The organism is Streptomyces sp. NPDC008313 (assembly GCF_042956125.1).
In the GTDB taxonomy this organism is placed as follows: Bacteria; Actinomycetota; Actinomycetes; order Streptomycetales; family Streptomycetaceae; genus Streptomyces.
This window is the reverse complement of record NZ_JBIBFR010000013.1, coordinates 172,307-259,559: the sequence shown is the minus strand read 5'-3', so window position 1 is coordinate 259,559 and position 87,253 is coordinate 172,307. Positions and strand designations below refer to the sequence as shown.

Annotated in this window: 78 protein-coding genes, 1 pseudogene and 2 riboswitches (1 of these 81 only partly in view); of the genes and pseudogenes, 56 read left to right on the top strand and 23 right to left on the bottom strand. The window is 72.4% G+C overall.

Features of this window, described 5'->3' with window-relative positions:
• The 3 genes from ACFY93_RS19785 to ACFY93_RS19775 all read left to right on the top strand — a co-directional run.
• Positions 1-503 (top strand): cbb3-type cytochrome c oxidase subunit I (locus ACFY93_RS19785; RefSeq protein ID WP_391360486.1); only part of this gene is annotated, 503 nt, incomplete at its 5' end.
• The gene (locus ACFY93_RS19780) at positions 500-898 is read left to right on the top strand and encodes a cytochrome c oxidase subunit 4 (RefSeq protein ID WP_391360483.1); all 399 of its coding nucleotides are present in this window, start codon (positions 500-502) and stop codon (positions 896-898) included. The genes ACFY93_RS19785 and ACFY93_RS19780, both read left to right, overlap by 4 nt.
• A gap of 130 nt (positions 899-1,028) precedes the next feature.
• Complete coding sequence (locus ACFY93_RS19775; protein ID WP_391360481.1) at positions 1,029-2,288, top strand: Ig-like domain-containing protein; 1,260 nt, start codon at positions 1,029-1,031, stop codon at positions 2,286-2,288.
• A 9-nt stretch (positions 2,289-2,297) separates the two neighbouring features.
• On the opposite strand, the gene ACFY93_RS19770 is transcribed toward ACFY93_RS19775, so the two are convergent.
• On the bottom strand, positions 2,298-2,699 hold the full coding sequence (locus ACFY93_RS19770; protein WP_391360479.1) for a hypothetical protein: 402 nt from the start codon (positions 2,697-2,699) through the stop codon (positions 2,298-2,300).
• A 185-nt stretch (positions 2,700-2,884) separates the two neighbouring features.
• Here ACFY93_RS19770 and ACFY93_RS19765 point away from each other — a divergent pair, with 185 nt between their 5' ends.
• The 6 genes from ACFY93_RS19765 (at position 2,885) to ACFY93_RS19740 (ending at position 10,272) form a co-directional block, all read left to right on the top strand.
• Positions 2,885-3,505 (top strand): cytochrome c oxidase subunit 3, encoded by a 621-nt coding sequence (locus ACFY93_RS19765; RefSeq protein ID WP_391360476.1) that lies wholly within the window; start codon positions 2,885-2,887, stop codon positions 3,503-3,505.
• A gap of 113 nt (positions 3,506-3,618) precedes the next feature.
• Complete coding sequence (locus tag ACFY93_RS19760; RefSeq protein WP_391360473.1) at positions 3,619-4,428, top strand: c-type cytochrome; 810 nt, start codon at positions 3,619-3,621, stop codon at positions 4,426-4,428.
• Positions 4,425-5,483, top strand: coding sequence for a Rieske 2Fe-2S domain-containing protein (locus ACFY93_RS19755; protein WP_391360470.1), 1,059 nt, complete (start codon positions 4,425-4,427; stop codon positions 5,481-5,483). The genes ACFY93_RS19760 and ACFY93_RS19755 overlap by 4 nt, the downstream gene beginning before the upstream one ends.
• Positions 5,480-7,111, top strand: coding sequence for a cytochrome b N-terminal domain-containing protein (locus ACFY93_RS19750; RefSeq protein WP_391360467.1), 1,632 nt, complete (start codon positions 5,480-5,482; stop codon positions 7,109-7,111). Before ACFY93_RS19755 ends, ACFY93_RS19750 begins: the two co-directional genes overlap by 4 nt.
• Positions 7,112-7,274: 163 nt before the next feature.
• Positions 7,275-8,339, top strand: coding sequence for an anthranilate phosphoribosyltransferase (gene trpD / locus ACFY93_RS19745; protein WP_391360464.1), 1,065 nt, complete (start codon positions 7,275-7,277; stop codon positions 8,337-8,339).
• Between the two features lie 89 nt (positions 8,340-8,428).
• Positions 8,429-8,545: riboswitch (SAM riboswitch) on the top strand.
• Positions 8,546-8,841: 296 nt separating this feature from the next.
• Positions 8,842-10,272, top strand: coding sequence for an aminotransferase class V-fold PLP-dependent enzyme (locus ACFY93_RS19740; protein ID WP_391360462.1), 1,431 nt, complete (start codon positions 8,842-8,844; stop codon positions 10,270-10,272).
• 198 nt (positions 10,273-10,470) lie between these two features.
• Here the strand turns inward: ACFY93_RS19740 and ACFY93_RS19735 are convergent, their stop codons facing one another.
• A complete protein-coding gene (locus ACFY93_RS19735) occupies positions 10,471-10,752 on the bottom strand; it encodes an Lrp/AsnC ligand binding domain-containing protein (protein ID WP_391360460.1) in 282 nt (93 codons plus the stop codon).
• Positions 10,749-11,501 carry a rhomboid family intramembrane serine protease gene (locus tag ACFY93_RS19730; RefSeq protein ID WP_391360458.1) on the bottom strand — a complete coding sequence of 251 codons (753 nt, stop codon included), beginning with the start codon at positions 11,499-11,501 and terminating at the stop codon, positions 10,749-10,751. Before ACFY93_RS19730 ends, ACFY93_RS19735 begins: the two co-directional genes overlap by 4 nt.
• A 150-nt stretch (positions 11,502-11,651) precedes the next feature.
• Here ACFY93_RS19730 and ACFY93_RS19725 point away from each other — a divergent pair, with 150 nt between their 5' ends.
• The 6 genes from ACFY93_RS19725 (at position 11,652) to ACFY93_RS19700 (ending at position 18,460) form a co-directional block, all read left to right on the top strand.
• The gene (locus tag ACFY93_RS19725; protein ID WP_391360455.1) at positions 11,652-11,891 is read left to right on the top strand and encodes a hypothetical protein; all 240 of its coding nucleotides are present in this window, start codon (positions 11,652-11,654) and stop codon (positions 11,889-11,891) included.
• 36 nt (positions 11,892-11,927) lie between these two features.
• A complete protein-coding gene (locus ACFY93_RS19720; RefSeq protein ID WP_391360452.1) occupies positions 11,928-13,277 on the top strand; it encodes an NYN domain-containing protein in 1,350 nt (449 codons plus the stop codon).
• A gap of 341 nt (positions 13,278-13,618) precedes the next feature.
• Positions 13,619-14,653: an NlpC/P60 family protein gene (locus tag ACFY93_RS19715; protein ID WP_391360449.1), complete on the top strand. Its 1,035-nt coding sequence runs from the start codon at positions 13,619-13,621 to the stop codon at positions 14,651-14,653.
• A 235-nt stretch (positions 14,654-14,888) separates the two neighbouring features.
• A complete protein-coding gene (locus ACFY93_RS19710) occupies positions 14,889-15,911 on the top strand; it encodes an NlpC/P60 family protein (RefSeq protein ID WP_391360446.1) in 1,023 nt (340 codons plus the stop codon).
• Between the two features lie 48 nt (positions 15,912-15,959).
• A complete protein-coding gene (locus ACFY93_RS19705) occupies positions 15,960-17,192 on the top strand; it encodes a hypothetical protein (protein WP_391360443.1) in 1,233 nt (410 codons plus the stop codon).
• 119 nt (positions 17,193-17,311) lie between these two features.
• Positions 17,312-18,460: a glycosyltransferase gene (locus ACFY93_RS19700; RefSeq protein WP_391360441.1), complete on the top strand. Its 1,149-nt coding sequence runs from the start codon at positions 17,312-17,314 to the stop codon at positions 18,458-18,460.
• 163 nt (positions 18,461-18,623) lie between these two features.
• On the opposite strand, the gene ACFY93_RS19695 is transcribed toward ACFY93_RS19700, so the two are convergent.
• Entirely contained in the window at positions 18,624-20,420 is a 1,797-nt protein-coding gene (locus ACFY93_RS19695) for an AMP-binding protein (protein ID WP_391360439.1), read from the bottom strand.
• A gap of 338 nt (positions 20,421-20,758) precedes the next feature.
• Between ACFY93_RS19695 and ACFY93_RS19690 the strand changes: the two genes are divergently transcribed.
• The 6 genes from ACFY93_RS19690 to ACFY93_RS19665 all read left to right on the top strand — a co-directional run bounded on the left by ACFY93_RS19690 (position 20,759) and on the right by ACFY93_RS19665 (position 25,876).
• Positions 20,759-21,514 (top strand): metallophosphoesterase, encoded by a 756-nt coding sequence (locus ACFY93_RS19690; protein WP_391360519.1) that lies wholly within the window; start codon positions 20,759-20,761, stop codon positions 21,512-21,514.
• Between the two features lie 130 nt (positions 21,515-21,644).
• On the top strand, positions 21,645-22,097 hold the full coding sequence (locus tag ACFY93_RS19685; RefSeq protein WP_391360437.1) for an SRPBCC family protein: 453 nt from the start codon (positions 21,645-21,647) through the stop codon (positions 22,095-22,097).
• A gap of 153 nt (positions 22,098-22,250) precedes the next feature.
• Positions 22,251-23,447 carry an ArsA-related P-loop ATPase gene (locus ACFY93_RS19680; RefSeq protein ID WP_391360435.1) on the top strand — a complete coding sequence of 399 codons (1,197 nt, stop codon included), beginning with the start codon at positions 22,251-22,253 and terminating at the stop codon, positions 23,445-23,447.
• An 83-nt stretch (positions 23,448-23,530) separates the two neighbouring features.
• A complete protein-coding gene (locus ACFY93_RS19675; RefSeq protein ID WP_391360432.1) occupies positions 23,531-24,013 on the top strand; it encodes a DUF5304 family protein in 483 nt (160 codons plus the stop codon).
• Positions 24,014-24,068: 55 nt separating this feature from the next.
• Positions 24,069-25,022 carry an ROK family glucokinase gene (locus ACFY93_RS19670; protein WP_391360429.1) on the top strand — a complete coding sequence of 318 codons (954 nt, stop codon included), beginning with the start codon at positions 24,069-24,071 and terminating at the stop codon, positions 25,020-25,022.
• 104 nt (positions 25,023-25,126) lie between these two features.
• Entirely contained in the window at positions 25,127-25,876 is a 750-nt protein-coding gene (locus ACFY93_RS19665) for an endonuclease/exonuclease/phosphatase family protein (RefSeq protein WP_391360518.1), read from the top strand.
• A 32-nt stretch (positions 25,877-25,908) separates the two neighbouring features.
• Here the strand turns inward: ACFY93_RS19665 and ACFY93_RS19660 are convergent, their stop codons facing one another.
• Positions 25,909-26,583 carry a hypothetical protein gene (locus ACFY93_RS19660; RefSeq protein WP_391360425.1) on the bottom strand — a complete coding sequence of 225 codons (675 nt, stop codon included), beginning with the start codon at positions 26,581-26,583 and terminating at the stop codon, positions 25,909-25,911.
• The gene (locus ACFY93_RS19655; RefSeq protein WP_391360422.1) at positions 26,576-27,355 is read right to left on the bottom strand and encodes an alpha/beta fold hydrolase; all 780 of its coding nucleotides are present in this window, start codon (positions 27,353-27,355) and stop codon (positions 26,576-26,578) included. The genes ACFY93_RS19660 and ACFY93_RS19655 overlap by 8 nt, the downstream gene beginning before the upstream one ends.
• 217 nt (positions 27,356-27,572) lie before the next feature.
• On the opposite strand from ACFY93_RS19655, the gene ACFY93_RS19650 reads away from it, so the two are divergent.
• The 5 genes from ACFY93_RS19650 (at position 27,573) to ACFY93_RS19630 (ending at position 33,039) form a co-directional block, all read left to right on the top strand.
• Positions 27,573-28,478: a 1-acyl-sn-glycerol-3-phosphate acyltransferase gene (locus tag ACFY93_RS19650; RefSeq protein WP_391360515.1), complete on the top strand. Its 906-nt coding sequence runs from the start codon at positions 27,573-27,575 to the stop codon at positions 28,476-28,478.
• A 101-nt stretch (positions 28,479-28,579) separates the two neighbouring features.
• On the top strand, positions 28,580-29,797 hold the full coding sequence (macS, locus tag ACFY93_RS19645; protein ID WP_391360419.1) for a MacS family sensor histidine kinase: 1,218 nt from the start codon (positions 28,580-28,582) through the stop codon (positions 29,795-29,797).
• Between the two features lie 106 nt (positions 29,798-29,903).
• Positions 29,904-30,614 (top strand): response regulator, encoded by a 711-nt coding sequence (locus ACFY93_RS19640; RefSeq protein ID WP_391360416.1) that lies wholly within the window; start codon positions 29,904-29,906, stop codon positions 30,612-30,614.
• A gap of 193 nt (positions 30,615-30,807) precedes the next feature.
• Entirely contained in the window at positions 30,808-31,836 is a 1,029-nt protein-coding gene (locus tag ACFY93_RS19635) for an ATP-dependent 6-phosphofructokinase (protein ID WP_391360414.1), read from the top strand.
• Positions 31,837-32,043: 207 nt separating this feature from the next.
• Entirely contained in the window at positions 32,044-33,039 is a 996-nt protein-coding gene (locus ACFY93_RS19630) for an NAD(P)-dependent oxidoreductase (RefSeq protein WP_391360413.1), read from the top strand.
• Here ACFY93_RS19630 and ACFY93_RS19625 read toward each other — a convergent pair.
• Entirely contained in the window at positions 32,991-34,895 is a 1,905-nt protein-coding gene (locus tag ACFY93_RS19625) for a chorismate-binding protein (protein WP_391360411.1), read from the bottom strand. The genes ACFY93_RS19630 and ACFY93_RS19625 overlap by 49 nt on opposite strands.
• Positions 34,896-34,985: 90 nt before the next feature.
• Positions 34,986-35,042: a trp operon leader peptide gene (locus ACFY93_RS19620; protein WP_124277238.1), complete on the bottom strand. Its 57-nt coding sequence runs from the start codon at positions 35,040-35,042 to the stop codon at positions 34,986-34,988.
• 370 nt (positions 35,043-35,412) lie between these two features.
• Between ACFY93_RS19620 and ACFY93_RS19615 the strand changes: the two genes are divergently transcribed.
• The 3 genes from ACFY93_RS19615 (at position 35,413) to ACFY93_RS19605 (ending at position 38,446) form a co-directional block, all read left to right on the top strand.
• Positions 35,413-36,450: a glycoside hydrolase domain-containing protein gene (locus tag ACFY93_RS19615; protein WP_391360408.1), complete on the top strand. Its 1,038-nt coding sequence runs from the start codon at positions 35,413-35,415 to the stop codon at positions 36,448-36,450.
• Between the two features lie 206 nt (positions 36,451-36,656).
• Entirely contained in the window at positions 36,657-38,012 is a 1,356-nt protein-coding gene (locus ACFY93_RS19610; protein ID WP_391360405.1) for a class II 3-deoxy-7-phosphoheptulonate synthase, read from the top strand.
• 170 nt (positions 38,013-38,182) lie between these two features.
• Positions 38,183-38,446 (top strand): (2Fe-2S)-binding protein, encoded by a 264-nt coding sequence (locus ACFY93_RS19605; protein ID WP_391360402.1) that lies wholly within the window; start codon positions 38,183-38,185, stop codon positions 38,444-38,446.
• Between the two features lie 63 nt (positions 38,447-38,509).
• Here the strand turns inward: ACFY93_RS19605 and bfr are convergent, their stop codons facing one another.
• Complete coding sequence (bfr, locus tag ACFY93_RS19600) at positions 38,510-38,989, bottom strand: bacterioferritin (protein ID WP_391360399.1); 480 nt, start codon at positions 38,987-38,989, stop codon at positions 38,510-38,512.
• Between the two features lie 154 nt (positions 38,990-39,143).
• Between bfr and ACFY93_RS19595 the strand changes: the two genes are divergently transcribed.
• A complete protein-coding gene (locus tag ACFY93_RS19595) occupies positions 39,144-39,776 on the top strand; it encodes a molybdopterin-dependent oxidoreductase (RefSeq protein ID WP_391360397.1) in 633 nt (210 codons plus the stop codon).
• A 41-nt stretch (positions 39,777-39,817) separates the two neighbouring features.
• On the opposite strand, the gene ACFY93_RS19590 is transcribed toward ACFY93_RS19595, so the two are convergent.
• From ACFY93_RS19590 to thiO, 5 genes are all read right to left on the bottom strand, one after another.
• Positions 39,818-40,696: a deoxyribonuclease IV gene (locus ACFY93_RS19590; RefSeq protein WP_391360512.1), complete on the bottom strand. Its 879-nt coding sequence runs from the start codon at positions 40,694-40,696 to the stop codon at positions 39,818-39,820.
• 72 nt (positions 40,697-40,768) lie between these two features.
• Positions 40,769-42,712 carry a Stk1 family PASTA domain-containing Ser/Thr kinase gene (gene pknB / locus ACFY93_RS19585; RefSeq protein ID WP_391360394.1) on the bottom strand — a complete coding sequence of 648 codons (1,944 nt, stop codon included), beginning with the start codon at positions 42,710-42,712 and terminating at the stop codon, positions 40,769-40,771.
• 149 nt (positions 42,713-42,861) lie between these two features.
• Positions 42,862-43,656, bottom strand: a complete 795-nt coding sequence (locus ACFY93_RS19580) for a thiazole synthase (RefSeq protein WP_391360392.1) — start codon at positions 43,654-43,656, stop codon at positions 42,862-42,864.
• 3 nt (positions 43,657-43,659) lie between these two features.
• Positions 43,660-43,860 carry a sulfur carrier protein ThiS gene (gene thiS / locus ACFY93_RS19575; protein ID WP_391360508.1) on the bottom strand — a complete coding sequence of 67 codons (201 nt, stop codon included), beginning with the start codon at positions 43,858-43,860 and terminating at the stop codon, positions 43,660-43,662.
• 116 nt (positions 43,861-43,976) lie between these two features.
• Positions 43,977-45,179 (bottom strand): glycine oxidase ThiO, encoded by a 1,203-nt coding sequence (gene thiO / locus ACFY93_RS19570; protein ID WP_391360389.1) that lies wholly within the window; start codon positions 45,177-45,179, stop codon positions 43,977-43,979.
• Positions 45,177-45,289: riboswitch (TPP riboswitch) on the bottom strand. It overlaps the preceding gene by 3 nt.
• A gap of 51 nt (positions 45,290-45,340) precedes the next feature.
• Between thiO and ACFY93_RS19565 the strand changes: the two are divergent.
• The 6 genes and pseudogenes from ACFY93_RS19565 to ACFY93_RS19540 form a co-directional block, all read left to right on the top strand.
• A pseudogene (locus ACFY93_RS19565) lies at positions 45,341-45,673 on the top strand (hypothetical protein); the annotation flags it as partial.
• A gap of 88 nt (positions 45,674-45,761) precedes the next feature.
• On the top strand, positions 45,762-47,000 hold the full coding sequence (locus tag ACFY93_RS19560; protein WP_391360386.1) for an FAD-dependent oxidoreductase: 1,239 nt from the start codon (positions 45,762-45,764) through the stop codon (positions 46,998-47,000).
• Between the two features lie 121 nt (positions 47,001-47,121).
• Entirely contained in the window at positions 47,122-47,487 is a 366-nt protein-coding gene (locus ACFY93_RS19555; protein ID WP_391360383.1) for an Rv2175c family DNA-binding protein, read from the top strand.
• 185 nt (positions 47,488-47,672) lie between these two features.
• A complete protein-coding gene (gene thiE / locus ACFY93_RS19550; RefSeq protein ID WP_391360380.1) occupies positions 47,673-48,329 on the top strand; it encodes a thiamine phosphate synthase in 657 nt (218 codons plus the stop codon).
• Positions 48,330-48,481: 152 nt separating this feature from the next.
• Positions 48,482-49,405, top strand: coding sequence for a methylenetetrahydrofolate reductase [NAD(P)H] (gene metF / locus ACFY93_RS19545; protein ID WP_391360378.1), 924 nt, complete (start codon positions 48,482-48,484; stop codon positions 49,403-49,405).
• Between the two features lie 56 nt (positions 49,406-49,461).
• Positions 49,462-50,388 carry a hypothetical protein gene (locus ACFY93_RS19540; RefSeq protein WP_391360375.1) on the top strand — a complete coding sequence of 309 codons (927 nt, stop codon included), beginning with the start codon at positions 49,462-49,464 and terminating at the stop codon, positions 50,386-50,388.
• Positions 50,389-50,451: 63 nt separating this feature from the next.
• On the opposite strand, the gene ACFY93_RS19535 is transcribed toward ACFY93_RS19540, so the two are convergent.
• The 4 genes from ACFY93_RS19535 to ACFY93_RS19520 all read right to left on the bottom strand — a co-directional run bounded on the left by ACFY93_RS19535 (position 50,452) and on the right by ACFY93_RS19520 (position 56,007).
• The gene (locus tag ACFY93_RS19535) at positions 50,452-51,969 is read right to left on the bottom strand and encodes an FAD-dependent oxidoreductase (RefSeq protein ID WP_391360372.1); all 1,518 of its coding nucleotides are present in this window, start codon (positions 51,967-51,969) and stop codon (positions 50,452-50,454) included.
• Between the two features lie 408 nt (positions 51,970-52,377).
• On the bottom strand, positions 52,378-53,007 hold the full coding sequence (locus ACFY93_RS19530) for a TetR family transcriptional regulator (protein WP_391360370.1): 630 nt from the start codon (positions 53,005-53,007) through the stop codon (positions 52,378-52,380).
• Positions 53,008-53,042: 35 nt separating this feature from the next.
• Positions 53,043-55,127: a YhgE/Pip family protein gene (locus tag ACFY93_RS19525; protein ID WP_391360368.1), complete on the bottom strand. Its 2,085-nt coding sequence runs from the start codon at positions 55,125-55,127 to the stop codon at positions 53,043-53,045.
• Positions 55,099-56,007 carry an ATP-binding cassette domain-containing protein gene (locus ACFY93_RS19520; protein ID WP_391360365.1) on the bottom strand — a complete coding sequence of 303 codons (909 nt, stop codon included), beginning with the start codon at positions 56,005-56,007 and terminating at the stop codon, positions 55,099-55,101. Before ACFY93_RS19520 ends, ACFY93_RS19525 begins: the two co-directional genes overlap by 29 nt.
• Positions 56,008-56,226: 219 nt before the next feature.
• Between ACFY93_RS19520 and ACFY93_RS19515 the strand changes: the two genes are divergently transcribed.
• The 3 genes from ACFY93_RS19515 (at position 56,227) to ACFY93_RS19505 (ending at position 58,526) form a co-directional block, all read left to right on the top strand.
• The gene (locus tag ACFY93_RS19515; protein WP_391360363.1) at positions 56,227-56,793 is read left to right on the top strand and encodes an SAV_6107 family HEPN domain-containing protein; all 567 of its coding nucleotides are present in this window, start codon (positions 56,227-56,229) and stop codon (positions 56,791-56,793) included.
• Positions 56,794-57,013: 220 nt separating this feature from the next.
• Positions 57,014-57,841, top strand: coding sequence for a methyltransferase (locus ACFY93_RS19510; RefSeq protein ID WP_391360361.1), 828 nt, complete (start codon positions 57,014-57,016; stop codon positions 57,839-57,841).
• 274 nt (positions 57,842-58,115) lie between these two features.
• Positions 58,116-58,526, top strand: coding sequence for a DUF3040 domain-containing protein (locus ACFY93_RS19505; RefSeq protein WP_391360358.1), 411 nt, complete (start codon positions 58,116-58,118; stop codon positions 58,524-58,526).
• A gap of 343 nt (positions 58,527-58,869) precedes the next feature.
• On the opposite strand, the gene ACFY93_RS19500 is transcribed toward ACFY93_RS19505, so the two are convergent.
• From ACFY93_RS19500 to ACFY93_RS19485, 4 genes are all read right to left on the bottom strand, one after another.
• The gene (locus tag ACFY93_RS19500) at positions 58,870-61,269 is read right to left on the bottom strand and encodes a transglutaminaseTgpA domain-containing protein (RefSeq protein ID WP_391360356.1); all 2,400 of its coding nucleotides are present in this window, start codon (positions 61,267-61,269) and stop codon (positions 58,870-58,872) included.
• Positions 61,266-62,639 (bottom strand): DUF58 domain-containing protein, encoded by a 1,374-nt coding sequence (locus tag ACFY93_RS19495; RefSeq protein ID WP_391360353.1) that lies wholly within the window; start codon positions 62,637-62,639, stop codon positions 61,266-61,268. The genes ACFY93_RS19500 and ACFY93_RS19495 overlap by 4 nt, the downstream gene beginning before the upstream one ends.
• Positions 62,639-63,679 carry an AAA family ATPase gene (locus ACFY93_RS19490; protein ID WP_391360350.1) on the bottom strand — a complete coding sequence of 347 codons (1,041 nt, stop codon included), beginning with the start codon at positions 63,677-63,679 and terminating at the stop codon, positions 62,639-62,641. The genes ACFY93_RS19495 and ACFY93_RS19490 overlap by 1 nt, the downstream gene beginning before the upstream one ends.
• Positions 63,680-63,949: 270 nt before the next feature.
• Complete coding sequence (locus ACFY93_RS19485) at positions 63,950-64,495, bottom strand: carbonic anhydrase (RefSeq protein WP_391360347.1); 546 nt, start codon at positions 64,493-64,495, stop codon at positions 63,950-63,952.
• A gap of 472 nt (positions 64,496-64,967) precedes the next feature.
• Here ACFY93_RS19485 and rsmH point away from each other — a divergent pair, with 472 nt between their 5' ends.
• The 16 genes from rsmH (at position 64,968) to ACFY93_RS19405 (ending at position 82,759) form a co-directional block, all read left to right on the top strand.
• Positions 64,968-65,924, top strand: coding sequence for a 16S rRNA (cytosine(1402)-N(4))-methyltransferase RsmH (rsmH, locus tag ACFY93_RS19480; RefSeq protein ID WP_391360346.1), 957 nt, complete (start codon positions 64,968-64,970; stop codon positions 65,922-65,924).
• Between the two features lie 75 nt (positions 65,925-65,999).
• Positions 66,000-66,533 carry a hypothetical protein gene (locus ACFY93_RS19475; RefSeq protein WP_391360343.1) on the top strand — a complete coding sequence of 178 codons (534 nt, stop codon included), beginning with the start codon at positions 66,000-66,002 and terminating at the stop codon, positions 66,531-66,533.
• A 5-nt stretch (positions 66,534-66,538) separates the two neighbouring features.
• Positions 66,539-68,485, top strand: coding sequence for a penicillin-binding transpeptidase domain-containing protein (locus ACFY93_RS19470; protein ID WP_391360340.1), 1,947 nt, complete (start codon positions 66,539-66,541; stop codon positions 68,483-68,485).
• A 175-nt stretch (positions 68,486-68,660) separates the two neighbouring features.
• Positions 68,661-70,181, top strand: coding sequence for a UDP-N-acetylmuramoyl-L-alanyl-D-glutamate--2,6-diaminopimelate ligase (locus ACFY93_RS19465; RefSeq protein WP_391360337.1), 1,521 nt, complete (start codon positions 68,661-68,663; stop codon positions 70,179-70,181).
• A gap of 4 nt (positions 70,182-70,185) precedes the next feature.
• Positions 70,186-71,601 (top strand): UDP-N-acetylmuramoyl-tripeptide--D-alanyl-D-alanine ligase, encoded by a 1,416-nt coding sequence (murF, locus tag ACFY93_RS19460; protein ID WP_391360336.1) that lies wholly within the window; start codon positions 70,186-70,188, stop codon positions 71,599-71,601.
• Positions 71,598-72,671, top strand: coding sequence for a phospho-N-acetylmuramoyl-pentapeptide-transferase (gene mraY, locus ACFY93_RS19455; protein WP_391360333.1), 1,074 nt, complete (start codon positions 71,598-71,600; stop codon positions 72,669-72,671). The genes murF and mraY overlap by 4 nt, the downstream gene beginning before the upstream one ends.
• Positions 72,653-74,071 carry a UDP-N-acetylmuramoyl-L-alanine--D-glutamate ligase gene (gene murD, locus ACFY93_RS19450; RefSeq protein WP_391360330.1) on the top strand — a complete coding sequence of 473 codons (1,419 nt, stop codon included), beginning with the start codon at positions 72,653-72,655 and terminating at the stop codon, positions 74,069-74,071. The genes mraY and murD overlap by 19 nt, the downstream gene beginning before the upstream one ends.
• A gap of 79 nt (positions 74,072-74,150) precedes the next feature.
• Positions 74,151-75,512, top strand: coding sequence for a putative lipid II flippase FtsW (gene ftsW / locus ACFY93_RS19445; protein WP_391360327.1), 1,362 nt, complete (start codon positions 74,151-74,153; stop codon positions 75,510-75,512).
• Between the two features lie 6 nt (positions 75,513-75,518).
• Positions 75,519-76,613 carry an undecaprenyldiphospho-muramoylpentapeptide beta-N-acetylglucosaminyltransferase gene (murG, locus tag ACFY93_RS19440; RefSeq protein ID WP_391360324.1) on the top strand — a complete coding sequence of 365 codons (1,095 nt, stop codon included), beginning with the start codon at positions 75,519-75,521 and terminating at the stop codon, positions 76,611-76,613.
• 22 nt (positions 76,614-76,635) lie between these two features.
• Complete coding sequence (locus ACFY93_RS19435; protein ID WP_391360323.1) at positions 76,636-77,484, top strand: FtsQ-type POTRA domain-containing protein; 849 nt, start codon at positions 76,636-76,638, stop codon at positions 77,482-77,484.
• A 276-nt stretch (positions 77,485-77,760) separates the two neighbouring features.
• Complete coding sequence (gene ftsZ / locus ACFY93_RS19430; RefSeq protein WP_391360320.1) at positions 77,761-78,960, top strand: cell division protein FtsZ; 1,200 nt, start codon at positions 77,761-77,763, stop codon at positions 78,958-78,960.
• A complete protein-coding gene (gene pgeF, locus ACFY93_RS19425) occupies positions 78,957-79,694 on the top strand; it encodes a peptidoglycan editing factor PgeF (protein WP_391360317.1) in 738 nt (245 codons plus the stop codon). The genes ftsZ and pgeF overlap by 4 nt, the downstream gene beginning before the upstream one ends.
• Positions 79,695-79,700: 6 nt before the next feature.
• Positions 79,701-80,420: a YggS family pyridoxal phosphate-dependent enzyme gene (locus tag ACFY93_RS19420; protein WP_391360314.1), complete on the top strand. Its 720-nt coding sequence runs from the start codon at positions 79,701-79,703 to the stop codon at positions 80,418-80,420.
• 130 nt (positions 80,421-80,550) lie between these two features.
• Entirely contained in the window at positions 80,551-81,201 is a 651-nt protein-coding gene (locus ACFY93_RS19415; protein WP_391360313.1) for a cell division protein SepF, read from the top strand.
• A 51-nt stretch (positions 81,202-81,252) separates the two neighbouring features.
• Complete coding sequence (locus ACFY93_RS19410) at positions 81,253-81,537, top strand: YggT family protein (RefSeq protein WP_391360310.1); 285 nt, start codon at positions 81,253-81,255, stop codon at positions 81,535-81,537.
• Positions 81,538-81,583: 46 nt separating this feature from the next.
• Entirely contained in the window at positions 81,584-82,759 is a 1,176-nt protein-coding gene (locus ACFY93_RS19405) for a DivIVA domain-containing protein (RefSeq protein WP_391360307.1), read from the top strand.
• A 238-nt stretch (positions 82,760-82,997) separates the two neighbouring features.
• Here the strand turns inward: ACFY93_RS19405 and ileS are convergent, their stop codons facing one another.
• On the bottom strand, positions 82,998-86,141 hold the full coding sequence (gene ileS / locus ACFY93_RS19400) for an isoleucine--tRNA ligase (protein ID WP_391360305.1): 3,144 nt from the start codon (positions 86,139-86,141) through the stop codon (positions 82,998-83,000).
• Positions 86,142-86,765: 624 nt separating this feature from the next.
• Between ileS and ACFY93_RS19395 the strand changes: the two genes are divergently transcribed.
• A protein-coding gene (locus tag ACFY93_RS19395; protein WP_391360302.1) for a TraR/DksA C4-type zinc finger protein crosses the window boundary here: on the top strand, positions 86,766-87,253 show its 5' portion. Its footprint extends 298 nt past the window's final position; only the first 488 of its 786 coding nucleotides appear in the window; its start codon is at positions 86,766-86,768; the stop codon falls past the right edge of the window.

Below are 87,253 nucleotides of genomic sequence, written 5' to 3'. Positions count from 1 at the left end.
TCGCGATGTTCTCCGGCTTCCACTTCTGGTGGCCGAAGTTCACCGGCAAGATGCTCGACGAGCGCCTCGGCAAGATCACCTTCTGGACGCTGTTCGTCGGCTTCCACGGCACGTTCCTCATCCAGCACTGGCTGGGTGTCGAGGGAATGCCGCGTCGCTACGCGGACTACCTCGCGGCCGACGGCTTCACCGCCCTGAACACGATCTCGACGATCGCCTCGTTCCTGCTGGGCCTGTCGATCCTGCCGTTCCTCTACAACATCTGGAAGACGGCCAAGTACGGCAAGAAGGTCGAGGTCGACGACCCGTGGGGCTACGGCCGTTCGCTCGAATGGGCGACGTCCTGCCCGCCGCCGCGGCACAACTTCCTCACCCTGCCGCGGATCCGCAGCGAATCCCCGGCGTTCGACCTGCACCACCCGGAGATCGCCGCTCTCGACCAGCTCGAGAACGCCGGTCACGGTGAGAAGGCCCTCGCGGGTGGCAAGGAGGCCGGCAAGTGAAGATCCAGGGCAAGTTGTTCCTCTGGCTCGCCGTCTTCTTCGTCATCATGGCGGCCGTCTACGGTGTCTGGTCGAAGGAGCCGGCCGGTACCACGGCGCTCTTCCTGGCCTTCGGCCTGAGCATCATGGTCGGCTTCTACCTGGCCTTCACGGCCCGGCGGGTCGACGTGGGCGCGCAGGACAACCGGGACGCCGACGTCGCCGACGACGCCGGTGAGATCGGGTTCTTCAGCCCGCACAGCTGGCAGCCCCTCGCTCTCGGCATCGGTGGCGCGCTCGCCTTCCTGGGCGTCGTCTTCGGCTGGTGGCTGCTGTACTTCTCGGCCCCGATCATCATGTTCGGCCTGTTCGGCTGGGTCTTCGAGTACTACCGCGGTGAGAACCGCACCCAGTAGCACGCGCTGAACCACAGGGAGCCCGGACACACCGCACGGTGTGTCCGGGCTCCCTCGTTCGCCACACCGGTGTCACCCGCCCGGGTCAGGCCGCCGCGCCGGGGCCGGGTCCCGTTCCTAGCGTGAGGCCATGAGGCACTCACCACGGACCCACACCGCCATCACCTGCACCGTCCTGGTCACAGCCCTCGGTGCGGGCGTCACCGCCTGCTCGGGCGGCCACCCCCTCGCGTCCCGCCCGCACGACGCCGGGAAGCTGATCTCCTTCAACGGTCCCGACACCGACAGCGGCGCGAAGGCCGACCCCGACCGGCCCCTGGAGATCGACGCACGCCCCGAGGGACGCATCACCGACGTGACGGCCACCGACGCCTCCGGGCGGTACGTGGCCGGGGAGCTCTCCGCCGACGGCCGCCGCTGGCACAGCACCTCACCGCTCGCCGCGGGCGCCCACTACACGATCCGGGTGAGCACCGAGGACGACGACGGCGAACCCGGCCGCAAGGTCTACGCCTTCGACACCAGCACCCCCACCGGCAAGAAGAGGCTCAGCGTCACCTTCGGCCCCAAGAAGGGCACGTACGGCGTCGGCCAGCCCGTCACCGCCGAGCTGAGCGCCCCCGTCAAGGACCGGGCCGCCCGCGCCGTCGTCGAACGCGCGCTGCGGGTCCGCTCGACGCCCGCCGTCCAGGGCGCCTGGCACTGGGTGGACGACAGGACGCTGCACTACCGGCCCCGGGAGTACTGGCCCGCGAACGCCACCATCGAGGCGCACAGCGACCTCAAGGGCGTCAAGGTCGCCGACCGGCTCTGGGGCGGCGAGTCCGAGCCCCTGAAGCTCACCACGGGCGACGCCCTGATCGCCGTCACGGACGCGGCCGCGCACCGGATGACCGTCTACCGCGACGGCGAGGAGATCAAGCAGGTCCCCGTCACCACCGGCAAGCCCGGCTTCGAGACCCGCAACGGCGTCAAGGTCGTGCTCGGCAAGGAGTACCTCGTACGCATGCGCAGTTCCACCGTCGGCATAGCCGAGGGGTCCTCGGACTCCTACGACCTGCCGGTGTACTACGCGACGCGCGTGACCTGGAGCGGCGAGTACGTCCACGCGGCGCCCTGGTCCGTGGGCTCGCAGGGCTACGCCAACGTCAGCCACGGATGCACCGGCCTGAGCACCGCCGACGCTAAGTGGTTCTTCGACACCGTCCGCGAGGGCGACGTCGTCAAGGTCGTGAACTCGGACGGCGACACCATGGCCCCGTTCGGCAACGGCTTCGGGGACTGGAACCTCGGCTGGGACAAGTGGCGCGGCGGCAGCGCCCTGGCGGGCGCCCCGGCCGACGCGCCCCGCCCCGTGGAACAGGCGAGGCTGCGCCCCGAGTCCGTCTAGGGCCTGTCGTCAGGCGCTGACGGCCGGTGTGCGCCGCAGCAGGGCGGCCAGCTCGGCGGCGAACTCCACCGGCTCCACCGGATGCGTCACCGCGGCGTCCGCGCGGCTCCAGGTGGCCAGCCAGGCGTCCTGGGGGCGCCCGATGAGCACCAGCACGGGCGGGCAGCGGAAGATCTCGTCCTTGATCTGACGGCAGACGCCCATCCCGCCCATCGGGACCGCCTCGCCGTCCAGCACGCAGACGTCGATCCCGCCCCGGTCCAGCTCCTTCAGGACGGCGGCGGGCGTCGCGCACTCGATGAACTCGACCGGGGGAACGTCCGCGGCCGGCCTGCGGCCGGCGGCGAGCCGCACCTGTTCGCGGGTGTTGGAGTCGTCGCTGTAGACCAGCACCGTGGCGGTCGGCTGCATTGTTCCTCCGAGACGTTGGGCTCTGCCGTCGTACGGGTGGGACCGATGCGGCGGATGCTACTCCCTTCGCCTGCGCGTCAACACCGCTTCGGACAGGGCTTCGATGGGCCATACGGGCAGGACACAGCGCATCAACACTCCGAACGGCACCCCCCGGGGTGAGGGCGGGATAAGCGACCGACATAATGTCGGTCGTGGCGACAGCAACGACAGTAGAAACCGGGCACGCGCACCCGTCGGTCAATCGGCCGAACCTCACCAGCGTCGGAACCATCATCTGGCTGAGTTCCGAGCTGATGTTCTTCGCGGCCCTCTTCGCGATGTACTTCACCCTGCGATCGGTGACCGGGCCGGATCACTGGAAGGAAATGGCGTCCAGCCTGAACTTCCCGTTCTCGGCGACGAACACCACGATCCTGGTGCTCTCCTCCCTGACCTGTCAGCTCGGCGTGTTCGCGGCCGAGCGCGGGGACGTGAAGAAGCTCCGGGGCTGGTTCATCGTCACCTTCATCATGGGTGCGATCTTCATCGGCGGTCAGGTCTTCGAGTACACCGAGCTGGTCAAGAAGGACGGGCTCTCGCTCTCCTCCGACCCGTACGGCTCGGTGTTCTACCTGACCACCGGCTTCCACGGACTGCACGTGACAGGCGGCCTCATCGCCTTCCTGCTGGTCCTGGGCCGCACGTACGCGGCGAGAAGGTTCACCCACGAACAGGCGACCGCCGCCATCGTCGTGTCCTACTACTGGCACTTCGTCGATGTCGTCTGGATCGGCCTCTTCGCCACGATCTACATGATCAAGTAAGCGGGACCGGCGTTCCCGACGCCCACGGACGGCCCGAGGCCGGTCCGCGGACGCGGGTGAACCGATCCAGTCCAGAAGCACCGACGCAGAAGATCCTGACACCGGGGTAATCCGTGAAAAAGCTCTCCGCACGACGACGCCATCCGCTGGCGGCGGTCGTCGTCCTACTCCTCGCGCTGGCGGCCACCGGGGGGCTGTACGCCGTGTTCGCACCCGCGAGTACGGCGCAGGCCGACGAGACCGCCCAGTCCCTCGCCATCGACGAGGGCAAGAAGCTCTACTCGGTGGGCTGCGCCAGCTGCCACGGCACCGGCGGTCAGGGAACCTCCGACGGTCCCCAGCTGACCGGTGTCGGCGCCGCGGCGGTCGACTTCCAGGTCGGCACGGGCCGGATGCCGGCCCAGCAGCCCGGCGCGCAGGTGCCGAAGAAGAAGGTCCAGTACTCGCAGGCCGAGATCGACCAGCTCGCGGCGTACATCGCCTCGCTGGGTGCCGGTCCCGCCGTGCCGACGAAGAACCAGTACAGCCCCGAGGGTGCCGACATCGCCGAGGGTGGCGAACTCTTCCGCACCAACTGCGCCCAGTGCCACAACTTCACGGGCAAGGGCGGCGCGCTGACGGAGGGCAAGTTCGCTCCGACGATCGAGAACGTCGACCCGAAGCACATCTACGAGGCCATGCAGACCGGCCCCCAGAACATGCCGTCCTTCCCCGACACGACCCTGACGGAGAAGAACAAGAAGGACATCATCGCGTACCTCGACGTGGTCGACAGCGATGATTCGAAGAGCCCCGGTGGTCTCGACCTGGGTGGCCTCGGGCCGGTCAGTGAGGGCCTCTTCGGCTGGATCTTCGGTCTCGGTGGTCTGATCGCCGTCGCCGTGTGGGTCGCCGCCCGGACCGCAAAGGCCAAGAAGTCATGAGTACCCAAGACATTCCAGAAGAGAACGTGCCCGCCGAGCGGGACGAAGAGCACGGACGGGCAGCCGTCGCGGACGAGAAGAACCCGTTCGCCGACCCCGGCCTGCCGCCCCACGAGCACCGCGTCCAGGACATCGACGAGCGGGCCGCCAAGCGGTCCGAGCGCGTCGTCGCGTTCCTGTTCACGCTGTCGATGCTGGCGACCGTCGGCTTCATCGCCTCCTACGTGGCGATCTCTGCCGACCAGTACGTCTACATCTTCCCGCTCGGGCACATCAGCGCGCTGAACTTCGCGCTCGGCATGACGCTCGGCCTGGCGCTGTTCACGATCGGCGCGGGGGCGGTCCACTGGGCCCGCACCCTGATGTCCGACGTGGAGGTCGCCGACGAGCGCCACCCGATCGAGGCGTCGCCCGAGGTCCGTGCCAAGGTGCACGCCGACTTCAAGCAGGGCGCCAAGGAGTCCGCGCTCGGCCGCCGCAAGCTGATCCGCAACACGATGTTCGGCGCGATGGCCCTGTTCCCGCTCTCCGGCGTCGTGCTGCTGCGCGACCTCGGACCGCTGCCCGAGGACAAGCTGCGCCACACCATGTGGCGCAAGGGCCTCAAGCTCGTCAACATGAACACGAACGAGCCGCTGAAGCCGTCCGACGTGCAGGTCGGTTCGCTCACCTTCGCCAAGCCCGAGGGCCTGGAGGAGGAGGACCACGACTTCCAGAACGAGATCGCCAAGGCGGCCCTGATGATCATCCGGCTCCAGCCGGAGGACATCAAGGACAAGCGCGAGCTCGAGTGGTCGCACGAGGGCATCGTGGCGTACTCGAAGATCTGCACCCACGTGGGCTGCCCGATCTCGCTCTACGAGCAGCAGACGCACCACGTCCTGTGCCCCTGCCACCAGTCCACCTTCGACCTCTCCGACGGTGCCCGAGTGATCTTCGGCCCGGCCGGTCACGCCCTGCCGCAACTGCACATCGGCGTGAACGACGAGGGCTACCTCGAGGCGCGCAGCGACTTCGAAGAGCCCGTCGGTCCTGCATTCTGGGAGCGCGGATGAGCACCAACGAGAACAACGAGCGACGCGGCAAGGCGCCGGCCGGCGAGCGCGTCGCCGACTGGGCCGACGGCCGGCTGGGGATCTACTCCCTGGCCAAGGCCAACATGCGCAAGATCTTCCCGGACCACTGGTCCTTCATGCTCGGTGAGATCTGCCTCTACAGCTTCATCATCATCATCCTCACGGGTGTGTACCTGACGCTGTTCTTCCACCCGTCGATGAACGAGGTGGAGTACCACGGCAGCTACGTCCCGCTCCAGGGGCAGCTGATGTCGGAGGCGTTCGCCTCCACGATGCACATCAGCTTCGACGTCCGCGGCGGTCTGCTCATCCGGCAGATCCACCACTGGGCGGCGGTCATCTTCCTGGCCGGCATGTTCGTGCACATGATGCGCGTCTTCTTCACCGGCGCGTTCCGCAAGCCGCGTGAGATCAACTGGCTGTTCGGCTTCCTGCTGTTCGTCCTGGGCATGTTCACCGGCTTCACCGGTTACTCGCTCCCCGACGACCTGCTCTCCGGCACCGGTGTCCGCTTCACCCAGGGCGCGATCCTGTCCATGCCGATCGTCGGCACGTACATCTCGATGTTCCTGTTCGGCGGGGAGTTCCCGGGAGGCGACTTCGTCTCGCGGTTCTACTCGATCCACATCCTGCTGCTGCCCGGCATCATGCTGGGTCTCGTGGTCGGCCACCTGATCCTGGTCTTCTACCACAAGCACACGCAGTTCGCGGGTCCCGGCAAGACCAACAAGAACGTCGTCGGCATGCCTCTGCTGCCGGTCTACATGGCCAAGGCGGGCGGCTTCTTCTTCCTGGTCTTCGGCTTCATCGCGATGCTCGCGGCGATCGCCGGCATCAACCAGATCTGGGTCCTCGGCCCCTACCGGCCCGACCAGGTCTCCACCGGCGCCCAGCCCGACTGGTACATGGGCTTCGCCGAGGGTCTGGTCCGCGCGATGCCCGGCTGGGAGATCAACCTCTGGGGCCACACCCTGGTCCTGGGCGTGCTGATCCCGCTGCTGGTCTTCGGCCTCTTCCTCGGGGTGATCGCGCTCTACCCGTTCATCGAGTCCTGGGTCACCGGGGACAAGCGCGAGCACCACATCCTGGACCGCCCGCGCAACGCGCCGACCCGTACGGCCTTCGGTGTCGCCTGGGTGACGGCGTACATGATCATGCTGATCGGCGGTGGCAACGACATCGTCGCCACGCACTTCCATCTGTCGATCAACTCGGTCACCTGGTTCGTGCGGATCGCGTTCTTCGTCGGACCGGTGCTCGCCTTCGTCGCCACCAAGCGGATCTGCCTCGGTCTCCAGCGCCGCGACAAGGACAAGGTGCTGCACGGCCGCGAGTCGGGCATCATCAAGCGCCTGCCGCACGGTGAGTTCATCGAGGTCCACGAGCCGCTCAGCCAGGAGCAGCTGTACACGCTCACGGCGCACGAGCAGTACACGCCCGCCGAGATCGGCCCGACGGTCGACGAGAACGGTGTCGAGCGCAAGGTGAAGAGCACGCAGAAGCTGCGCGCCAAGCTGAGCGAGGGCTTCTACGGCGAGGACAGCCAGATCCCGAAGCCCACCGTCGAGGAGTACAAGGAGATCACCAGCGGCCACGGCCACCACTGATCCGTACTGATCGCCACGGCGAGAGCCCCGTCCAGTTCATGGACGGGGCTCTTTGCCGTTCCCCGGGCTGGATAGGGTGGTCCCGTCCCCGTGCGCGTCACGGGACAGTCACGCAGACACCCCCGCCCCCCGTCCGGGGCGGGGACGGACCCAGGAGCGGCATATGAGCGCTGTGACCCCCGCTGGAGGCGACATCGCGGCGGGCCGTTCCTGGCCCGAGGTACTGAACGGCCTGCTGGACGGACGCGACCAGAGCGCGGACGACACGGCCTGGGCGATGGACCGGATCATGCGCGGTGAGGCGACCGACGCCCAGATCGCCGGCTTCGCGGTGGCCCTGCGCGCCAAGGGCGAGACCGTCGAGGAGATCACCGGGCTGGTACGGGCGATGTACGAGCACGCCAACGTCATCGAGGTGCCCGGCGCCACGGTCGACATCGTCGGCACGGGCGGCGACGGGGCGAAGACCGTCAACATCTCCACGATGTCGGCGATCGTCGTGGCCGGTACGGGCGCCAAGGTCGTCAAGCACGGCAACCGGGCCGCCTCCAGCGCCTCCGGTGCCTCGGACGTCCTGGAGAAGCTCGGCGTCAACCTCCAGCTGACCCCGGCTCGGGTCGTCGAGGTCGCCGAGGAGGCCGGGATCACCTTCTGCTTCGCGGTGAAGTTCCACCCCGCGCTGCGTCATGTGGCCGCCGCGCGAGGGCAGTTGGGGATCCGGACCACCTTCAACTTCCTCGGCCCGCTGACCAACCCGGCCCGGGTGCGGGCGCAGGCGGTCGGTGTCGCCGATCTGCGGATGGCCCCGATCGTGGCCGGTGTCCTCGCCGAGCGCGGCAACTCCTCGCTGGTCTTCCGCGGCGACGATGGCCTGGACGAGCTGACCACGACGTCGACGTCGAGGGTGTGGACCGTGCGGGACGGCAAGGTGACCGAGGAGAGCTTCGATCCCCGGGACGTCGGCCTCGAGCTGGTGCCCGTCGAGGCGCTGAGGGGTGCCGACGCCTCGTACAACGCGGACGTCGCGCGGCGCCTGCTGGGCGGTGAGACGGGGCCCGTGCGCGACGCGGTGCTGCTGAACTCGGCGGCGGCCCTGGTGGCCCTGGAGGGCGGCTCGGGCCCGCTCGCGGACCGGATCGGCGCGGGCATGGAGGCGGCGGCGCGGGCGATCGACTCGGGGGCGGCCCGGCGGGTCCTGAACCGCTGGGTGGCCGCCAGCAACGCCTGAGGGCGAACCGTACGGTGCGACGCGGGGCGCGGTCCGGATTACGGACCGCGCCTTGCGCGTCCGCGGGCGTGTGGCAGGATATGTGACCAGGTCATGAGCGACAGTCATGAGGCCCCGGCCGACTGTCCGGCAACCCTCCGTCCGTGGCGGGGTGCCCCGGGTGAGGACCAGGCCGTGGGCAGCGAGGTCCGCGGCAAGCGCGGACCCCTCGCACTCTCCCGAGTGGCGACACCAGGGGTCCTGGTCGTTCGAGGGAGCCTCCTGTGAGCAAGCGAATGCGCTAGGCCCTGTCTACGCACTCCCCTGCGCCCTCCGGGCGACGAGGGGAGTGTGAAGACGGGGCCCGGGGCCCGTCGAGCCCCGCCTCCGCACCCGTCCTTCCCCCTGTGCCGGCGCCCCGGTCCGTCGTCCACGGCGCCTCCGCCTCGGCGTGCGCCCTCGTGGCCGCCGTCGCGCTGCCCGGCACAGCGGTTCCGCCTGCCTGCCTCACAGGAGTCCCGCCATGTCCGTCGCCACCGCCACCGCCACCGCAGCCGTCACCGCCACGGCCGTCTGCGAGCCCACCGCGTCCCGCGAGCCCGTCGCCGAGCCCACCGGCCGTGAGATTCCCGCCCCGCTGCCCGTCCTCGGCTGCGACGTCACCGTGCCGCTCGTCACCGGTGGCGAGGTCGCCTACGCCGCGCTCGACTACGCGGCCAGCGCGCCCGCGCTGCGCCGGGTCTGGGACGACGTCGCCGCGTACGCGCCCTGCTACGGCAGCGTGCACCGCGGCGCCGGGTACCTGTCCCAGCTGTCCACCGACCTGTTCGAGAACGCCCGCGGCACCGTCGCCGCGTTCCTGGACTGCCGCGACGGCGACGAGGTGTTCTTCACCCGGTCCACGACCGACTCGCTCAACCTGCTCGCCGCCGCGCTGCCCGCCGACTGCCACGTCTTCGTCTTCGAGACCGAGCACCACGCCTCCCTGCTGCCCTGGCGGAACGCCCGCGTCACGTATCTGAGCGCCCCCAGGACCCCCGCCGAGGCCGTCGAGATCCTGGAGCGGGCCCTCGCCGGCCGCGACCCCCACGGACCGGCCCTCGTCTGCGTCACCGGCGCCTCCAACGTCACCGGCGAGCTGTGGCCGGTGCGCGAGCTGGCGGGCGCGGCGCACGCGCACGGCGCGCGCATCGTCCTGGACGCCGCCCAGCTCGCCCCGCACCACCCCGTCTCGGTGCGCGACCTCGACGTCGACTGGGTCGCCTTCTCCGGCCACAAGCTGTACGCGCCCTTCGGCTCCGGCGTGCTCGCGGGCCGTGCCGACTGGCCGGCCGAGGCGGAGCCCTACCTGGCCGGCGGCGGCGCCAGCCGTTCGGTCTCCCGGCGGGCCGACGGGGGAGTGGACGTGGAGTGGCACACCGGCGCCGCCCGGCACGAGGCCGGTTCACCGAACGTGATCGGCGCCTACGCGATCGCGTCGGCCTGCAGGGCGCTCACCGAGGAGGGCTTCGACCGGCTCGTCGCCCGGGAGCGCCACCTGATCGACACGGTCCGGGCGGGCCTCGCCGAAGTGCCCGAGGTGCGCGTGCTGTCGCTGTTCGGCGACGACGCCCCGCGCGTCGGCGTCCTCTCCTTCGTGGTGGACGGCTGGAACAGCTCGCACTTCGCGGCCGCGCTCTCCGCCGAGTACGGCATCGGCGTCCGCGACGGTCTGTTCTGCGCCCACCCGCTGGTGCGCACCCTGCTCGGCGGCGACCCCGGCGCCCAGGGGGAGTGCGGCGCCCCCGAGGCGGCGCCCGGAGAGAAGTCCCTGAACGCCGTCCGCGTCAGCTTCGGCGCCGGCACCCCGGACGAGCACGTGGAGCGGTTCGTCGGGGCGGTGCGGGAGCTGGTCCGCGACGGCGCGAAGTGGACCTACCGCACGCGGGACGGCCGCTGCGTCCCGGCCGTGTGAGGACCGGTCCGCTCGCGCGATCGGCCCGGACAGGCCCCAGGGTCTTTCGTTTGGATCAGGCCGGATCAGGGAGCGGGGTCTGGTGCCGTGCATCGCAAGGCGGAGGAGGGCGACATGGCGGAGCCATGGCAAGCGACGACAACGCGGCGAGGTGCGGTGCCAGGCCCCGCGAGCCCGGCGTGATCCAAACGAGAGGCCCTAGTTGTCCAGGCCGATCGCGAACGCCGCTTCGAGGTCGTGCTGCGAGTACGTGCGGAAGGCGACGTGGGTGTCCGTGGCCTCGACGCCGGGGATCTTGCTGATGCCGGCGGGGATGACGTCCGCGAGGTCGTCGTGGGACCTCACCCGGACCATCGCGATGAGGTCGTAGGTCCCGGTGACGGAGAAGACCTCGCTGACGGAGTCCAGCGCGGCGATCGACTCGGCGATCTCGGGGATCCGGTCCACGCTGGTCTTGATGAGCACGATCGCGGTGATCACGGGTCTTCTCCCTCGGGGGCCGTCGCTGGGGCTTTCACTCTAGCCGCCCTCCTCCCGCTCCCCGCCGTGCGTACCCACGCGTAGAGGAAGCCCAGACAGAAGCCCGCCACGTGCGCCAGATAGGCCACCCCCGGCCCCTGGCCCGCGCGGCTCGCCGCCAGCCACTGCAGGGCCGCCCAGAAGGGCAGCACCACCCAGGCGGGAAGGCGCAGCGGCAGGAAGAACAGGAACGGGAAGAGACTGGTCACCCGGGCGCCGGGGAACAGATAGAGGAATGCGCCGAGCACCGCGGAGATCGCCCCCGACGCCCCCACCAGGGTCTGCTCGGACGTCGCGTGGGCGGCCGCGTAGGCGAGCAGGGCCAGGTAGCCGCAGCCCAGGTAGAACAGGGCGAACCGGAGCCGCCCCAGGCGCCGCTCCGTCATCGCCCCGAAGACGTGGAGGAAGAGCATGTTGCCCAGGAGGTGCAGCCAGCCGCCGTGGACGAACAGCGCGGTGGCCGGTGTCAGCGCCGCCCGCGGGGAACCTCGGAACAGCTCCGCGGGCACCACGCCCCAGCGGGCGAAGTGCGCCTCCTGCGCGGCGAGCAGCCGCTCCCCGGTGCCGTGAGCCGGGCTGAGCCCGGAGACCGGGCCGGTCACGAAGACCACACAGCACAGGATCATCACGCCGTACGTCACCGGGGCCGGGTGGCCCCGGACCGCCCTGACGGCCCTCGCGCCCCAGCCGCCGTCCCCGTCGCCGATCATGAACAGAGCATGGCGTACCGGGGTGAAGCGGACGGAGTGCCTCGCCGCGTGGACGCCGGAGCACGCGGTACCCGTCAGGCCGTAGGGTTACGAGCCACACGCACCAGGTGGACTGGCGCGTCACCAGGACCAGAAGGAGCGACTGCCACGATGACGGTTCCCCTGCCGACGGCCGAGACCCGGTGGCGCTGCACGCTCTGCGGCAACCTCACGCGGTTCGACGTGACGCGCTCGTCGAAGGTCGTCGAGTACATGCACCTCGATCTGGCCGGAGAGCCCACGGTGGAGGAGCGCGAGGTGGTGAGTGAGACCATCGAGTCGGTGCGCTGCCGCTGGTGCAACGCGCTCGATCAGGTCGAACTGGTGGACAGGCCGGGCGCCGGCTCCTGACGGAGCGGGCCCCGCACACAGGAGGTGGGGTGACGGATGGTGGAGACCACGGGCGGGGAGCCGGACGACGGCAGCGCCGAGATGCTCGACCGTCCGCTGCCCGACGGCGTCCGCAGGCGCGTCGTCCAGATCGTGTCGGACGGCTTCGGCGGTCTCACCGTGTCCGAACTGCCCGTACAGTTGCGGCAGTACGCCCGTTTCACCCCGACCCGGCGGGCCAAGTTCGCCGGCAACGCGATGGCGGCGGCGCTGGAGACGGACCCGCTGTTCCGCCAGCGCATCGGCGAGAGACTCAGGGAGGCGCAGCCGGAGCTGACCGGCGCCCTCGACTCCGGCTCGCCGCCCCCGGCCGCGGACCCGCTGGACGTGGCGGCCGCGGCCTACGTACTGCGCCCCACCGACTGGGTGAAGCTGGTGACCGCCGCGGGCGAGGAGGCCCAGCGGGCGGACGCCGAGCGCGCCGACGACGAGGCGCGGGCGGAGCTGGAACGGCTGCGCGCCGAGCTCGCGCAGGTCCGCGCGCTGAGCCGGGACGAGACGGAACGGCTGCGCGCCGAGGCGGAGGCGGCCCGCAAGGAGGCCGAGTCGCTGCACCGCAAGCTGCGCGGCGCCCTCAGTGACGTCAAGCGCGGTGAGGCGGCGCTGCGCAAGCTGCGCGGCGAGATGGAGGCCGTGCGGGCCGAGGGCCAGGCGCAGGTCTCCGCGGCGGAGAGCGAGACGCGCAGGGTCAAGGCGAGACTCGGCGAGGCGGAGGCGGCCCTGGAGGCCACCCGCAGGGCCTCGCGCGAGGGCCGCAGCGTCGAGGACATGCGCGTACGGCTGCTGCTGGACGTGGTGCTCGACGCGGCGCAGGGGCTGCGGCGCGAACTGGCCCTGCCCCCGGTGTCCGTGCGTCCCGCAGAGACGGTGGACGCGGTGGAGCCGGGCCGGATGACCCCGAAGGACATCGCGGCCCGCGCGCTGTCCGAGGACGACCCCGCGATCCTGGACCAGTTGCTCGCGCTGCCCCAGGCGCATCTGGTCGTCGACGGCTACAACGTCACCAAGACCGGCTATCCGCAGATGCCGCTGGAGAAGCAGCGGCTCAGGCTCCTCGGGCAGCTCTCCCAGCTCGCCGCGCAGACCGGCGCCGAGGTGACCTGTGTCTTCGACGGGGCGGAGCTGGCCGCTCCGGTGCTGCTCGCGCCGCCGCGCGGGGTGCGGGTGCTCTTCTCCAAGCCGGGCGTCACCGCGGACGAGCTGATCCGCCAGCTGGTGCGCGCCGAACCGCCGGGGCGGCCCGTCATCGTCGCCTCCACGGACCGTGAGGTCGCGGACGGGATCGCGAAGGCGGGCGCGCGCCCCGTCGCCTCCGCCGTGCTCCTGAAGCGCTTCTCCCGGGGCTGAAACCCCCGCCCGCCGGACGGACCGGCCCCGGGGCGGGGTATTGCGCCGTACGTCTCAAAGGACTCGTACGTTCCTTGCGCAACATCCGGGCGTGATGCCCGATTTGGCGAAACCTTCACGCAACGTAGCGTCAAGCTCGTATCACCGCACGTGAGTTGTATGTAAAGAATGCTGTCGGTGACGGAGATTTTTCCGGCTAGGATTTGAACTGATCACAGGATGGTCACTAGGGTCAGGCCTCGAACCTCCGCTCGGGTGATCACCTACAAGGGGTGACGGTGGAGGGGCACCGCCCGCCGGCGTGATTGGCAGGCGGCTGAGGTAAGAAGGAGCTCGCCTCCGTGGCGTCCCACCGTCGACCGAAGCAGCCGAGCCGCACCCGTGTGACCGTGCTCTCCGCCACCGCCGCTGCTGTCGTGGCCCTGACCTCCCAGGCGGCCAACGCCGCACCGAGCGAGAAGCCGAACAAGGACGAGGTCAAGTCCAAGGTCGACAAGCTGTACGAAGAGGCGGAGAAGGCCACCGAGAAGTACAACGGGGCCAAGGAGAAGCAGGAGAAGCTCGAGAAGCAGATCGGGACCCTGCAGGACAACGTCGCCCGCGGTCAGGAAGACCTCAACGACCTGCGTGACGGCCTGGGTTCGATGGCCTCCGCGCAGTACCGGACCGGCGGCATCGACCCCTCCGTGCAGCTCTTCCTCTCCTCCGACCCGGACGACTACCTCGACAAGGCGTCCGCGATGGACCAGCTGAGCAGTCAGCAGGTCGAAGCGCTGAAGAAGGTCCAGGAGAAGCAGCGGTCGCTCTCCCAGCAGCGCAAGGAGGCCTCGGGCAAGCTCAAGGACCTCGCCGACACCCGTACGGAGCTCGGCAAGAAGAAGAAGGAAGTCCAGAGCAAGCTCGGCGAGGCGCAGCGGCTTCTCAACACGCTGACGGCCAAGGAGAAGGCGTCCCTCGACGCCGAGCAGGCGCGTGCCAGCCGTACCAGCGAGCGCAGCGCCATGAACGGCAGCGACAAGCCGTCCTCCGGCCGCGCCTCGTCCGCGTACGCCGCCGCGCAGAGCGTGATCGGCTCGCCCTACAGCTACGGCCACGCGGGCCCCAGCACCTTCGACTGCTCCGGCCTCACCTCCTGGGCCTACGCCCAGGTCGGCGTCACGATCCCGCGGACGTCGCAGGCGCAGGCCAACGCCGGCACCCGCATCTACTCGCAGAGCGACCTCCGGGTCGGCGACCTGGTCATCTTCTACAGCGACCAGCACCACGTCGGCTTCTACGCGGGCAACGGCCAGGTGCTGCACGCCCCGCGCACCGGCACGGTCGTCCGCTACGAGGCGATCGGCAACATGCCGTTCCAGTTCGGCGTCCGTATCTGATCCCGGCCGTCCGGCCCGGGACCCAGGGGGCGCACGACGCCCCCGAGCCGCCCGAACGGGCGAATGTCCCCTCCCCGCACTGAGCCCGCGCCCCGCCCATGACCTGCGTCAGAGGCGGGGCGCGGGCGTATGGACCCCTCGCGCGCGCTTTGGCCGCCGCGTGATCACGCGGTTACTGTCTGCGGCGTTTCCCCCGATCGCGGGGGTCCGTCAGCGGAAGGGAGTGCGGCCGACCGTGGGGATCCATCGCCGTCTTGCACCGACCGGATTCGACCGGGGCGCCGGCGCCGCCGTCTGCGTGCTGTCCGCCGCGGCGGCGGCCCTCGGCACCCTGCCGGCCACCGCCGCCCCCGAGGCCCCGGGGGACGACACCCCGGCCCGGGTCGACCACCTCTACGAACAGGCCGAGCGCGCCACCGAGGCCTACGACAAGGCCGACGCGCACGCCGACCGGCTGCGCGCGCAGGTCAACGCGGCGCAGGACGGCCTGGCCCACCAGCAGGGGCGCGTCAACACCCTGCGGGACGAGCTGGGTTCACTCGCCGGCGCCCAGTACCGGTCGGGCGGGCTCGACGAGGCCGTCGCCCTGCTCTTCTCCGACGACCCGGACGACTACCTCGAACGGGCCTCGGTGCTCGACCGGATCGGCGCCCGCCAGGCCGGACGCCTCGGCGACCTGGAGCGCGCCCTGCGCGAACTCGCCCAGGACCGCGCCGAGGCCACCGACAAGCTCCTCGAACTGGAGGAGAGCCGCAAGGCCGTCGCCCGGCACAAGCGGACCGTCGAGCGGAAGCTGGCGCAGGCGCGGCTGCTGCTCAACTCACTGCCCGCGGCGCGCCGCGCCGCGTACGCCGGGGCGTCCCGCTCCGGGCGCCCGGACATGCCCGGCCCCGTGGGCGACGCCCCGTCCTCGGCACGGGCGGCGGCCGCCCTCGCCGCGGCCCGCTCCGCCCTCGGCCGCCCCTACGTGTGGGGCGCCAACGGCCCCGGCGGCTTCGACTGTTCGGGCCTCGTGCAGTGGTCGTACGGCCAGGCGGGCGTCGGGCTGCCGCGCACCTCGCAGGCGCAGCGGTACGCCGGACGCAGGGTGCCGCTCTCCCAGGCGCGGCCGGGGGACCTGATCGCCTACCGCGACGACGCGAGCCACATCGCGATGTACGCCGGCGACGGCCGGGTGATCCACGCCCCCTACCCGGGCGCCCCCGTGCGCTACGACCGGGTGGACATGATGCCGGTCTCGTCGGTGACACGGGTCTGACCCCAGGACGTGACCGGCCGCGCGGCGCGGGCCCGTACGATCGGAAAGGTGGCTGGTCGCAGGCGGGTGTCGCGGGCGGGCCCGGCGCTGACCTTGTCGCCGGTCCTCGCGCTGTTCATGGTGCTCGCCGTCCTGGCGGGCTGCGGCGGCCGTCCCGCCCCGGACACCGCCTCGGCCGACGTCCGGCGCCTGCTCGCCACCCGGGCCGCCGCCGTTCTGGACCGCGACGAACCCGCTTATCTGACGACCGCCGCCACCGAGGCGGAACGGGACGAGGCCCGGACCGAGTTCGAGAGCCTGCGCCCCCTCCCGCTGACGTCGTGGTCGTACCGTCTCACCGGCCTGCACCGCACCGGCGACCGGGCGACCGCCGCCGCCGAGCTGCGCTACCGGCTGCGCGGCTACGACACCGCGCCCGTCACGGCCGCCCGCGCCCTGCGCCTGACCCGCGCCGACGGCCGCTGGTACGTAACCTCCGACGAACCGGCCGAGAAGACCGGCGAGCAGCTGTGGGAGCAGGGTGCCGTCGGCGTCGTACGCGGCGAGCACAGCCTCGTCCTCGGCGTCGGGCAGACGGACCGGGCGCTGCGCCGGTACGCCACGCTCGCCGACCGCGCCGTACCGGCCGTGTCCGGGACGTGGGGCACGGACTGGGCGGGCCGGGTCGTCGTCCTCGTACCGCGGTCCCTGAAGGGGATGGCCGCCCTGCTGGGCGCCTCGGCGTCCGGGTACCGGGGCATCGCGGCGGTCACCACCGGGGAGGCGGGCCACTCGGCGGCCGCGCCCGCCGACCGGATCATCGTCAACCCCGAGGCGTACGGGGTCCTCGGCGACGTCGGGCGGCAGGTCGTCCTCAGCCACGAGACGACCCACGTCGCCACCCGAGCCCACACCACACCGGCCACCCCGCTGTGGCTCTCCGAGGGATACGCGGACTGGGTCGGCTACCGGGGCACCGGACGCACCGCCGGGCAGGCGGCGCCGGAGCTGGAGGAGGCGGTGCGGGCGGGGCGGGTGCCGGACGGTCTGCCGGACGACGACGACTTCGGCTTCGCCGGGGACGCGGGACGGCTGGCGCGGGCGTACGAGGGCGGCTGGCTGGCCTGCAGGATGATCGCCGACCGGTGGGGCGAGACCCCACTGAACGCGTTCTACCGCGCCGTCGGCGACCACGGGAAGCGGTCCGGGGCCGTCGAGGAGGCGCTCCGGGACGTCCTGCACACCACACCCGAGGCGTTCACCGCGCAGTGGCGGGACTATCTGCGGGCGAGCCTGCACTGACCCGCGCGCACCGGCGGGCTGCCCGCGCCCCGCGCGTCGGGGGTGGTCGGGGAGCGGTCCCGCCCGCGGCCGTGACTGCCCTGCGGGCGCGGAGGCGGCGTTCGGTACTGTCGACGGCGATGCACAGGACATTGATCGTCACCAATGACTTCCCGCCCCGGCCCGGCGGCATCCAGGCGTTCCTGCACAACATGGCGCTGCGCCTCGACCCGGAGCGGCTCGTCGTCTACGCCTCCACGTGGAAGCGCGGCCGCGAGGGCGCCGAGGCGTGCGCCGCCTTCGACGCGGAGCAGCCCTTCACCGTCGTACGGGACCGCACGACGATGCTGCTGCCGACGCCCGCCGCGACCCGCAGGGCCACCGGACTGCTGCGTGAACACGGTTGCACGTCGGTGTGGTTCGGGGCGGCGGCGCCCCTCGGCCTGATGGCGCCCGCGCTGCGGAGGGCGGGCGCGACGCGGATCGTGGCGACCACGCACGGCCACGAGGCCGGCTGGGCCCAACTGCCCGCCGCCCGCGGGCTGCTGCGCAGGATCGGCCAGTCGACCGACACGATCACCTACCTCGGCGAGTACACCCGCTCGCGGATCGCGACGGCCCTGACCCGGCAGGCGGCCTCGCGCATGGTGCAACTGCCGCCCGGCGTCGACGAGAAGACGTTCCACCCCGGCTCCGGCGGCGACGAGGTCCGGGGCCGCCTCGGGCTCACGGACCGTCCGGTGGTCGTGTGCGTGTCCCGGCTCGTCCCGCGCAAGGGCCAGGACACCCTGATCGCGGCGATGCCGCTGATCCTGGCGAAGGAGCCGGAGGCGGTCCTGCTGATCGTCGGCGGCGGCCCCTACGAGAAGGACCTGCGGCGCCTCGCGCGCGAGACCGGGGTGGCGGACTCGGTCCGCTTCACGGGAGCCGTGCCCTGGTCCGAACTCCCCGCGCACTACGGGGCCGGTGACGTCTTCGCCATGCCCTGCCGCACGCGCCGGGGCGGCCTGGACGTGGAAGGGCTCGGCATCGTCTATCTGGAGGCGTCCGCCACGGGCCTGCCCGTGGTCGCCGGGGACTCGGGCGGCGCGCCCGACGCGGTGCTCGACGGGGAGACCGGCTGGGTCGTCCCGGGCGGATCCCCCGAGTCCACCGCCGACCGCGTCACCGCCCTGCTGGCCGACCCCGGACTCCGGCGCCGCATGGGAGAACGGGGCCGGGCCTGGGTCGAGGAGAAGTGGCGCTGGGACCTCCTGGCCGACCGCCTGGAACACCTGCTGGAGCAGTAGGCCCGGCGCCGTGATCCAGCCCCTCGGGCGTGTGAGGAGCTGGATCCGGGGCGGGAAGGGGTCGAGAGGGCGGAAATCCCGTACGGCCTCGCCCGCCCCGCCGGCGCCCCCGGAAACGCGAACGGCGCGGACCCGACGGGCCCGCGCCGCGACCCCCGAGGGGCTATCCCCGGTAGATCCCCTCGATCTCCTCCGCGTAGTCCTTGGCCACCACGTTCCGCTTCAGCTTCAGCGACGGCGTCAGATGCCCCGACTCCTCCGTGAACTGCGCGCCCAGCACCCGGAACTTGCGCACCGACTCCGCCTTCGACACCGCCGCGTTGCCGTCGTCGACCGCGCTCTGGATCGCGGCGAGCAGATCGGGGTCCTCGCGCAGCGACACCGCCGTGGACCCGGCCGGCTTGCCGTGCTCCTCGCACCAGCGGCCCAGGAACTCCTCGTCGACGGTGACCAGCGCGCCGACGAACGGACGTCCGTCGCCGATGACCATGCACTCCGCGACCAGCGCGTGCGCCCGGATGCGGTCCTCGATCACCGCCGGGGCGACGTTCTTGCCGCCCGCGGTGACGATGATCTCCTTCTTGCGGCCCGTGATCCTGAGGTAGCCGTCCTCGTCGAGGGTGCCGATGTCACCGGTGTGGAACCAGCCGTCGGCCAGCGCCTCCGCGGTCGCGCCCTCGTTGTTCCAGTACTCCTTGAAGAGGTGCTCGCCGTGCAGCAGCACCTCGCCGTCGTCCGCTATCCGCACCACGGAGCCGGGCAGCGGCTGGCCGACCGTGCCGATCTTCGTGCGGTCCCACGGGTTGAAGGCGGTGGCCGCGCAGGACTCGGTCAGGCCGTAGCCCTCCAGGACCGTGAAGCCGATGCCGCGGAAGAAGTGCCCGAGGCGCTCGCCCAGCGGGGCGCCGCCCGAGATCGCGTACTCGCCCCGGCCGCCGAGGACCGCGCGCAGCTTGCCGTAGACCAGCTTGTCGAAGGTCTTGTGCTTGACCCGCAGGCCGAGCGACGGGCCGGACGGGGTGTCCAGCGCGCGGCTGTAGGCGATCGCCGTGTCCGCGGCCTTGTCGAAGATCTTGCCCTTGCCGTCGGCCTGCGCCTTCGCGCGCGCCGAGTTGTAGACCTTCTCGAAGACGCGCGGGACGCCGAGGATCAGCGTCGGCCGGAACGAGGCCAGCTCGTCGGTGAGGTTCTTGATGTCGGGGACGCAGCCGAGCTTGATCGGGGCCATCATCGGCGCGATCTGCACCAGACGCCCGAAGACGTGGGCGAGCGGCAGGAAGAGCAGCACCGAGCACTCACCGGTGCGGAAGAGCGGACGCAGCCGCTCCACGATGTTCCCGCACTCGGCGAAGAAGCTGCGGTGGGTCAGCACGCAGCCCTTCGGGCGGCCCGTCGTGCCGCTCGTGTAGACGATCGTCGCCGGGTCGTCGGCCTTCGCGAGCGCGCTGCGCTCCTCGACGGTGGCGTCGCTGAGGTCACGGCCGGCCCGGCCCAGCTCCTCGACGCCGCCGGTCTCGATCTGCCAGACGTGCTTGAGAGCGGGCAGCCTGTCGCGGACCGACTCCACGGTGGCGGCGTGCGTGTCCAGCTCCACGACGCACGCGGTCGCGCCGGAGTCGCCGAGGATCCACTGCACCTGCTCGGGCGAGCTCGTCTCGTACACGGGCACGGTGATGGCGCCCGCGCTCCAGATGGCGAAGTCGAGCAGCGTCCACTCGTAGCGGGTGCGGGACATCAGGCCCACCCGGTCGCCGGGCTGGACGCCCGAGGCGATCAGGCCCTTGGCGGCGGCCCGCACCTCGGCGAGGAAGGCGGTGGCGGTGACGTCCTGCCACACGCCGCCCACCTTGCGGGCGGTGACGGCGACGTCGGGGTGCTGCGCGGCGTTTCTGCGGATGATGTCGGTCAGATTGCCGTCCGCAGGGACCTCGTACAAAGCCGGAAGGCTGAACTCGCGCAAGACTGCTGCTCCTCATAGGGCGCCGGCGCCACGACTCCGTGTGCTGCGACGGTGCGGTCCAAGGCTCGGGCAGGTACTCAGGGACGCCGTTGTTGAATTCCTGAGTACGACTGGACTGCCCGGACGTTACCCATCGGTACGAGGGTTTCGATAGGGGGTCCCGGTGAGATGTTCCATGCGTCACATGTCGTGGCGTTCCTGGGCAGAGAGTAGTCCACGCGCCTTCCGGGCAGCCAGTCGCCGCAGGTCCGGCCGCCTCTGTTCACCGTTGCCGCACACGCCTACGCTTGATCGCCATGGCACCCACGCAATCCGGTGACACCAGGACGCGCGTCCACGTGATCAGCGACGTGCACGGCAACGCACGCGACCTGGCCAGGGCGGGAGAGGGCGCGGACGCCCTGATCTGCCTCGGCGACCTGGTGCTCTTCCTCGACTACGCCGACCACTCGCGCGGGATCTTCCCGGACCTCTTCGGCGTCGGCAACGCGGACCGCATCGTCGCCCTGCGCACCGCGCGCCGCTTCCAGGAGGCGCGGGAGTTCGGCGCGGCCCTGTGGTCGGGCATCGGCGCGGACCGCGCCGCCGTCATCGAGAAGGCGGTGCGCAAGCAGTACGCCGAACTGTTCGCCGCCTTCCCCACTCCTACGTACGCCACCTACGGCAATGTCGACATGCCGACTCTGTGGCCGGAGTACGCGGAAGAGGGCACCACCGTCCTGGACGGCGAGCGCGTGGAGATCGGCGGCCGGGTCTTCGGCTTCGTCGGCGGCGGCCTGCGGACCCCCATGCGCACGCCCTACGAGATCAGCGACGAGGAGTACGCGGCGAAGATCGAGGCCGTCGGCGAGGTCGACGTGCTGTGCACGCACATCCCGCCCGAAGTGCCCGAACTCCTCTACGACACCGTGGCCCGCCGCTTCGAGCGCGGGAGCCGGGCGCTGCTGGACGCGATCCGCCGCACCCGCCCCCGCTACTCCCTTTTCGGCCACGTCCACCAGCCCCTCGTACGCCGGATGCGGGTCGGCGCGACGGAGTGCGTGAACGTGGGGCACTTCGCCGGGTCCGGGAGGCCCTGGGCGCTGGAGTGGTGAACCCCAGGTGGGGTGACGGGGGCCGGACCCGTGCGCGGTAGCCTTCACGCGGCACACACGTGCGCATCACGGCGCCGCGCACACGTGCGCACACCTCTCTGACCGGACCGCATCTGGAGGAGCCACGGCGATGGCGGAACACACCAGCTCGAGCATCACGATCGAGGCGGCACCGGCCGACGTCATGGCGGTCATCGCCGACTTCGCCCGTTACCCCGACTGGACCGGCGAGGTGAAGGAGGCCCAGGTGCTCGGCACCGACGAGCAGGGCCGCGCCGAGCAGGTCCGGCTGGTCATGGACGCGGGCGCCATCAAGGACGACCAGACCCTCGGCTACACCTGGACCGGCGACCACGAGGTCTCCTGGACCCTGGTCAAGTCCCAGATGCTGCGGTCGCTGGACGGCTCCTACATCCTCAAGCCCGCCGGATCCGGCGCCACCGAGGTCACCTACCTGCTGACCGTGGACGTCAAGATCCCCATGCTCGGCATGATCAAGCGCAAGGCCGAGAAGGTCATCATCGACCGGGCCCTGGCGGGCCTGAAGAAGCGCGTCGAGGAAACCAGCCCCTCCGGCAGGTGAGGAGCGGGGCCCGGAGCGGAGCCCCGTGCCCGGGAGGGGAAGGAGCGGAGGGGGCGAAGGAACCCCCGGCCCGGCGCCCCACCACCCGCGGCTCACCCCTCGCACCACCGCTCCCGCACCCCCGCCGGCAGGGCGCGGGTACCGTTCACCCCCATGCGCACCCTCCTGATCACCGGCCCCGGCGGCAGTGGCCGAACCACGCTCGCGGCGGCCACCGCGCTGCACGCCGCCCGCCACGGCACCCGGACCCTGGTGCTCAGCGCCGACCGCACCGACACCCTGGGCGCCGCCCTCGGGACCGGGACCGGCGCGGCCCCCGTCGAAGCCGCCCCCGGACTGACCGCCTGGCGGCCCGACGCCGCCCGGCGTTTTCGCGAGGACCTCACCGCCTTCCAGGAGCGGGCCGCCTCCGCCCTCGACCTGCTCGGCGCCTCCCGGCTCGACCCCGAGGAGCTCACCCCGCTCCCCGGCGCCGAGGAACTCGCCCTCCTGCGCGCCCTGCGCGACGCGGCGACCGCGCAGGCCGGGACGTACGACCTGGTCGTGGTGGACCTCCCCCCGGCCCCGCAGGCCCTCGCGCTGCTCGGCCTGCCCCCCGAACTCCGCCGCTATCTGCGCCGGCTGCTGCCGCCCGAGCGCCAGGCGGCCCGCGCCCTGCGCCCCGTGCTCGGCCGGCTCGCCGGGGTCCCGATGCCCGCCGAGCGGCTCTACGAGACCGCGGCCCGCTGGGACGTCGAGCTGGCCGCCGTGGAGTCGGTCGTCGAGGACCGGGCCACGACCGTACGGCTGGTCGCCGAACCGGGCCCGGCCGGCACCGACGCGGTCCGCACCGCCCTCACCGGCTTCGCCCTGCGCGGCCTGCGCGTGGACGGGCTCGTCGCCAACCGGGTCCTGCCCGCGTCCTGCGACGACACCTGGTCCGCCGCCCTCGCCGCCCAGCAGAGCAAGGCGCTCCAGGAGTGGCGGGACCTGCCCGGCATACCCGGCGAGCGGTCCGGCGTGCACGAGGTCGCCCACCTCGGCGGCGACCCGCGCGGCGCCGGCGACCTCACCGCGCTCGCCGTGCCCGGCGCGGGCGAGGCGCCCTCCCCGGTCGAATGGCCGCTCGCCGACCGCCTCGCCGACGACGGCGTACTGGTCTGGCACATCCCGCTGCCCGGGGCCGTACGGGAGGAGCTCGACCTGGTCCGGCGCGGCGACGAACTCGTCGTCACCGCCGGGTCCTTCCGGCGGATCGTCCCGCTGCCCTCGGCCCTGCGCCGCTGCGCCGTGGACGGCGCCGCCCTGCGCGAGGGCGAGCTGAGGATCCGCTTCGCACCCGACCCCGGCCTGTGGCCGCGCGAGCGCTGAGCGGCGCGCGTTCCCGCGGACGGTGAAGCACCCGGCGCCGTTCGGGTACCGTCGAAGGGACGAACCGTAGGCAGGAGTCCGCCATGAGCGAAGAGCACCCCCCCTCTCGCCCCCCGTCCGACGAGGCCCGGGACCGAGCGGCCGACGAGGTGCCCGTGGCCGACGCCGACGCCTGGGCGCAGGCGTGCGCCGAGGACCTGGAGGAGGAGCGGGCCCGCCGCCGCGCCCGCTACGGCGCGCCCCCCGGCTCGGCGGCCGAGGAACTGCGCAAGCTGATGGACGCCGCCCTCGGCAAGCTCTCCGGCCTGCAGTCCCCGCTCCTCGGCGCGGTCGCCGGCGGCGCCGCCCAGCAGGTGGTCAGCCAGGTCGTGGAGCAGGCCAGAGCCGCCGTCGAACCCGTCATCGAACGCAACCCGGACGTCTTCGACCACCTCGCCGCCGCGGGCTCCGAACTGCTCGCCGCCTACCGCTCGGCCGTCGAGGCCCAGGAGCGCCGCTGGACCGCCCGCGACGCCGGTTCCGGGGACGAGGGGACGGGTCCGGGGGTCCACATCGACCTGGACTGACGGTGGCCTCGGGTACGGTTGGCCGTAGCGGGGCTCGACCGAAACTGAGGGATTCATGGGACTCACCATCGGCGTCGACATCGGCGGCACGAAGATCGCGGCCGGCGTGGTCGACGAGGAAGGCAACATCCTCTCGACGTTCAAGGTGCCGACCCCCAGCACGTCGCAGGCGATCGTGGACGCCATCGCGGCGGCCGTTGAGGGTGCCCGGGCGGGGCACGAGATCGTCGGCGTCGGCATCGGCGCCGCCGGATACGTCAACCGCCAGCGCTCCACGGTCTACTTCGCACCCAACATCGACTGGCGGCAGGAGCCGCTGAAGACCGAGGTCGAAGGACGCGTCGGCCTCCCGGTCGTCGTGGAGAACGACGCGAACGCCGCCGCCTGGGGCGAGTACAGGTTCGGAGCGGGCAAGGGCCACCGCAACGTCATCTGCATCACCCTGGGCACCGGCCTCGGCGGCGGCATCATCATCGGCAACAAGCTGCGCCGCGGGCACTTCGGGGTGGCCGCCGAGTTCGGCCACATCCGCATGGTGCCCGACGGTCTGCTGTGCGGCTGCGGCTCGCAGGGCTGCTGGGAGCAGTACGCGTCGGGACGGGCGCTGGTGAGGTACGCCAAGCAGCGCGCCAACGCCACCCCCGAGCGTGCCGAGGTGCTGTTCGCGCTCGGCGACGGCACCCCCGAGGGCATCGAGGGCAAGCACATCTCCATGGCCGCCCGCCAGGGCTGCCCGGTCGCCGTCGACTCCTACCGGGAGCTGGCCCGCTGGGCCGGCGCCGGCCTCGCCGACCTGGCCTCCCTCTTCGACCCGTCCGCCTTCATCGTCGGCGGCGGCCTCTCGGACGAGGGCGACCTGGTCCTCGACCCGATCCGCAAGTCGTACAAGCGCTGGCTGGTCGGCGGCAACTGGCGGCCGGTCGCCGACGTGATCGCCGCGCAGCTGGGCAACAAGGCGGGGCTCGTCGGAGCGGCGGACCTCGCCCGGGAGCCCGACCCGATCATGTGACGCCACCGGTGGCGTACCGCTGACGCCATCCGGTCTCGTACCGCAGCGCCCGCCGCGCCCCGCCCGGGGACGGCGGGCCTTTGCGTATCTTGATCCTCATGGCGATGGATCCGCTGCCCAACTCCCGCACCGAAGCCGACGGTTCGGCCGTCATCCGGGTGCTCGGCTACAACATCCGCTCGATGCGTGACGACACCGACGCGCTGGCCCGCGTCATCGCCGCCTGCGCACCCGACCTCGTGCTGGTGCAGGAGGCGCCGCGGTTCTTCCGCTGGCGCAAGAAACTGGCCCGGCTCGCGTCCGCGTCCGGACTGGTCGTTCTCACCGGCGGCGGCACCGCCGCCGGACCGGCGATCCTCTGCTCCCTGCGGGCGAGGGTCGAACGCACCGAGGACGTCCTGCTGCCGCTCACCCCCGGTCTGCACCGGCGCGGCTTCGCCACCGCCGTCGTCCGCTTCGGCGGCGCCCGCGTCGGCGTCCTGAGCTGCCACCTCTCGCTCCAGAAGGACGAGCGGTACGAACAGGGCGGGATGCTCCTGGACCGCCTCGCCGGGCTCGGCACCCCGCACGCCGTCGCGGGCGGCGACCTCAACGAACGGCCGGACGGCCGCACCTTCAAACGGCTCGCCACCGAGCTGCGGGACGGCTGGGCGACCGCGCCCTGGGGCGGCGAGCACACCTCGACACCCGGCGACCCCCGTCAGCGCATCGACGCGCTCTTCGCGACGGAGGGCGTGGAGATCCTGGGCTGCGGAGTGCCGCTGGGCCTGCCCGGGGTGACGGAGAGGGACCTGAGGGCGGCGACGGACCATCTGCCGGTCCTGGCCGCCCTCAGGATCCCCGCGTCCCGCTGAGAGGCTGTCGGACACCCCCCCCCGGGCCGGGGTCAGACCACCGCGCCCCGCCCCGGGTCGTCGTCCTCGTCGTCGTCCGTCCTCATGCGCGCCACCAGCGTGACGAAGCCGCCGAGGAAGCCGCCGATGCCGACCGTGGCGAGCCACCACTCCATCTCCCAGCCGAGGAGAACGGCGAGCAACAGCACCACGGGGCCGCCGATCACGCCGAGCCAGGCGAACTTGGCCGTCGTGTCGGCGGCGGGCAGCGGAGGCGGCTCCGGCGGCACGAAGTGGCCCTCGTCGTCCTCGTCGAAGTCGCTGTCGGAGGGCTCGGGCACCGTGTGGTCGCGGGGGCCGCCGACGCCGGGGGCGAAGGCGACGGAGCTGCCGAGCGGCCTCGCGGAGCCGTCGTCGCCCCGCCCCGGTCCGCCCCGGTCGGCCTTCTGGGACTTGTCGGTCTTATCGGCCTTGTCCGGCGGGTCCGCGGTGTCCGGACCGCCGCCGGCGCCCCCGCCGTCCGTGTCGTTCGTCCCCGCTTCCAGCAGTGCCAGGTCCTCGACCGACTTGAAGGGCTTGGCGCCGGGCGGATCCGGCGGCTCCTCCCCGTACCCGGCGACGATGGCCTGCCACGCGGCGTCCTCGTCGAAGGGCACGCTCTGCTCGTCGCCGCGCGGCACCTCCCGCTCGTCGCGGTCGCCGCGGTCCGCGGCGTCGTGCTCAGCCACCGGTTGCCGTCCCTTCCTTGCCGACACTGGGTGCGAGCCGGCCGATGAACGCGTAGCTCTCCTCGAAGATCCGGTCCGCGTCGTGGTCCAACGTCGCCACGTGGTAGCTCTGTTCCAGCAGGATCTCCGTGACGTCCGTGGACGACACCCGGCCGAGGACGCGCGCCGAGTCGGCGGGCGGCACGACATGGTCCTGAGGGCTGTGCAGCAGCAGCATCGGCTGGGTCACCTGCGGCAGCTCGCCGTCCACCATCCGCAGGAAGTTCCGCAGGGAGTGGGCCGCGTGCAGCGGCACCCGGTCGTAGCCGACCTCCACGCCGCCGTCCTTGGCGATGTCACTCGTGAGCCCCTTCGTCGTGCGCACCAGGTGCCGCACCACGGGGAGGGCGGGCGCGGCGAGTCCGTGCACCTTGTTCGCCGGGTTGACGACGACGACGCCGCTGACGCCGTCCCCGTGCTTCGCGGCGAGACGCAGGGTCAGCGCGCCGCCCATCGAGAGACCGAAGACGAACACCTGCGCGCACCGCTCGCGCAGGGCCCGCAGCTCACGGTCCACCTCCGCGTACCAGTCCTGCCAGCCGGTGAGCTGCATGTCCTCCCAGCGCGTCCCGTGTCCGGGCAGCAGCGGCAGCGTGACGGTCAGTCCGCGCTCGGCGAGATACTCCGCCCAGGGGCGCAGCGACTGGGGGGAACCGGTGAACCCGTGACAGAGGAGAACACCGACCTCTCCACCCTCGTGGCGGTACGGCTCGGCTCCAGGAAGCACCGGCACCTTCGGTCTCCTGTTCATGGTGGACGACGTGAACGGCATGGACGCGTGGACGCAGGGACACCCGCACGGCAGGGACGACGCGGCGACAGATCTCCCGGGCGTACTTCACCGTACGCGACCGCACTGACACCGACCAGGGTCGTCGGGGCCTTCCGCGGTTGTCCGGGTTAGGGTCTGTCCGACAGACACAGGAGGCACTCGGTTGATCTACGGCGCTATGAAGTTCTCCATCGGAGGGTCGCTGAAGCTCGCCTTCAGGCCCTGGGTGGAGGGCCTCGAGAACATCCCCGCCGAGGGCCCCGCCATTCTGGCGAGCAATCACCTGTCGTTCTCGGACTCCTTCTTCCTGCCCGCGGTCCTCGACCGCAAGGTCACCTTCATCGCGAAGGCCGAGTACTTCACCACGCCCGGGGTCAAGGGCAGGCTGACCGCCGCCTTCTTCAAGGGCGTGGGCCAGCTCCCGGTGGACCGCTCGGGCGCGCGCGGCGCGGGCGAGGCCGCCGTCCGCAGCGGCGTCGAGGTGCTGCGGCGCGGTGAGCTGTTCGGCATCTACCCGGAGGGCACACGCTCGCCCGACGGCCGCCTCTACCGGGGCAAGCCCGGCGGCCTCGCCCGCGTGGCGCTCGCGAGCGGCGCTCCGGTGATCCCGGTCGCGATGATCGACACCGAGAAGATCCAGCCTCCGGGCAAGGTGATGCCGAAGCTGATGAGGCCCGGCATCCGCATCGGCAGGCCGCTGGACTTCAGCCGCTACAACGGCATGGAGCACGACCGGTTCGTGCTGCGCGCCGTGACCGACGAGGTCATGTACGAGATCATGAAGCTCTCCGGCCAGGAGTACGTCGACATGTACGCGACCGCCGCCAAGCGGCGGATCGCGGAGGCGGCGAAGGCCGAGAAGCAGGCGCAGAAGGAAGCCGAGCAGGCCGGGAAGCGGGCGGAAGAGGAAGCCGGGCAGGCCGGGAAGCAGCAGGCCGGGGAAACCGGGCAGGCCGGGGAGCGGGCGGCCGGGGAAGTCGGACAGGCCGGGGACACCGGGCAGGCCGAGACCGGGCAGGCCGAGACCGGGCAGGCCGAGACGGAAGCGCGGAAGGAACTGGACGCCGGGAAGTCCGGCTCCTAGCCGCGGGGGAAGCACGGAGCACGCGGGACGCACAGGGCCCGCGGGACGCGTGAGGCGTCCGGGACGCGTGGGGCGTCCGGGGCGCACGGGGGTGGGGGAGCATGGCCAGGCGCGAGCGAGTCATGAGGATGTCGGTCGAGCAGCCGCTGTGGCGTGCGCTGACCGGGTACCGCGTGCTGACCATGCTGTACGCGATCGGGCTCTTCGCGACCAAGTACGACGACTTCCCGCGGCCCCGGGTCGCCATCGCCTACTTCGTCCTGCTGTCCGTGTGGACCCTCGCCACCCTGCCCAGGGTCGCGAACGCGGCGAGCTGCACCCGGCGGTTCCTCGCCGCCGACCTCGCCATCGCGCTCCTCGGCATCGTCCTCACCCCGGTCGCGGACGCGCACGACCGGATCGTCGCCGGCGGCCCCACCCTGCCGTCCATATGGACCGCGGGCTCCGTGCTGGCGTTCGCGGTCAAGGGCGGCTGGCGCTGGGCCGCGTTCGCCTCGACGCTCGTCGGGCTCGCCAACATCGTCGAGCGCCGCGCGCCCAGCCACGACACCGTCCACAACGTGCTGCTCGTCTGGGTGGCGTCCATCGCCATCGGATACGTGGTGGAGGTCGCCCGCGCCTCGGAGCGCACCCTGGCCCGCGCCCTGGAGATCGAGGCGGCGACCCGTGAGCGGGAGCGCCTGGCCCGCGACATCCACGACAGCGTCCTCCAGGTCCTCGCCATGGTGCAGCGGCGCGGCTCCGCCATGGGGGGCGAGGCGGCGGAGCTGGGCCGGCTGGCGGGTGAGCAGGAGGTGGCCCTGCGCACCCTCGTCTCGGGCGGCCTGGTGCCGGTGTCCCGGGTGTCCGAGGACGCCTCCCAGGGCGCCCTCGTGCACGCGGTGGACGAACCCGACGGCGACCCGTTCGGGGCCGGTGGGGGCGGCCCCGTCGACCTGCGCGCGCTCCTCGCCCCGCACGCCACCGCGCGCGTCACGCTCTCCGAACCGGGCGCCCCGGTCCTGCTGGAGCCCGCCGCGGCACGCGAGCTGGCCGCCGCCGTGAGTGCCGCGCTGGACAACGTCGACCGGCACGCCGGTGACGGGGCCCGCGCCTGGATCCTGGTCGAGGACGAACCGGACGCGGTGATCGTGACCGTACGGGACGACGGCCCCGGCATCCCCGAGGGGCGGCTCACCCAGGCCGAGGGGGAGGGGCGGCTCGGGGTGGCCCTGTCGATCCGCGGCCGGCTGCGCGACCTCGGCGGCACGGCCGAGCTGATCTCCGTCCCGGGCCAGGGCACGGAGGTCGAACTGAGGGTCCCCAGGCCCCACCCGTGACCCGCACGGCGACGACCCCGGGAACCACGACGAAGACGACGACGATCGAGAGAACGACGACGATGACGAGAACGAAGACGACGAGGAAGAGGACGGCGGCACAGCGATGACGGAACCCACGCCCACCGGGACCGCGCCGGGAGCGGAGAAGGCCCCGATCAGGGTGATGGTCGTCGACGACCATCCGATGTGGCGCGACGCCGTCGCCCGCGACCTCGCCGAGGCCGGCTTCGACGTCGTCGCCACCGCGGGCGACGGCGACCAGGCCGTGCGGCGTGCCCGCGCCGCCGCGCCCGGCGTCCTCGTCCTGGACCTGAACCTGCCGGCCAAGCCCGGCGTCCAGGTCTGCAAGGAGCTGGTCGGCGCCGACCCCGCGCTGCGGGTCCTCGTCCTGTCGGCCAGCGGGGAGCACGCCGACGTGCTGGAGGCGGTGAAGTCCGGCGCGACCGGCTATCTGCTGAAGTCGGCCTCCACCCGGGAACTGGTGGACGCGGTGCACCGGACGGCCGTCGGCGACCCGGTGTTCACGCCGGGACTCGCGGGCCTGGTGCTCGGTGAGTACCGCAGGCTCGCCTCCGAGCCCGCGCCCGCGGCGGCCGGACCGGACGAGCCGAAGGCGCCCCGGCTCACCGACCGGGAGACGGAGGTCCTGCGGCTGGTCGCCAAGGGCCTGAGCTACAAGCAGATCGCCGAGCGTCTGGTCATCTCCCACCGCACCGTGCAGAACCACGTGCAGAACACCCTCGGCAAACTCCAGCTGCACAACCGGGTGGAGCTGGTCAGGTACGCGATAGAGCGGGGCCTCGACGACGAGTGACCGGCCCGCTCGCGGAGCCCGCTCGAACGCCCGCGTAAACCGGGCGACATACCCCCATAGAGTGAACGCGATTGATCAGAAAGTGATCAACTGTCGCATATTTCACCGGAATTGACCTTCCGCCCCATGTCTGAGTGACCTGGATCACCCCTACCGTGACCCGCATCAGGCAACCGCGGCGAAGGGATTTTCCATGCGGGTCGGAGTACTGACCGGAGGCGGCGACTGCCCCGGGCTCAACGCCGTCATCCGGGGCATCGTCCGCAAGGGCGTGCAGGAGTACGGCTACGACTTCGTCGGCTTCCGGGACGGCTGGCGCGGTCCGCTGCAGGGCGACACCGTTCGGCTCGACATCCCCGCCGTGCGCGGCATCCTGCCCCGCGGCGGCACCATCCTCGGCTCCTCGCGCACCAACCCGCTCAAGCAGGAGAACGGCATCCGCCGGATCAAGGACAACCTCGCCAAGGAGGAGGTCGACGCGCTCATCGCGATCGGCGGCGAGGACACCCTGGGGGTCGCCGCGCGCCTGACCGACGAGTACGGCATCGATGTCGTCGGCGTCCCGAAGACCATCGACAACGACCTCTCGGCCACCGACTACACCTTCGGCTTCGACACCGCCGTCGGCATCGCCACCGAGGCGATCGACCGGCTGCACACCACCGCCGAGTCCCACATGCGCGTCCTCGTCTGCGAGGTGATGGGCCGGCACGCCGGCTGGATCGCCCTGCACTCCGGACTCGCGGGCGGCGCGAACGTCATCCTCATCCCGGAGCAGCGCTTCGACGTCGACCAGGTCTGCGCCTGGGTGACGTCCCGTTTCAAGGCGTCGTACGCACCGATCGTGGTGATCGCCGAGGGCGCCATGCCGAAGGACGGCGACATGGTCCTCAAGGACGGTTCGCTGGACTCGTTCGGGCACGTCCGGCTCTCCGGGGTCGGCGAGTGGCTGGCCAAGGAGGTCGAGAGGCGCACCGGCAAGGAGGCGCGCACCACGGTCCTGGGCCACATCCAGCGCGGCGGCACGCCCAGCGCCTTCGACCGCTGGCTCGCCACGCGCTTCGGCCTGCACGCCATCGAGGCCGTCCGCGACGGCGACTTCGGCAGGATGGTCGCCCTGCGCGGCACGGACATCGTCCGCGTGCCCATCGCGGAGGCCACGGCCCGGCTCAAGACGGTCGACCCGAAGCTGTACGAGGAGGTGGGCGTCTTCTTCGGCTGAGCGGCGTTCCAGCCCTCCGGCGCTTGAGGAGCGGGGTCCGGGGCAGAGCACCGGAAGACGGGAAAGGGAAGGGGCGAAGGGGGCGGAAAAGCCACCCCCGAGGCCCCCCGGAACCCACCCGGACGCCCCAGGCCCCCCTCCCCGGCCCGGCGATATGTTCGCCGTGAGACCAGCCCGCCCCACCCCCGCACCCCCCCGGAGGGACCCGTGGAGATCCTCGCCTTCGGCGTGCAGTCCGACGAGAAGCCCCTCATCGAGAAGGCGTTCGCCGGGCATCACGACGTCCACTGCCTGGACGTCTTCCTGAACAAGGACACCGCCCCCATCGCCGCCGGCCACGAGATCATCTCCACCAGCGTCAACTGCGAGCTCGACCACCACGTCCTGCAGAGCCTCGCCACCGGGGGCGTCGGCATGGTCGCCCAGCGCTCCACCGGCTTCAACAACGTCGACCTGCCGGTCGCCGAGCGGCTCGGCATGACGGTCGCCCGGGTCTCGTACTACTCGCCGTACGCGGTCGCCGAGTTCGCCTGGACCCTTGCCATGGCCGTCAACCGCCGCATCGTCCGGGCCTCCATACGCACCCGCGACTTCGACTTCCGCCTCGACGGACTGATGGGCCGCGACCTGCGGGGCCGGACGGCCGGAGTCCTCGGCACCGGGAAGATCGGCGAGGCGTTCGCCCGGATCGCCCACGGCTTCGGGATGAACCTGCTGGGCTGGGACGTCGCCGAGAACCCGGCGTGCGTCGAACTCGGCATGACGTACGTCCCCCGGGAGCGGCTCCTCGCCGAGTCCGACCTGATCAGCCTGCACGTGCCGCTGATGCCCGAGACCCAGCACCTCATCGACGCGGTGGCCCTGCGCGCGATGAAGGACGACGCGATCCTGGTGAACTCCAGCCGCGGCGGCCTCATCGACACCCGGGCCCTCGTCGCCGAACTGCGCGAGGGCCGCTTCACGGGCGTCGGGCTCGACGTGTACGAGGCGGAGGCCGGGCTCTTCTTCCTCGACAAGTCGCTGGAGGCCGTCGACGACGACACCCTGGCCCGCCTCGTCACCTTCCCGAACGTGCTGGTGACGTCCCATCAGGCGTACTACACGGTGGACGCCGTCTCCCAGATCGTCGACGCCACCGTGCACAACGTCCTGGACTACGAGGCGGGCCGGCGCTCGGAGAACGTGCTGGTGCCGCGCAGCTGAGCCAGCAGCTCCCGTACGACCGCCGTGCCGTTCAGGGTCAGCACCGACTCCGGGTGGAACTGCACGCCCGCGAAGCCCTCCCCGCGCAGGGCGTGCACCTCGGCGGTGCGCCGGTCGCGGGCCACCTCGACCCGGCGGGCCGCCAGCTCCTCGGCCGAGGCGTCGTCGCAGCGCGCCACGAAACTGTTGTAGAAGCCGACGGTCTCCGTGCGCCCGAAGAGGTCGACCGCGACCTGGGCGCCCTGGTAGGGCACCTCCTTGCGGACGATCCCCAGGCCCAGCTCGGCCGCGATCAACTCGTGCCCGAGGCACACACCGAGCACCCCGTGCCGGTGACCGCGGAGCACCTCGGCGGTCAGCCCGCGCAGGAACCGCATCTTCGGATCGTCCAGGTCCGAGGGGTCGCCCGGCCCGGGGCCCAGGACCAGCGGCCCCTCGTGCGCGAGCGCGGCCTCCCGCAGCCCCGGCTCGTCGTAGCGCCGTACGGACACCTCCAGGCCCGAGGACCGCAGCAGATGCGCCAGCATCGCGGTGAAGGTGTCCTCGCCGTCCACCACCAGGGCGTGCCCGGTGACGTCGGGGGCCTGCTCCCGCATCCGCAGCCAGAACGGGGCGAGCGAGGCCCGCCGCCCGTCCAGCGCGGCCCGCACCCGCGGATCGTCGGCCAGCCTCGGCCCTACGCGCTCCTCGCGCGGCCGGCCGGGACGCACCCCCAGCGCCGTCAGCACCCCGGCCGCCTTGGCATGGGTCTCGGCGACCTCGCCCGCCGGATCGGAGCCGCGCACCAGCGTGGCGCCGACCGGAACCCGCAGCCGCCCGTCCGCGTCGATGTCGGCGGTCCTGATGAGGATCGGGGAGTCCAGGGTCTGGGAGCCGCCCGCGTCCTGGCCGATCAGCGCCAGCGCCCCCGCGTAGTACCCGCGCCCGCCGACCTCGTGCCGCTCGATGACCCGGCACGCGTTCTGCACCGGCGACCCGGTGACGGTCGCCGCGAACATGGTCTCCCTCAGGACCTCACGCACGTCCAGCGTCGACCTGCCCCGCAACTCGTACTCGGTGTGCGCCAGATGGGCCATCTCCTTCAGGCGCGGGCCGATCACCGTCCCGCCCATGTCACCGACCGTGCACATCATCTTGAGTTCCTCGTCGACGACCATCGAGAGCTCCTCGATCTCCTTGCCGTCGGCCAGGAAGTCCAGCAGGTCCTCGGGCGTCGGCCCCCCGGCCGGATAGCGGTAGGTCCCGCTGATCGGGTTCATCACGACGGTCCCGCCCGACATCCGCACATGCACCTCGGGACTCGCCCCGACCAGCGTGCGGCCGCCCGCCGCCTCCCCGGTGTGCACGACGTACGTCCAGTACGCGCCCCGCTCGCCCACCAGCAGCCGCCGGAACAGCGCGAGCGCGTCGGCCCTGCCGAAGCCGGGGACGGCGCCCTCGTACGTCCGTCTGATCACGAAGTTCGCGCCCTCGCCCCGCCCGATCTCCTCGTCGAGGACCCGGCCGACGATCCGCGCGTACTCCTCGTCGCCCACGTCGAAGCCCCCGCCCTCGACCCGGACCTCGTGCGACGGAAGCTCCGCCAGAGCCCGCTCCAGCGGGATCTCGTACGTCTCCTCGGCGGTCAGCACCGCGAGCGGGGTGCCGTCGTCACGCACGTCGAAGCCGCGCTCCCTGATCTGACGGAACGGCACCAGGGCCAGCGAGGGGTGCTCCCCGGCGGGGATGTCCGCCAGCCGGCCGACCTCGCGGACCGGGCCGAGCAGCAGCTCCACCACGTCCTGGTCGTGGCCGGGGGTGCGGCGGCGCAGCAGGGCGAACGGGCGGGGGTCGTGCAGGAGGTCGAGCAGGTTCATCGGTCCGGTTCCTTCTCGTGGAGAGGAACGGCCCGGAAACACCGAAGGCCGCCCCTCGGGCGGCCTTCGCGAAGTCTTGAGTACGCGCAGTCAGCGGGCCGCCGGATGAGCGGTCCACCACCAGTTCTGGGTCGTCTGCGCGAACATGCGCGCCACCCTACCCGACGACGGGGACCGGGCAACAGCGTGAACCGGACGGCCCGCGGGTTCACGGCGGGGCGCCGGCGGCCATCCATGGCCAGGGGGCCTCAGGCCGTCCACGGCCGCGAGTCCGACCCGAGTTCACCCCGAGTCCGACCGACTCCGAGCGAGGAGTCCGATCCAGGAGAGCGTCATTCACACACCCCGTTCCCCCCTGTCCCGCCGCGGCGGCGCACGAGCCCTCACGGTCCTCGCGGCGGCCGCGGCCCTCGCCGCCGGGCCGCTCGGCACCGCGCACTCCGCCCCGCACCCGCCCGACGACACCACCAAGGTCACCTATCTGGGCCACGAGTTCGCCGTCCCCGCCTCCTGGCGGGTGGTCGACCTGGCCCAGCACCCGGAGACCTGCGTCCGCTTCGACCGGCACGCCGTGTACCTCGGCACGCCGGGTGACCGGCAGAACTGCCCGGCGCAGGTCCGGGGCCGCACCGAGGCCCTGCTGATCCAGCCCGCCACCGACGTCGACGCCGCCGTCACCGAGAACCGCACGGCCCGCACCTACCGGGCCGGCACCGACCGCATCGCGGTCACCGCCGCGTACGGGGACGACCGGGCGAAGATCCAGGAGATCCTCGCCGGCGCCGGGCTGCCCGTCACCGCCGCCCAGCCCGACAAGGCGGCGCAGACGCTGCCCGCGACGGTCCCCGCCGACGCGACGGCCCACCGGGGCGAGGGCTTCGACGCCTGCACCGCACCCGCCCAGTCCACCATGGACGCCTGGCGCGGCACGTCCGGCTACGGCGCCGTCGGCATCTACATCGGCGGCGTCAACCGCGGCTGCGCCCAGCCGAAGCTGACCGCCGCCTGGGTGCGGGCGCAGTACCAGGCCGGCTGGCGGTTCATCCCGCTGTACGTCGGCCCGCAGCCCTCCGCCGACGGCGGCAGCTGCCAGGGCGGCTGCTCCGCCATCACCGACCCGCGCGAACAGGGCGCCGAGTCCGCCGACGACGCCGCCCGGCAGGCCGCCGAACTCGGGCTGCCGAAGGGCTCGGTGCTCTACAACGACCTGGAGCACTACCCGCGCGGCGGGACGGTCACCGACACGGTCCTCACCTACCTCGGCGCGTACACCGACCGCCTGCACGAGCTGGGCTACCGCTCCGGCGCGTACGGCAGCGTCTCGTCCCTGATCAACGACCTGGTCGAGCACACCGGCGACCGCACCGCGCCCGACGTGATCCACTTCGCCCGCTGGAACGGCGAGTCGACCACCGACGACCCGGCGATCCCCGTCGACCGCTGGGCCGACCACCAGCGCGTCCACCAGTACGAGGGCAACACCACGGAGACCCACGGCGGGGTGACGGTCAACATCGACCGCAACCGGCTCGACGTGGGCACCGGGGCGCCGTGACGCCGGAGGCTGTCCGCCGGTGTACGAGGTGTTCCCCGCCGCCGCGGGGGTGATCCGGAACTCAGGACGCTGCCGCGGACCGGCGTGGTCCGGTCCCCGTCGTCGCGGGGCGCCAGGTTCCGCCCGGCTCTTGTCAGCCGGGCGGAACCGTCTCACCCATTGAGCGCGGCCATGGACGGCCGAGTCGACCGCGTACTGTTTGGCGGGTGACAGTGAACGCTGATTCCCGAAGCGTCGCCGCTCAGGCGACTTGGCGAGACCTGCCCGCGGCACAGCAGCCCGAGTATCCCGACACCGAGGCTCTGCGCGCAGTGATCGCGGACCTCGAGTCGTATCCGCCGCTCGTCTTCGCGGGCGAGTGCGACCAGCTGCGTGCCCGGATGGCCGCCGTCGCGAAGGGAGAGGCGTTCGTCCTCCAGGGCGGCGACTGCGCCGAGTCCTTCGACGGCGTCTCCGCCGACCACATCAGGGCCAAGCTCAAGACGCTGCTCCAGATGGGCGCCGTCCTCACGTACGCGGCCTCCGTGCCGGTCGTGAAGGTCGGCCGGATCGCCGGCCAGTACTCCAAGCCGCGCTCCAAGCCGACCGAGACCCGCGACGGTGTGACGCTGCCCACCTACCGGGGCGACTCCGTCAACGGCTTCGACTTCACCGAGGCGGCCCGGATCCCGGACCCCGAGCGGCTGAAGCGGATGTACCACGCCTCCGCGTCCACGCTGAACCTGGTCCGTGCCTTCACCACCGGCGGCTACGCCGACCTGCGCCAGGTGCACGCCTGGAACCAGGACTTCGTGAAGTCGTCCCCGTCCGGCCAGCGCTACGAGCAGCTGGCGCGCGAGATCGACAACGCGCTGAACTTCATGCGGGCCTGCGGGACGGACCCGGCCGAGTTCCAGACGGTCGAGTTCTTCTCCTCGCACGAGGCGCTGCTGCTCGACTACGAGTCGGCGCTGACCCGCGTGGACTCGCGCACCGGCCGGCTGTACGACGTGTCCGCGCACATGGTGTGGATCGGTGAGCGCACCCGGCAGCTGGACCACGCGCACATCGAGTTCGCCTCGAAGATCAGCAACCCGATCGGGATCAAGCTGGGCCCGACGACGACGGCCGAGGAGGCGCTGCAGTACATCGAGCGCCTCGACCCGGACCGCGAGCCGGGACGGCTCACCTTCATCGTGCGGATGGGCGCGGACAAGGTCCGCGACAAGCTGCCCGAACTGGTCGAGAAGGTCACCGCCTCCGGCGCGACCGTCGCCTGGATCACCGACCCGATGCACGGCAACACCTACGAGGCGGCCTCGGGTCACAAGACCCGCCGCTTCGACGACGTGCTCGACGAGGTCAAGGGCTTCTTCGAGGTCCACAAGTCCCTCGGCACGCACCCGGGCGGCATCCACGTCGAGCTCACCGGTGACGACGTCACCGAGTGCGTGGGCGGCGGCGACGAGATCTTCGTCGACGACCTGCACCAGCGCTACGAGACGGCGTGCGACCCCCGGCTGAACCGCAGCCAGTCCCTGGACCTGGCCTTCCTGGTCGCCGAGATGTACCGCGACCAGTAGTTCTCCCGTGCGCCCGGGCGCACCGGCCGGTGGGGCGCGGATCGATGTGATCCGTGCCCCACCGGCGCATCCGGGGCTTTCCCTCTCCGGGAGGTCCCGGTAAGGTTAGGTTTGCCTCACCGAACGATCGGGACGGCGCGACCAGAGATCCCGACGGGAGGTGGGCCCGCGTGTACGTGTGCAACTGCTTCGGGGTGACCGAACAGCAGGTGAAGAAGCACGCGGAGGACGGTGCCTGCACCCCTCGGCAGATCGCGTCGGCCTGCAAGGCGGGCACCGACTGCGGCTCCTGCGTCCGCCGTATCCAGGCCCTCCTCGGCAGGGGCGAGACCCCGCGCCGTGAGCCGGCCCCCGCGAACCGTCCCGAACCGGCCCGCGCGCGGTCGGCCGCCGCCCGGCTCGAGCGGACCGCGTCGGCGGCACGGGCCGCGTAGGCGCCCGCGCGAGCCGCGCATCCGGTCTCGCGCTCCCGGCCCGCCCGGGGGACCCGAGCCCGTTCAGCCCTCCGGCTGCTCGATCAGCTGGGCGATGTACAGCGCCTCACCGAGCTTCTCCACCAGCTCCAGCTGGGTGTCGAGATAGTCGATGTGGTGCTCCTCGTCCGCGAGGATCGACTCGAAGATGTTCGCCGAGGTGATGTCGCCCTTGGCGCGCATCACCTCGATCCCGCGCCGCAGCCGGTCGATCGCCTCGACCTCCACCTGCCGGTCCGCCTGGAACATCTCGGTGACCGTCTGTCCCACCCGGACGTGGAACAGCCGCTGGTAGTTGGGCAGGCCGTCCAGGAACAGGATGCGGTCGGTGAGCACCTCCGCGTGCTTCATCTCGTCGAACGACTCGGCCCGGGTGTACTTCGCCAGCCTGGTCCAGCCGAAGTTCTCCTGCATCTTCGCGTGCAGGAAGTACTGGTTGATGGCGGTCAGCTCGGCGGTCAGCTGCTCGTTGAGGAATTCGATGACTTCGGGGTCGCCCTGCATCGCCGGCAACTCCTTCCGGACGGGGACGGGCAGGTTGCGCCGCATCCTCGCACCGGCACCCCGCACCGTCCAGTAAGTGCACGCTTAGTGCGAGTTGCCCGATTCGGTCCGGCCCTGGTCAGGCGCACCGTCCGGGGTCTGTCAGGATGGAGTCATGGGTCAGCCGGTGGAGCGTGAATCTGGGGAAGCGGCGCAGTCACAGCTCCCGCCGGGGCAGCGGCTGCAGCGCGGCTGGCCGGTCACCCACTACGGCCCGGTGCCCAGGTTCCGCCCGGAGCGCTGGGACTTCAGGGTCTTCGGCGCCACCGCCGGCCAGGAGAAGCACGCCTGGACCCACGAGGAGTTCACGGCGCTGCCGTATGCCACGGTGATGGCCGATCTGCACTGCGTCACGAAGTTCAGCATGGTCGGAGCCGAATGGGGCGGCATCCCCGCCCGTACGATCCTGGAGATCGCCCCGCCCGCGCCCGCCGTCACCCACGTGATGGTCTGGGCGGAGTACGGGTTCAGCTCGAACCTGCGCCTCGACGACTTCACGTCCGACCGCACGATCTTCGCCACCCACAAGGACGGCGAGCTGCTCACCGCCGAACACGGCTTCCCGCTCCGTCTCGTCGTGCCGCACCTGTACGCCTGGAAGGGCCCCAAGTGGGTCCGCGGCGTCGAGTACATGACCGCCGACCGCCGCGGCTTCTGGGAGGAGCGCGGCTATCACAACGTCGGCGACCCCTGGCGCGAGCAGCGCTACTCCTACCAGGAGGAGCCCGGGGACGGCCCCGAGATCTGAGCCCCGGGAAGCCCCGGGCGCCGGCGCCGTCGGCGGGCCCCTCAGCCGTCCCGGAGCTTCTTCAGCCGCTCCACGTCGGCGGTGTGCCCCTCCTTGCCGCCCGGCGTCTCGATGATCAGCGGTACGCCGTCGGTGGCCGGGTGGGACATCAGCGCGCGGAAGGGGTCCTCGCCGATGTGCCCGGAGCCGATGTTCTCGTGGCGGTCCTTGTGGGCGCCGACCACGTCCTTGGAGTCGTTGGCGTGGATCAGCCGCAGCCGGCCCGGGCCGACGGTGTCCACCAGCAGGTCGAGGGTCTGGGGCATGCCGGCCGGGCCGGTCAGGTCGTGGCCCGCCGCGTAGACGTGGCAGGTGTCCAGGCAGACGCCGAGCCTGGGGTGGGCGTCCAGCGCCTCGAAGTACGGCCCGAAGTCCCAGGTCCGCGAGCAGAGGGAGGCACCCTGCCCGGCGGTCGACTCCAGGAGCAGATACGGGTCGTCCTCATGGGTCAGCTCGTCGAGCAGCGGCAGCAGACGCTCCCGCACCTGCCGCAGGGCGACCGCCCGCTCCCGTCCGCCGGTGGCGCTGCCGGTGTGCACGACCACGCCGAGCGCGCCGATCTCGCGGCCCCGCCGCAGCGAGTGCCGCAGGGAGAGCACCGAGTTCTCGACGGTCGCCTCGGTGTGCGAGCCGAAGTTGATCAGGTACGGGGCGTGGACGTACGCGGGGATCGACCCGGCGGCACAGGCCCCGCGGAACGCCTCGTCCTGGCGGGGGTTCCCGACGGGCGTCGCCCAGCCCCGCGGATTGGCGACGAACACCTGGACGGCCTCGGCGCCCATCTCGCGCGCGTAGGCGAGGCCGACGGAGTGGAGCCCGCCGGCCACGGGGACGTGCCCGCCGACGGGGTTGCGGAGCTGCTTGCTGGTCACGCCGTACAGGGTGTCACGCGGACGGACGCGCCCGTCCGGCGGACCCGGGGCCCGCGGCCCCGGGTCTTCCTCCGGCGTCCGTCAGCCGATCTCGATGGTGATCGTCGACCCCTTGGGCGCCTTGTCGCCGCCGTCCACCGACTGGCCCTTGACGGTGTCCCCGAACAGGCCGAGCAGACCGCGGTCCTTGTCGACCTCGAAGCCCGCCTTCTCGAGCTCGCGCTCGGCGTCGCCCACGTCGTCACCGACGACGTCCGGGACCACCACCATCGGCGGGCCCTTGGAGACGGTCAGCGTCACCGTGTCGCCCTCGGCGGCACGGCCCCCGTCCGGAGACTGCACGGCGACCTGTCCCTTGTCGAAGTCCGAGGTGACCTGCCGCGAGGAGACCTCGACCTTCAGGCCCAGGTCCTCCAGCTCGGCCCTGGCGTCGTCGACGGACTCGCCCGTGACGTCGGGCACGTCCACCGCGCTGCCCTTGCTGACGACCAGCTTGATCGCCGACCCGGCCCTCCGCTCCGTACCGGCGCCCGGCTCCGTGCTGATCACGAACCCCTTGATGACCTCATCGCTGAACGCCCGGGTGACCATCCCGGGGGCCAGGCCCTCGCTCTTCAGCCGGTCCCTCGCCTTGTCCAGCCGGTACCCCTTCAGGTCGGGCACCTTCACCGTCTTCGGGCCGTTCGAGAGGGTCAGCGTCACCGCGCCACCGTCCCGGATGCGGGCGCCCGCCTTCGGGTCCGTGCTGACGACGGTGCCGCGCTTCACGGTGTCGCTGTAGGCGTGCCTGACCTTGTCGACCTCCAGACCGGCCTGCTCCAGCCGGTCCCTGGCCTGCGCCTCCGTCTTCGCCAGCACCGGCGGCACCTTGGTGAACTGGCCGGAGTTGATGTACCAGACGCCGCCGCCGACGCCCAGCACCAGCAGTACCGCGGCGACGATCGCGAGGACCCCGCGCCGGGGACGCGAGGCGCCCCGCGGCGGCAGCGGCGGCCCGGCCTCGAAGCGGCTCGTCCGGTGGACGGCCGCGGCCCCGTCGGCCCCGTCGGTCTCGTCCTCGTTCACCGGCAGCAGCCGCGGCACCGAGAGCGAGCGCGGGATCACGCTCGTACGGTCCCCGGAGATGTCCCGTCCGTCGCCGGGGGCGACCGCCTGCGGCGGCACCGCGTCCAGCTGCTCCTCGCTCAGCCCGGCCCGTGCCTGGAGGACCTCGGAGAGCAGGGCCACCGCGTCGTGCGGCCGGACCCCGGGGGTGCGCGCGGTGGCGCACGCGACCAGGGCGTCGAGCCCGGGGGCCAGCCCCGGCACGGCCGCCGACGGCGCCGGGACGTCCTCGTGGAGGTGCTTGTAGAGCACGGAGGCGGGGGAGTCCCCGGTGTGCGGCCGGTCGCCGGTGAGCATCTCGTACAGCACGATGCCGCACGCGTACACGTCGACCCGGGTGTCGGCGGTGCCGTGCTCGATCTGCTCGGGCGCGAGGTAGGACACCGTGCCGAGGACGGCACCGGTCGTGCTCGTGACCGTGTCCACGGCCCGCACCAGCCCGAAGTCGGCGACCTTCACCCGGCCGTCGTCCCCTATCAGGACGTTCTCCGGCTTCATGTCGCGGTGCACGAACCCGGCGCGGTGCGCGGCGCCCAGCGCGGCGAGCACCGGTTCCAGGATGTCCAGCGCGGCCCGCGGCTGCAGCGCGCCCCGCTCGCGCAGCACGTCACGCAGGGTGCAGCCGGCGATGTACTCCATCGCGAGGTAGACGTACGACCCGTCCGTGCCCTGGTCGAAGACCTGCACCACGTTGGGGTGCGCGAGCCGGGCCACCGACTTGGCCTCACGGATGAACCGCTCGACGAACGAGCCGTCGGCAGCCAGCGTCGGGTGCATCACCTTGAGCGCGAGGACCCGGTCGAGCCGGGTGTCCAGGGCCCGGTAGACCGTGGCCATCCCGCCGACGGCGATCCGCGCGTCGACGCGGTAGCGGCCGTCGAGCACCCGGCCGACGAGAGGGTCCTGAAGGGTCGTATCCACGCAGGGGAGTCTACGAGCCGCCACTGTCGTGCCCACCCGTCACGGGTGATCCGGCGACGGAATGCAGCAGAGCTGTGACTGTGGTGTGCCGTACCGTGCCCTTGCCTCCGCGCCCGGACGCCCGCGGCCGCCGCCGGGCGTCCGGCGGGTCAGAAGGCCGGGCGCTCGGGGTCGAGCCGGGCCAGGCCCTCCACCGGTGAGGACGCCTCGGCGAAATGGCGCCGGGGGATGCGGCCCGCCCGGTACGCGAGGCGTCCCGCCTCGACCGCGTGCCGCATGCCCTCGGCCATCAGCACCGGCTCCTGCGCCCGGGTCACGGCCGAGGCGAGCATCACACCCGCGCACCCCAGCTCCATGGCGAGCGCCGCGTCGGAGGCCGTCCCCGCCCCGGCGTCCAGGATCACCGGCACGCGCGCGTGCTCGGTGATCAGCTGGAAGTTGTGCGGGTTGCGGATGCCGAGGCCGGAGCCGATGGGGGAGCCGAGCGGCATGATCGCCGCGCAGCCGGCGTCCTCCAGCTTCCGGGCGAGGACCGGGTCGTCGTTCGTGTACGGCAGGACGGTGAACCCGTCGTCGACGAGGGTCTCGGCGGCGTCCAGCAGCTCGATCGGATCGGGCAGCAGGGTCCGCTCGTCGGCGATGACCTCCAGCTTCACCAGATCGGTGCCGAGCGCCTCCCGGGCCAGCCGGGCGGTGAGCACGGCCTCGCCGGCGGTGAAGCAGCCCGCCGTGTTCGGCAGCACCCGGATGCCGAGCCGGTCCAGTACGGACAGCACCGAACCGTGCGCCTCGGGGCTCACCCGGCGCATCGCGACCGTCGTCAGCTCCGTCCCGGAGGCGACCAGGGCGCGCTCCAGGACGTCGAGACTGGGGGCGCCGCCCGTGCCCATGATCAGGCGCGAGGTGAGGGACGTACCACCGATGAGGAGGGGATCGTCGGCCATGGGTCAGCCTCCTTGGACGGCTGTGAGGACTTCGACGCGGTCACCCGCGCGCAGGGCGGTGGACGGCCACTGCGCGCGCGGGACGACGGTCTCGTTGAGCGCGGCGGCCACTCCGGAGGGGGCGGGCGTCAGCGCGGCGACGAGCGTGCCGAGGGCGGTGCCGGGCGCGACGCGGCGCGGCTCGCCGTTGACGGAGACGACCAGTGGGGCGGCGTCCGCGGCGGGACCGGCGTCGGCGGTGTCCGGAAAGGCGGGTCCCGGGGAGTCGGGGCCTGTGGCGGTGGCGCCCTGGTCGGCGGGGCCTGTGGTGGCGGGGTCGTTCATGCGGGCTGCTCCGAGAGTGCGGCGGCGCTGAACCGCCTCGGGGTGAACGGGCGGGCCTCGTCGGGGAGCTCACCGGTGGTCAGCGCGTGGGCGAGGGCGTCGCCGGTGACCGGGGTGAGCAGGACGCCGTTGCGGTGGTGGCCGGTGGCCAGCAGCAGCCCCGGCAGTCCGCTCGGGCCGAGCAGCGGGGCGTTGTCGGGGGAGCCGGGGCGCAGCCCCGCCCGGGTCTCGGTGAGCGGCAGCTCGGTGATCCCGGGGACGAGTTCGTGGGCGTCGCGCAGCAGTTCGTAGACGCCGCCCGCGGTCACCGTCGTGTCCCAGCCCAGCTCCTCGCTGGTCGCGCCGACGACCAGTTCGCCGTTCTCGCGCGGCACCAGGTAGACGTGGCTGCCGCGGACGACGGCCCGCACCGTGCGGTTCAGGAAGGGCGCGTACCGCTTCGGTACGGTCAGGCGCAGCACCTGGCCCTTCACCGGGCGCACCGGCGGCAGCACGGCGTCGGGGACGCCCGCCAGCCGTCCGCTGAGGCTGCCCGCGGCGAGGACGACCTGGCCCGCCGCCCGCGCCGTGCCGTCCGCCGTCACGACTCCGGTGGCCCGGTCGCCCACGACGGTCAGCCGCTCGGCCCAGGTCCGGTGGAACACGACCCCGGCCCGCTCGCAGGCGCTGACCAGGGCGTCGGCGAGCCGCCGCGGGTCCACCTGGTGGTCGCCGTCGACCCGCAGCCCGCCGCGCACCCCCGGCGCGAGCATCGGCTCGAGACGGCGGCAGTCGCGGCCGCTCAGCCACTGCGAGTCCAGGCCCGACGCCCGCTGCAGGGCATGGAGTTCGCGCAGATGGGCGCGGTCGTCGGCGTCCAGGGCGACGGCGAGCGTGCCGCACCGCCGGTAGCCGACATCACGGCCCGTCACCTCGGTCAGCTCGGCGGCGAAGTCCGGATAGCGCCGCGCCGAGGCGAGGTTGAGACCCAGCAACGTCTGCTCGCCGTAGTGGAGTTCGGTGACGGCGGCCAGCATCCCCGCCGCGACCCGGGCCGCGCCGCCCCCGGGCTCGGGGTCCACGACCGCGGTGCGCAGACCGCGCTGCGCGGACCGCCAGGCCGTGACCAGACCGATGATCCCGCCCCCGACGACGAGGACGTCCGGTACACACGCTGTACCGGGGTGTGAGACGGATGTGTCGTCCGTTGTAGGCGACATGGGCGTCCAGCCCCTCCCTTCGCCGGCATGACCCGGATCAGGTTCGTACGGTCGGAGGCCGTCCAGCCTCCCTCTCAGCCCGGTGCGTCCGGGCTCCCGCGAGTCCTTTACGTTGGCCACCCTAGCCCTTCGTCCCCGAGCCCCACAGGGAGCCTGCGCGCATGGCCCGTTCGCTCGACGCACTCGTCCTCGCCCCGGTCGCCGACCAGGCCCCGGGCCAGGTCGGGACCCGCACCCGGTTCACCTACCACGAGAAGGACGGTGAGATCTGGGCCGAGTACGCGGGCGGCGAAGTCGTACGCGGCCACCTCGTGGGTACCCGTGAGGGCGACCGGCTCGACTTCCGGTACGTGCAGCTGAAGCGGGACGGGACCACGTCCGGCGGGCACTGCCGGTCGCGGGTCGTCGAGCTGGACGACGGGCGGCTGCGCCTGGAGGAGACCTGGGAGTGGGAGTCGCAGACGGGCAGCGGTACGAGTGTGGTGGAGGAGGTCGCCGGTCCCGGCACCGCCGGGCGGCCGGGCGGTACCGGGACGCAACCGGCGGCGCCGACCGGCACGGCGCCGCGACTAAGGTGATCGAGTGAGCGAGCTGACGCGGGAACGGGCCAGGGACGGGCGGCGGATCGTCGTCGTGGGCGCGGGCATGGCGGGGGTGCAGGCCGCCGTCGCCCTGCGGGAACAGGGCTTCACCGGCGACGTCACGCTGATCGGCGCCGAGGCCCACCAGCCGTACGACAGACCGCCGCTCTCCAAGGCCGTGCTCCTCGGCAAGGCGGAGACCTCCGCCTTCGAGGTCGACTTCGCCGCGCTCGGCATCGAGCTGCGGCTCGGACGCGAGGCCACCGGCCTGCGCCCCGGCGACCACGAACTGGACACCGACGCCGGGGCCGTCCCGTACGACGTCCTGGTCGTGGCGACCGGGGCCGAACCCCTCCGGCTGCCGGGCGAGCGCGATACCCCCGGCGTGCACCTGCTGCGCACCCTCGACGACGCCGAGCGGCTGCGGCCCGTCCTCGCCCGGCAGCACGACGTCGTGGTGGTCGGCGCGGGCTGGATCGGCGCGGAGTTCGCCACGGCGGCCCGCGAGGCGGGCTGCTCGGTGACCGTCGTCGAGGCCGCCGACCGGCCGCTCGCGGGGGCGCTGCCCGCGGAGGTGGCCGCGCCCATGGCCGCCTGGTACGAGGACAGCGGCGCGGTCCTGCGCACCGGCGCGCGCGTGGAGCGCGTCGAGGACGGGGCGGTGGTCCTGGACGACGGCTCACGGGTGCCCGCGGGCGCGGTGGTCGTCGGCATCGGCGCCCGGCCCGCGACCGGCTGGCTCGCCGGCTCCGGGGTCGCGCTCGGCGCCCACGGCGAGATCGTCGCCGACGACCACCTGCGCACCTCCGTGCCCGACGTGTACGCGGTCGGCGACTGCGCCTCCTTCCCCTCGGGCCGGTACGAGGAGCGGCTGCTCGTCCACCACTGGGACAACGCCCTCCAGGGGCCGCGCACGGTCGCCGCCAACATCGTCGGAGACGTGCCCGCCGCCTACGACCCGGTGCCGTACTTCTGGTCCGAGCAGTTCGGCCGCTTCGTCCAGTACGTCGGCCACCACGCGCCCGCCGACACGACGGTCTGGCGCGGCGACCCGGCGGGCGCGGCCTGGACGGTCTGCTGGCTTCGCGAGGGCCGCCTCGTCGCCCTCCTCGCGGTCGGCCGCCCCCGTGACCTGGCCCAGGGCCGCAAGCTGATCGAGTCGTGCGTCCCGATGGACCCCGCCCTGCTGGCCGACCCGGCGCGGCCGCTGAAGAAGGCGACGGCGGCGGCCGGGGACTGACCCGCCGCCGCGGCTCGGCCGCGGCGCGGACGGCCGCCCGGCCGGCGGCCACCCGGACCGGAAGCCCGGCCGGGCGGTCCTCGGGTTACCGGCTGTCGGTCCGGGATGGCAGGCTTGTCCCGTGACCGAGATTGACGCAAAGACCGATGCTCTCGTCCCCGCGTGGCTCACCCTCCCCGACATCGCCGAGCAGTTCGGCGTCGAGGTGACCCGCGTCCGGCAGCTGGTCAAGGAGGGCCAGCTCATCGCCGTACGCCGTGGTGAGAACCGCGCGCTGCACGTCCCCGCCGACTTCATCGACGGGGACAAGGTGGTCAAGGGCCTGACGGGCACCCTGACGCTGCTGAGGGACGACGGCTTCTCCGACGAAGAGATGCTGGAGTGGCTCTTCACCCCCGACCCGAGCCTGCCCGGCACGCCCGCGCAGGCGCTGAGCGAGAACCGCGGCACGGAGGTGAAGCGCCGCGCCCAGGCGCTCGCCGTCTGACCGTCCGGCCGACGGCCCGGCCGTGACCCGTCCGGCCCGCTCGTGGCCCGTCCCGGCCGGCCGGGACGGGCCACGAGCGGCCGGACACCGGCCGTGCACACCCACCGCGCCGCCGACGGCGCGCCACACCCGCGGGCGGCGCCCTCGCACGCCGCTGCCCGCATCCACCCCGGGGGGACCTCCGTATGCCCGAAACCGTGACCACCGCCCGCGCGCGGCTCGCCGACGCCCGGCTCTACCTCTGCACGGACGCCCGCGGCCGCCAGGGCGACCTCGCCGAGTTCCTGGACGCGGCCCTGGCCGGCGGCGTCGACATCGTGCAGCTGCGGGACAAGGGCATGGAGGCGGCCGAGGAGCTGGAGCACCTCCAGGTCTTCGCGGACGCCTGCGCGCGCCACGGCAAGCTGCTCGCGGTCAACGACCGGGCGGACGTGGCGCACGCCGCCCGCGCCGACGTGCTGCACCTCGGCCAGGGCGACCTCCCCGTCCCCGCGGCCCGCGCCCTCCTCGGCGACGACGTGCTCGTGGGCCGCTCGACCCACTCCGAGGCGGAGGCCGAGGCCGCCGCCGCCCAGGAGGGCGTGGACTACTTCTGCACCGGCCCCTGCTGGCCGACGCCCACCAAGCCCGGACGCCACGCCCCCGGACTCGGCCTGGTCCGGCACACCGCCGCCCTGGGCACCGGGCGCCCCTGGTTCGCGATCGGCGGCATCGGCCTCGGCAACCTCGACGAGGTGCTCGAGGCGGGCGCCCGCCGCGTGGTGGTCGTACGGGCGATCACGGAGGCGGACGACCCGGGCGCGGCGGCGGCGGAGTTCGCGAAGCGGCTGCGCGGGGCGTAGGGGTGCCGGACACCGCTCCTTTTCCCTCGCTCATGTGCCAGACACCCCCTGGCCGGGGCGCGGCCGTCCGAGGGGTGGACAAGAAAGCGGCAAATCAGGTAAATATCTCCGCTTCGGTTGGGGGTCCGGCGACCGCTGGCTAACCTGCCGGTATGGCCCTCGGATCTGCTTCCACCAGGACTGATCGCGCACGCGCCGTGCGTGACATGCTCGCCGCAGGCAAGACGACCTACTCGTTCGAGTTCTCCGCGCCGAAGACTCCCAAGGGCGAGCGGAACCTGTGGAACGCGCTCCGCAGGGTCGAGGCCGTCGCTCCCGACTTCGTCTCCGTGACCTACGGCGCGGGCGGCTCGACCCGCGCGGGCACGGTCAAGGAGACCGAGCAGATCGTCGCGGACACGACGCTCACCCCGGTCGCGCACCTCACCGCGGTCAACCACTCCGTGGCCGAGCTGCGCAACATCATCGGCCAGTACGCCGACGCCGGGATCCGCAACATGCTCGCGGTCCGCGGCGACCCGCCCGGCGACCCCATGGGGGAGTGGGTGCCGCACCCGCGGGGCCTGACCTACGCGGCCGAACTGGTCCGTCTCATCAAGGAGTCGGGTGACTTCTGCGTGGGCGTCGCGGCCTTCCCGGAGATGCATCCGCGCTCCGCGGCCTGGGACCGCGACGTCGAGCACTTCGTCGACAAGTGCCGGGCCGGCGCGGACTACGCGATCACCCAGATGTTCTTCCGGCCCGAGTCGTATCTGCGCCTGCGCGACCGGGTCGCCGCGGCCGGCTGCGAGACCCCGGTCATCCCCGAGGTCATGCCCGTCACCAGCCTGAGACTGCTGGAACGGCTGCCCGCGCTGAGCAACGCCGCCATCCCGTCCGCGCTGAAAGAGCGCCTCCGCGCAGTCAAGGACGATCCGGCGGCTGTACGCTCCATGGGAATCGAGTTCGCGACGGAGTTCTGCGCGAGGCTGCTGGCCGAGGGAGTACCCGGTCTGCACTTCATCACGCTCAACAACTCCACGGCGACGCTGGAAATCTACGAGAACCTGGGCCTGCACCACCCGCAGCGGGCCTAGACCGGCCGCATCCCGTACGACACACTGCGGAGCGGCCATTGGGGAGAGGGGCGTACATGGGCTGGACGGTCCTCTATATCGCGTTCGGCGTCGTCGCGCTGTGGCTGCTCGGCGAGGTCCTGCTGCAGTACAAGGCGCGGCTGCGCTACCGGCTGCTCGCCTTCGTCGGCTTCCTGGGCGTGGTCCTCGGTGTGCTGATCCCCTCCGTGGTGGTCATCGGCCTCGGGGCGGCGGCGTTCGCGGTGGGCCAGACGTACGTCACGCTCTCCTTCCGCCGCGGCTTCTCGACCGGCTGGGCCATCGGCGCCCGTCCGGGCCCGAGCAAGCGGCGCCGCGGCGAGGCGGAGCACCGGGACCCGACGCTGGAGGTGTCCGGCCTCGAAGCGGCCGGGCCCGGCACGGCGGACCCGGGCGGGTACGAGGACGACGACGACCGCGACGACGTCTTCAGGCCCGCGCAGCCCGCCATGGCCGGCGAGACGACCGCCGTGTACGAGCCGCAGCCCCTGCCCGAGGACACCGGCCAGTACGGCGTCTACAGCGACACCGCCTACGCGGCCGCCTCCGACCCGGCGTACGCGAACCCGGGCCAGAGCCAGGACCAGCAGGCCTACGCGTACGACGGCTACTCCGGGTACGACCAGCAGCAGTACGGCTACGACACCGGTCAGCAGCAGCAGTACGCCGCCTACTCCGACCCGTACGCCGGCGCGCAGACGTACGGCGGCGACACCTCCTACGAGACCGGCTACACCGACCCCGGCCAGTACGGCGGGCAACAGGCGTACGCGCAGGACCAGTACGCCACCGGGAGCTACGGCGGCGAGACCCCGGCCGCCGGCCCCTGGGTCCCCCAGCAGCGCGCCGCCGACGACCAGTACGGCGGCGAACTCCCGCCGGAGCAGCCCTACCCGTACGACCAGAACGGCCAGCAGCAGGGCCAGGGCAACGGCAACGGGTACGACGAGCAGTACCGGTTCTGAGCGCGGTACCGGTTCCGAGCGCGCCGCGCGCGGCCCCGCCGACGGGGCTGCCGCGTCCGTGTCCTACTGCGAGCCCCGGAAGTCCGGTCCCTCCACGATCAGTCCGGCGACCAGCGCCCCCGACATGCCCGCGTGCGGAAGCCCGCCACCGGGGTGCGACCAGCCGCCGACCGTGAACAGGCCCGGCAGGCCCGTGCTGTTCGACGGGTACAGCAGCCTGCCGTCCGCTGCGGCCAGGGCGGGCGGCGGTACGGCGCCACCCTCCGCGCCGGTCGCGTCCGCGACGTCCGACGGCGTACGGACCTCGTGCCACAGCAGACGGTCCGCGAGGTCCGGCACGGCACGCCCGGCGACCGCGAGGACCCGCTCGACGTCCGCCTCCGACACCGCGAGACCCGACGGCACGGTCACGGTCAGCACGACCGCCTCGTGGTCCGCGTCCGGCACGAGCGCCGGGTCGTCGGGACGGGAGACGGTCACGGTGGGCGCGGCCGGGAACCCGGGACGCTCGCCGAAGACGCGGCCCAGCTCCTCGTCGCGGTCCGCCGCGTGCACCACCGTCCGGTGCGCCGTGCCCTCCGGCCGCCCGCCGCGCAGCGCCAGCAGCACGCACAGCCGGCTCGGCGCCGCGCGCCGTGTCGGGACCCTGCCGTCGCCGCGCACCCGCGTGCCGGGGAGCAGCGACTCCAGCACGACGGGGGCGACGCCCGCGACGACCAGGTCGGCGTTTTCGACGGTGCCTTCGGGAGAGCCGTCCCCGGCACCCGCCGCGAGGGCGACGCCGCTCACACGGCCGTCCGACGTGACGATCCCGCCGACGGGGGTGGAGAAGCGGAACTCCACCCTGCGGGCCAGGCACCGCTCGTACACGGCACGCGCCAACTCCCGTACGCCGCCGCGCACATACCAGGTGCCGAAGGCGTGGTCCATGTAGGGCAGCACGGCGGCGCTCGCCGGGGCCGTCCGCGGATCCAGTCCGTACGCGAGCGCGTGACTCTCCAGCAGGGCGGCCAGCCGCGGGTCACGCAGCTCCCAGGCGCCGACCTCGGCGAGCGTCCCGGCCCGCCGGGTGCGCAGGCGCCGCTTGTGCGGCACCGCCGGGTACGGCTCGCGCTCCCCGAGGACCCGCCAGTCCGGCCACAGCGGCTCCTCCAGCAGCGGGCGCCGCGTCCGGTCCCACGCCTCGCGCGCCCTGACCAGAAAGTCGCCCCAGCGCTCGCCCGCTCCCGCGCCGAGCGCCGCGCCCAGCGTGGCGACCACACCCGCCCGCGAGGCGTTCGGCAGCAGGACCTCCGTGCCGTCGGCGAAGACGTGCCGGGCGGCAGGGTCGACCTGGACCAGCTCGACGCGGTCCTCCAGGGACTCCTTGCCGGTCTTGACGAACAGGTCGCGGTGGACCGCCGGAAGCGGCAGCAGCCCCGGACCGGTGTCGAAGCGGAACCCGTCGCGCTCGAACCGGCCCACCGCTCCGCCGTACGTCGCCGCGCGCTCGTACACCACCACCCGGTGGCCCGCGACGGCCAGCCGGGCAGCCGCCGCCATGGCGCCCATCCCGGCGCCGATCACCGCAATCCGTGCCATGCCAGGGACTTTATCCGCCGCCGCTTACGCCGCCGCGACCAGCCCGCCGGCACACCACCGGCCCGGTCCCGAGCCCCCGGCGCGCGGATCTGAGTACGGGTACTCAGTGCCCGAGATGAGTACGCGCGCGGATGGGGCGGAGGGCGGCCGGACGGGAGAGTGGAGGCACGGAAAGGGGCACGGCTCCGGCACCGCCGGCACGGGGCGGCGGAACGGTCCGGCGCCCCCGACCGCTCCTTCCGCCGACGTGTCGGCGGGAGCGAGGCACGGGGGCCCCGCGGCGGACCACCGCACAGGGGATCAACGGGGAGCACGGGGGAGCACGGCGAGCGCCGGTCCGGCACGGCCCGCGGGGACGCGGCCACGGCGGACCGGCGCTTTCGTCGTCCGGACACCGGCCGGCGAGGGTCAGCGGCCGCCGCTCACGCGTCCCTGCAGCAGCCGCGACAGCGCCGAGTGGACGTCGTCGAGGGAGCGCTCCGGCTGGAACGACTGCCAGTCCAGCGCGGCCACCAGGACCATCCCCACCAGCGCCGCCGCCGTCAGCGGGACGTCGATCTCGTCGCTGAGCTCGCCGCTCGCCATCCCCTCCCGCAGCACGTCCTCGACGACCGCGACCGCCTGCTGCCTGACCACCATCAGGGTGGACTGCCAGGCCCGGTTGGTGCGCCACAGCTCGGCCACGTACAGCTGGGTGAAGGCCGGGTAGCGGTCGATGAAGACCAGACCGGCGCGGATCATCGCGTCCAGCGCGTCGACCTTGCTCCCCCCGTCGCGCGCGGTCCGCTCGGCGGCCTCCCGCAGGGATGCGGTGAGGAGTTCCACCCCGTGCCGCAGCAGCTCCTCGAACAGGACGGACTTGCTGGCGAAGTTGTAGTAGACCGTGCCCTTGGCGACGCCGGCGCGCTCGGCGATCTCGTCGACCGTGGTGGCCGAGAACCCCTGCTCGGCGATGAGCGTGACGGCCGCCTCGTAGAGCTTCTGCCGGGTCGCCTCGCGGCGGCCGCCGACGGCGCCCGTGCTGCTGCTGCTTTCCATGGCCCCGATTCTCACAGGACCGGCGGCGTGAACGGTCACAGGCTCAGCTCCGGATGCAGCCGGTCGAGCGTCCACACCTGCTGTCGGCGCGCCGAGAGCGCGGTGAGCGCCAGGGCGCCCGCGGTGAACGCGGCGAGCACGGCACACGCCTCCCAGACCGGCCCGAGGCCCCCGCCGGTGATCAGTCTCCGCAGCGCGTCGACGACGTGGCTCATGGGCAGGAAGGGGTGCAGCACGTTGAAGAAGGCCGGACTGGTCTGCACCGGGTACGTGCCGCCCGCGGACGTCAGCTGGAGCATCAGCAGGGCCAGGACGAGGATGCGCCCCGCCGCCCCGAAGCGCGCGTTCAGCCACTGCACGATCGCCGCGAAGCAGGCGGTCACCAGGAACAGGAAGCCCAGAGTCCCGGCCGCCCGGACCATCTGCAGGCCGATCGCCCAGTGCAGCACGGCCAGCAGCGCCGCCGTCTGGAGCACCCCCAGCACCGCCACCGGCAGCCAGCCCGCCAGGGCGATGCGCCACGCCCCGGCGCCGGCGGCGAGCGCGCGCCGGTTCAGCGGCGGGATCAGCATGTACGCCACCATCGCGCCCACCCACAGGGACAGCGGGATGAAGTACGGGGCGAACCCGGTGCCGTAGTTGGGTGCCTTGTGCAGGTCCTGGGAGGCGAGCCGGACGGGGTCGGCCATGACCCGGGTGCGCAGGTCGCGGTCGTGCTCGTCGTAGTCGGGGATCCGGCCGGCGCCGTCGTGCAGCCCCCCGGCGAGCTTCCCGGAGCCGTCGGCGAGCTTGAACATGCCTCCTTCGAGGTCGTTCGCGCCCGTCTTCAGCGCGCCCACCCCCGTGTCGAGATCGGCGGCGCCCGTCTTGGCCGTGCCGAGCCCGGTGTGCAGCTTCTTCGCGCCCGCGGCGACCTTGCCCGCGCCCGAGTTCAGCTTGTTGATCCTGGAGACGGCGTCGTCGAGGTCCTCGGAGAGGTGCGGGGAGCGGTCGGCGAGCCGCTGGGCCTGCTTCTGCAGCGTCGCGAGGTCGTCGTCGAGCGTGTCGAGGTCGCCGTCCTGGTCGGCGATCAGCGTGTTCAGGTCGTCGGCGACCTTCGCCACGTCCGCCGCGGCCGTCTTCGCCCGCTTCAGGTCGGGGCAGGCGGGGTCGGGGACGGGCAGGTTCTCGCAGCGGGCCCGGTACACGGCAGTGAGCGCGTCGGAGGCCTTGTGGGCGCCCGTCGCGGCCGTCGGCGCCGCCTTCACCAGCGTGTCCAGGTTGTGCCGGACGGCGGAGGCGGAGTCGGCGACGAGCCGCGCCGTGTCGCCGATCGACTTCTCGTTGTCCTTCAGGAACGGGCCCACCTCGTCCGCGACCCCGTTGACCTTGTCCGCCAGCTTCTGGGTGCCCTCCGAGACCTGCCGGGAGCCGTCCTCCAGGTCGCCCGCGCCCTTGTCGAGCCTCCGCAGGCCACCGGACAGCCTGCCGCTGCCCTTCTTGGCCTCCTGGAGGCCGTCGGCGAGGTCCTTCGAGCCCTTCTTCGCCTTCCCGATGCCGCCCGACAGCTTGTCCGCGCCCTCGGCCGCCTTCACGGTCTGCCCGTGGATGTCCGAGAACGAGATGAAGATCCGGTCGAGGAAGGACCGGGAGGCCTTCGTGGACGCCGCCGCGCGCACCTCGCTGAACACCGTCCGGGAGATCTGCCCGACGATGTAGTTGTTCGCGTCGTTCGTCCGCACCCGCAGGGCGCCCGCCTCCGGGGAGTCGCCCGCGCTGGAGGCGATCCGCCGGCTGAAGTCGGCCGGCATGGTCAGCGACAGGTAGTACGTGCCGTCCTCGACCCCCCCGCGCGCCTCGGCCGCGCTCACCTCGTGCCACTCGAAGGTGTCGCTCTCGCGCAGGCCCCGCGTGAGGTCGTCGCCCGCCGCGATCTTCCGGCCCCCGGCGCTCGCCCCCTCGTCGTCGTTCACCAGCGCCACGGGGATGCGGTCGAGACGGTCGTACGGGTCCCAGAAGGACCACAGGTAGAGGGCGCCGTAGAGCAGGGGCAGCAGCAGGAGCGCGGCCAGCGCGGCGCGCGGGAGCCTGCCCCGGCCGAAGCGCCTCAGCTCAAGCGCGGCGAGTCTCGGCGAGCGCATCCGCGGTCTCCTTGTCGTGGTCGGCGTGGTCGGCGTGGTCGGCGTGGTCGATCTGGTCGCCGTGGTCCTGGGCGGGGGGCGGGACGGTCTCTTCGGCGTCGGCGGCCGCTGCGGCGGGTTCGGCGGGTCCGACGGGCGGGGTGTGGGCGGGCCCGGCGTCGTTCCCGTTCCGGGGAGCCGTGGACACGACCGTCACGTCGCCGCCGGGGGCCTCGCTGCACACCGCCACGACCGTGATCCCCGACGCGGCCAGCGACCTCAGCAGCGCCCAGGCCTCGGCCCGCTCGGCGTCCGACAGCTTCAGGTCCACGTCGTCGACGCCCAGCAGCCGCGGGCCGCCGACGAGCGCCATGGCGACGGACAGCCGCAGCGCCTCCAGGCGCTCCAGGTCCCGAACGGCGGTGCGGGTGCCCTTGGGCAGCGTGGACGGGTCGAGTCCGGCGGCGGTCAGCGCGGCCCCGGCCCGCTGCCGGGCCCGCGCCCTCCGCTCGGCACGCGGCCGGGCCAGCTCGCGCAGGGACTCCGTGAGGGACCCCTGGAACCGCCGGCGCAGCAGGGCCTGTTCGAGCAGGTGCTCGCCGACGGTCAGGGCGGGGTCCAGTTCGGTGACACCGGGGACATGGGCGAGCGAGCTGTACCCCCGTACCGTCGCCATGTGCCGGGGCAGCTCCCGGCCGCCCACGGTGGCCCGCCCCTCCGTCGGCCGCATCCGCCCCGTGAGGGCGAGCAGCAGACACGTCCGGCCGCTCCCGGATGGCCCCTCCACCGCGACGAGCGAACCCGGGGCCGCCTCGACGTCGACCCCCCGGAACGCCCAGCCGCGCGGGCCCCTGAGCCCGAACCCCTCGGCGCCGACGGCGACGGCACACGCTTCGCCCACAGCTCTCCCCTCCCGTCCGGCCGTACGGAGCGGGGTGGTCCCACCGCTCCCGGGGCACGGGTGCCCACCCGGCCGGATTTTGAACTGACTGGTCAGTCCAAAAACTAGCCCGAACTCGCGATCGAAGCAAAAGCCCAGGTCAGAACGGATTGTCAGTGCCATACCTCACGATGGGTACATACGGCCACAGTGCCGTCACACGACGACAGGAGGTTCGTCATGGCCAGCTCTTCCGCAGCCGCCGCCCGCCGGCGCCGCGCCACCGGCCCTGCCCCCTCACTGACCGGCCCGGCGAGCGACGTGCACCCCGTGCTGCGCCGCGCCTCGGCGCCGCCCGCCGCCCTCGACCTGCTCACCCAGGCCCGCGCCGCGCTCGACGAGGCGGTCGCCCTGGGCACACCGAACGAGCGCTACGCCATCGCCCACCTCGCCGCCCTGCGCACCGCCGCCGCCGTGCTCGCCGCGCGCGGCCGCCCGGAGAGCACCCCCCGCCGCAGGGCCCGCATCCGCAGCGCCTGGGAAGTGCTCCCGGAGATCGCTCCGGAGCTGACCGAGTGGAGCGCCCTCTTCGCCTCCGGAGCCACCCGCCGGGCCCGCGCCGAGGCGGGCATACAGGGAGCGGCGGGCACCCGCGACGCCGACGACCTGATACGCGACGTGGAGATGTTTCTGCGCCTGGTCGAGCGGATGCTGGTCCCGCAGCCCGTGCTGCCGCTGCCCCGCCAGGAACCCGGCCGCCCTGCCCCCGGGGGAGGCGGCGGCCGCGAGGTGCAGGACGCGGGCTGAGCGGCGGCACCCGCGCTCGCGCCGGACCGGCGGGACGGAGGCCGCCCGCGGTCCGGCCGGACGGCCGTGCGCGCCCCGGTGAGACGGACGTCCGGACAGGGGGGAGGAGGCAATAGGGTGGAGGGCGCCTGAAGTCCTCCCGTCCCTGCCCGGGGCCGGTGGGGCGCCCCGTATCGCGCCGCCGTGCCCAAGGCGGCGCCGCGCCGAGGAGTCAACTGCCGTGTCGGACCCGATGCGCCCGCCCGCCACCCGCCACCAGCCCCCGGCGGCGTCGCTGCGCTCCGACCCCTCCCGGTCCCGCGCCTCCCTCCGCACCGCCGTCGTCTGGCACGTCCTCCAGGACGCCCTCGACCGCCGGGTCAAGGCCACCGGCCGGGAGTCGCTCGACGTGCTCGACACCGGGGGCGGCAGCGGCAACTTCGCGGTGCCCGTGGCCGGCCTCGGCCACCGCGTCACCGTGGTCGACCCCAGCCCGAACGCGCTCTTCGCGCTGGAGCGCCGGGCCGCCGAGGCCGGCGTCGCCGACCGCGTCCAGGGCGTTCAGGGCGACGCGCACGGCCTCTTCGACGTGGTCGAGCGCGGCGGCTACGACGCGGTGCTGTGCCACGGCGTCCTCGAATACGTCGACGACCCCGCGGAGGGCGTCCGCAACGTGGTGGCGGCGCTGCGCCCCGAGGGCGTCCTCAGCCTGCTCGCCGCCGGCCTCGGCGGAGCGGTCCTCGCCCGCGCCCTCGCCGGGCACTTCACGGAGGCCCGGCAGGCCCTGGAGAGCCCGGACGGACGCTGGGGCGAGGCCGACCCCGTACCGCACCGGTTCACCGCCGAACAGCTCACCGCGCTCGTCGAGGGCGCGGGCCTCGACGTCGGCGCCGTGCACGGCGTGCGGGTCTTCGCCGACCTCGTCCCCGGTGTCCTCGTGGACACCGAGCCGAGCGCCAAGGAGGCGCTGCTGGAGCTGGAGGCTGCGGCCGCCGAGCTCCCCGCGTTCCACTCCGTGGCCACCCAGCTCCACGTGCTCGGCGAGACCCGGACCACCGGCCGCGGCTGAGCCTCCGCCGTGACGCGCCGCTGATCAGCGACGGGGCGGCAGATGGAGTACGCCACAGGCCACCCGATCGAGCGCCCGGCGCCGTATGATCGAGGGAGACCGTCCGGCATGACGGGCCGTCCGCTGGGGAATGCACGCTTCAGTGAGTCGGAGTGCCATGGCGGGTTCCGGTTGGTCGATTGGCGTAGAGGGGCGGGTTTCACGGGGGCGATTCCCTGCCTATCCTGAAGGGGACCCCCGGTCGCCCCGGCGACTGCACGATGAGGAGGACTCCGTGCCGCTCTCGGAGCACGAGCAGCGAATGCTCGAGCAGATGGAGCGAGCGCTGTACGCCGAAGATCCCAAGTTCGCGACAGCGCTTGAGGGAAGCGGGCTGCGTACGTACACCCGACGACGGGTCTACCAGGCGGTCGTGGGCTTCCTGGTGGGTATCGCGCTCCTCATGGCCGGAATGGTCGCACAGCAGATCTGGGTGAGCGTGGTGGGTTTCCTCGTCATGCTCGGATGCGCGGTGCTCGCGGTCACCGGATGGCGCAAGGCGCCCAAGCCGGGTGAGCAGCCGGCCACGCCGGGAGCACCCGGTGCGCCGGGCGCCCCCGCGACGAGGCGGCAGGCGCGGCAGCGGCGCTCCATGATGAACCGCATCGAGGAACGGTGGCAGCGGAGGCGGGACGAGCAGGGCTAGGTCCTCCGGACGGCCTCGCGATCGTGTGTGAGGGGCGACCACCCGAGCGGTGGCCGCCCCTCACGCGTACCCCCGGCGCATCGCGCCCGGCGCTCATGCCCCGTGCCCGCCGCCCGGGGGTCTGCGACCTCGTCCGGGCGGGTCGACCCCGTTCGCCCGGGCCTCCGGCCCGTTCGGGCCGGAGATTCCCGCTGCCGCCGCGCTCTCGACCCCGTCCGGGCCGTGATGCTCCCGTTGCCCCGGGGTCCCGCCCCCGTCCAGGCCGGGAAGCCCCGTTCGCCCCGCGGGACGGTGCCCGCGGGGCGACGGGACGGTGGGCGGCGACGGTGGGCGGCGCCCTCGGTCAGGGATTCTCGCCCGCCGCGGGGCGGAGGCGGTTCACCAGGGCCGTCCTCCGGGCGGCCGCGTCGGCGCGGAGGGCGGCCCAGCGGTCCGCCGCCGCCCAGGCCACCCGGACGGCGGAGCGGGGGGCGAACCGTGCGCGCAGCCGCGTACGGCGGCTCACCGCGGAGTGCAGGGCGCGCGCCACCTGCCGGGCGTCCTCGCCGAGCCCCGCCGCCGGGCGCGGTCGCGGGGCGTAGAGCACCTGTTCCACCGCCGCCGCGATCCGGTGCACCGCCTCGGCCGCGGCCGGGTCGAGACGCCCCAGCCGTACGATCCGGGCGGCCGCCGTGCGCGGGGTCAGCGACTCGTCCGGCGGGATGCCGTGGTCCCAGGCCGTGTCGGAGACCTCCTGCCACGCCGCCAGCGTGTACGCGGCCGCGTCCGCCTCGGTGCGGGCGTGCCCGCCGAGCCGTACCGACCGGATCCGCAGCCGCCACAGCATCGGCAGCAGCGGCACGGCGAGCACCGCGAGTCCCGCCAGGGCCAGCCCGAGGATCAGGGGCCACGGCGGTCCGCCGCCGTCCGAGCCCGCCACGGCCTGCGGGGCCTGGCTCTCGCAGCCCTGGAGCCGCTTCTGCTCGGCCGAGCAGCTCTGGTCGGCGGACGGCTCGTCGGAGGGCGCAGCGGCCGCCGAGCGCGAGGGCCGCGGCACGTCCGGGACGTCACCGCCCGGGGTCTGGGTCTGCGTGTACTCCGGGACCGTGCCCCGGTTCGGAGTCGGCTCGAAACGCGTCCAGCCCACGCCCTCGAAGTACAGCTCCGGCCAGGCGTGCGCGTCCCGCAGCCCGACCGACATCGAACCGTCCGCCTTCGGGGAGCCCGGGGTGAAGCCGACCGCGACGCGGGCCGGAATCCCCAGCGTCCGGGCCATCGACGCCATGGCGAAGGAGAAGTGGACGCAGAAGCCCTCCTTGTCCTTCAGGAAGCGGGCGATGGCCGCCGAGCCGCTGCCCACCTGCACCTGGGTGTCGTAGGTGAACCCGCCGTTCACGGCGAAGTAGTCCTGCAGTTTCACCGCGCGCTCGTAGTTGTTGGCCGCGCCGTCGGTGACCTCCCGCGCGGTCTCGGCGACCACCGCGGGCAGCGAGTCCGGGACCTTCGTGAACTCGCGCTCCAGCGTCGCCGGCGGCTCGGGCGCCGCCGCGAGCTGTTCGGCGGTCGGCCGCACGATCAGGCTGGAGACGTCGTACCGCAGGCCCTTGGTGTTCTGGCCGTGGTCACCGACGAGGGTCCGACCGACGGGCTCGTAGCGCCACTTGCCCTCCACGTCCACCCGGCTCGCGGGATACGGCATCGGCAGCCATTCCTGCGCGTACCAGTCGGCCGCCGATATCCGCGTCCTGATCTCCGTCTGCCGGACGTCGCCGCTCAGGCCGTTCGGGGGCGGCAGGGTGCCCGGGACGTCCAGGATGTGCCGCCGGGCCGGCTTCCAGGCGGTGCCGTCGAACTCGTCGAGGGCGACGATCCGCAGGTACAGGTCCTGGGTCTCCTCCGTGTCGGTGCGGTACGACAGGACCTCGCGGTCCTCGTTCACGTTCAGGCTGTCGCGCAGGGACACCAGGGGGTTGACCGCGGAGATCGTGCCGCCGCCCCCGGAGCCCGAACCGACACCGGCGCCCGCGCCGTCCAGCAGCCCGCCGTGCAGGGCGGGCAGCGCGAGCGGCACCACCAGGGCGACGCCCAGCGCGACCGCGCCGATACGCCGTCCGGTACGCACCGGCGCGATCGCGCCCGGCCCCTGGCTCGAGCCGGGCAGCCGGGCGGCGCCGCCGAAGACGCGCCCCCACTGCGAGAGCCGGTCGCGGCTCTCGGCCAGCAGCAGCATCAGATAACCGCTCGCCGCCAGCAGGAACCACAGCCACGAGGCGGCCGAGTCGGAGAGCCCCGCCGCGACCGAGTACAGCGCGAGCAGCGGCAGTCCGGCCGGGGCGGCGCTGCGGAACGTCACCGCCAGCGCGTCCACGGCGAGAGCGATGACCAGGACACCGCCGACCAGCATCAGCCGGATGCCGTCGGTCAGTGGGGCCGGTATGGAGTACCGCCCGACGTCGTCCGTGCCCGCCTGGAACAGCGTCTGGAACTGGTGGAAGACGTCCGGGCCCGGCACGAACCCGGCGACGGCCTGCTGCCGGGCGAAGACCAGCGTCAGCAGCACAAGCGCCACCAGCGCCTGCACCGCCACGGTCAGCGGCCGGGCCAGCGGGACCCTCCGGGCCAGCGCGCCCACACCCGACTGGATCGCGACCAGGATCACCGCCTGCAGGAGCCAGGTCGCCGGGTCGACCAGCGGCAGCAGGGCGCAGGCGGCCATCAGCGTGGCCGCCGCCGCGCACAGCGTCAGCCGCGCGAGCCCGCTCACGAGAGGTCACCCCCCGCCGTGCCGCCCGTCCGGGCCAGCTCCACGCGCTGCCGGTCGGCCTGCCGCCACAGGTCGGCGAGGCTCGCCCCCCGTGGCACCTTCAGGGCGGTCCAGCCCGCCTCGCGCAGCATCCGCAGCCGCTCCTCGCTCGGGTCCGACGGCCCGGGGACATCGGCCGTCTCGCGTGTCCAGGTGTCGCTGTCCAGGAGGAACGCGACCGCTCCGCCGCTGCGCCGCCGCATTCCGGCGAGCACCGACGCCTGCTCCTCGTCCAGATCGCCGAGGAAGGCGATCAGGAGTCCCTCGCTCCCCGCGCCGAGCGCGTCGTGGGCGGAAGCCAGACCGGTGCCGTCCGAATGGTCGATCACGGCGAGGGTGTCCATCATCAGCCCGGCCGCGTCCGCCGACTCCTGGCTCGCGCCCGCGAACCCGTCGGCCCCCTCGCCGGGCACCGAACTCCCCGTGTCCGTCAGCAGCCGCACCGAGAAGCCCCGTTCGAGCATGTGCACCAGCGTCGACGCGGCACCCGAGACGGCCCACTCGAAGGCGGAGTCCGGGCCCGCCCCGTAGAACGCGGTGGCCCGCGTGTCGAGCAGCACCGTGCAGCGCGAGCGCTGCGGCTGCTCCTCGCGGCGGACCATCAGCTCGCCGTAGCGCGCGGTCAGCCGCCAGTGCACCCGGCGCAGGTCGTCGCCGTAGCGGTAGCCGCGCGGGATCACGTCGTCCTCGCCCGCCAGCGCGAGCGACCGCTGCCGCCCGTCGCCGTGCCCCTTGGCCTCGCCGCTCAGCCGGACCGGCGGCAGCGCCTCCACGCGCGGGACGACCGTCAGCGTGTCGTACGACGAGAAGGACCGGGTCAGCTCGCACATCCCGAAGGGATCCGTCAGCCGCAGCTGCAGCGGCCCCAGCGGGTACCTGCCCCGCAGGTCCGAACGGACCCGGTAGGACACCTCGCGGCGCCCGCCCGCCTCCATCCGGTCCAGTACGAACCGGGGCCGCGGACCGAGCACGTACGGCACCCGGTCCTGGAGCATCAGCAGCCCGGTGGGCAGCCGCGAGACGTTGTCCATCCGCAGGTGGACGCGGGCCTCGGACCCGGCGGGCACGCGTCCGGGGGACAGCCGGCGGCTGCCCGCCACGCGGTAGCGGGTGCGGTACAGCACGGTCGCGCAGACCAGCGGCAGCACGGCGAGCAGCAGCCCGACCCGGAGCAGATCGCTCTGCCCCAGGACATAGGCGCAGACGGCGGCGGCGATCCCGGCGGCCAGGAAGGAGCGCCCGCGGGTGGTGAGCCCGGCGAGCGCCGTGCGCAGCCCGCCCCGGTCGCCGCCGCCGTCGTCGTCCGCGTGCGCGGCCGCGGCGGACGTCATCACAGCCTCCGGGGAGGCTGCTGGCCGTAGGCGGGGGTGCCGCGGCCCATCGGGAAGCCGTTCTGCGGCAGGGGAGCGGCGGCGGGGACGGCGGTGCGCTGCAGGATGTCCTGGACGACCTGCTCGGACGTGCGCCGGTTCAGCTGCGCCTGCGCGGTGGGCAGCAGGCGGTGGGCGAGGACGGCCACCGCGAGCGCCTGGATGTCGTCGGGGAGCGCGTAGTCCCGGCCGCTGAGCGCAGCGGAGGCCTTAGCGGCGCGCAGCAGGTGCAGGGTGGCGCGCGGCGAGGCCCCGAGTCTGAGATCGGGGTGGGTGCGCGTGGCCGCGACGAGGTCCACCGCGTACCGCCGCACCGGATCGGCGACGTGCACCGAGCGGACGGCGTCGACCAGCTTGACGATCTCGTGCGCGTGCGCCACCGGCTGGAGGTCGTCCAGCGGGGAGACCCCGCCGTGGACGTCCAGCATCTGCAGCTCGGCCTCGGCACTCGGATAGCCGATGGAGACCCGGGCCATGAAACGGTCGCGCTGTGCCTCGGGCAGCGGGTAGGTGCCCTCCATCTCGACCGGGTTCTGCGTGGCCACCACCATGAACGGGCTGGGCAGCTCGTAGGTCTGCCCGTCGATGGTGACCTGGCGCTCCTCCATGGACTCCAGGAGGGCGGACTGCGTCTTCGGGGACGCGCGGTTGATCTCGTCGCCGATCACGATCTGCGCGAAGATCGCGCCCGGCTTGAACTCGAAGTCCCGGCGCTGCTGGTCCCAGATGGACACACCCGTGATGTCCGAGGGCAGCAGGTCGGGGGTGAACTGGATACGGCGCACGGAGCAGTCGATGGACCGCGCCAGTGCCTTGGCGAGCATGGTCTTGCCGACGCCGGGGACATCCTCGATCAGCAGGTGTCCCTCGGCTAGCAGTACGGTCAGCGAAAGCCGTACGACCTCTGGCTTGCCTTCGATCACTCCTTCCACCGAACTGCGGACACGCTCCACAGTGGCGGTCAGATCTGTAAGGCTCGCTCGATCGTCATAGGTCGTCACCCGGCCCTCCTCGGCCCGTTCTCTCTTACTCCGGGCCGACGCTCTGCGATGCCGACCGGCCCACCCCGGAACACGGACGTCCCGCGGGAGAGGTTCCGCGCGACGTCACCCCCGCATTCTTGTTGCCGTTACCGGTTCGTGTCACTCGCCTGTGGACAACTGCCCGCGCTTTGTCGGTTTGATGCCCTTTCGGGAGCGGCGGAACCGGAGTGGCCGCCTGCGGGACGACGTGGTGCGAAACCCCCCCGCGGGACACCGCGGAAGGCGGTCCTACGAGGGGTCGACCTCGCGCAGCAGGCCCGTCTTCACGTCGAAGACGAATCCGCGTACGTCGTCGGTGGCCAGCAGGAACGGCGAGGTGCGCACCCGCTGCATCGACTGCCGCACGTCCTGGTCGGCGTCGAGGAAGGCCTCCACCGCCCACGACGGACGCTGGCCCACCTCCATCTCCAGGTCGTGCCGGAAGTCCTCCGTGATCGACTGCATGCCGCAGTTGGTGTGGTGGATGAGCACGACGCTGCGGGTGCCGAGCGCCCGCTGGCTGATGGTGAGCGAGCGGATCACGTCGTCCGTGACGACACCACCGGCGTTGCGGATGGTGTGGCAGTCGCCCAGGTCCAGCCCCAGCGCCCGGTGCAGGTCGAGGCGGGCGTCCATGCAGGCCACCACCGCCACCTTCTGCACCGGACGGGCGTCCATCCCGGGGTCGGTGAAGGCGGCGGCGTAGCGCTCGTTGGCGTCGACCAGACGGTCCGTGACGGTGCCGGCCGCTATGGCGTCCTCGGGTTCTGTGGGTACTGATGCGGAAGTCGTCATGCCTATGACGTTACTGGTCACCCGCCGCACGGGCCCGCTGTGGGAGGGGACAAAGAACATGATCGCGGATTGTTGTGACGCGATCCACAACCGGGACGGGAACCCGTCGCGCCGGAGTTCCCCGCGTGTCCGCCGTCGCCGCGGGTCCCGGCACGCCGCCGCGAGGCCCGCCGCGAGCGGCCCGCGACGCGCAGGCCGGTTGATTGACCGCGCGACACCGTGGACTAAAGTGACGCGAAGCGGGAGGGCCAGGCTCTCCCCGCTGGACAGCATTCCCCGGAGGCCCGGCGACTTTCCGGAGCCTCCCCGCGTGCGCGGCGCGTACGTACGGCTCGGCCCCCTTCCGCTTCCGGCCGGCTGACGCTTCCGGCGCCGGCGGGCCACCCCCTCACCGGGGCATCTCCCCGGCACCGGCCGGCACAGGGCGGGGACCCGGCGGTGCGTGCGGCCGCGCCGGATCTGAGAGGGCCCCTTGAGCCAGAGTCGACATGTCCCGGTGATGCTCCGACGGTGCCTGGACATGCTGGCCCCGGCCCTGGCCGGACCGGGCGCCGTCGTCGTCGACTGCACCCTCGGCCTCGGCGGCCACAGCGAGGCGCTGCTCAGCCGGTTCCCCGAGGCCCGGCTCGTCGCCCTCGACCGGGACAAGGAGGCGCTGCGCCTCTCCGGTGAACGGCTCGCGCCCTTCGGCGACCGGGCCACCCTCGTGCACGCGGTCTACGACGAACTCCCCGACGTGCTCGCCCGGCTGGGCCTGCCGCGCGTCCAGGGCGTCCTGTTCGACCTCGGGGTCTCCTCGATGCAGCTGGACGAGGCGGACCGCGGTTTCGCCTACGCCCAGGACGCGCCGCTCGACATGCGCATGGACCAGACGACCGGCATCAGCGCCGCCGAGGTGCTCAACACCTACCCGGCCGGCGAACTCGTACGGATCCTGCGGGCCTACGGCGAGGAGAAGCAGGCCAAGCGGATCGTCTCCGCCGTCGTGCGCGAGCGCGAGAAGGAGCCCTTCACCAACAGCGCACGCCTCGTCGAACTGATCCGCGACGCGCTGCCGCAGGCCGCCAAGCGCACCGGCGGCAACCCCGCCAAGCGCACCTTCCAGGCCCTGCGCATCGAGGTCAACGGCGAACTCACCGTCCTGGAGCAGGCGATCCCCGCGGCCGTGAGGAGTCTCGCGGTCGGCGGCCGGATCGCCGTCCTCTCGTACCACTCCCTCGAGGACCGGCTGGTCAAGCAGGTGTTCGCGGCCGGCGCCGCCTCGACGGCGCCGCCCGGGCTGCCGGTGGTGCCCGAGCGCTACCAGCCGAGGCTCAAGCTGCTGACACGCGGTGCCGAACTTCCCACCGAGGAGGAGATCGCCGAGAACCGCCGGGCGGCCCCCGCCCGCCTGCGGGGAGCCGAACGCATCCGCGAGGACGCCGAATGAGCCACGAGAAGGGGGACGTGTGAGGCACACGAGGGGAAGGGCGCGTACGCCGAAGCCGCCTCACCGGGAGGACGCGTGAGCAGGAGACCCGAGCTGAGGGGCAGGGCCGCCCGGCTCGCCCGGCTCTTCCCGGCCGGCGCGCGGAAGGCCGCCCGCACCCCCTTCGTCCTGCTGGTCGTGCTGCTGCTCGGCGGCGGCCTGATCTGCCTCCTGGTGCTGAACTCCGCGCTCAGCGAGGGGGCGTTCCGCCTCGACGACCTCCAGGACGACACCAAGAGCCTCACCGACGAGGAGCAGCAGCTCCAGCGCGACGTGGACGCCTACTCCGCGCCCGACGCCCTGATGCGGCGCGCCAGCGAGCTGGGCATGGTCCCTGGCGGCGACCCCGTCTTCCTCGACCCCGACGGCACCGTCAGGGGCGTCCCCTCGGCCGCCGCCGGGCAGTCCGGCGTCAGCACCCGGGTGGTGCGGCCGCCCGAGGTCCTCGCCCCGCTGCCGTACCCGGCGCCCACCGCGGCCGCCTCCCCGGCCGGTGATCCGGCCGGCCCCTCCGGGCGGGACGCCGCGCCCACCCCGTCCGCACAGCCCTCCACGAACTCCGGCAGGTGACGGAAGTGTCCGACAGGGAACCGCCGCGCCGCCGCGTGCCCGGCCCCGCCAGGCCCGTACGCCCGAGCGGCGGACGGCGTCCGGGCCCCGGCGTCCGGCCCCCGCGCCGTCCGGGCGCCCCCGGAGCGGGCGGCCCCCGCGTCATCCGGCTCGGCAGCCCGCGGCCCCGGCTCCGGCTGGTCGGCCTCGCGCTGACCCTGGTCGTGCTCGCCTTCGTCGTACGGCTGCTCCAGGTGCAGGCCGTCGACGCGAGCACCTACACCGCCAAGGCGGAGCAGAACCGGTACGTGGGCCGCACCCTGGCCGCCGAACGCGGGGGGATCTCCGACCGCAACGGCGTCGAGCTGGCCACCAGCGTGGACGCGTACGACATCACCGCCGACCCCACGATGTTCACGCCGAAGGCCACGAAGACGAACGACGCTCCCCAGCAGGCCGCGGCCCTCCTCGCCCCGATCCTGAACCAGAGCGCCGAACGGGTCGCCGAGAAGCTCGGCACCAGGAACACCCGCTACACCCTGCTCGCGCACCGCAGGACCCCGCAGGTCTGGAAGCAGATCCAGGACCTGAAGGAGACCCTCGCGGCCAAGGCCGAGACCGACAAGGGCACGGTCAACGTCCTGGCCGGCGTCCTCGCGGTCCCCGCCAGCAAGCGGGTCTACCCGAACGGCGAACTCGCCGCCGGGATACTGGGCTGGGTCAACGCCGCGGGCAAGGGCGGCGGCGGCATCGAGCAGCAGCTGAACGGGACGCTGGCCGGCAAGGACGGCAAGATCCGCTACGCCCAGTCCGGCGGCCGCCAGGTGCCGACCGCCGGTTCCACGGAGACGCCCGCGGTGGCGGGTTCCGACGTCGAGCTCACCATCGACCGGGACATCCAGTGGGCCGCCCAGAACGCGATCAGCAAGCAGGTGGAGGAGTCGGCGGCCGACCGCGGTTACGTCATCGTCCAGGACACCCGCACCGGACAGGTCCTGGCCATGGCCAACTCGCCCGGCTTCGACCCCAACGACCTCTCGGACGCCGACCCGGACGCGCTCGGCAACGCCGCCGTCCAGGACGCCTTCGAGCCCGGCTCCACCGCCAAGGTCATGTCCATGGCCGCCGTCATCGAGGAGAACGTCGCCACCCCCGCCACGCACGTGATCGTGCCCAACCGGCTGCACCGCGGCGACCGGCTCTTCCAGGACGACGTCGACCACGACACCTGGAACCTGACGCTCAACGGCGTCCTCGCCAAGTCCAGCAACATCGGGACGATCCTGGCCACCGGCCAGCTCGGCAAGACCCAGAAGCAGGCCAACCAGGTCCTCTACTCGTATCTGCGCAAGTTCGGCATCGGCGGCGCCACCGGCCTCGGCTTCCCCGGCGAGACCAACGGCATCCTCGCGCCCCCCGGCAAGTGGTCCACCTCGCAGCAGTACACGATCCCTTTCGGCCAGGGCGTCTCCGTCAACGCGATGCAGGCCGCCTCCGTGTACTCGACCATCGCCAACGGCGGCGTTCGCGTCGAGCCGAGCCTCGTGCGCGGCACCAGGGGACCCGACGGCCGCTTCACCCCGGCCGCCGAGCCGAAGAAGACCAGGGTCGTCAGCGAGAAGACGGCGCGGACGGTCGCGCGGATGCTGGAGTCCGTGGTGGACGACGAGGAGGGCACCGGCAGCAAGGCGCGCATCCCCGGCTACCGCGTCGCGGGCAAGACGGGTACGGCGAACCGCGTGGATCCGGCCACCGGCAAGTACCACGGCTACACGTCCTCGTTCGCCGGATTCGCGCCCGCCGACAAGCCCCGCGTCACCGTCTACTGCGTGATCCAGAACGCCACACAGGGCAGCTACTTCGGCGGCCAGATCTGCGGACCCGTCTACAAGCAGGTCATGGAGTTCGCCCTGAAGACCCTCCAGGTCCCACCCACCGGCGCCGGGCCCGCCCGCCTGCCCGTCACTTTCTAGCCGTTCCCGTACGTCCAGAACCACCGATCAGGAACCGCCCGTGACAACGATCACTCCCGGCCCGGGCAACGACCCGGCCCCCCGCCCCTCACTTCGCTCCGGCGGGGGTGCGCCCGGTACGCTCACCGCCGTGCCACACGCTGATCAGTCCCAAAACACCCAGAAGGGCGCTCCTGTGACCTACCCGGGGCCGCCGCGACCGGTTCGGAACTCCGCCACACCCCTCGCGGAACTCGCCGGTCAGCTGGGTACCGCCCGGCCGCGGAGCGACGCCGGGGTCACGGGCATCACCCATGACTCCCGCGCCGTGCGCCCCGGCGACCTGTACGCCGCGCTGCCCGGCGCCCGGATGCACGGCGCCGACTTCGTGACCCAGGCCGCGGGCCTCGGCGCCGTCGCCGTGCTGACCGACCCGACGGGCGCCGAGCGCGCAGCGGCGACGGGCCTGCCGGTCCTCGTCGTCGACGACCCGCGCGCGCGGATGGGCGAACTGGCCGCCACCCTCTACGGCCGGCCCGGACGCGACCTGCTCCAGATCGGCATCACCGGGACCTCCGGCAAGACCACCACCGCGTACCTCGTGGAGGGCGGTCTGAGGACGGTCCGCAGCACCGGCCTGATCGGCACGGTGGAGATGCGCATCGGCGACGAGCGCATCAAGTCGGAGCGCACCACCCCCGAGGCCACCGACCTGCAGGCCCTCTTCGCGGTCATGCGGGAGCGCGGCGTCGAGGCGGTCGCCATGGAGGTCTCCAGCCACGCCCTGGTCCTCGGCCGGGTCGACGGCTGCGTCTTCGACATCGCCGTCTTCACCAACCTCAGCCCGGAGCACATGGAGTTCCACTCCGGCATGGAGGACTACTTCCAGGCCAAGGCACAGCTGTTCACGCCGGAGCGCAGCAGGCTCGGCGTCGTCAACCTCGACGACGAGTACGGGCGCCGGCTGGCCAAGGAGGCGGGCGTCTCCGTCGTCACCTTCTCCGCCGAGGGCCACCCGGACGCCGACTGGCGTGCCGAGGACGTCGAAGTCGGCCCGCTGGACTCGACGTTCACCGTCGTCGGCCCCGAGGGCGTGCGGATCTCCGCGAAGTCACCGCTCGCGGGCCCCTTCAACGTGGCGAACACCCTGGCCGCCGTCGTCGCCCTCGCCGTCGCCGGGCTCGACCCGCAGTCCGCCGCCGACGGCGTCGCCGCGGTGCCCGGCGTCCCGGGCCGGCTGGAGCGGGTGGACGCCGGCCAGCCCTACCTCGCGGTCGTCGACTACGCGCACAAGACGGACGCCGTCGAGTCGGTGCTGCGCGCGCTGCGCAAGGTCACCGAGGGCCGGCTGCACATCGTGCTCGGCTGCGGCGGCGACCGGGACAGGACGAAACGGATGCCGATGGGCGCGGCCGCGGCCCGGCTCGCCGACACCGCCGTACTGACCTCCGACAACCCCCGTGGCGAGGATCCCCTGGCGATCCTCGCGACGATGCTCGCCGGCGCCGCCGAGGTACCGGCGCACGAGCGCGGCGAGGTGCAGGTCTTCGAGGACCGTGCCGCCGCCATCGCCGCCGCCGTCGCCCGGGCCCGGCCCGGTGACACCGTGCTGGTCGCGGGCAAGGGCCACGAGCAGGGCCAGGACATCGCCGGTGTGGTCCGTCCCTTCGACGACCGCCAGGTGCTTCGCGAAGCTATCCAGCAGACCCAGGGATGAACTTGTGATCGCCCTCTCTCTCGCCGAGATCGCAGCAGTCGTCGGCGGGCAGACGCACGACATACCGGATCCGGCCGTACTGGTCACCGGGCCCGTCGTCAGAGACTCCCGGGAAGTGGAGTCCGGCAGCCTCTTCGTCGCCTTCGCCGGTGAACGCGTGGACGGCCACGACTTCGCCGCCGACGTCGTCGCCGCGGGGGCCGCCGCCGTACTGGCCTCGCGTCCCGTCGGTGTCCCCGCGATCGTCGTCGACGACGTGCAGAGCGCCCTCGGGGCGCTCGCACGGCACGTCGTCGAACGGCTCGGCGCCACCCTCGTCGCCCTCACCGGCTCCGCGGGCAAGACCAGCACCAAGGACCTCGTCGCCCAGGTGCTGGGGCGCAAGGCACCCACCGTCTTCACGCCCGGCTCCCTCAACAACGAGATCGGACTGCCCCTCACCGCGCTCAGCGCCACCGAGGAGACCCGCTACCTCGTCCTGGAGATGGGCGCCCGGGGCATCGGCCACATCCGCTACCTCGCCTCGCTGACACCCCCCAGGATCGGCATCGTCCTCAACGTCGGCAGCGCCCACATCGGCGAGTTCGGCGGCCGCGAGCAGATCGCGCAGGCCAAGGGCGAGCTCGTCGAGGCCCTGCCGGCGGCCGAGGACGGCGGTGTCGCCGTCCTGAACGCCGACGATTCCCTCGTCCGCGCGATGGCCTCCCGCACGAAGGCACGCGTGATCCTCTTCGGCGAGTCCGACGAAGCGGACGTACGTGCCGAGAACGTCCGCCTCACCGGCGGCGGACAGCCCTCCTTCAGCCTTCACACACCCTCCGGGTGCAGTGATGTGACCATGCGCCTGTACGGTGAGCACCACGTGTCGAACGCGCTCGCCGCGGCCGCCGTCGCCCATGAGTTGGGCATGTCCGCAGACGAGATCGCCCGTGCGCTCTCCGAGGCGGGCTCCCTCTCCCGCTGGCGGATGGAGGTCACCGAGCGCCCGGACGGCGTGACGGTCGTCAACGACGCCTACAACGCGAACCCCGAGTCCATGCGAGCCGCCCTGCGCGCGCTCGCGGCGATGGGCGAGGGGCGGCGGACCTGGGCGGTGCTCGGCAAGATGGCCGAGCTCGGGGACGAGGCGCTCGCCGAGCACGACGCGGTCGGACGGCTCGCCGTCCGGCTCAATGTCGGCAAGCTCGTCGCGGTCGGGGGCAGGGAAGCGTCCTGGCTGCAACTGGGCGCATACAACGAGGGTTCGTGGGGTGAGGAGTCGGTGCACGTGTCCGACGCACAGGCGGCTGTCGACCTGTTGCGCAGCGAGCTGCGCCCGGGAGACGTCGTTCTCGTGAAGGCGTCCCGGTCGGTCGGGCTCGAGAGCGTGGCGCAGGCGCTGCTCGAGACCGGTGCCGAGGGTGAGGTCGCCGCCCGATGATGAAGCAGATCCTGTTCGCGGGAGTCATCGGTCTGTTCCTGACTCTGATCGGCACGCCGCTGCTGATCAAGCTGCTGGCCCGCAAGGGGTACGGCCAGTACATCCGGGACGACGGCCCGCGCGAGCACCACAGCAAGCGCGGTACGCCGACCATGGGTGGTATCGCCTTCATCCTGGCGACGATCATCGCGTACTTCCTGTCCAAGGTGATCACGGGCTACCCGCCGACCTTCTCGGGTCTGCTGGTGCTCGGCCTGATGGCGGGGATGGGCCTGGTCGGCTTCCTGGACGACTACATCAAGATCGTCAAGCGGCGTTCGCTGGGTCTGCGGGCCAAGGCGAAGATGGCCGGACAGCTGATCGTGGGCATCGGCTTCGCCGTCCTCGCGCTGCAGTTCGCGGACAACCGGGGCAACACCCCGGCCTCCACCAAGCTCTCCTTCGTCCAGGACTTCGGCTGGACGATCGGCCCGGTGCTGTTCGTCATCTGGGCGCTGTTCATGATTCTCGCCATGTCCAACGGCGTGAACCTGACGGACGGTCTGGACGGTCTCGCGACCGGCGCGGCGACGATGGTCTTCGGCGCCTACACGTTCATCGGCGTCTGGCAGTTCCAGGAGTCCTGCGCCAACGCGAACACGCTGACCAACCCGAGCGCCTGCTACGAGGTGCGCGATCCGCTGGACCTCGCGGTCGTCGCCGCCGCCCTGATGGGCGCCTGCTTCGGCTTCCTGTGGTGGAACACCTCGCCCGCCAAGATCTTCATGGGGGACACCGGTTCCCTCGCGCTCGGCGGCGCGCTCGCCGGCCTCGCGATCTGCTCCCGCACGGAGCTGCTCGTCGCGCTGCTCGGCGGCCTCTTCGTCCTCATCACCATGTCGGTGGTCATCCAGGTCGGCTCGTTCCGCCTCACCGGCAGACGCGTCTTCCGGATGGCTCCGCTCCAGCACCACTTCGAACTCAAGGGCTGGTCCGAGGTCCTGGTCGTGGTCCGCTTCTGGATCATCCAGGGCATGTGCGTGATCGTCGGACTCGGCCTCTTCTACGCGGGATGGGCAGCACAGAAGTGACCGACTGGCAGGGCAAGAACGTCACCGTCGCCGGACTCGGCGTCTCCGGGATCCCGGCGGCCCGCGTCCTGCACGGTCTGGGCGCCGTCGTCACCGTCGTCAACGACGGCGACGACGAGCGCTCCCGGGCCCAGGCGGCGGATCTGGAGGCGCTCGGCGTCACCGTCCGCCTCGGCGACGGAGCGACCCTGCCCGAGGGCACCGGACTGATCGTCACCACACCCGGGTGGAAGCCCGACAAGCCGCTTTTCGCCGCTGCCGCCGAGGCCGGTGTGCCGGTCTGGGGCGACGTCGAACTGGCCTGGCGGCTGCGCGGCCCCGGCGCCGCGCCGTGGCTCGCCGTCACGGGCACCAACGGCAAGACCACGACCGTACGGATGCTCGCCTCGATCCTGGAGGCGGCGGGCCTGCGCACGGCCGCCGTCGGCAACATCGGGGTCTCGCTGCTGGACGTCGTGCTCGGCGACACCGAGTACGACGTGCTCGCGGTCGAACTCTCCAGCTACCAGCTGCACTGGGCGCCCTCGCTGCGCGCCCACTCAGCGGCCGTGCTCAACCTGGCCCCCGACCACCTCGACTGGCACGGCTCCATGGAGGCGTACGCCGCCGACAAGGGCCGCGTCTACGAGGGCAACCGGGTCGCCTGCGTCTACAACGTGGCCGACAAGGCCACCGAGGACCTGGTGCGCGCGGCGGACGTCGAGGAGGGCTGCCGGGCGGTCGGTTTCACGCTCGGCACGCCCGGCCCCTCCCAAGTCGGCGTCGTGGAGGGCATCCTGGTGGACCGGGCCTTCGTCGAGGACCGGCAGAAGAACGCCCAGGAACTCGCCGAGGTCTCCGACGTCGACCCGCCGGCCCCGCACAACATCGCCAACGCCCTCGCGGCGGCGGCACTCGCGCGCTCCTTCGGGGTGCCCGCCGCGGCCGTACGGGACGGGCTGCGCGCCTTCCGGCCGGACGCCCACCGGATCGAGCACGTCGCCGACGTGGACGGCGTCGCCTACGTCGACGACTCCAAGGCCACCAACACGCATGCCGCCGAGGCCTCCTTGGCCGCGTACGAGTCGGTCGTGTGGATCGCGGGCGGCCTCGCCAAGGGCGCCGTCTTCGACGAGCTGGTCGCGGGGGCCGCCCAGCGGCTGAAGGGGGCCGTCCTGATCGGCCGGGACCGCGCCCTCATCCGGGAAGCGCTCGCGCGACACGCCCCGGAAGTACCCGTCGTCGACCTGGGCCGGACGGACACTGGGGCGATGCCCGAGGCCGTCCGGGAGGCACGACGGCTCGCCGGGCCCGGGGACACGGTACTGCTCGCGCCGGCCTGTGCCTCCATGGACATGTTCACCAACTACAACAAGCGCGGTGACGCGTTCGCCCAGGCGGTACGCGAACTGCGCTCCTGACCCGGCCGCCTCGCCGGGCGGACTCGGGAGGGACGCGTGACACCGTTGTGGCCGGTTCGCCGCGGGTGTGGAGGCGCTGATGCCCGGTAGCCGTACCCGCAGACCTCCCGTGCAGCGGGGGGCATCCGGACCCGCCGCGGCGCGGGCCTCGCACGACAGCTCCCCGGGCCGGCTGTTCCAGCGCGCCCGCCGCGCCTGGGACCGGCCGCTCACCGCGTACTACCTGATCATGGGCAGCAGTCTGCTCATCACCGGACTCGGTCTGGTGATGGTCTACTCGGCCTCCATGATCACCGCGTTGCAGCTGTCGCTGCCGGGGTCGTACTTCTTCCGCAAGCAGTTCTTCGCCGCCGTCCTGGGCACCGTACTGCTGCTGGCCGCCTCGCGGATGCCGGTGAAGCTGCACCGGGCCCTGGCGTACCCGATCCTCGCGGGATCCGTTTTTCTGATGATCCTTGTGCAGGTGCCGGGGATAGGAGTGGCGGTCAACGGCAACCAGAACTGGATCTCCGTCGGCGGCCCCTTCCAGCTCCAGCCGAGCGAGTTCGGCAAGCTGGCGCTGGTGCTGTGGGGCGCCGACCTGCTCGCCCGCAAACAGGACAAGCGGCTGCTGGCCCAGTGGAAGCACATGCTGGTGCCGCTCGTCCCGGCCGCGTTCATGCTGCTCGGACTGATCATGCTCGGCGGCGACATGGGCACCGCGATCATCCTCACGGCCATCCTCTTCGGCCTGCTCTGGCTCGCCGGGGCACCGACCCGGCTCTTCGCCGGTGTGCTCTCCGTCGCCGCCACCATCGGCATCGTCCTCATCAGGACCAGTCCGAACCGGATGGCCCGTCTCGCCTGCATAGGCGCCACCGAACCGGGCCCCGACGACACCTGCTGGCAGGCCGTGCACGGCATCTACGCTCTCGCCTCCGGCGGACTCTTCGGATCCGGACTCGGCGCCAGCGTGGAGAAATGGGGGCAACTGCCCGAAGCGCACACCGACTTCATCTTCGCCATTACCGGGGAGGAACTCGGCCTCGCGGGGACGCTGTCGGTACTCGCCCTCTTCGCGGCTCTAGGCTATGCGGGTATCCGCGTGGCCGGACGCACGGAGGACCCCTTCGTGAGGTACGCCGCGGGAGGTGTGACCACCTGGATCACCGCTCAGGCGGTGATCAACATCGGTGCGGTGCTCGGTCTGCTGCCGATCGCCGGAGTCCCGCTCCCGCTGTTCTCCTACGGGGGTTCCGCCCTGCTTCCGACCATGTTCGCCATCGGTCTGCTGATCGCCTTCGCACGGGACGAACCCGCTGCACGGGCGGCGCTCGCGATGCGGCAACCTCGCTTTGGTAGAAAGCGAGCTGCGGTGAGAGGCTCCGCGGGGGGAGCGGGGCCTCGGAAGTGGAACACGATGCGACGGCGCGCCTCGGCGCGTTCGTCCGGAGAGCGGTGAATTTCGGTGCATGTCGTACTCGCCGGCGGGGGGACCGCCGGCCACATCGAGCCCGCGCTCGCCCTCGCGGACGCCCTGCGCAGGCAGGACCCGACCGTGGGCATCACGGCCCTGGGCACGGAGCGCGGACTCGAGACCCGGCTCGTACCCGAGCGGGGCTACGAACTCGCCCTGATCCCCGCCGTCCCGCTGCCACGCAAGCCCACACCCGAGCTGATCACCGTCCCCGGCCGGCTGCGCGGCACGATCAAGGCGGCCGAGCAGATCCTGGAGCGCACCAAGGCGGACGCGGTCGTCGGCTTCGGCGGTTACGTGGCCCTGCCCGCCTACCTCGCTGCCAAGCGGCTCGGCGTGCCGATCGTCATCCACGAGGCCAACGCCCGCCCGGGCCTGGCCAACAAGATCGGCTCGCGGTACGCGGCGCAGGTCGCCGTCTCCACCCCCGACAGCAAGCTGCGCGGCGCCCGCTACATCGGCATCCCGCTGCGCCGCACCATCGCCACGCTCGACCGCGCGGCCGTACGCCCGGAGGCCCGCGCCGCGTTCGGGCTCGACCCCGCGCTGCCGACGCTGCTGGTCTCCGGCGGCTCGCAGGGCGCCCGCCGCCTCAACGAGGTCGTCCAGCAGGCCGCTCCCCACCTCCAGCGGTCCGGCATCCAGATCCTGCACGCGGTCGGCCCGAAGAACGAACTGCCGCACGTGCAGCAGATGCCGGGGATGCCCCCCTACATCCCGGTACCGTACGTGGACCGGATGGACCTCGCGTACGCGGCGGCCGACATGATGCTCTGCCGCGCGGGCGCGATGACCGTCGCCGAACTCTCCGCCGTCGGGCTCCCGGCCGCCTACGTCCCGCTGCCCATCGGCAACGGCGAACAGCGGCTCAACGCCCAGCCGGTGGTCAAGGCCGGCGGCGGGCTGCTCGTCGACGACGCGGAGCTGACGCCCCAGTGGGTCCAGGCCAACGTCCTGCCCGTCCTCGCCGACCCGCACCGGCTGTACGAGATGTCCCGCGCGGCAAGCGAGTTCGGCCGACGGGACGCCGACGACCTGCTCGTCGGCATGGTGTACGAGGCGATCGCCTCACGCCATCGTTCATAACGCTTGAGGGAAGGCAGGGAGCGTGGCCGGACCGACGACCGCCGAGCGCGGCGAACGGAAGACACCGAGATCCGGCCCGCCCCGGCTGCCGCGTCTCCTGCGACTGCGCAGGCCTCGTAGGATCATCATCCTGCTGCTGGCCCTTGTGGTGCTCGCCGCCGGCACCCTCTGGACGCTCTACGGCTCCTCGTGGCTGCGGGTACGGAAGGTGTCGGCCTCGGGAACACGGGTACTGACTGCCGAACAGGTGCTGGAAACAGCCGACGTTCCGGTCGGGTCGCCGCTCATCTCCGTCGACACCGGGGCCATCGAGGCGCGACTGCGCCGGGAGCTGCCCCGGATCGACACCGTCGAGGTCGTCCGGTCCTGGCCGCACGGGATCGGGGTGAAGGTGACCGAACGCACGCCGGTCCTCGTCGTCGGGAAGGACGGCGGGGACGGCAAGGGCGACACGGGCGAAGAGGACGCGCCGGGCGAAAACGCCGGAAAGAGCGGCGAGTTCGTCGAGGTGGACGCCAAGGGCGTGCGGTTCGCCACGGTCCCGAGCGCTCCGAAGGGCGTTCCCCTGCTGGTCCTGGCCGTGCCCCGGTCGGTGGGCGGCGGCCGGTTCGGCACCGACCGGCTGGTGCGCGAGGCCGTGCGGGTCGCCCGCGCGCTCCCGGACGCGGTCGCCCGCGACACCCAGGTGGTCAAGGTCCGTTCCTTCGACGCCATCGCACTGGAGTTGAGCGGTGAGCGGACCGTCGTGTGGGGCAGCGGAGAGAAGGGCCGGGCCAAGGCGGCGACACTGGGCGCTCTCATGAAAGCAGCTCCGAAGGCCCGGCACTTCGATGTGAGTGTGCCCACCGCCCCCGCGTCATCGGTCAGTTGACGCACATCAGCGCAGGCCAGCACCCTGGCTGGGCATCGCTATGGCTGATCACATAGGGTGAAAAGAAAAACGGGAGGTTCGGCGTGTTCGTTGAACGTGCGCCACTTGTCGACTTAGTGTCCTGTTCGGAAGAGTCCAAGGAACAGGCACACTGGTAACCCTAAACTTCAGCGTTAGGGTTCGGGTCGGCGTTCGGACCGTCCCATTCGGCATCAGTCGTCGGATCGCGGCTCCCGCGAGGCGACGACACGTAACTCGAGGCGAGAGGCCTTCGACGTGGCAGCACCGCAGAACTACCTCGCAGTCATCAAAGTCATCGGTGTCGGCGGCGGTGGTGTCAATGCCATCAACCGGATGATCGAGGTCGGTCTCAAGGGCGTCGAGTTCATCGCCATCAACACCGACGCGCAAGCTCTGTTGATGAGCGACGCCGACGTCAAGCTCGACGTCGGCCGGGAACTCACCCGCGGTCTCGGCGCCGGAGCCAACCCGGCCGTCGGCCGCAAGGCCGCCGAGGACCACCGCGAGGAGATCGAGGAGGTCCTCAAGGGGGCCGACATGGTCTTCGTGACGGCCGGCGAGGGAGGCGGCACCGGCACCGGCGGCGCGCCCGTCGTGGCGAACATCGCCCGCTCGCTGGGCGCCCTCACCATCGGTGTGGTCACCCGCCCGTTCACCTTCGAGGGCCGGCGCCGCGCCAACCAGGCGGAGGACGGCATCGCCGAACTCCGCGAAGAGGTCGACACCCTCATCGTCATCCCCAACGACCGGCTGCTGTCCATCTCGGACCGCCAGGTCTCCGTCCTCGACGCCTTCAAGTCGGCGGACCAGGTCCTGCTCTCCGGTGTCCAGGGCATCACCGACCTCATCACCACCCCCGGCCTGATCAACCTCGACTTCGCCGACGTCAAGTCCGTGATGTCCGAGGCCGGTTCCGCGCTCATGGGCATCGGCTCGGCCCGCGGCGACGACCGGGCCGTGGCGGCCGCCGAGATGGCGATCTCCTCGCCGCTGCTCGAAGCCTCCATCGACGGCGCGCGCGGCGTGCTGCTCTCCATCTCCGGCGGCTCCGACCTGGGCCTGTTCGAGATCAACGAGGCGGCCCAGCTGGTCAGCGAGGCCGCCCACCCCGAAGCCAACATCATCTTCGGCGCGGTCATCGACGACGCCCTCGGCGACGAGGTGCGGGTCACCGTCATCGCGGCCGGCTTCGACGGCGGCCAGCCGCCGTCCAAGCGGGACACCGTCCTCGGCTCCTCCTCGGCCAAGCGCGAGGAGCCCGCGCCCGCGCGTTCCACCGAGAGCCGCCCGTCGTTCGGCTCGCTCGGCAGCGTCACCCCGCGCGAGGAGGCCCCCGAGCCCGCCCCGGAACCGGTCTCGAGCGAGCTGCCCCTCTCCTCCCCGCCGGTCCCGCCGTCCCGGACCTACTCGGACAGCGCGGCCGAGGAGCTGGACGTGCCGGACTTCCTGAAGTGATAGGACAGCGCTCCCGGACGAGCACAGCGAGCGGCGCCCACTTCGCCTTCACCGACCGGTGGGGCGGGGTGAGCGCCGTTCCGTACGAGGAGCTCAACCTCGGCGGGGCGGTCGGCGACGACCCCGGCTCCGTACGGACCAATCGCGAACTGGCCGCCAAGTCGCTGGGCATCGACCCGGCGGCGGTGGTCTGGATGAACCAGGTCCACGGCCGGGAGGTCGCCGTGGTCGACGAGCCGTGGGGGGAGCGTCCCGTGCCGGAGGCCGACGCCGTCGTCACCGCGCGCCCCGGACTCGCCCTCGCCGTCCTCACCGCCGACTGCACTCCGGTGCTGCTCGCCGACCCGGTCGCCGGGGTCGTGGCCGCGGCCCACGCGGGCCGCCCCGGCATGATCGCCGGTGTGGTGCCCGCGACCGTCGAGGCGATGACGCGGCTCGGCGCCGAGCCGTCCCGGATCGTCGCCCGGACCGGCCCCGCCGTGTGCGGACGCTGCTACGAGGTGCCGGAGGCGATGCGCGCCGAGGTCGCCGCCGTCGAACCGGCGGCGCACGCCGTGACCAGTTGGGGCACTCCGGCGGTCGACGTGAGCGCCGGAGTGCACGCGCAGCTCGAACGGCTCGGGGTGCGCGACCGGGAGCAGTCGCCGGTGTGCACGCTCGAGTCGGGCGATCATTTCTCGTACCGCCGGGACCGCACCACCGGGCGGCTCGCGGGCTATGTGTGGCTGGACTGATCGGGCATGACGAACCGCGAGGACCAACTCGCCGCGAATCTGGCGGCGGTCGAGGAGCGCATCGCGGCGGCGTGCTCCGCCGCCGGACGGACGCGCGAAGAGGTGACCCTGATCGTGGTCACCAAGACCTACCCCGCGAGCGATGTGCGGATCCTGTCCGGACTCGGAGTGCGTCATGTCGCCGAGAACCGCGACCAGGACGCCGCGCCCAAGGCCGCCGAATGTCGTGATCTGCCGCTTTCCTGGCACTTCGTCGGTCAGTTGCAGACCAACAAGGTGCGTTCCGTGGTCGGTTACGCCGATGTCGTACAGTCCGTCGATCGCCCCAAGCTGGTCACGGCTCTGTCCCGGGAGGCGGTCCGGGCGGGGCGCGAAGTGGGGTGTCTCCTGCAGGTCGCGCTGGACGCCGGGGAGAGCGCCCGGGGCGAGCGCGGAGGCGTGGCGCCGGGCGGGATCGAGGAGTTGGCGGGTCTCGTGGCCGCGACTCCGGGGCTGAGCCTCGGCGGACTGATGACCGTCGCGCCGCTCACCGGGCCTTATGCGGGGAATCAACGGGCGGCGTTCGACCGGCTGATGGATTTGTCGACTGTCCTGCGCGGGGGCCATCCGGCTGCCACCATGGTCTCGGCAGGGATGAGTGCGGACCTCGAACAGGCCGTGGCGGCGGGAGCGACACATGTACGCGTCGGCACTGCGGTACTCGGAGTCCGTCCCGGGCTCGGGTAACGTCGCCAAGAAGTCGGACCACAGCAGAAAATATGGTCATTACCGCTGATAGCGGGCATAACGACCTCGTGGATCGCGGGCACTTGGCACAATCGTCAGCCGATCCACCACAGAGCGGAGGACTCAGAGCATGGCCGGCGCGATGCGCAAGATGGCGGTCTACCTCGGCCTCGTGGAGGACGATGGGTATGACGGCCGGGGTTTCGACCCCGATGACGATTTCGAACCCGAACTGGACCCCGAGCCCGAGCGGGACCGCCGACGGCACGAGCCGTCGCTTCCGTCACACCAGACGCATCAGGCTCATTCGTCCGGGCGGGACGAATCGGTACGAGTGGTGCAGCCCCCGGTGCAGCGTGATCCGGTGTCCCATTCCGCTTCGCTTTCCGCGGAATCCGGACGTCCGGCACGAATCGCCCCCGTGGCATCCATCACACAAGAACGTCAGAGCCTGGAGAAGAACGCACCGGTGATCATGCCCAAGGTCGTGTCCGAGCGAGAGCCCTACCGCATCACCACTCTGCATCCCCGGACCTACAACGAAGCCCGTACCATCGGGGAACACTTCCGTGAGGGCACCCCGGTGATCATGAATCTCACGGAGATGGACGACACGGATGCGAAGCGACTTGTCGACTTCGCCGCCGGTCTCGTCTTCGGCCTGCACGGCAGCATCGAGCGGGTGACGCAGAAGGTGTTCCTGTTGTCGCCTGCTAACGTCGATGTCACGGCGGAGGACAAGGCCCGCATCGCAGAGGGCGGGTTCTTCAACCAGAGCTGAGCCGCACGACCGGAACGAAGCACGGAAACAGGGGAGAGGGACGCACGGATCATGAGCGTGGTCTTGGATGTCATCTACATCGCGCTGATGTGTTTCCTCATCGTGCTGATCTTCCGGTTGGTCATGGACTACGTCTTCCAGTTCGCCCGCTCGTGGCAGCCCGGCAAGCCGATGGTGGTCGTCCTCGAGGCGACCTACACTGTCACGGATCCACCGCTCAAGCTTCTGCGGCGGTTCATCCCGCCGCTGCGTCTCGGGGGCGTGGCGCTCGACCTGTCCTTCTTCGTACTGATGATCATCGTCTACATCCTGATCTCCGTCGTGAGCCGGCTGTGAACGATACGGTCTTGCCGAATGCCGACGACTACGTTGAGGTGAAGAGATGCCGTTGACCCCCGAGGACGTGCGGAACAAGCAGTTCACGACCGTCCGCCTCCGAGAAGGCTATGACGAGGACGAGGTCGATGCCTTCCTCGACGAGGTCGAAGCCGAACTGACCCGCCTGCTCCGCGAGAACGAGGACCTGCGCGCCAAGCTGGCCGCGGCCACGCGCGCCGCCGCGCAGAACCAGCAGAACCAGCAGCAGGGCATGCGCAAACCGCCCGAGCAGCAGGATCAGCAGCAGCAACAGGGACCACCGCAGGGTATGCGAGGTCCCGGCGCTCCCGTGCCCGCCGGCATATCGGGCCCGCCGCAGCAGCAGATGGGTGGCCCCATGGGTGGTCCGCCCCAGCTGCCGAGCGGTGCGCCGCAGCTGCCCGCAGGTCCCAGCGGACAGGGCGGCCCGCAGGGCCAGGGCCCCATGGGTCAGGGTCCGATGGGGCAGGGCCCCATGGGTCAGGGTCCGATGGGCCAGGGACCCGGCCAGATGCAGGGACAGATGCAGCACCCGATGGGCGGCCCGATGGGCGGTCCCATGGGCGGCCCTCCGCAGCAGATGGGCGGCCCCGGTCAGGGCCCGGGCGGCGACAGTGCCGCGCGCGTGCTCTCGCTGGCCCAGCAGACCGCCGACCAGGCGATCGCGGAGGCCCGTTCCGAGGCCAACAAGATCGTCGGTGAGGCCCGCAGCCGCGCCGAGGGTCTGGAGCGGGACGCCCGTGCCAAGGCCGACGCGCTGGAGCGGGACGCGCAGGAGAAGCACCGCGTCGCGATGGGCTCCCTGGAGTCCGCCCGCGCCACGCTGGAGCGCAAGGTCGAGGACTTGCGCGGCTTCGAGCGCGAGTACCGTACGCGCCTGAAGTCGTACCTGGAGTCGCAGCTGCGCCAGCTGGAGACCCAGGCCGACGACTCGCTGGCTCCGCCGCGCGCCCCGGCCGCGCCGTCCCTGCCGTCGCCGTCGGCGCCCTCCATGGCTCCGGCCGGTGCGAGCGCGCCGTCGTACGGCAACCAGGGCATGGGTGGCGGGCAGGCTCCGGCCGCGCCCTCCTACGGTGGGCAGCAGCAGATGTCGCCCGCGATGACCCAGCCGATGGCACCGGTGCGGCCCCAGGGGCCTTCGCCGATGCAGCAGGCGCCCTCGCCGATGCGCGGGTTCCTCATCGACGAGGACGACAACTGACGGCCATGAATACGCCTTAGGCGTCGGCAGCGTTCAAAGGGCGGGGCCCCCGGATTTCTCCGGGGGCCCCGCCCTTTGTCCGTGCCGCGTATGCGTCGGGGGAGAGGAGCGAGGCGGCGGGGGCGGGGGCGGAGGGAGGCTTCTCCCGCCTCGCCCCCTCCGCCCCGTACCGCCCCGGACTCGGTTCCTCAGACGCCCGAGACGCCCGAGACGCCCGAGACGCCCGAGGCGCCGATCCTCACGCCTTGCGGAGGCTGAACGTCAGGGCGAGCGGCTCGTCGGTGAACGGGCTGCCGAAGCCGTCGTCCGGCTCGCCCTGGGCGAAGGACGTGGCGAGGACCTCGTCGGCGATGAGCGTCGCGTGCTCGGTCAGGGCCGCGAGGACCTCCGGGGCCGTGGACGTCCAGCGCAGCTCGATCCTGTCGGCCACGTCGAGCCCGCTGTTCTTGCGGGCCTCCTGGATCAGCCGGATCGCGTCACGGGCGAGGCCCGCGCGGCGCAGCTCCTCGGTGATCTCCAGGTCCAGGGCCACCGTCGCGCCCGAGTCCGACGCCACCGACCAGCCCTCGCGCGGGGTCTCCGTGATGATGACCTCGTCCGGGGCCAGGGTGACCGTCTCGCCGTCGATCTCGACCGACGCCGTGCCCGCGCGCAGGGCCAGCGACAGCGCCGCCGCGTCGGCCTCGGCGACCGCCTTGGCGACGGCTTGTACCCCCTTGCCGAACCGCTTGCCGAGGGCACGGAAGTTCGCCTTGGCCGTCGTGTCGACGAGTGAGCCGCCGACCTCGGAGAGCGAGGCGAGCGAACTCACGTTCAGCTCCTCGGTGATCTGCGCGTGCAGCTCCTGGTCCAGGGCGTCGAAGCCGGTCGCGGCCACCAGCGCCCGGGACAGCGGCTGGCGGGTCTTGACGCCCGACTCGGCGCGCGTGGCCCGGCCCAGCTCCACGAGACGGCGCACGAGCACCATCTGCTTCGACAGCTCCGGGTCGATGACGGAGAGGTCCGCCTCGGGCCAGGAGGCCAGGTGCACGGACTCCGGGGCGTGCGGGCTCACCGGGACGATCAGGTCCTGCCAGACCCGCTCGGTGATGAACGGGGTCAGCGGGGCCATCAGCTTCGTGACCGTCTCGACGACCTCGTGCAGGGTGCGCAGCGCCGCCTTGTCGCCCTGCCAGAAGCGGCGGCGGGAGCGGCGGACGTACCAGTTCGACAGGTCGTCGACGAACGCGGACAGCAGCTTGCCGGCGCGCTGGGTGTCGTAGCTCTCCAGCGCCTGGGTCACCTGGTCGGTGAGCGCGTGCAGCTCGGAGAGCAGCCAGCGGTCCAGGACCGGGCGGTCGGCCGGGGCCGGGTCCGCCTCGCTCGGGGCCCAGCCCGAGGTACGGGCGTACAGGGCCTGGAAGGCGACCGTGTTCCAGTACGTGAGGAGCGTCTTGCGGACGACCTCCTGGATGGTGCCGTGACCGACGCGACGGGCCGCCCAGGGCGAGCCGCCGGCCGCCATGAACCAGCGGACCGCGTCCGCGCCGTGCTGGTCCATGAGCGGGATCGGCTGCAGGATGTTGCCCAGGTGCTTGGACATCTTGCGGCCGTCCTCGGCGAGGATGTGGCCCAGGCAGACCACGTTCTCGTAGGACGACTTGTCGAAGACCAGGGTGCCGACCGCCATCAGCGTGTAGAACCAGCCGCGGGTCTGGTCGATGGCCTCGGAGATGAACTGCGCCGGGTACCGGCTCTCGAACAGCTCCTTGTTCTTGTAGGGGTAGCCCCACTGCGCGAACGGCATCGAGCCCGAGTCGTACCAGGCGTCGATGACCTCCGGCACGCGCGTGGCCGTCTTCCCGCAGCCGCCCTGCGGGCAGGCGAAGGTGACCTCGTCGATGAACGGGCGGTGCGGGTCCAGGGCCGACTGGTCGGTGCCGGACAGCTCGGTCAGCTCCGCGCGCGAGCCGATGACCGTGAGGTGGTCGTCCTCGCAGCGCCAGACCGGCAGCGGGGTGCCCCAGTAGCGGTTGCGGGACAGGGCCCAGTCGATGTTGTTGTTCAGCCAGTCGCCGTACCGGCCGTGCTTGACCGAGTCCGGGAACCAGTTGGTCTTCTCGTTCTCCTCGAGGAGACGGTCCTTGACGGCGGTGGTGCGGATGTACCAGGACGGCTGCGCGTAGTAGAGCAGCGCGGTGTGGCAGCGCCAGCAGTGCGGGTAGCTGTGCTCGTAGGGGATGTGCCTGAACAGCAGGCCGCGGGCGTCCAGGTCCTCGGTGAGCTTCTCGTCGGCCTTCTTGAAGAAGACGCCGCCGACCAGCGGGACGTCCTGCTCGAAGGTGCCGTCGGCGCGGACCGGGTTGACCACGGGCAGGCCGTAGGAGCGGCAGACCTTGAGGTCGTCCTCACCGAAGGCGGGGGACTGGTGGACGAGGCCGGTGCCGTCCTCCGTGGTGACGTAGTCGGCGTTCACCACGTAGTGCGCGGGCTCCGGGAACTCGACCAGCTCGAAGGGCCGCTGGTACGTCCAGCGCTCCATCTCGGCGCCGGTGAAGGACTGCCCGGTGGTCTCCCAGCCCTCGCCGAGCGCCTTCCCGGCCAGCGGCTCGGCGACGACGAGCTTCTCCTCGCCGTCGGTCGCGACGACGTAGGTGACCTCGGGGTGCGCGGCGACCGCCGTGTTGGAGACCAGGGTCCACGGGGTGGTCGTCCAGACGACCAGCGCGGCCTCGCCGGCCAGCGGGCCGGAGGTCAGCGGGAAGCGGACGTAGACGGACGGGTCGACGACCGTCTCGTAGCCCTGGGCCAGCTCGTGGTCCGACAGGCCGGTGCCGCAGCGGGGGCACCAGGGGGCGACGCGGTGGTCCTGGACCAGCAGGCCCTTGTCGAAGATCTCCTTCAGCGACCACCAGACGGACTCGATGTACTCCGGGTCCATCGTGCGGTACGGGTCCTGGAGGTCGGCCCAGTAGCCCATGCGGGTCGTGAGCTCCTCGAAGGCGTCCGTGTGGCGGGTGACCGACTCACGGCACTTCGCGTTGAACTCGGCGATCCCGAACGCCTCGATGTCCTTCTTGCCGTTGAAGCCCAGCTCCTTCTCCACCGCCAGCTCGACCGGCAGGCCGTGGCAGTCCCAGCCGGCCTTGCGGCCCACGTGGTAGCCGCGCATCGTGCGGAAGCGCGGGAACACGTCCTTGAAGACGCGTGCCTCGATGTGGTGGGCGCCCGGCATGCCGTTGGCCGTGGGCGGGCCCTCGTAGAACACCCACTCGGGGCGGCCCTCGGACTGCTCCAGGCTCTTGGCGAAGATCTTCTGCTCACGCCAGAAGTCGAGCACGGCGTGCTCGAGCGCGGGCAGGTCGACCTGGGCGGGCACCTGGCGGTACGTCGGCGTTGTCATCAGCGAGCTTCCTCCGGCGGACTTTCTGCCTTCCGTCCGGAGGGACGAGAGCCGTGCGGCTACCTGACGTCACGTAGCCGCTGCGGACGCCGTGTGCGGCGCGCTCCCGCGGTACCACCCTCCTTGGCCCCCCGGTGCGCGGTGTGCACCGGTGAACCCCCTCATTGGGGTCGCGAAACCGGGTCTACCGGCCTCGGCCACTGGGCCTCGGCTTTCTTCCGGCGGCTCCGGGGTGATCTTCACGTCGCGCTCGCCCCCGGGCTCGCACCGTCCCCGGGTCGCTCATGGCTGCGTACGTCGCTACTCGTCCCCATCCACGCTTCTCGCTGCGGCCAGTGTACGGCGCCCCACGGACACCGGCCGACCGGATTTCCGGGGTACGCCGCGGGCGGTGGCGGGGCCCGCGGCGTGACCCGAATGGCCACGCGCGCGCGTGCGGATCGCGGGACACCGCGGCGGGCGGATTACCCGGCGGGGAGCGGGGCACAACGCAGGGAGGTTCCGCGGGCGACGCACGCGGGGCGGGCGAACGGTCGGTGCGCCCCGTTGCCGCGGGCCCGCAGTCGATTTATCGTCCCAGCACGATTCGCGTGCAAGATCACAATATGTGAAGGGGCCGCGGCCATGGTGGCGAAGAAGACCGCCGTACAGCAGCCGGCCGCATCGGCCGGCAAGAAGGCCGGCACGGCGAAACCGGCGGACGCGAAGGCTGCTGGGAAGAAGAGCGCGACCGCCAAGGCCGGCGGCGCCGCCCGGGCCGGCGCCGCGAAGGCGGCCGGTCCGGCGACAGGGGCCAAGGAGCCGAAGGCGGCGAAGGCGGCGAAGGCGGCCGGTACGGGCCGCGGGGCCAAGAGGACCGCCACGGCCGCCGGCACGGCGGACGGGGCCGAGGACGCGGCGCGGGCCGCGAAGAAGACGGGAGCCACGGCAGTGGTTGCGAAGAAGACCCCTGGTACGGCCACGGCGGCCGGGAAGCCCACCGCGGTCCCCAAGGCCCGTGAGGCCGCGGTGGAGCCCGGAGAACTCGCGGTCCGCCCCGGCGAGGACCCCTGGACCGCGCCGGAGGTCGCCGAGGCGCGCGCGGAGCTCCAGTCCGAGGCGCTGCGGCTGGG

Coding starts and splice junctions, on each gene's coding strand:
- murD (WP_391360330.1), top strand. CDS start 72,653: ATGGGCAGCACAGAAGTGACCGACTGGCAGGGCAAGAACGTCACCGTC.
- ACFY93_RS19485 (WP_391360347.1), bottom strand. CDS start 64,495: ATGACGACTTCCGCATCAGTACCCACAGAACCCGAGGACGCCATAGCG.
- ACFY93_RS19410 (WP_391360310.1), top strand. CDS start 81,253: ATGAGCGTGGTCTTGGATGTCATCTACATCGCGCTGATGTGTTTCCTC.
- ACFY93_RS19675 (WP_391360432.1), top strand. CDS start 23,531: ATGAGCGAAGAGCACCCCCCCTCTCGCCCCCCGTCCGACGAGGCCCGG.
- ACFY93_RS19670 (WP_391360429.1), top strand. CDS start 24,069: ATGGGACTCACCATCGGCGTCGACATCGGCGGCACGAAGATCGCGGCC.
- trpD (WP_391360464.1), top strand. CDS start 7,275: ATGAGCGCTGTGACCCCCGCTGGAGGCGACATCGCGGCGGGCCGTTCC.
- ACFY93_RS19765 (WP_391360476.1), top strand. CDS start 2,885: ATGTCGGTCGTGGCGACAGCAACGACAGTAGAAACCGGGCACGCGCAC.
- ACFY93_RS19700 (WP_391360441.1), top strand. CDS start 17,312: ATGCACAGGACATTGATCGTCACCAATGACTTCCCGCCCCGGCCCGGC.
- ACFY93_RS19685 (WP_391360437.1), top strand. CDS start 21,645: ATGGCGGAACACACCAGCTCGAGCATCACGATCGAGGCGGCACCGGCC.
- metF (WP_391360378.1), top strand. CDS start 48,482: ATGGCCCTCGGATCTGCTTCCACCAGGACTGATCGCGCACGCGCCGTG.
- ACFY93_RS19720 (WP_391360452.1), top strand. CDS start 11,928: ATGGTGGAGACCACGGGCGGGGAGCCGGACGACGGCAGCGCCGAGATG.
- macS (WP_391360419.1), top strand. CDS start 28,580: ATGGCCAGGCGCGAGCGAGTCATGAGGATGTCGGTCGAGCAGCCGCTG.
- ACFY93_RS19755 (WP_391360470.1), top strand. CDS start 4,425: ATGAGTACCCAAGACATTCCAGAAGAGAACGTGCCCGCCGAGCGGGAC.
- ACFY93_RS19770 (WP_391360479.1), bottom strand. CDS start 2,699: ATGCAGCCGACCGCCACGGTGCTGGTCTACAGCGACGACTCCAACACC.
- ileS (WP_391360305.1), bottom strand. CDS start 86,141: ATGACAACGCCGACGTACCGCCAGGTGCCCGCCCAGGTCGACCTGCCC.
- ACFY93_RS19775 (WP_391360481.1), top strand. CDS start 1,029: ATGAGGCACTCACCACGGACCCACACCGCCATCACCTGCACCGTCCTG.
- ACFY93_RS19680 (WP_391360435.1), top strand. CDS start 22,251: ATGCGCACCCTCCTGATCACCGGCCCCGGCGGCAGTGGCCGAACCACG.
- ACFY93_RS19650 (WP_391360515.1), top strand. CDS start 27,573: ATGAAGTTCTCCATCGGAGGGTCGCTGAAGCTCGCCTTCAGGCCCTGG.
- ACFY93_RS19515 (WP_391360363.1), top strand. CDS start 56,227: ATGGCCAGCTCTTCCGCAGCCGCCGCCCGCCGGCGCCGCGCCACCGGC.
- ACFY93_RS19635 (WP_391360414.1), top strand. CDS start 30,808: ATGCGGGTCGGAGTACTGACCGGAGGCGGCGACTGCCCCGGGCTCAAC.
- ACFY93_RS19750 (WP_391360467.1), top strand. CDS start 5,480: ATGAGCACCAACGAGAACAACGAGCGACGCGGCAAGGCGCCGGCCGGC.
- thiO (WP_391360389.1), bottom strand. CDS start 45,179: ATGTCGCCTACAACGGACGACACATCCGTCTCACACCCCGGTACAGCG.
- ACFY93_RS19595 (WP_391360397.1), top strand. CDS start 39,144: ATGGGTCAGCCGGTGGAGCGTGAATCTGGGGAAGCGGCGCAGTCACAG.
- ACFY93_RS19580 (WP_391360392.1), bottom strand. CDS start 43,656: ATGGCCGACGATCCCCTCCTCATCGGTGGTACGTCCCTCACCTCGCGC.
- ftsW (WP_391360327.1), top strand. CDS start 74,151: ATGCCCGGTAGCCGTACCCGCAGACCTCCCGTGCAGCGGGGGGCATCC.
- mraY (WP_391360333.1), top strand. CDS start 71,598: ATGATGAAGCAGATCCTGTTCGCGGGAGTCATCGGTCTGTTCCTGACT.
- ACFY93_RS19665 (WP_391360518.1), top strand. CDS start 25,127: ATGGATCCGCTGCCCAACTCCCGCACCGAAGCCGACGGTTCGGCCGTC.
- ACFY93_RS19405 (WP_391360307.1), top strand. CDS start 81,584: ATGCCGTTGACCCCCGAGGACGTGCGGAACAAGCAGTTCACGACCGTC.
- ACFY93_RS19725 (WP_391360455.1), top strand. CDS start 11,652: ATGACGGTTCCCCTGCCGACGGCCGAGACCCGGTGGCGCTGCACGCTC.
- ACFY93_RS19495 (WP_391360353.1), bottom strand. CDS start 62,639: ATGACGTCCGCCGCGGCCGCGCACGCGGACGACGACGGCGGCGGCGAC.
- ACFY93_RS19415 (WP_391360313.1), top strand. CDS start 80,551: ATGGCCGGCGCGATGCGCAAGATGGCGGTCTACCTCGGCCTCGTGGAG.
- ACFY93_RS19535 (WP_391360372.1), bottom strand. CDS start 51,969: ATGGCACGGATTGCGGTGATCGGCGCCGGGATGGGCGCCATGGCGGCG.
- ACFY93_RS19525 (WP_391360368.1), bottom strand. CDS start 55,127: ATGCGCTCGCCGAGACTCGCCGCGCTTGAGCTGAGGCGCTTCGGCCGG.
- ACFY93_RS19420 (WP_391360314.1), top strand. CDS start 79,701: ATGACGAACCGCGAGGACCAACTCGCCGCGAATCTGGCGGCGGTCGAG.
- ACFY93_RS19530 (WP_391360370.1), bottom strand. CDS start 53,007: ATGGAAAGCAGCAGCAGCACGGGCGCCGTCGGCGGCCGCCGCGAGGCG.
- ACFY93_RS19640 (WP_391360416.1), top strand. CDS start 29,904: ATGACGGAACCCACGCCCACCGGGACCGCGCCGGGAGCGGAGAAGGCC.
- thiE (WP_391360380.1), top strand. CDS start 47,673: ATGCCCGAAACCGTGACCACCGCCCGCGCGCGGCTCGCCGACGCCCGG.
- ACFY93_RS19625 (WP_391360411.1), bottom strand. CDS start 34,895: ATGAACCTGCTCGACCTCCTGCACGACCCCCGCCCGTTCGCCCTGCTG.
- ACFY93_RS19740 (WP_391360462.1), top strand. CDS start 8,842: ATGTCCGTCGCCACCGCCACCGCCACCGCAGCCGTCACCGCCACGGCC.
- ACFY93_RS19730 (WP_391360458.1), bottom strand. CDS start 11,501: ATGATCGGCGACGGGGACGGCGGCTGGGGCGCGAGGGCCGTCAGGGCG.
- ACFY93_RS19540 (WP_391360375.1), top strand. CDS start 49,462: ATGGGCTGGACGGTCCTCTATATCGCGTTCGGCGTCGTCGCGCTGTGG.
- bfr (WP_391360399.1), bottom strand. CDS start 38,989: ATGCAGGGCGACCCCGAAGTCATCGAATTCCTCAACGAGCAGCTGACC.